The organism is Klebsiella sp. HC6, assembly GCF_022605325.1.
Taxonomy (GTDB): Bacteria; Pseudomonadota; Gammaproteobacteria; order Enterobacterales; family Enterobacteriaceae; genus Klebsiella; species Klebsiella terrigena.
Genome location: NZ_CP093276.1, coordinates 5,460,608 through 5,575,054 on the forward strand (window position 1 = coordinate 5,460,608; position 114,447 = coordinate 5,575,054).

The 114,447-nt window shown below is 58.7% G+C and carries 105 protein-coding genes and 4 tRNA genes (2 of these 109 only partly in view); 58 read left to right on the top strand and 51 right to left on the bottom strand.

The features are described from left to right. On the top strand, positions 1–207 hold the end of the coding sequence (locus tag MMW58_RS26350) for an MFS transporter (RefSeq protein ID WP_241722429.1). Its footprint begins 1,089 nt before the window's first position; the window shows 207 of its 1,296 coding nt (coding positions 1,090–1,296); its start codon lies beyond the left edge, outside the window; its stop codon occupies positions 205–207. 28 nt (positions 208–235) lie between these two features. Here the strand turns inward: MMW58_RS26350 and rlmB are convergent, their stop codons facing one another. From rlmB to nnr, 14 genes are all read right to left on the bottom strand, one after another. After that, positions 236–967: a 23S rRNA (guanosine(2251)-2'-O)-methyltransferase RlmB gene (rlmB, locus tag MMW58_RS26355; RefSeq protein ID WP_041143720.1), complete on the bottom strand. Its 732-nt coding sequence runs from the start codon at positions 965–967 to the stop codon at positions 236–238. A gap of 77 nt (positions 968–1,044) precedes the next feature. Further along, complete coding sequence (gene rnr / locus MMW58_RS26360) at positions 1,045–3,492, bottom strand: ribonuclease R (protein ID WP_133601090.1); 2,448 nt, start codon at positions 3,490–3,492, stop codon at positions 1,045–1,047. 161 nt (positions 3,493–3,653) lie between these two features. Beyond that, positions 3,654–4,076, bottom strand: a complete 423-nt coding sequence (nsrR, locus tag MMW58_RS26365) for a nitric oxide-sensing transcriptional repressor NsrR (protein WP_076947037.1) — start codon at positions 4,074–4,076, stop codon at positions 3,654–3,656. A gap of 150 nt (positions 4,077–4,226) precedes the next feature. Continuing rightward, positions 4,227–5,525, bottom strand: a complete 1,299-nt coding sequence (gene purA, locus MMW58_RS26370; protein ID WP_241722430.1) for an adenylosuccinate synthase — start codon at positions 5,523–5,525, stop codon at positions 4,227–4,229. Between the two features lie 102 nt (positions 5,526–5,627). After that, complete coding sequence (locus tag MMW58_RS26375; protein WP_133601092.1) at positions 5,628–5,825, bottom strand: DUF2065 domain-containing protein; 198 nt, start codon at positions 5,823–5,825, stop codon at positions 5,628–5,630. 220 nt (positions 5,826–6,045) lie between these two features. Continuing rightward, positions 6,046–7,050 carry a protease modulator HflC gene (gene hflC / locus MMW58_RS26380; RefSeq protein ID WP_041143715.1) on the bottom strand — a complete coding sequence of 335 codons (1,005 nt, stop codon included), beginning with the start codon at positions 7,048–7,050 and terminating at the stop codon, positions 6,046–6,048. 2 nt (positions 7,051–7,052) lie between these two features. Then, positions 7,053–8,309: an FtsH protease activity modulator HflK gene (gene hflK, locus MMW58_RS26385; RefSeq protein WP_045853362.1), complete on the bottom strand. Its 1,257-nt coding sequence runs from the start codon at positions 8,307–8,309 to the stop codon at positions 7,053–7,055. A 65-nt stretch (positions 8,310–8,374) separates the two neighbouring features. Continuing rightward, the gene (gene hflX / locus MMW58_RS26390) at positions 8,375–9,655 is read right to left on the bottom strand and encodes a ribosome rescue GTPase HflX (protein WP_159237490.1); all 1,281 of its coding nucleotides are present in this window, start codon (positions 9,653–9,655) and stop codon (positions 8,375–8,377) included. A gap of 197 nt (positions 9,656–9,852) precedes the next feature. Next, entirely contained in the window at positions 9,853–10,161 is a 309-nt protein-coding gene (hfq, locus tag MMW58_RS26395; RefSeq protein ID WP_041143712.1) for an RNA chaperone Hfq, read from the bottom strand. 92 nt (positions 10,162–10,253) lie between these two features. Further along, positions 10,254–11,204 (bottom strand): tRNA (adenosine(37)-N6)-dimethylallyltransferase MiaA, encoded by a 951-nt coding sequence (miaA, locus tag MMW58_RS26400; protein WP_159237489.1) that lies wholly within the window; start codon positions 11,202–11,204, stop codon positions 10,254–10,256. Continuing rightward, positions 11,197–13,062, bottom strand: coding sequence for a DNA mismatch repair endonuclease MutL (gene mutL / locus MMW58_RS26405; protein ID WP_241722431.1), 1,866 nt, complete (start codon positions 13,060–13,062; stop codon positions 11,197–11,199). The genes miaA and mutL overlap by 8 nt, the downstream gene beginning before the upstream one ends. A 10-nt stretch (positions 13,063–13,072) precedes the next feature. Next, positions 13,073–14,410: an N-acetylmuramoyl-L-alanine amidase AmiB gene (amiB, locus tag MMW58_RS26410; RefSeq protein ID WP_241722432.1), complete on the bottom strand. Its 1,338-nt coding sequence runs from the start codon at positions 14,408–14,410 to the stop codon at positions 13,073–13,075. Between the two features lie 11 nt (positions 14,411–14,421). Then, entirely contained in the window at positions 14,422–14,880 is a 459-nt protein-coding gene (gene tsaE / locus MMW58_RS26415; RefSeq protein WP_041143708.1) for a tRNA (adenosine(37)-N6)-threonylcarbamoyltransferase complex ATPase subunit type 1 TsaE, read from the bottom strand. Further along, positions 14,873–16,384 carry a bifunctional ADP-dependent NAD(P)H-hydrate dehydratase/NAD(P)H-hydrate epimerase gene (nnr, locus tag MMW58_RS26420; RefSeq protein ID WP_241722433.1) on the bottom strand — a complete coding sequence of 504 codons (1,512 nt, stop codon included), beginning with the start codon at positions 16,382–16,384 and terminating at the stop codon, positions 14,873–14,875. The genes tsaE and nnr overlap by 8 nt, the downstream gene beginning before the upstream one ends. A 13-nt stretch (positions 16,385–16,397) precedes the next feature. Between nnr and queG the strand changes: the two genes are divergently transcribed. Beyond that, the gene (queG, locus tag MMW58_RS26425; RefSeq protein ID WP_041143706.1) at positions 16,398–17,537 is read left to right on the top strand and encodes a tRNA epoxyqueuosine(34) reductase QueG; all 1,140 of its coding nucleotides are present in this window, start codon (positions 16,398–16,400) and stop codon (positions 17,535–17,537) included. Positions 17,538–17,808: 271 nt separating this feature from the next. Here queG and MMW58_RS26430 read toward each other — a convergent pair. From MMW58_RS26430 to MMW58_RS26440, 3 genes are all read right to left on the bottom strand, one after another. Further along, positions 17,809–17,884 (bottom strand) — tRNA-Gly (locus tag MMW58_RS26430). 23 nt (positions 17,885–17,907) lie between these two features. Continuing rightward, positions 17,908–17,983 (bottom strand) — tRNA-Gly (locus MMW58_RS26435). An 86-nt stretch (positions 17,984–18,069) separates the two neighbouring features. Further along, positions 18,070–18,145 (bottom strand) — tRNA-Gly (locus tag MMW58_RS26440). Between the two features lie 287 nt (positions 18,146–18,432). Here MMW58_RS26440 and MMW58_RS26445 point away from each other — a divergent pair. Then, the gene (locus MMW58_RS26445; RefSeq protein WP_133601097.1) at positions 18,433–19,164 is read left to right on the top strand and encodes a transporter substrate-binding domain-containing protein; all 732 of its coding nucleotides are present in this window, start codon (positions 18,433–18,435) and stop codon (positions 19,162–19,164) included. A gap of 52 nt (positions 19,165–19,216) precedes the next feature. On the opposite strand, the gene orn is transcribed toward MMW58_RS26445, so the two are convergent. Then, complete coding sequence (gene orn, locus MMW58_RS26450) at positions 19,217–19,762, bottom strand: oligoribonuclease (protein ID WP_133601098.1); 546 nt, start codon at positions 19,760–19,762, stop codon at positions 19,217–19,219. Between the two features lie 94 nt (positions 19,763–19,856). On the opposite strand from orn, the gene rsgA reads away from it, so the two are divergent. From rsgA to mscM, 3 genes are all read left to right on the top strand, one after another. Beyond that, on the top strand, positions 19,857–20,918 hold the full coding sequence (gene rsgA, locus MMW58_RS26455; protein ID WP_241722434.1) for a small ribosomal subunit biogenesis GTPase RsgA: 1,062 nt from the start codon (positions 19,857–19,859) through the stop codon (positions 20,916–20,918). A 206-nt stretch (positions 20,919–21,124) separates the two neighbouring features. Next, entirely contained in the window at positions 21,125–22,051 is a 927-nt protein-coding gene (asd, locus tag MMW58_RS26460) for an archaetidylserine decarboxylase (RefSeq protein WP_123709908.1), read from the top strand. 23 nt (positions 22,052–22,074) lie between these two features. Next, positions 22,075–25,401 (top strand): miniconductance mechanosensitive channel MscM, encoded by a 3,327-nt coding sequence (gene mscM, locus MMW58_RS26465; RefSeq protein ID WP_133601100.1) that lies wholly within the window; start codon positions 22,075–22,077, stop codon positions 25,399–25,401. Between the two features lie 81 nt (positions 25,402–25,482). On the opposite strand, the gene epmA is transcribed toward mscM, so the two are convergent. Further along, entirely contained in the window at positions 25,483–26,460 is a 978-nt protein-coding gene (epmA, locus tag MMW58_RS26470) for an elongation factor P--(R)-beta-lysine ligase (RefSeq protein WP_095104430.1), read from the bottom strand. A gap of 274 nt (positions 26,461–26,734) precedes the next feature. On the opposite strand from epmA, the gene frdA reads away from it, so the two are divergent. From frdA to MMW58_RS26495, 5 genes are all read left to right on the top strand, one after another. Continuing rightward, positions 26,735–28,525, top strand: coding sequence for a fumarate reductase (quinol) flavoprotein subunit (gene frdA / locus MMW58_RS26475; RefSeq protein WP_133601101.1), 1,791 nt, complete (start codon positions 26,735–26,737; stop codon positions 28,523–28,525). After that, positions 28,518–29,252, top strand: coding sequence for a fumarate reductase iron-sulfur protein (gene frdB / locus MMW58_RS26480; RefSeq protein WP_095104434.1), 735 nt, complete (start codon positions 28,518–28,520; stop codon positions 29,250–29,252). Before frdA ends, frdB begins: the two co-directional genes overlap by 8 nt. 10 nt (positions 29,253–29,262) lie before the next feature. Beyond that, positions 29,263–29,658 carry a fumarate reductase subunit FrdC gene (gene frdC, locus MMW58_RS26485; protein ID WP_133601102.1) on the top strand — a complete coding sequence of 132 codons (396 nt, stop codon included), beginning with the start codon at positions 29,263–29,265 and terminating at the stop codon, positions 29,656–29,658. A 10-nt stretch (positions 29,659–29,668) separates the two neighbouring features. Continuing rightward, the gene (gene frdD / locus MMW58_RS26490) at positions 29,669–30,028 is read left to right on the top strand and encodes a fumarate reductase subunit FrdD (protein WP_041143696.1); all 360 of its coding nucleotides are present in this window, start codon (positions 29,669–29,671) and stop codon (positions 30,026–30,028) included. Positions 30,029–30,139: 111 nt separating this feature from the next. Next, a complete protein-coding gene (locus MMW58_RS26495; protein ID WP_133601103.1) occupies positions 30,140–30,670 on the top strand; it encodes a lipocalin family protein in 531 nt (176 codons plus the stop codon). Here MMW58_RS26495 and sugE read toward each other — a convergent pair. From sugE to efp, 4 genes are all read right to left on the bottom strand, one after another. After that, positions 30,667–30,984, bottom strand: coding sequence for a quaternary ammonium compound efflux SMR transporter SugE (gene sugE / locus MMW58_RS26500; RefSeq protein ID WP_041143694.1), 318 nt, complete (start codon positions 30,982–30,984; stop codon positions 30,667–30,669). The two genes, MMW58_RS26495 and sugE, sit on opposite strands and share 4 nt — an antisense overlap. Before the next feature lie 138 nt (positions 30,985–31,122). Beyond that, positions 31,123–31,269, bottom strand: coding sequence for a lipoprotein toxin entericidin B (ecnB, locus tag MMW58_RS26505; protein WP_004097935.1), 147 nt, complete (start codon positions 31,267–31,269; stop codon positions 31,123–31,125). Positions 31,270–31,422: 153 nt separating this feature from the next. After that, complete coding sequence (locus MMW58_RS26510; RefSeq protein ID WP_041143693.1) at positions 31,423–31,554, bottom strand: entericidin A/B family lipoprotein; 132 nt, start codon at positions 31,552–31,554, stop codon at positions 31,423–31,425. Positions 31,555–31,631: 77 nt separating this feature from the next. Continuing rightward, entirely contained in the window at positions 31,632–32,198 is a 567-nt protein-coding gene (gene efp / locus MMW58_RS26515; protein ID WP_041143692.1) for an elongation factor P, read from the bottom strand. A 40-nt stretch (positions 32,199–32,238) separates the two neighbouring features. On the opposite strand from efp, the gene epmB reads away from it, so the two are divergent. Next, positions 32,239–33,267 (top strand): EF-P beta-lysylation protein EpmB, encoded by a 1,029-nt coding sequence (gene epmB, locus MMW58_RS26520; RefSeq protein WP_241722435.1) that lies wholly within the window; start codon positions 32,239–32,241, stop codon positions 33,265–33,267. A 44-nt stretch (positions 33,268–33,311) separates the two neighbouring features. On the opposite strand, the gene MMW58_RS26525 is transcribed toward epmB, so the two are convergent. The 3 genes from MMW58_RS26525 to MMW58_RS26535 all read right to left on the bottom strand — a co-directional run bounded on the left by MMW58_RS26525 (position 33,312) and on the right by MMW58_RS26535 (position 35,783). Then, positions 33,312–33,665 carry a DUF4156 domain-containing protein gene (locus MMW58_RS26525; protein WP_041143690.1) on the bottom strand — a complete coding sequence of 118 codons (354 nt, stop codon included), beginning with the start codon at positions 33,663–33,665 and terminating at the stop codon, positions 33,312–33,314. Between the two features lie 133 nt (positions 33,666–33,798). After that, a complete protein-coding gene (gene groL, locus MMW58_RS26530) occupies positions 33,799–35,445 on the bottom strand; it encodes a chaperonin GroEL (RefSeq protein ID WP_041143689.1) in 1,647 nt (548 codons plus the stop codon). Positions 35,446–35,489: 44 nt separating this feature from the next. Further along, a complete protein-coding gene (locus MMW58_RS26535) occupies positions 35,490–35,783 on the bottom strand; it encodes a co-chaperone GroES (RefSeq protein ID WP_003855929.1) in 294 nt (97 codons plus the stop codon). Positions 35,784–36,012: 229 nt separating this feature from the next. Here MMW58_RS26535 and yjeH point away from each other — a divergent pair, with 229 nt between their 5' ends. Next, positions 36,013–37,275 (top strand): L-methionine/branched-chain amino acid transporter, encoded by a 1,263-nt coding sequence (gene yjeH, locus MMW58_RS26540; protein WP_241722436.1) that lies wholly within the window; start codon positions 36,013–36,015, stop codon positions 37,273–37,275. A 71-nt stretch (positions 37,276–37,346) separates the two neighbouring features. On the opposite strand, the gene MMW58_RS26545 is transcribed toward yjeH, so the two are convergent. Beyond that, a complete protein-coding gene (locus MMW58_RS26545; RefSeq protein WP_133601108.1) occupies positions 37,347–37,817 on the bottom strand; it encodes an FxsA family protein in 471 nt (156 codons plus the stop codon). Between the two features lie 339 nt (positions 37,818–38,156). On the opposite strand from MMW58_RS26545, the gene aspA reads away from it, so the two are divergent. From aspA to MMW58_RS26615, 14 genes are all read left to right on the top strand, one after another. Beyond that, complete coding sequence (aspA, locus tag MMW58_RS26550; protein WP_133601109.1) at positions 38,157–39,593, top strand: aspartate ammonia-lyase; 1,437 nt, start codon at positions 38,157–38,159, stop codon at positions 39,591–39,593. A gap of 116 nt (positions 39,594–39,709) precedes the next feature. Next, a complete protein-coding gene (locus MMW58_RS26555; protein ID WP_045853385.1) occupies positions 39,710–41,011 on the top strand; it encodes an anaerobic C4-dicarboxylate transporter in 1,302 nt (433 codons plus the stop codon). Positions 41,012–41,105: 94 nt separating this feature from the next. Beyond that, positions 41,106–41,429: a divalent cation tolerance protein CutA gene (gene cutA, locus MMW58_RS26560; protein ID WP_041143683.1), complete on the top strand. Its 324-nt coding sequence runs from the start codon at positions 41,106–41,108 to the stop codon at positions 41,427–41,429. Then, complete coding sequence (locus MMW58_RS26565; RefSeq protein WP_241722437.1) at positions 41,405–43,219, top strand: protein-disulfide reductase DsbD; 1,815 nt, start codon at positions 41,405–41,407, stop codon at positions 43,217–43,219. The genes cutA and MMW58_RS26565 overlap by 25 nt, the downstream gene beginning before the upstream one ends. A 35-nt stretch (positions 43,220–43,254) precedes the next feature. Beyond that, positions 43,255–43,830 carry a transcriptional regulator gene (locus tag MMW58_RS26570; protein WP_045853507.1) on the top strand — a complete coding sequence of 192 codons (576 nt, stop codon included), beginning with the start codon at positions 43,255–43,257 and terminating at the stop codon, positions 43,828–43,830. A 68-nt stretch (positions 43,831–43,898) separates the two neighbouring features. Next, the gene (locus MMW58_RS26575) at positions 43,899–45,986 is read left to right on the top strand and encodes a DUF1176 domain-containing protein (protein WP_159237478.1); all 2,088 of its coding nucleotides are present in this window, start codon (positions 43,899–43,901) and stop codon (positions 45,984–45,986) included. A 115-nt stretch (positions 45,987–46,101) separates the two neighbouring features. Next, a tRNA-Phe gene (locus MMW58_RS26580) sits at positions 46,102–46,177 on the top strand. A 1,265-nt stretch (positions 46,178–47,442) separates the two neighbouring features. Further along, a complete protein-coding gene (locus MMW58_RS26585; RefSeq protein ID WP_241722438.1) occupies positions 47,443–47,688 on the top strand; it encodes a hypothetical protein in 246 nt (81 codons plus the stop codon). An 825-nt stretch (positions 47,689–48,513) separates the two neighbouring features. Continuing rightward, positions 48,514–50,598, top strand: coding sequence for a TonB-dependent receptor (locus MMW58_RS26590; RefSeq protein WP_241722439.1), 2,085 nt, complete (start codon positions 48,514–48,516; stop codon positions 50,596–50,598). Beyond that, entirely contained in the window at positions 50,598–51,545 is a 948-nt protein-coding gene (locus MMW58_RS26595) for an ABC transporter substrate-binding protein (RefSeq protein WP_241722440.1), read from the top strand. The genes MMW58_RS26590 and MMW58_RS26595 overlap by 1 nt, the downstream gene beginning before the upstream one ends. Then, on the top strand, positions 51,542–52,291 hold the full coding sequence (locus MMW58_RS26600; RefSeq protein WP_133601115.1) for a class I SAM-dependent methyltransferase: 750 nt from the start codon (positions 51,542–51,544) through the stop codon (positions 52,289–52,291). Before MMW58_RS26595 ends, MMW58_RS26600 begins: the two co-directional genes overlap by 4 nt. Before the next feature lie 2 nt (positions 52,292–52,293). Beyond that, positions 52,294–53,301, top strand: coding sequence for a FecCD family ABC transporter permease (locus tag MMW58_RS26605; protein WP_166646236.1), 1,008 nt, complete (start codon positions 52,294–52,296; stop codon positions 53,299–53,301). 104 nt (positions 53,302–53,405) lie between these two features. Further along, the gene (locus MMW58_RS26610) at positions 53,406–53,852 is read left to right on the top strand and encodes a DUF2946 domain-containing protein (protein WP_241722441.1); all 447 of its coding nucleotides are present in this window, start codon (positions 53,406–53,408) and stop codon (positions 53,850–53,852) included. A gap of 125 nt (positions 53,853–53,977) precedes the next feature. Next, a complete protein-coding gene (locus tag MMW58_RS26615; protein ID WP_371823024.1) occupies positions 53,978–55,993 on the top strand; it encodes a TonB-dependent copper receptor in 2,016 nt (671 codons plus the stop codon). A gap of 119 nt (positions 55,994–56,112) precedes the next feature. On the opposite strand, the gene MMW58_RS26620 is transcribed toward MMW58_RS26615, so the two are convergent. Then, on the bottom strand, positions 56,113–56,904 hold the full coding sequence (locus tag MMW58_RS26620; protein WP_133601117.1) for a DsbA family protein: 792 nt from the start codon (positions 56,902–56,904) through the stop codon (positions 56,113–56,115). Between the two features lie 235 nt (positions 56,905–57,139). Here MMW58_RS26620 and MMW58_RS26625 point away from each other — a divergent pair, with 235 nt between their 5' ends. The 3 genes from MMW58_RS26625 (at position 57,140) to cbpM (ending at position 59,163) form a co-directional block, all read left to right on the top strand. After that, complete coding sequence (locus MMW58_RS26625) at positions 57,140–57,802, top strand: TerC family protein (protein ID WP_241722443.1); 663 nt, start codon at positions 57,140–57,142, stop codon at positions 57,800–57,802. A 138-nt stretch (positions 57,803–57,940) separates the two neighbouring features. Continuing rightward, positions 57,941–58,858 (top strand): curved DNA-binding protein, encoded by a 918-nt coding sequence (cbpA, locus tag MMW58_RS26630; protein ID WP_241722444.1) that lies wholly within the window; start codon positions 57,941–57,943, stop codon positions 58,856–58,858. Continuing rightward, complete coding sequence (gene cbpM, locus MMW58_RS26635) at positions 58,858–59,163, top strand: chaperone modulator CbpM (protein WP_041143674.1); 306 nt, start codon at positions 58,858–58,860, stop codon at positions 59,161–59,163. Before cbpA ends, cbpM begins: the two co-directional genes overlap by 1 nt. Positions 59,164–59,227: 64 nt before the next feature. Here cbpM and melA read toward each other — a convergent pair whose 3' ends face one another. Both melA and MMW58_RS26645 read right to left on the bottom strand, forming a co-directional pair. Next, positions 59,228–60,574: an alpha-glucosidase/alpha-galactosidase gene (gene melA / locus MMW58_RS26640; protein ID WP_241722445.1), complete on the bottom strand. Its 1,347-nt coding sequence runs from the start codon at positions 60,572–60,574 to the stop codon at positions 59,228–59,230. 397 nt (positions 60,575–60,971) lie between these two features. Beyond that, positions 60,972–61,661 carry a hypothetical protein gene (locus tag MMW58_RS26645; RefSeq protein ID WP_241722446.1) on the bottom strand — a complete coding sequence of 230 codons (690 nt, stop codon included), beginning with the start codon at positions 61,659–61,661 and terminating at the stop codon, positions 60,972–60,974. Between the two features lie 258 nt (positions 61,662–61,919). On the opposite strand from MMW58_RS26645, the gene melR reads away from it, so the two are divergent. Beyond that, positions 61,920–62,858 carry a transcriptional regulator MelR gene (gene melR / locus MMW58_RS26650; protein ID WP_241722447.1) on the top strand — a complete coding sequence of 313 codons (939 nt, stop codon included), beginning with the start codon at positions 61,920–61,922 and terminating at the stop codon, positions 62,856–62,858. Between the two features lie 65 nt (positions 62,859–62,923). Here melR and proP read toward each other — a convergent pair whose 3' ends face one another. After that, positions 62,924–64,426, bottom strand: coding sequence for a glycine betaine/L-proline transporter ProP (proP, locus tag MMW58_RS26655; protein WP_241722448.1), 1,503 nt, complete (start codon positions 64,424–64,426; stop codon positions 62,924–62,926). A gap of 542 nt (positions 64,427–64,968) precedes the next feature. Here proP and MMW58_RS26660 point away from each other — a divergent pair. The 13 genes from MMW58_RS26660 to phnP all read left to right on the top strand — a co-directional run bounded on the left by MMW58_RS26660 (position 64,969) and on the right by phnP (position 74,226). Next, positions 64,969–65,304 carry a zinc ribbon domain-containing protein YjdM gene (locus MMW58_RS26660; protein WP_041143668.1) on the top strand — a complete coding sequence of 112 codons (336 nt, stop codon included), beginning with the start codon at positions 64,969–64,971 and terminating at the stop codon, positions 65,302–65,304. A gap of 241 nt (positions 65,305–65,545) precedes the next feature. Further along, entirely contained in the window at positions 65,546–65,980 is a 435-nt protein-coding gene (yjdN, locus tag MMW58_RS26665; protein ID WP_159237467.1) for a VOC family metalloprotein YjdN, read from the top strand. A 161-nt stretch (positions 65,981–66,141) separates the two neighbouring features. Continuing rightward, positions 66,142–66,867, top strand: a complete 726-nt coding sequence (gene phnF, locus MMW58_RS26670; protein ID WP_133601124.1) for a phosphonate metabolism transcriptional regulator PhnF — start codon at positions 66,142–66,144, stop codon at positions 66,865–66,867. Beyond that, a complete protein-coding gene (gene phnG, locus MMW58_RS26675; RefSeq protein WP_041143666.1) occupies positions 66,868–67,320 on the top strand; it encodes a phosphonate C-P lyase system protein PhnG in 453 nt (150 codons plus the stop codon). It abuts the gene before it with no gap. Continuing rightward, positions 67,317–67,901 carry a phosphonate C-P lyase system protein PhnH gene (phnH, locus tag MMW58_RS26680; RefSeq protein WP_041143665.1) on the top strand — a complete coding sequence of 195 codons (585 nt, stop codon included), beginning with the start codon at positions 67,317–67,319 and terminating at the stop codon, positions 67,899–67,901. Before phnG ends, phnH begins: the two co-directional genes overlap by 4 nt. Further along, entirely contained in the window at positions 67,901–68,965 is a 1,065-nt protein-coding gene (locus MMW58_RS26685; protein ID WP_133601126.1) for a carbon-phosphorus lyase complex subunit, read from the top strand. The genes phnH and MMW58_RS26685 overlap by 1 nt, the downstream gene beginning before the upstream one ends. Then, positions 68,958–69,806 carry an alpha-D-ribose 1-methylphosphonate 5-phosphate C-P-lyase PhnJ gene (locus MMW58_RS26690; RefSeq protein ID WP_241722449.1) on the top strand — a complete coding sequence of 283 codons (849 nt, stop codon included), beginning with the start codon at positions 68,958–68,960 and terminating at the stop codon, positions 69,804–69,806. Before MMW58_RS26685 ends, MMW58_RS26690 begins: the two co-directional genes overlap by 8 nt. Then, positions 69,803–70,561 (top strand): phosphonate C-P lyase system protein PhnK, encoded by a 759-nt coding sequence (gene phnK / locus MMW58_RS26695; protein ID WP_041143662.1) that lies wholly within the window; start codon positions 69,803–69,805, stop codon positions 70,559–70,561. Before MMW58_RS26690 ends, phnK begins: the two co-directional genes overlap by 4 nt. Positions 70,562–70,651: 90 nt before the next feature. Continuing rightward, positions 70,652–71,338, top strand: a complete 687-nt coding sequence (phnL, locus tag MMW58_RS26700) for a phosphonate C-P lyase system protein PhnL (protein ID WP_241723783.1) — start codon at positions 70,652–70,654, stop codon at positions 71,336–71,338. Next, complete coding sequence (gene phnM / locus MMW58_RS26705; RefSeq protein ID WP_045853409.1) at positions 71,335–72,471, top strand: alpha-D-ribose 1-methylphosphonate 5-triphosphate diphosphatase; 1,137 nt, start codon at positions 71,335–71,337, stop codon at positions 72,469–72,471. The genes phnL and phnM overlap by 4 nt, the downstream gene beginning before the upstream one ends. Then, positions 72,471–73,037: a ribose 1,5-bisphosphokinase gene (gene phnN / locus MMW58_RS26710; protein ID WP_241722450.1), complete on the top strand. Its 567-nt coding sequence runs from the start codon at positions 72,471–72,473 to the stop codon at positions 73,035–73,037. Before phnM ends, phnN begins: the two co-directional genes overlap by 1 nt. Further along, a complete protein-coding gene (phnO, locus tag MMW58_RS26715; protein WP_159237463.1) occupies positions 73,024–73,458 on the top strand; it encodes an aminoalkylphosphonate N-acetyltransferase in 435 nt (144 codons plus the stop codon). The genes phnN and phnO overlap by 14 nt, the downstream gene beginning before the upstream one ends. A 9-nt stretch (positions 73,459–73,467) precedes the next feature. Then, positions 73,468–74,226: a phosphonate metabolism protein PhnP gene (gene phnP, locus MMW58_RS26720; RefSeq protein WP_133601130.1), complete on the top strand. Its 759-nt coding sequence runs from the start codon at positions 73,468–73,470 to the stop codon at positions 74,224–74,226. A gap of 22 nt (positions 74,227–74,248) precedes the next feature. On the opposite strand, the gene yjdP is transcribed toward phnP, so the two are convergent. Both yjdP and MMW58_RS26730 read right to left on the bottom strand, forming a co-directional pair. Continuing rightward, positions 74,249–74,599, bottom strand: a complete 351-nt coding sequence (gene yjdP / locus MMW58_RS26725) for a DDRRRQL repeat protein YjdP (RefSeq protein ID WP_133601131.1) — start codon at positions 74,597–74,599, stop codon at positions 74,249–74,251. An 83-nt stretch (positions 74,600–74,682) separates the two neighbouring features. Continuing rightward, on the bottom strand, positions 74,683–77,256 hold the full coding sequence (locus MMW58_RS26730; protein WP_241722451.1) for an ATP-binding protein: 2,574 nt from the start codon (positions 77,254–77,256) through the stop codon (positions 74,683–74,685). Positions 77,257–77,441: 185 nt separating this feature from the next. Here MMW58_RS26730 and MMW58_RS26735 point away from each other — a divergent pair, with 185 nt between their 5' ends. From MMW58_RS26735 to MMW58_RS26745, 3 genes are read left to right on the top strand one after another with little or no spacing between them, the layout of a single operon-like run. Further along, the gene (locus tag MMW58_RS26735; protein ID WP_159237460.1) at positions 77,442–78,962 is read left to right on the top strand and encodes a sugar ABC transporter ATP-binding protein; all 1,521 of its coding nucleotides are present in this window, start codon (positions 77,442–77,444) and stop codon (positions 78,960–78,962) included. After that, the gene (locus MMW58_RS26740) at positions 78,959–79,960 is read left to right on the top strand and encodes an ABC transporter permease subunit (RefSeq protein WP_041143647.1); all 1,002 of its coding nucleotides are present in this window, start codon (positions 78,959–78,961) and stop codon (positions 79,958–79,960) included. Before MMW58_RS26735 ends, MMW58_RS26740 begins: the two co-directional genes overlap by 4 nt. A gap of 36 nt (positions 79,961–79,996) precedes the next feature. Continuing rightward, positions 79,997–80,938 carry an ABC transporter substrate-binding protein gene (locus MMW58_RS26745; RefSeq protein WP_045853416.1) on the top strand — a complete coding sequence of 314 codons (942 nt, stop codon included), beginning with the start codon at positions 79,997–79,999 and terminating at the stop codon, positions 80,936–80,938. A 54-nt stretch (positions 80,939–80,992) separates the two neighbouring features. Here MMW58_RS26745 and MMW58_RS26750 read toward each other — a convergent pair whose 3' ends face one another. Continuing rightward, entirely contained in the window at positions 80,993–81,724 is a 732-nt protein-coding gene (locus MMW58_RS26750) for a response regulator (RefSeq protein WP_241722452.1), read from the bottom strand. A 273-nt stretch (positions 81,725–81,997) separates the two neighbouring features. Between MMW58_RS26750 and fdhF the strand changes: the two genes are divergently transcribed. Further along, a complete protein-coding gene (gene fdhF, locus MMW58_RS26755; RefSeq protein WP_241722453.1) occupies positions 81,998–84,145 on the top strand; it encodes a formate dehydrogenase subunit alpha in 2,148 nt (715 codons plus the stop codon). 189 nt (positions 84,146–84,334) lie between these two features. After that, positions 84,335–85,018: a tetratricopeptide repeat protein gene (locus MMW58_RS26760; protein ID WP_133601218.1), complete on the top strand. Its 684-nt coding sequence runs from the start codon at positions 84,335–84,337 to the stop codon at positions 85,016–85,018. Between the two features lie 765 nt (positions 85,019–85,783). Here the strand turns inward: MMW58_RS26760 and gltP are convergent. Beyond that, on the bottom strand, positions 85,784–87,094 hold the full coding sequence (gene gltP, locus MMW58_RS26765) for a glutamate/aspartate:proton symporter GltP (RefSeq protein WP_133601219.1): 1,311 nt from the start codon (positions 87,092–87,094) through the stop codon (positions 85,784–85,786). A gap of 414 nt (positions 87,095–87,508) precedes the next feature. Here gltP and acs point away from each other — a divergent pair, with 414 nt between their 5' ends. The 3 genes from acs to actP all read left to right on the top strand — a co-directional run bounded on the left by acs (position 87,509) and on the right by actP (position 91,615). Further along, a complete protein-coding gene (gene acs, locus MMW58_RS26770) occupies positions 87,509–89,467 on the top strand; it encodes an acetate--CoA ligase (protein WP_045853422.1) in 1,959 nt (652 codons plus the stop codon). Positions 89,468–89,654: 187 nt separating this feature from the next. Further along, positions 89,655–89,969 (top strand): DUF485 domain-containing protein, encoded by a 315-nt coding sequence (locus MMW58_RS26775; protein WP_045853423.1) that lies wholly within the window; start codon positions 89,655–89,657, stop codon positions 89,967–89,969. Next, the gene (actP, locus tag MMW58_RS26780; protein ID WP_133601220.1) at positions 89,966–91,615 is read left to right on the top strand and encodes a cation/acetate symporter ActP; all 1,650 of its coding nucleotides are present in this window, start codon (positions 89,966–89,968) and stop codon (positions 91,613–91,615) included. The genes MMW58_RS26775 and actP overlap by 4 nt, the downstream gene beginning before the upstream one ends. Positions 91,616–91,648: 33 nt before the next feature. On the opposite strand, the gene MMW58_RS26785 is transcribed toward actP, so the two are convergent. After that, positions 91,649–92,338: an LrgB family protein gene (locus tag MMW58_RS26785; RefSeq protein ID WP_041143637.1), complete on the bottom strand. Its 690-nt coding sequence runs from the start codon at positions 92,336–92,338 to the stop codon at positions 91,649–91,651. Beyond that, positions 92,331–92,741, bottom strand: coding sequence for a CidA/LrgA family protein (locus MMW58_RS26790; protein WP_041143636.1), 411 nt, complete (start codon positions 92,739–92,741; stop codon positions 92,331–92,333). Before MMW58_RS26790 ends, MMW58_RS26785 begins: the two co-directional genes overlap by 8 nt. 103 nt (positions 92,742–92,844) lie before the next feature. Between MMW58_RS26790 and MMW58_RS26795 the strand changes: the two genes are divergently transcribed. Further along, complete coding sequence (locus MMW58_RS26795) at positions 92,845–93,729, top strand: LysR family transcriptional regulator (RefSeq protein WP_241722454.1); 885 nt, start codon at positions 92,845–92,847, stop codon at positions 93,727–93,729. 85 nt (positions 93,730–93,814) lie between these two features. Here MMW58_RS26795 and MMW58_RS26800 read toward each other — a convergent pair whose 3' ends face one another. The 4 genes from MMW58_RS26800 to soxR form a co-directional block, all read right to left on the bottom strand. Then, positions 93,815–95,461, bottom strand: coding sequence for a Na+/H+ antiporter (locus tag MMW58_RS26800; protein ID WP_045853428.1), 1,647 nt, complete (start codon positions 95,459–95,461; stop codon positions 93,815–93,817). A gap of 148 nt (positions 95,462–95,609) precedes the next feature. After that, on the bottom strand, positions 95,610–96,959 hold the full coding sequence (locus MMW58_RS26805; RefSeq protein WP_045853429.1) for an NCS2 family permease: 1,350 nt from the start codon (positions 96,957–96,959) through the stop codon (positions 95,610–95,612). Between the two features lie 395 nt (positions 96,960–97,354). Then, positions 97,355–98,023 carry a glutathione S-transferase family protein gene (locus MMW58_RS26810; RefSeq protein ID WP_241722455.1) on the bottom strand — a complete coding sequence of 223 codons (669 nt, stop codon included), beginning with the start codon at positions 98,021–98,023 and terminating at the stop codon, positions 97,355–97,357. A 258-nt stretch (positions 98,024–98,281) separates the two neighbouring features. Next, complete coding sequence (soxR, locus tag MMW58_RS26815; protein WP_133601224.1) at positions 98,282–98,740, bottom strand: redox-sensitive transcriptional activator SoxR; 459 nt, start codon at positions 98,738–98,740, stop codon at positions 98,282–98,284. A gap of 86 nt (positions 98,741–98,826) precedes the next feature. Here soxR and soxS point away from each other — a divergent pair, with 86 nt between their 5' ends. Beyond that, entirely contained in the window at positions 98,827–99,156 is a 330-nt protein-coding gene (gene soxS, locus MMW58_RS26820; protein ID WP_041143630.1) for a superoxide response transcriptional regulator SoxS, read from the top strand. On the opposite strand, the gene MMW58_RS26825 is transcribed toward soxS, so the two are convergent. Next, complete coding sequence (locus MMW58_RS26825; RefSeq protein WP_133601225.1) at positions 99,141–100,745, bottom strand: EAL domain-containing protein; 1,605 nt, start codon at positions 100,743–100,745, stop codon at positions 99,141–99,143. The genes soxS and MMW58_RS26825 overlap by 16 nt on opposite strands. A 545-nt stretch (positions 100,746–101,290) precedes the next feature. Here MMW58_RS26825 and MMW58_RS26830 point away from each other — a divergent pair. After that, entirely contained in the window at positions 101,291–101,572 is a 282-nt protein-coding gene (locus MMW58_RS26830) for a YjcB family protein (protein ID WP_133601226.1), read from the top strand. Between the two features lie 53 nt (positions 101,573–101,625). Here the strand turns inward: MMW58_RS26830 and MMW58_RS26835 are convergent, their stop codons facing one another. The 4 genes from MMW58_RS26835 to MMW58_RS26850 all read right to left on the bottom strand — a co-directional run bounded on the left by MMW58_RS26835 (position 101,626) and on the right by MMW58_RS26850 (position 105,600). After that, positions 101,626–102,468 carry an ABC transporter permease gene (locus MMW58_RS26835; protein ID WP_159237625.1) on the bottom strand — a complete coding sequence of 281 codons (843 nt, stop codon included), beginning with the start codon at positions 102,466–102,468 and terminating at the stop codon, positions 101,626–101,628. A 14-nt stretch (positions 102,469–102,482) separates the two neighbouring features. Then, the gene (locus MMW58_RS26840; protein WP_159237624.1) at positions 102,483–103,313 is read right to left on the bottom strand and encodes an ABC transporter permease; all 831 of its coding nucleotides are present in this window, start codon (positions 103,311–103,313) and stop codon (positions 102,483–102,485) included. A gap of 68 nt (positions 103,314–103,381) precedes the next feature. Beyond that, positions 103,382–104,521 (bottom strand): ABC transporter substrate-binding protein, encoded by a 1,140-nt coding sequence (locus MMW58_RS26845; RefSeq protein ID WP_133601228.1) that lies wholly within the window; start codon positions 104,519–104,521, stop codon positions 103,382–103,384. 29 nt (positions 104,522–104,550) lie between these two features. After that, positions 104,551–105,600: an ABC transporter ATP-binding protein gene (locus tag MMW58_RS26850; RefSeq protein ID WP_241722456.1), complete on the bottom strand. Its 1,050-nt coding sequence runs from the start codon at positions 105,598–105,600 to the stop codon at positions 104,551–104,553. 171 nt (positions 105,601–105,771) lie between these two features. On the opposite strand from MMW58_RS26850, the gene MMW58_RS26855 reads away from it, so the two are divergent. Genes MMW58_RS26855 through MMW58_RS26865 form a run of 3 tightly spaced genes read left to right on the top strand, consistent with a single transcriptional unit; the run spans position 105,772 to position 108,330 of the window. Next, the gene (locus MMW58_RS26855) at positions 105,772–106,542 is read left to right on the top strand and encodes an MBL fold metallo-hydrolase (protein WP_241722457.1); all 771 of its coding nucleotides are present in this window, start codon (positions 105,772–105,774) and stop codon (positions 106,540–106,542) included. Beyond that, a complete protein-coding gene (locus tag MMW58_RS26860; protein WP_241722458.1) occupies positions 106,539–107,558 on the top strand; it encodes a LacI family DNA-binding transcriptional regulator in 1,020 nt (339 codons plus the stop codon). Before MMW58_RS26855 ends, MMW58_RS26860 begins: the two co-directional genes overlap by 4 nt. 10 nt (positions 107,559–107,568) lie before the next feature. Further along, positions 107,569–108,330, top strand: coding sequence for an inositol monophosphatase family protein (locus tag MMW58_RS26865; protein ID WP_241722459.1), 762 nt, complete (start codon positions 107,569–107,571; stop codon positions 108,328–108,330). On the opposite strand, the gene MMW58_RS26870 is transcribed toward MMW58_RS26865, so the two are convergent. The 5 genes in view from MMW58_RS26870 to ecpA are tightly spaced (at most 58 nt apart) and all read right to left on the bottom strand, a layout consistent with a single transcriptional unit that may run on beyond the window. Then, entirely contained in the window at positions 108,327–109,022 is a 696-nt protein-coding gene (locus MMW58_RS26870; RefSeq protein WP_133601232.1) for a fimbria/pilus periplasmic chaperone, read from the bottom strand. The two genes, MMW58_RS26865 and MMW58_RS26870, sit on opposite strands and share 4 nt — an antisense overlap. Further along, positions 109,012–110,604, bottom strand: a complete 1,593-nt coding sequence (ecpD, locus tag MMW58_RS26875; RefSeq protein ID WP_076947886.1) for a fimbrial adhesin EcpD — start codon at positions 110,602–110,604, stop codon at positions 109,012–109,014. The genes MMW58_RS26870 and ecpD overlap by 11 nt, the downstream gene beginning before the upstream one ends. 40 nt (positions 110,605–110,644) lie before the next feature. Next, on the bottom strand, positions 110,645–113,173 hold the full coding sequence (locus tag MMW58_RS26880; RefSeq protein ID WP_241722460.1) for a CS1-pili formation C-terminal domain-containing protein: 2,529 nt from the start codon (positions 113,171–113,173) through the stop codon (positions 110,645–110,647). Positions 113,174–113,197: 24 nt separating this feature from the next. Further along, positions 113,198–113,866, bottom strand: coding sequence for an EcpB family pilus assembly chaperone (locus MMW58_RS26885; RefSeq protein ID WP_041143617.1), 669 nt, complete (start codon positions 113,864–113,866; stop codon positions 113,198–113,200). 58 nt (positions 113,867–113,924) lie between these two features. Continuing rightward, a protein-coding gene (gene ecpA / locus MMW58_RS26890; protein WP_133601235.1) for a common pilus major fimbrillin subunit EcpA crosses the window boundary here: on the bottom strand, positions 113,925–114,447 show its 3' portion. The gene runs 62 nt beyond the window's last position; the window shows 523 of its 585 coding nt (coding positions 63–585); its start codon lies beyond the right edge, outside the window — the gene reads right to left on this strand; its stop codon occupies positions 113,925–113,927.

Here is a 114,447-nt window from a genome sequence, read left to right on the forward strand (position 1 = left end):
AGGGTGCGCTATACCGGCCTTGGGCTGGCCTATTCGCTCTCTAATGCGGTATTTTCCGGCTGCGCCGGGCTGATTATTACCGGCCTGATTAAACAGACCGGTAATCTTGATATTCCGGCTTACTACGTCATGGCGACGGCGGTAGTCAGCATCATCGCGCTGATGACGCTCAATAAGAACGATCACCTGCGCTCGCTGGACGAGTAGCCGCCGGGCAGCGTGCGCCCGGCGTTAATCAGCTGCGCTGGCGCACGGCTTCAAACAGGCAAATGCCGGTCGCGACGGAGACGTTCAGCGAGGAGACGCTGCCGGCCATCGGAATACTGATCAGCTCATCGCAGTGTTCGCGCGTCAGGCGACGCATCCCTTCACCTTCGGCACCCATCACCAGCGCCATCGGGCCGGTCATCTTGCTCTGGAAGAGAGTATGATCCGCTTCGCCGGCGGTGCCGACGATCCAGACGTTCTCTTCCTGCAGCAGACGCATGGTGCGCGCAAGGTTAGTCACGCGGATCAGCGGGACGTTTTCCGCCGCGCCGCAGGCCACTTTTTTCGCCGTCGCGTTCAGCTGCGCCGAACGGTCCCGCGGCACGATCACCGCGTGCACGCCGGCGGCGTCAGCGCTGCGCAGGCAGGCGCCAAGGTTATGCGGATCGGTGACGCCGTCGAGAATCAGCAGCAGCGGCTGATCGAGCGAGGCGAGCAGTTCAGGCAGGTCGTTCTCCTGGTACTGACGTCCCGGCTTCACGCGGGCAATAATCCCCTGATGCACGGCGCCTTCGCTTTTCTCGTCGAGAAACTGGCGGTTAGCGACCTGAATCACCACGCCCTGGGCTTCCAGCGCATGGATCAGCGGCAGCAGGCGTTTATCCTCGCGGCCTTTGAGAATATAGACTTCCTGAAAACGCTCGGGAGCGCGCTCCAGCAGGGCCTGCACCGCGTGGATGCCGTAAATCATTTCACTCATTGATGTACTCGTTGCTTGTTAATGTTGCCGTTCGGCTTTACAGGCCGGATGTCCCGGCCTGTAAGATTGATGCCCGCTTACTCAGCGGTTTTCTTTTTCGCCGCGCGCTTCGCTTTGGTTGCGGCAGCTATTTTCTGCGTTTTAGCCGACGGCTTCTTCGCTTTTTTCTCGCCTTTAGGCTGGGCAGCGTTGGGCTGAGACTTGCCTTTCTCTTTGCGGAAGGCGCTATCCGGCTCGAAGTTTACCTGCTTACCGGCCTGGCGACGACGCCCGGAAGGCTTGCCGGCGTTCGACTTTTTCGCCTTCTCACGCTCGGTCTTGCCGACGTTGCGCGGGGCGCGTTCGCTGGAGATCAGCGAGAAGTCGATTTTACGCTCGTCCATGTTGACCGCTTCCACGCGGACTTCCACGCGATCGCCCAGTCGATAGGTCTGGCCGCCGGACTCGCCGATCAGACGCTGTCCGATCTGGTCGAAGCGGTAGTAGTCGTTATCCAGCGATGAAACGTGCACCAGGCCGTCGATAAACAGCTCGTCCAGGCGGACGAAGAAGCCAAAGCCGGTGACGCTGGCAATCACGCCCTTAAAGACGTTGCCCACCTGATCCAGCATAAAGTCACACTTCAGCCAGTCAGAGACTTCGCGGGTCGCTTCGTCGGCGCGGCGTTCGGTCATCGAACAGTGCGCGCCCAGCTGCAGCATCTCTTCCATGCTGTAGTGCCAGCCGCCGGTTTCAGTGCTGTTGCCTTTGTGCCCCTGCTCTTTCGCCAGCAGATACTTAATGGCGCGGTGCAGCGACAGGTCCGGGTAACGACGGATCGGCGAGGTGAAGTGCGCGTAGGACTGCAGCGCCAGGCCAAAGTGGCCGCGGTTTTCCGGATCGTAGACCGCCTGCTTCATCGAGCGCAGCAGCATGGTTTGCAGCATCTCGTGGTCAGGACGATCGGCGATGGAGGTCAGCAGCTCGGCGTAGTCGCGCGGCTCCGGCTTGTTGCCGCCGGGCAGCTCCAGACCGAGCTCCGCCAGCACCGTGCGGAAAGCGGTAATCGCTTCAGTGGTCGGCTTATCGTGGATACGGAACAGGGCCGGCTCCAGCGCCTTCTCAACGAAGCGAGCGGCGGAGATATTCGCCAGAATCATGCACTCTTCGATCAGCTTATGCGCGTCGTTGCGCTGGGTCTGCTCAATGCGTTCGATGCGGCGTTCAGCGTTAAAGATGAACTTCGCTTCTTCACTTTCAAAGGAGATGCCGCCGCGTTCTTCGCGAGCGCTATCGAGGACCTTGTAGAGGGTGTGCAGCTCTTCGATATGCTTGACCAGCGGCGCGTACTGCTCGCGCAGCTCGCCGTCGCCCTGCAGCATATGCCATACCTTGGTATAGGTCAGGCGCGCGTGCGAGCTCATTACCGCTTCATAGAATTTGTAGCCGGTCAGACGACCTTTTGACGAAATCGTCATTTCGCAAACCATGCACAGGCGATCGACCTGCGGGTTCAGCGAGCACAGGCCGTTAGAGAGCACTTCCGGCAGCATCGGCACCACCTGCGAAGGGAAGTAGACCGAAGTACCGCGGCTGCGCGCTTCGCCGTCCAGCGGCGTACCGGGACGCACGTAGTAGCTTACGTCGGCAATGGCAACCCACAGGCGCCAGCCGCCGCCGCGTTTCTTCTCGCAGTAAACCGCGTCATCAAAGTCGCGGGCGTCCTCACCGTCAATGGTGACCAGCGGCAGATCGCGTAAATCAACGCGGCCGATTTTCGCCTCTTCCGGCACCTGCTCTTTGAGCACGGAGACCTGTTTTTCCACCGCCGGTGGCCAGGTGTAAGGGATTTCATGGGTGCGCAGCGCCATATCGACCGCCATGCTGGTGCCCATGTTATCGCCCAGCACCTCAACGATTTTGCCCACCGCTTTCGTGCGACGGGTCGGGCGCTGGGTCAGTTCAACCACCACCACAAAGCCCATCCGCGCGCCCATGACTTCTTCAGGCGGGATCAGGATATCGAAGCTCAGGCGGCTGTCGTCAGGCACCACGAAGCCCACGCCGGCGTCGGTGAAGTAGCGGCCGACTATCTGGCTGGTTTTTGGCACCAGCACCCGCACGATGCGCGCTTCGCGACGGCCTTTACGGTCCGCGCCCAGCGGCTGCGCCAGCACCTGATCGCCATGGATGCAGGTTTTCATCTGCTCAGACGACAGGTACAGGTCGTCCTTACGCCCCTCGACGCGCAGGAAGCCAAAGCCATCGCGATGGCCGATAACCACACCTTTGAGCAGGTCAAGACGCTCCGGCAGCGCGTAGCACTGACGGCGGGTAAACACCAGCTGCCCGTCACGTTCCATGGCGCGCAGGCGGCGGCGTAGCCCTTCTAGCTGCTCTTCGCCTTCGATATTCAGTTCTATCGCCAGCTCGTCTCGGCTGGCCGGTTTTTCACGTTTTGCTAAATGATCGAGGATAAATTCCCGGCTAGGGATTGGATTCGCATACTTTTCAGCTTCGCGGTCCTGGAAAGGATCTTGTGACATGTCGGTTCCTCCGTTGTCATCTCTGGTGAAAGTTCCTTCGTCTTTCACGCCGCCTCTTTGTTAGCTGCCTTCACTCACTCCGGTCACTTACCTGAGTAAGCTCCCGGAGATTCGTTCAGTTGCCGCCGCGATGCGACCTGAAATACTCGGCCTTTAATTCTTTACACCAGCAATAATTTATAAAGCGGTTGATTCTCTTCAACCAAATCAGCCAGCGTGTAGTTATCAAGTTCCTTAAGAAAACTTTGCGCCGCTTCTGCAAGCGCCTGTTTCAGGCGACACGCGGGAGTAATGTGGCAAAATTCGCTGCTGCAGTTGACCAGCGATAGCGGCTCAAGATCGCGAACCACGTCACCTACACGAATCGTTTTTGCCGGCTTACCGAGGCGAATCCCCCCGTTCTTTCCCCGCACCGCCATAACGTAACCAGAGCGACTCAGCTGATTGATTATTTTTACCATATGATTACGCGACACGCCGTAGACCTCCGTCACTTCAGAGATGCTCGTCATTCGGCCATCCGGTAGCGACGCCATATAGATAAGCGCTCGTAATCCGTAATCAGTGAAACTCGTTAACTGCACAGCAACCTCAGGGTAAGGGGAAAGCGGTGAATCCGCAGGGTATGACTATATTGATGATAAACCAGCCGACGCACAGGCCGCTAATTTATTTGAAATGGGGCGGGTAGGCAGCAAAAACAAGGGGCGCCCAATCGGCGCCCCTGGAGATAATTATGCGTCGAACGGGTCGCGCAGAATCATCGTCTCGGTACGGTCAGGACCGGTAGAGATAATATCAACCGGTACGCCGGTCAGCTCTTCAATACGCGCGATGTAGTTCAGGGCCGCCTGCGGCAGGCCGCTACGCTCTTTCACGCCGAAGGTGGTTTCGGACCAGCCCGGCATGACTTCATAGATCGGCTCAATGCCTTCCCAGTTGTCGGCTGCCAGCGGAGTGGTAGTCACTTCGCGGCCGTCCGGCATACGGTAAGCTACGCAGAGTTTAACTTCTTTCAGGCCGTCCAGTACGTCCAGCTTGGTCAGGCAGAAGCCGGACAGGGAGTTGATCTGCACCGCGCGACGGATCGCCACGATATCCAGCCAGCCGGTACGACGACGACGGCCGGTAGTGGCGCCGAATTCGTTACCCTGCTTGCACAGGAACTCGCCGATGTCATCAAACAGCTCGGTCGGGAACGGACCTGCCCCTACGCGAGTAGAGTAAGCTTTGATGATACCCAGAACGTAATCCACATAGCGCGGACCCAGGCCAGAGCCGGTTGCCACGCCACCCGCGGTGGTGTTGGAGGAGGTTACGTACGGATAGGTACCGTGGTCGATATCCAGCAGAGTGCCCTGTGCGCCTTCGAACATCACGAAGTCGCCGCGCTGACGCGCCTGATCCAGCAGATCGGAGACGTCGACAACCATCGCCGTCAGGATGTCGGCAATCGCCATCACGTCATCAAGGACTTTTTGATAATCAACCGCTTCCGCTTTGTAGAAGTTCACCAGCTGGAAGTTGTGATATTCCATCACTTCTTTCAGTTTGTCAGCGAAGGTGGCTTTATCAAACAGGTCACCCACGCGCAGGCCGCGGCGAGCGACTTTATCTTCGTAAGCAGGCCCGATGCCGCGACCGGTGGTACCGATAGCTTTCGCACCGCGTGCTTTTTCACGCGCAACGTCCAGCGCAACGTGATAATCGAGGATAAGCGGACAGGCTTCGGACAGCAGCAGACGCTCACGGACAGAGATACCACGGTCTTCCAGTCCTTTCATTTCTTTCATCAGCGCAGCCGGAGACAGCACAACACCGTTACCGATGATGCTGGTGACATTTTCGCGGAGAATACCTGATGGAATAAGATGCAGGACGGTTTTTTCACCGTTGATTACGAGAGTATGGCCTGCGTTGTGACCACCCTGGTAGCGCACAACATATTTAGCCCGTTCAGTCAGGAGATCGACGATCTTCCCTTTACCTTCGTCACCCCATTGGGTGCCCAGTACGACGACGTTGTTGCCCATTTTTCAAAATCACCGTTTGCTTAAAAATGGATTCTACCATCGCTTTTTCAGAGTTACAGCACTTTTTGCACTCAATATCAGCCAGGTCTGGCCACTTTTTGATCAGCCCAGTGATTTCGTCAACATGTAGTAGATGACTATCCCGGCAACCACAAGACCGCCGCCAAAACGGCGTAATATATTATCCGGCAGCTGGCTCATTGTGGCGATCATCCGACGCCAGGCGCGCGGATAAAGCAGCGGACCTAGCCCTTCAAGTACTAAAACCAGCGCCAGTGCCAGCCAGATTGTTGAGTTCATGATTAACCTTTAGTGAGAAACGAAACCAGCGTCGCCGCAGAGCGTTAGGGCCTGAGCCATGACGCTTTTTGCCCATGTTGCATATTGTCCGGCATGCCGCGTTGATTATGCACTTTTTTTGCAGGAAAAACGTATAACCCATTGTGTTAAAAGTTATTTCCTGATTTAAAAATATAAAAAAGGCGCCTTTCTCAAGGCGCCCTTTGGCTGACTAAATCGCTTATTTGCGAGCGGAGTCAGGTGACTTCATGTAGCGGAAGAAATCGCTGTCCGGGCTGAGAACCATCACATCCTGGTTACCCTGGAAGCTGTTCTCATAGGCGCGCAGGCTACGGATAAAGGCATAGAAGCCCGGATCCTGGCTAAACGCATCGGCAAACAGCTTGGCCGACTCTGCATCGCCTTCACCACGCATGATGCGGCCCTGGCGCTCGGCTTCTGCCAGCGTCTTGGTCACTTCATAGTCCGCGGTAGCGCGCAGCTTCTCAGCCTCTTCCTGGCCCTGTGAACGGTGGCGACGAGCAACCGCTTCACGCTCGGCGCGCATACGGTTATAAATCGCTTCAGACACTTCGGCCGGCAGGTTGATCTGCTTGATTCGTACGTCGACGACTTCAATACCCAGCGCCGCCATACTGTTCGGGTTAACAACCGGAACCTTGCCGTTAGTTTCTGCCGATACGCGCTCCGCCGCTTTGGCGATAGCATCATCAGCGGCCGGCGTGCTGACTTCATCTTCGGTGCCCGCTGAGCCGGAGTTCAGCGCATCGCGCACTTCCAGAGTCAGGCGACCGCGGGAATCGGTCACGATATCCTTCACGTCCAGGCGACCAATCTCAGAACGCAGACGGTCAGAGAATTTACGCTTCAGCAGCACCTCGGCCTGGGAGACGTCGCCGCCGCCGGTTGCCAGATAGTAACGGCTGAAGTCGCTGATACGCCACTTGATGTATGAGTCGACGATCAGGTCTTTCTTCTCTTTGGTAACAAAGCGATCGGCCTGGTTATCCATAGTCTGAATACGCGCATCGAGCGTTTTCACTGATTCAATGAACGGGATCTTGAAGTGCAGACCCGGCGAATAGACCAGCGGTTTATTTTCGCTATCGCGCAGTACCTTACCAAAACGCAGCGTAATACCGCGCTCGCCCTCTTTAACCACAAAGATAGACATGTAAAGCACTACCAGCACGATGGCAATAATCGCAATTACAGGTTTACGCATCGTTATTCCCCCTGACGCTGGTAGTCGTTACGCTGCGCGTTGGCGCGACGTTGGTCCATAATGTTGCCATCCGTAGTGGTCGACGTGGTGCTGGCGCTGCTTGAGCTGGAAGCAGGCGGCAGGCGCAGCAGATCGTTCGCACCGCTGCTATTGCCCTTTGCTGCCGGCGTACCGGCGCCTTTCAGCATCTGGTCCAGAGGCAGAACCATCAGATTGCCGCCCTTATCGTTAACCAGCACTTTGCGGGTGTGGCTCAGCACTTTTTCCATGCTTTCGATATACAGACGCTCGCGGGTAATCTCCGGCGCGGCTTTGTACTCAGGCAGGATCTTCGCAAAGCGCGCGACCTCACCCTGAGCTTCAAGAACGGTCTGAGTCTTGTACGCACGCGCCTCTTCGAGGATACGCTGCGCTGCACCGTTAGCTCGCGGCTGAACTTCGTTGGTGTAAGCTTCGGCTTCGCGGATGTACTGCTGCTCGTTCTCACGCGCGGCAATCGCATCGTCAAACGCGGCCTTCACCTCTTCCGGCGGACGCGCCGTCTGGAAGTTGACGTCCAGCAGGGTAATACCCATATCGTACGGACGAATCGTCTCTTCCAGCTCGCGCTGGGTATCGCTACGAATCACGGTACGGCCTTCAGTCAGAATACGGTCCATGGTGTACTTGCCGATAACGCCGCGCAGGGCGCTGTCGGTTGCCTGACGCAGGCTATCGTCGGCGCTGGCAACGCTAAACAGGTAGCGTTCTGGATCGGTTACCCGATACTGCACGTTCATCTCAACGCGCACGACGTTTTCGTCAGACGTCAGCATGACGCCAGAAGCCGCCAGTTCACGTACCGATTCAACGTTGACTGCCTGCACGTTATCAATAAAGGTTGGCTTCCAGTTAAGACCCGGCTCAACCAGATGGCTGAATTTACCAAAGCGAGTCACCACACCACGTTCCGCTTCCTTGATGGTATAGAAACCGCTGGCTGCCCAGATAATAACGGCGGCTGCGGCAACGATGCCGACAATGCGTCCGCCCATAGGCCCGCGAGGTCCCTGAGAGCCGCTAGCGCCTCCCTGTCCCCCTTTGCCGCCACCGAGACCGCCAAGTTTTTTACTTAACTTGCGGAAGATATCATCCAGATCGGGCGGCCCCTGCTCGCGACCACCTTTATTGCCATTTCCCCCGGAGTTGCCGCCTTGGTTATTGCTGCTCCCCCACGGGTCGCGGTCCTGTCCGTTATTACCGGGCTGATTCCACGCCATGTATATGCTCCATATTTGTTTTTGATATCCCCACAGGGGTTAATATCTTCAGGCAAGCTGCAAGGTCAAATCACGTAATCAACCAGCGCTGGCTCTTGTTTACAGAGGCGACGCCAGTCAACAATCGGCATGCGCACCTGCAGACTCACGCTGCCGTCATCCTCCAGCCACTCTTTTTCTATCGCCTGAAGCTGATAGAACCGACTTCTCAGTCGCCCTTCCTCCGGCGGTAGGCGCAGCGTGTGCTGAGCCACTTCACCGGAAAGCCGTTCCGTCAAAGCCTGAAAAAGCAGCGGTACCCCAACTCCGGTCTGCGCAGAGAGCCAGACCCGAATCGGTTTATTCTCTTCATCCCGGTCGATACGCGGTTCAAAATCGTCAAGCATGTCGATTTTGTTCATCACCAGCAGCACCGGGATCTCATCGGCCTCGATTTCAGCGAGAACCGTATTTACGGCATCAATGTTTTCCTGCAGACGGACGTCGGCTGCGTCGATCACGTGCAGCAGCAGCGTCGCCTGACGCGTCTCCTGCAGCGTGGCTTTAAACGCGGCGACCAAATCGTGCGGCAGGTGACGAATAAAGCCTACGGTGTCCGCCAGCACGGTTTCACCAACGTCAGTGACGTCGATGCGGCGCAGCGTCGGGTCCAAAGTCGCGAACAGCTGGTCCGCCGCGTAAACCTCAGCTTCGGTTATCTGGTTAAACAGCGTTGATTTCCCGGCGTTGGTGTACCCCACCAGCGACACGGTGGGAATGTCGGCTTTGGCTCGTGACCGCCGTCCCTGTTCACGCTGCTTTGATACTTTTTCCAGCCGCCCGAGGATCTGCATAATGCGGTTACGCAGCAGTCGACGGTCAGTCTCGAGCTGGGTTTCACCCGGGCCACGCAAACCAATCCCGCCCTTCTGTCTTTCAAGGTGGGTCCAGCCGCGTACCAGGCGTGTCGCCATATGGCGCAGCTGCGCCAGCTCAACCTGCAGTTTCCCTTCGTGGGTGCGCGCTCGCTGGGCGAAAATATCTAAAATAAGTCCTGTACGATCGATAACCCGGCATTCGCACAGGCGCTCCAGGTTGCGTTCCTGGGCTGGGCTCAGGGCATGATCGAACAGCACGACCGACGCGCCGGTCGCTTTTACGGCTTCCGCAATTTCGACAGCCTTACCTTCACCAACAAAATATTTCGGGTGCGGTGCTTTACGGCTACCGGTAATCACCTGCATTGCTTCGACACCGGCAGAGGAGACCAGGGATTCAAACTCCTGAAGGTCTTCCATATCTTTGTCTTGCGAAAAATAGATGTGTACCAGCACCGCCTGCTCACCGGCATCATAACGGTCAAACAAGCGTAAACCCCTTCTAAAATACCAGCGGGGAACAGGGTCACTCGTGGTCTTTCCGGCTGCGTGAGTATTGGCTTTACTCGTTTACCCCAGCCATTTACGGCTGTAAACGCCTGGGGATTCACTACATACCGCCTTCCTGCAACCCAAAACTCATAGAGTAAAACCAGGCTCCCCGCCCTGGAAAAACAGCATTAACCTTATTCGGCGTCTTCGCTGTCTTGCTGCGGCGCAGAAGAACCCTGCGCGCTACCACCGTGGTGATAGTTGCTTGTACCGCCGCCAGCATTATTGCTGTGGTGAGACACCGGGCGAGACGGAACAACGGTAGAAATTGCGTGCTTGTAGACCATCTGGCTGACCGTGTTCTTCAACAGGATCACGAACTGATCGAAAGACTCAATTTGCCCTTGCAGCTTAATACCATTCACCAAATAAATAGAAACCGGAACGCGTTCCCGACGCAAAGCGTTCAGGAACGGATCTTGTAAAGATTGCCCCTTAGCCATTCTCTCTTTTCCTTATATGTATGCTTGTTTTGTACTCAGAACCTTACGATTCTTAAAAAAAATTACGCACGATACCGTTTAATTGTACACGTTCAGTCCTGGCTCGCACCAACTACCTGTAATACTTTGTTGAGCGCCTGTTCAGGTTGTTCACTGTCTAACCAGTGAATATCTTCCCAGCCGCGCAACCAGGTTATCTGACGCTTGGCTAACTGTCTCGTGGCGCAAACACCTCGATAAACCATTTCATCATACGGGATCTCGCCATCAAGGTATGACCACATCTGGCGATATCCTACACAACGAATGGAAGGCATATCCGTATGCAAATCTCCGCGGGCAAATAGCGCCCGTACTTCTGCTTCAAAACCTGAAGCCAACATCTGATGAAAACGCTGTTCTATGCGCTGATGGAGCAGTTCCCGGCTCGCCGGGGCGATGGCGAACTGATGCACCCTGTACGGCAGAGCATCTCCCGACGTTTGCGTCAGTTCCGTTAAAGTTTTACCCGAAATGAAAAAAACTTCCAGTGCTCGGGAAAGTCTTTGCGGATCATTTGGATGAATACGCGCGGCGGCGACGGGATCGATCTCCTGTAGCTGCCGGTGCAGTGCGTGCCACCCCTGCTCTGCTGCCTGCTGCTCAATTTTTGCTCTAACCTCGGGATCTGCCGACGGTAGCGGCGAAAGCCCTTCCAGCAACGCTTTGAAATACAACATTGTTCCGCCAACAAGTAGCGGAATACGCCCGGCAGCGACGATATCCGCCATTTCTGCCAGCGCATCGCGACGAAAGTCCGCCGCGGAGTAAGCCTCTGCCGGGTCGAGAATATCCAGCAGTCGATGCGGGGCTGCGCTCAGCTCTGCCGCATCCGGCTTGGCCGTACCAATGTCCATTCCTCGATAGATAAGGGCGGAATCGACACTAATCAACTCTACCGGTAAAATTTTACGCAAAGCAATGGCCAGCGCCGTTTTACCGGAGGCCGTTGGGCCCATTAAAAATATTGCCTTAGGCAGGCTCGCCTCAGTTACATCACTCATCTTTCAGGGCATTCATCGCCGAATTCAGGTCAACGGGTTGTAACAGGCCACCCGGCGGAGCTTTTACCAGCTGCGGACATAAACGCTCTACGTCCGCCAGCACGCTAATTGCCTGCGCCATATTCCACTGCGCGTGCTCGCTCGCCAGGTTGCGCGCGATCCACTGCGCGATGTCACCGACGTCAAATGCCTTTCGCTGCGCCAGGTAGCCTATCAGTTCAGGAATCAAGATTTGTAAATTTTGTTGTCTTAAGGGTAAAGGCACCGCGCGAACCGTCAAATGCTGCGCATCGGACTGCAGATCGATACCCAAAGCCACCAGCGCCGCCTGCGCTTTCGCCAGCGCGTCCTTTTCCGCGGCCGATACCTTTAGCCGCAGCGGGATCAGCAGCGGCTGCCCGCAAACCGGCTCCCCGGCGGGCGTCAGCTGCGCCTGACGCAGCCAGCGTTCGGCCACCGGCAGCGCCAGAAGCGCCAGCCTGCCGTCACGTTCCAGCAGCGCGCAATCGCCATCAACGATGGTCAGCACGCGGCCAAAGCTTTGGCTGTGCCCGGATAAACCTTCCGCAGCGGCCGCCGAGGCGCTGCTTTTACGCTCGGCGGCCGGCGTCTCGAGCAGCTGACGATACAGGGCCCCCTGCTGCTTTTGGTATCCCGGCTGCGCATGCGGCCAGCCGGCGCCGCCGCCTCCAGCCGGACTGGAAGGCTCGCGCGGCGTTTCGCGACCGTAGCGCGCTGCGGCCGGCTCACGCGCGGGGACGGGCTGAGCAAAATGGTTAGCCCCCGCCGCTACCCGGTTCTCCGGTACCTGAAGGCGCGCCGGCTGCCCCGCATCCTCTTCCGCCAGCGGCGCGCTGAGCTGCTGCTGGAGGACGCTAAGCACCCCTTGATAGATAAAATCATGGACCAGGCGAGACTGATGAAAACGCACCTCGTGCTTAGCCGGATGGACATTCACATCCACCTGGTGCGGGTCAATCTCAAGGTACAGGACAAAAGCCGGCTGCTGATCGGCCCCGAGCTTATCTTCACAGGCCTGGCGAATAGCGTGGTTGATCAGCCGATCGCGCATCATACGGCCATTGACGTAGCAGTACTGAATCTCCGCCAGCGTCGGATTGGTATGCAGAGGATCGGCCACCCAGCCGCTGAGGGTCAGATCGCCGTGCTGCCACTCAATCGCCAGCGTCTGCTCGAGGAACGGCGTGCCGCAGATAGCCCCCAGCCGCCGCTCGCGCTGCCCGCCCGCGGGTACGGCGCGATACTGGCGCATCGCCTTGCCGTTATGGCTGAGATTAATCGTAACGTCGAAACGCGCCAGCGCGATGCGGCGGACGATTTCATCGATATGGTTAAATTCCGTCTTTTCGGTACGCATAAATTTGCGGCGGGCCGGGGTGTTATAGAACAGATCCAGCACTTCCAGCGTGGTGCCGACCGGATGCGCCGCCGGCTTGACGGTCACGTCCTGATCGCGCCCTTCGGCGTAGGCCTGCCAGGCCTCCTGCTGCTCCGCCGTGCGCGAGGTCAGGGTCAGCCGCGCCACCGAGCTGATACTGGCCAGCGCTTCCCCGCGAAAGCCGAGGCTGATGATAGCTTCCAGATCGTCGAGGGAGGCAATTTTACTGGTGGCGTGGCGAGCCAGCGCCAGCGCCAGTTCGTCCTTTTTGATGCCGCAGCCGTTGTCCCGAATGCGGATAAGCTTCGCGCCGCCGCGTTCGATATCAATATCAATTCGGGTCGCGCCGGCATCAAGGCTGTTTTCGACCAGCTCCTTAACCACCGACGCCGGACGTTCCACCACCTCACCTGCGGCAATCTGGTTGGCGAGCTGCGGCGGCAGAACCTGAATCGGCATGACTGACTCCTTAATTTATCAACGTCCTGCCAGGCGACGCGGCGCTGGCCGTTTGTGCGGGTTCGCCGCGCGGGGCTGATTGCAGCGGGTGCTGCATAAAGTAATTACGCAGACCGTTATAAATCGCTTCGGCAAGCTGCTGCTGATAGCTGTCGCTGGCCAGCAGCCGCTCTTCGCCGGTGTTGCTGATAAAGCCGGTTTCGACGAGGATCGACGGAATATCCGGCGAACGCAGCACGCCGAGGCTGGCGTGTTCCGGACGGCGCTTGTGGAGATCGCCGACCCGCTGCAGCTGGCTCAATACGTTAGTCGCCACATCATACCCGACGCGCTGGGAATGGCCGAACTGTAAATCCAGCACCGCCTGGCTCAGGTAGGGATCCGACTGGCTGTTCGCCAGCACGTCGCCGGCGCCGCCGAGCAGCTCGGACTGCTTCTCATGCTGCTCAAGCCAGCCAGCCATTTCGCTATTGGCGCGACGGTTAGACAGCACCCATACCGACGCGCCGGTCGCATCACGGTTCGGTGCCGCATCGGCGTGAATCGACACCAGGAAGTTGGCATTTTGCTTACGGGCGACGTCCGAACGGCCCATCACCGAAATAAAGTAGTCGCCGTCGCGGGTCAGCACCGGCTTGAACAGCGGATCGGCGTTCAGCAACGCGCGCAGCTTGCGGGCAATCGCAATCGTCACGTTCTTCTCTTTGGTACCATCCGGGCCGATCGCGCCCGGGTCCTGGCCACCGTGGCCGGCATCGATCGCAATAATGACCTTATCGTCCGTCGCCACCGCGCGCGCGGTCGGGCGCGTCACGGGATGACTCTCAGTCATCACCGTTTGCCGTTCGTTACCCGATGACTTAAACGGATTGCGCGCCGGCGCCACCGGCACCGGACGTGGGGCGATCGTCGGCGTCTCCACCCGCTTCACGACCGCCGGAGGCGGTGGAGGCGGCGGCGGGACGTCGGCGTTAATCGTGAACACCACGGTATAATTAGAGCCGTTTTGCTGCTTCACCGCGCGAGTCTTACCGTCTTCCGTCAGGTCCACCAGCAGGCGCAGAGACTGGGTATCCTGCGCGGCGCCCGCGCGGATGCTTTTCACCAGGTTGCTGCCGCTAAACAGCAGCGGTAATCCCTGCAGGGTGCCGGTCTGCTTGATATCCAGCGCCACCGTGCGTTTGCCCTGCGGGCTAAAAGAGTATTCGGGATCGCCGATAAAGCTAATGGTAATACGGGCCTGCCGATCTCCGTTAGAGACCTGGATATCGGATAAACTTGCCGCAAAGGTCTGCATGCTAAACAGCATCAGCGCAGCGGCCAGCCAGGGAGTTATGCGATATTTCATCCCGCGATCCTTCAGGCTAAACGCGCCAGTAAAGACTCACCCAATGAGGAGACTGCCGTTACGCGCGCCTCACGCCCTTGTGCCTGATACTCAAGATGAATTTCGACATCCGGCTCGGGCAGCACGCCCGCGCCCTGCTGCGGCCATTCAACCAGGCAGATAGCATCGTCAGTAAAATAGTCACGGATCCCCATAAACTCGAGCTCTTCGGGGTCCGCCAGGCGGTAGAGATCAAAGTGATACACCATCAGGTTTTCTAGGGTGTACGGCTCCACCAGCGTGTAGGTTGGGCTTTTGACATTCCCGCGGTGGCCGAGTGCATGTAAAAAGCCGCGGCTGAAGGTAGTTTTACCCGCGCCTAAATCGCCATACAGATAGATGACCGTGGCGCCCGTACAGAGCCGTGCAATGCGGTTGCCAAGGTCCAGGGTTGCCTGCTCGTCGGGTAAGGGAATCACTCGGTTAATCATGGTCTACGTCAATCACATCCGGGTTAACAACACGCCTGAGCGTGGAAAAGAGATCGGTCGCCAGCATCCCACGGGTGCCATCTCTGGCAGCCAGTCGGTCTGCGGCTTCGCCGTGCGCCACGCAACCGGCGCAGGCAGCATCATACGGCGTCAGCTTTTGCCCTAACAGAGCGGCAATAATACCGGTGAGCACATCGCCCATTCCGCCGCTGGCCATACCGGCATTGCCGGCATCGATAATACCCATCTCGCCTGCTTCACTGGCCACCACCGTCCCCGCGCCTTTCAGCACCACCACGCCACCATAACGTTTTACCAGACGTTGAGCAGAATGTAAGCGATCGCTTTCAATTTCTGCCACGCTGCAGTCAAGCAGGCGGGCGGCTTCGCCGGGGTGTGGCGTCAGCACGCGATTGTGACGTTTATCGGCATTGATTGCCAGCAGGTTCAACGCATCCGCATCCCACACCATCGGTTTCGCAAAGCTCTCCAGCTGGCGTAGCGCCCGCGTCGCCCATTCGCTCTGGCCGAGTCCCGGACCGATCGCCACCACATCAGCCCACTGCAGGCTTTCATCGAGGCTCTGCGGCGTGAGCGCATCCACCATCAGCTCCGGCCTGGCGGTAATAATCGGCGCAATATTTTCCGGATGAGTCAACACCCGCACCAGCCCCGCTCCCGCCCGCAGCGCAGCTTCTCCGGCCATCCTGATGGCGCCAGCGGTGCCGCGGTCGCCACCCACGATTGCCAGCCTGCCGTGATCGCCTTTATGGGAGGTCGCGCGGCGCGGCGGCAGCCACTCCGCCAGCTGCGAGGCATCAAAGCGCGCCAGCGGGAACCTTTGTCCGGCAAGCCAGCCGTCGAGGCCCAGGGAGTGGTAGTGCAGCTGACCCACCACGTCGCGGGCTTTACCGGTCAGCAGCCCCGGCTTGAGGGCGATAAAGGTTATCGTATGGGCCGCATGGATGACCGCCCCCGGCGTGGTTCCGGTCTGCGCATTGAGCCCGGAGGGGATATCCAGCGCGACTATCGGCGCCGGATGCGCATTGGCGCGCGCGATAAGCTCGGCGGCAGGCCTGCGCGGAGCGCTGCGCAGGCCGGTGCCCAGCAGTCCGTCAATAATCAGCGAGATCGCTTCCGGCCAGGCGATATCCGCCGCGTGGATCGTCCCGCCGGCGTTGAGCCACTCTTCGCGTGCGGCGTGCGCCTCCTCCGGCAGCGGCTTCTCGCTCTCCAGCGCCAGCAGCGTCACCTCAATCCCTTCCGCCTGCGCCAGGCGAGCAACGACGTAGCCGTCGCCGCCGTTGTTGCCGTGGCCGCAAAGAATCAGCCAGTTCTGGCTGGCAGGGTAGCGGCTGCGCGCCAGCTGGAAAGCCGCTTCGCCGGCCCTGCGCATCAGCTCAAACAGGGTCAGCCCGAGGCTATCGGCAGCCTCTTTTTCCGCCCGCCGGAGCGCCTCTGCAGGGCAGATGAAGTGTGGTATACTGACAGAGTTTTTCGTCATTGTATGGTCCATCATGTTACAGCCCCTCGATCTCAATAAATTAGCGCAACAAATCAAGCAATGGGGCACTGAACTCGGGTTCCAGCAGGTGGGTATCACCGATACCGATCTCAGCGTCAGCGAACCCAAACTGCAGGCATGGCTGGACAAACAGTACCACGGAGAGATGGAGTGGATGGCGCGCCACGGCATGATGCGCGCGCGCCCTCATGAGCTTCTTCCCGGTACGTTACGCGTCATCAGCGTACGGATGAACTACCTGCCCGCGAATGCCGCTTTTGCCCGCACCCTGAAAGATCCCGCGCTTGGCTACGTCAGCCGTTATGCCCTTGGGCGCGATTATCATAAGCTGCTACGTAACCGACTGAAAAAACTCGGTGAGATGATTCAGGAACAGTGTGCTTCGCTCAATTTTAGACCGTTTGTCGATTCCGCGCCTGTTCTGGAGCGTCCTTTGGCGGAAAAAGCGGGTCTTGGCTGGACGGGCAAGCACTCGCTGATTATTAACCGCGACGCCGGCTCGTTCTTTTTCCTCGGCGAGCTGCTGGTGGATATTCCCCTGCCCGTCGATCGGCCGGTCGCCGAAGAGTGCGGGCGCTGCGTCGCCTGCATGACGATCTGCCCGACCGGCGCCATCGTCGAGCCCTATACCGTCGACGCCCGCCGCTGCATCTCCTATTTGACCATTGAGCTTGAAGGCGCGATCCCCATCGAGTTCCGTCCGCTGATCGGCAACCGCATTTACGGCTGCGACGACTGCCAGCTGATTTGCCCGTGGAATCGCTTTTCCCAGCTCACGGATGAAGAGGATTTCAGCCCGCGCAAAGCGCTGCACGCGCCGCCGCTGGTGGAGCTGTTTGCCTGGAGTGAGAGTCATTTTCTGAAGGTGACCGAAGGATCGGCAATTCGCCGCATCGGTCATCTGCGCTGGCTACGCAACATTGCCGTGGCGCTGGGAAATGCGCCGTGGGATGAAGCGCATCTCAAGGCGCTTGAGAGCCGTCGGGGCGAGCATCCGCTTCTCGATGAGCATATCGAGTGGGCAATAGATCAGCAAATCGCCAGGCGCAGCGCTGGCGCGGTTGAGGTGCAGCTGCCGAAGAAACAGCGGCTGGTCAGGGTGGTCGAAAAAGGTCTTCCGCGAGACGCCTGATTCATTCACAGGCTGTGAATAAAAACAAAAACACATTGCGTTTCAACATGCACACGAACGTCAAGTGATCGTATTAACACTTTGAAATGAAATTTTATTGTTAAATTTCAATGAGATGAATTGATACTATTCAAAAGTCGAAGTTTTTCCGCAACGCGTCGCTTGCATTTAACCTGTGGATAACTCTGTTTACAGTATTTTCCGGTATTCAACGGAAGGCATCCCCGGCGCGCTATTGCACTGTGGATAAATTGAGTATGAGGAAGAAATTTGGAGCGGGAAACGAGACTCGAACTCGCGACCCCGACCTTGGCAAGGTCGTGCTCTACCAACTGAGCTATTCCCGCTTGGGTGTGGTAACTATCAAATTTGGAGCGGGAAACGAGACTCGAACTCGCGACCCCGACCTTGGCAAGGTCGTGCTCTACCAACTGAGCTATTCCCGCTTAATCTTCGTCTTTCAACCTGCCGCTACCTGAGTAGCTTTACCGCAAGCCGAAATCCTGTGATTAGGATAGTGCCTTTCAAATTTTGGAGCGGGAAACGAGACTCGAACTCGCGACCCCGACCTTGGCAAGGTCGTGCTCTACCAACTGAGCTATTCCCGCGTACTTCTTGCCATATTTCTATGGCGTCGTGATTTGCATTTCTGCTTCGTCACGGGAGGCGCATTATACGAGAATTCGATTTAGCTGCAACCCCCCTGCGAGCACTTTTTTTCTATTTTTGTCTGAATGGACGTTTTATCGCCAGATAGCGCCCTGAATTGTATAAATAAGCAGCGCATAAGGCAAAATAACTTTTTCCGACCTTGTTAAAGGCGCAAAATCGCCCCGCTCTGCGGGTATGATCACCCCATAGACGGTCAACAACAATGACAAACAGGGAAATTAAAATGAAAAATACGCTCTCCGTCCTGCTGCTGATCGCGCTAGCTATGGGAACGGCATCGGCAACGACGCTGCATTTTGGCACTACGACGGCCAATCCGCCCTTTGAAACCGTCAACGCGAAAAACCAGCCGGCCGGTTTTGATATCGATCTTGCCCGGGCGCTCTGTAAACAGATGCAGGCCGAGTGCACGTTTACGCCGCAAAGCTTCGATACCCTCATCCCGGCTCTGCGCTTTAAGAAATTCGACGCCATCATCGCCGGCATTGAGATCGTCCCGATGCGCGAAAGGCGGGTCGCCTTCACTCAGCCCTATCGCCAGCAGCTCTCCGGCGTGGTTGTCAGCGCTAAGAATAGCGCCCAGGGTTTTGCTGACCTGAAGGGTCAAAAAATCGGCGTCGCGAAAGGCAGCATTCATCAGCGCTACCTGCACGATAAGCAAAAACAGGTGAACGTCGTCGCTTACGAGAGCAATGCAGCCGCGTTCAGCGCGCTGAAAGAGGGGAGCGTTAACGGGGTAATGAGCGATCGCGCCGACGCCGAGACGTGGCTGCAGGAGAATCCTGACTACGCCATCATCGACGAGCAGGCAACCGACGCCAAATATTATGGTAAGCAGCTGGCGATCGCGGTGCGCCAGGATGACCCGGAACTGCTCAACGCGCTGAATGCCGCGCTGGAGGTCGTCAAGGCCTCCCCTGAATTCGGGCAAATGGAGCTGAAGTGGTTTAAATAGCCGGGCCTGCCGCCGGGCCCTGTGACCCCGGCGGCAAGATTAGAGCTTAACGTTACAGCTTGATAAAGTGCTCGCGGTAGTAGGACAGCTCCGCCACCGATTCGCGAATATCATCCATCGCCTGATGGGTGCCCTGCTTTTTAAAGCCATCGAGGATTTCCGGCTTCCAGCGGCGCGCCAGCTCTTTCAGGGTGCTGACGTCGAGGTAGCGGTAGTGAAAGTACTCTTCCAGCTCGGGCATGTACTTAAAGAGAAAGCGGCGGTCCTGGCCAATGCTGTTGCCGCAAATCGGCGATTTACCCGCAGGTACCCACTGCTTGAGGAATTCGATCGTCGCCAGCTCCGCCTCGCGATCGCCCAGGGTGCTGGCCTTGACGCGCTCCACCAGCCCGCTGCCGGTATGCGTGCGCACGTTCCACTCGTCCATCAGCGCCAGCTGCGCGTCAGACTGGTGTACCGCAATGGTCGGCCCTTCCGCCAGAATGTTCAGGTTTGCATCGGTCACCAGGGTGGCGATTTCGATAATGCGATCGCGCTCCGGATCCAGCCCCGTCATTTCAAGATCGATCCAAATCAGGTTGTTTTCATCTGCACTCATGCTATTTTCCACCCTTCTTGCGTGACTATATTCATCTAAAATAGCGTGTATCATAGAGGTTTTGCCCCTACAGGGCGACCAGGAGCCAGTTCGATTGAGTAAAAATAAACTCTCCAAAGGCCAACAGCGCCGCGTCAAGGCCAACCACCAGCGCCGCCTGAAAACGACTTCGGAGAAGGCCGACTACGATGACAATCTGTTTGGCGAGACCTCAGAAGGCGTCGTCATCAGCCGCTTCGGCATGCATGCCGACGTTGAATCCGTTGACGGTGGCGTTCACCGCTGCAACATTCGCCGGACGATCCGTTCGCTGGTCACCGGCGACCGCGTGGTCTGGCGCCCGGGCAAAGATGCCGCTGACGGCGTTAGGGTAAAAGGTATCGTTGAGGCCGTGCACGAGCGGACCTCGGTCCTGACGCGTCCGGATTTCTATGATGGCGTGAAGCCCATCGCCGCCAACATCGATCAGATCGTCATCGTTTCCGCGATTTTACCGGAGCTGTCGTTAAACATTATTGACCGCTATCTGGTGGCGAGCGAAGCGCTGGACGTCGAGCCGCTGATTGTGCTCAACAAGATTGACCTGCTGGACGAGGACGCCTTAGCGTTCGTCAACGAGCAGATGGATATCTACCGCAAAATTGGCTATCCCGTGCTGATGGTATCGAGCCGGACCCAGGACGGGCTGAAGCCGCTTAAAGAGGCCCTCACCGGCCGCATCAGCATCTTTGCCGGGCAGTCAGGGGTGGGTAAATCCAGCCTGCTGAACGCGCTGCTGGGCCTCGGCGACGATCTGATCCTGACCAACGACGTCTCGGACAACTCGGGCCTCGGCCAGCACACCACCACCGCCGCGCGCCTCTACCACTTCCCGCACGGCGGCGACGTGATCGACTCCCCCGGCGTGCGCGAATTTGGCCTGTGGCACCTTGATGCGGAACAAATCACCCACGGTTTTGTCGAATTTCACGATTATTTAGGCCGTTGCAAATACCGCGACTGCAAGCATGATACCGATCCGGGCTGCGCGATTCGCGAAGCGGTTGAAAACGGCAGCATCAACGCGCGCCGTTTTGAAAACTACCACCGCATTCTGGAAAGCATGAACGAAGTGCAGGTAAAAACGCGTAAAAGCTTTTCATCATCCGATGACTGACATTTAAGCTGAGCATCGCTATACGCTTCATCCTTCAGGCTGCCTCTGCGCTGGCGGCGTCCGTCTCCCCGGCTATGCTGCCGGGGATTCGCAGGCCGGCCGCCGCGATGCAATCCGGATGAGTTTACGTATAGAATCGACCCTTTTTTCAGATCCCCGACGCGTTGCGGGGGTCAGGAACGATAAATAATGGCCTGGAGGCTACCTTGTTAAACGATCTGAAACTTTCGCTGCAATACATTCTGCCTAAACTGTGGCTTACCCGCCTCGCAGGCTGGGGTGCGAGCAAACGAGCGGGTTGGCTGACGAAGCTGGTCATCGACCTGTTCGTGAAGTGCTACAAGGTCGATATGAAAGAGGCGCAGAAGCCCGATACCGCCAGCTACCGCACCTTTAACGATTTCTTTGTGCGCCCGCTGCGTGATGAAGCGCGTCCGCTGAACACCGATCCGAACGTGCTGGTTATGCCTGCCGACGGCGCCATAAGCCAGCTGGGCGCTATCGAAGACGATAAAATCCTGCAGGCCAAAGGCCACAACTACACCCTGGAAGCGCTGCTGGCCGGCAACTACCAGATGGCAGAGCTGTTCCGCAACGGTAACTTCGCCACCACCTATCTGTCGCCGCGTGACTACCACCGCGTCCACATGCCGTGCAACGGTATTCTGCGCGAAATGATCTACGTTCCGGGCGATCTGTTCTCCGTTAACCACCTGACCGCGCAGAACGTGCCGAATCTGTTCGCCCGCAACGAGCGCGTCATCTGCCTGTTCGATACTGAATTTGGTCCGATGGCGCAAATTCTGGTCGGTGCGACCATCGTTGGCAGCATTGAAACCGTCTGGTCCGGTACCGTGACTCCGCCGCGTGAAGGCGTGATTAAGCGCTGGACCTGGCCGGCGGGTGACAATGAAGGCTCCATTGCCCTGCTGAAAGGCCAGGAGATGGGTCGCTTCAAGCTCGGTTCGACGGTGATCAACCTGTTTGCGCCGGGCAAGGTTAAGCTGCTCGAGCAGCTGCAGAACCTCTCCGTCACTAAGCTTGGTCAGCCGCTGGCGACCGCCGTTGAGACCATGTCCACGACCGAAGGCGCCGCCAGCATTCTGGGCGACGATTCGCAAGACGAAGGTTAATAGCTGACAAAAAGGGTTATGCCGTGCGCCTGATATATATTTTCCTGCTGGCCTGGAGCCTCAGTCTGGGGGCGTACGCAGCGACAGCCCCCGACGCTAAACAGATAGCTCAGGAACTGGAACAGGCGAAGGCGGCAAAACCCGCCCAGCCTGGTACCGTTGAAGCGCTGCAGTCCGCGCTGAACGCGCTCGAGGAGCGTAGCGCTTCCCTCGAGCGCACGCGCCAGTACCAGCAGGTTATCGATAACTTCCCCAAGCTGTTCCAGACCCTGCGCTCGCAGATCAACAACCTGGCCGATGAACCGCGCCAGGTATCAACGACGCTCTCCACCGATGCCCTGAATCAGGAAATCCTGCAGGTCAGCAGCCAGCTGCTCGAAGCCAGCCGTCAGGCCCAGCAGGAGCAGGAGCGCGCCCGCGATATCGCCGATTCGCTAAACCAGCTTCCCCAGCAGCAAACCGACGCCCGCCGTCAGCTGAACGAGGTTGAGCGCCGCGTGGGCACCCAGACCAGCAATACGCCGCTGGCGCAGGCGCAAAATCTTAGCCTGCAGGCGGAATCCGCGCGCCTGAAGGCGCTGGTCAACGAGCTGGATCTGGCGCAGCTCTCCGCCAACAATCGCCAGGAGCTGTCGCGCATGCGCGCCGATCTGGCGCAAAAGCAGAGCAAACTGCTCGACGGCTACCTGCAGGCCCTGCGTAATCAGCTCAATAGCCAGCGCCAGCGCGAAGCCGAAAAGGCGCTGGAAAGCACCGAGCTGCTGGCAGAGAACAGCGAAAACCTGCCGCCGGAGCTGGTGGCCCAGTTTAAAGTTAACCGCGAGCTGTCGCAGGCCCTGAACCAGCAGGCTCAGCGCATGGACCTGGTGGCTTCCCAGCAGCGTCAGGCCTCTAACCAGACGCTCCAGGTGCGCCAGGCGCTCAATACGCTGCGCGAGCAGTCACAGTGGCTGGGCGCCTCCAGCCTGCTGGGCGAAGCGCTACGCGCCCAGGTCGCCCGACTGCCGGAGACGCCAAAACCCCAGCAGCTGGATACCGAGATGGCCCAGCTGCGGGTGCAGCGGCTGCGCTTTGAGGACCTGCTCGGCAGCCAGACGCAGCTCCGCCAGCTGCGCCAGGCCGACGGCCAGGAGCTGACCAGCGAGCAGAATCGCATACTTGAGGCGCAGCTGCGCACGCAAAGCGAGCTGCTCAACTCGCTGCTGCAGGGCGGCGATACGCTGATTCTGGAGCTGACCAAGCTCAAGGTGGCCAACGGTCAGCTTGAGGACGCCCTGAAAGAGATGAACGAAGCGACCCACCGCTATCTGTTCTGGACCTCGGACGTCAGCCCTATCAGTTTTTCATGGCCGCTGGAAATTGCTCACGATCTGCGCCGCCTGGTCTCTCTCGATACCGTCAGCCAGCTGGGCAAAGCCAGCGCGATGATGTTAACCAGCAAGGAGACGCTGCTGCCGCTGTTTGGCGCGCTGATTCTGGTCGGCTTCAGCATCAGCTCGCGTCGCCACTTCACCCACTTCCTTGAGCGTTCCAGCGCCCGCGTGGGCAAAGTGACCCAGGACCATTTCTGGCTCACCCTGCGCACCGTGTTCTGGTCGATTCTGGTGGCCTCGCCGCTGCCGGTATTGTGGATGACGCTCGGCTATGGCCTGCAGTCCGCCTGGCCCTTCCCGCTGGCGGTCGCCATCGGCGAAAGCGTCACCGCCACGGTGCCGCTGCTGTGGGTGGTGATGGTTTGCGCGACCTTTGCGCGTCCAAACGGCCTGTTTATCGCCCACTTCGGCTGGCCGCGTAGCCGGGTCACCAAGGCCATGCGCTACTACCTGATGAGCATCGGGCTGATCGTCCCGCTGATTATCGCGCTGATCATGTTCGATAACCTCAACGACCGTGAGTTCTCGGCCTCCCTCGGCCGCCTGTGCTTCCTGCTGATTTGCGGGGCGCTGGCGCTGGTCACCCTGAGCCTCAAGCATGCCGGTATTCCGCTGTATCTCGATAAGTCGGGAAGCGGCGATAATATGGTTAACCGCATGCTGTGGAACCTGCTGCTGGGCGCGCCGCTGATTGCCATGCTGGCGGCGGCCATTGGCTACCTGGCGACCGCCCAGGCGCTGCTGGCCAGGCTGGAAACGTCGGTGGCGATCTGGTTCTTACTGCTCGTGGTCTATCACATTATCCGCCGCTGGATGCTGATCCAGCGCCGCCGGCTGGCCTTCGATCGCGCCAAGCATCGCCGGGCGGAAATCCTGGCCCAACGCGCGCGCGGCGAAGATGAGGCCGCGCACTCCAGCAGCCCGGAAGGGTCTGCGGAAATCGAAGTCAGTGAAATCGATCTCGATGCGATCAGTATCCGGTCGCTGCGGCTGGTACGCTCGCTGCTGATGCTGGTCGCCCTGGTCTCGGTGATCGTCCTGTGGTCAGAAATCCACTCGGCGTTTGGCTTCCTCGAGAATATCTCGCTGTGGGACGCGACCTCAACGGTACAGGGCGTTGAAAGCATCGAGCCGATTACGCTTGGGGCGGTGCTGATCGCGATTCTGGTGCTGATTATCACCACCCAGCTGGTGCGCAACCTCCCCGCCCTGCTGGAGCTGGCGATTCTGCAGCACCTGGACCTCACGCCGGGCACCGGCTACGCGATCACCACCATTACCAAATACCTGCTGATGCTGATTGGCGGCCTGGTGGGCTTCTCGATGATTGGCATTGAGTGGGCGAAGCTGCAGTGGCTGGTAGCGGCTCTCGGCGTCGGCCTCGGTTTTGGCCTGCAGGAGATCTTTGCCAACTTTATCTCGGGCCTGATTATTCTCTTTGAAAAGCCGATACGTATTGGCGATACGGTGACCATCCGCGATCTGACCGGCAGCATCACCCGCATCAACACCCGCGCCACGACCATCAGCGACTGGGACCGGAAAGAGATTATCGTGCCGAATAAGGCGTTTATCACCGAGCAGTTTATCAACTGGTCGCTCTCTGACTCCGTCACCCGCGTGGTGCTGACGGTGCCGGCCCCGGCGGATGCGAATACCGAAGAGGTCACGCAGATCCTGATTAGCGCCGCCCACCGCTGTTCGCTGGTTATCGATACGCCGGCACCGGAGGCCTTCCTCGTCGATCTGCAGCAGGGGATTCAGATTTTCGAGCTGCGTATTTACGCCGCCGAGATGGGTCACCGCATGCCGCTGCGCCACGAGATCCATAAGCTGATTCTGGCAGGCTATCGCGAACACGGTATCGATATGCCGTTCCCGCCGTTCCAGATGCGTCTGGAGAGCATTGACGGCAGGAAGAGCAGCAGAGCGATGACCTCAGCAGGGAAATCCAGCCGCACGGCGGGCAGCCTGTAGGTTCAACCTGGCCGGCGGCTCGTGCGCCGGGTCAGGTCTGCGCGCAGGCCCTGGACGGCCAGGGAGAGGTATTCGGCCGGGTCAGGCGCGATCGACGGTAAAGGCGATCACCTCGCCGATGCTTTCGGCACCCAGCGCCAGCATCACCACGCGATCGACGCCCAGCGCCACGCCGGAGCAGTCCGGGAGGCCCGCCTTGAGGGCTTCCAGCAGATTGCCGTCAATCGGCTGCTGCGGCAGGCCGCGGGCCGCACGCTTGCGGTTATCCTGCTCGAAACGCTGCTGCTGTTCGCGGGCGTCGGTCAGCTCGTGGAAGCCGTTCGCCAGCTCAATTCCCTTGTAATAGACCTCAAAGCGCTCCGCAACGCGGTGATCTTCGGTGCTGATCTGCGCCAGCGACGCCTGGCTTGCCGGGAAGTGATAGATAAAGGTCGGACGGTCCTTGCCGATATGCGGCTCGACGCCCATGGTAAACAACAGCTGCAGCAGCGTATCCCTATCTTCTTCCGTATCGGCGATATTGCTCAGGTCGAGCTTCGCCGCCGCTTCGCGCAGCTGCGTCTTATCGGCCGACAGCGGATCGAGCTCAAGATGGCGCAGGAACGCCTGCTGATAGGAGAGGCTTTCCGCCGGCTGGCACTCCAGCACCTGCTGCAGTAAATCATCGACCTCATTAATCAGACGATACATGTCATAGCACGGACGATACCACTCCAGCATGGTGAATTCCGGGTTGTGGTGACGCCCCATCTCTTCATTGCGGAAGCTGCGGCACAGCTGGAATACCGGGCCACAGCCCGCGGCCAGCAGCCGCTTCATATGGTATTCCGGGCTGGTCATCAGATAGAGATCCATCCCCTGAGAGTAGCCGGGGCCGACGAAACGGGTCTGGAACGGAAACAGGTGAATATCCGTTACCGTTGCCTGACTCATGCAGGGCGTCTCCACCTCCAGCACGCCGCGGTCGGTAAAGAAACGACGAATTTCCGCCATCACAGCCGCGCGTTTTAACAGGTTTGGGATCGACGCGCTCGGCTGCCAGGTTGCCGTTTCACTCATGGTACTTTCTCCGATTTCAGACAAGGGCACGAAGTCTACTCGTAACCGGCGAGTGAGACAAATTTTGTGCCAACGCCCCCTTAACGCATACCGTAAATTTATTAAGCGCCAGGAAGCATAAATAGCGCTGATAAATCACCGCACATATCGATAAAAAAATCGAACACGTCAATTTTCCCTACCGACCCTAAGGCTATACTTCTTTACCTATAAAGGAGCAGTGACACATTTTCGCCAGCCCGGCGGCGAAATAAACAAAAACTGGAGGAATGTCGTGCAAACTTTTCAAGCCGATCTTGCCGTAATTGGCGCTGGCGGAGCAGGTCTTCGCGCTGCAATCGCCGCAGCGCAGGCTAATCCAAATGCCAAAATCGCACTGATTTCAAAAGTCTATCCCATGCGCAGCCACACGGTTGCGGCTGAAGGCGGCTCCGCCGCCGTGACGCAGGATCATGACAGCTTTGAGTACCATTTTCACGACACCGTCGCCGGCGGCGACTGGCTTTGTGAGCAGGATGTCGTCGACTATTTCGTCCATCATTGCCCGACGGAAATGACCCAGCTTGAACAGTGGGGATGCCCGTGGAGCCGCCGTCCGGACGGCAGCGTCAACGTCCGCCGCTTCGGCGGGATGAAGATCGAACGCACGTGGTTTGCCGCGGATAAAACCGGCTTCCATATGCTGCACACCCTGTTCCAGACCTCCCTTCAGTTCCCGCAAATCCAGCGTTTCGACGAGCATTTCGTCCTCGATATTCTGGTCGACGATGGCCAGGCGCGTGGCCTGGTGGCGATGAATATGATGGAAGGCTCGCTGGTACAAATCCGCGCTAACGCGGTGGTGATGGCCACCGGCGGCGCAGGACGCGTCTATCGCTACAACACCAACGGCGGCATCGTCACCGGCGACGGGATGGGCATCGCGCTCAGCCACGGCGTTCCGCTGCGCGATATGGAGTTCGTGCAGTATCACCCGACCGGCCTTCCCGGCTCCGGTATTCTGATGACGGAAGGCTGCCGTGGCGAAGGCGGTATCCTGGTCAACAAGGACGGCTACCGCTACCTGCAGGATTACGGCATGGGCCCGGAAACGCCGCTCGGCGAGCCGAAAAACAAATATATGGAGCTCGGCCCGCGCGACAAGGTCTCCCAGGCCTTCTGGCACGAATGGCGTAAAGGCAACACCATTCCAACGCCGCGCGGCGACGTGGTTTATCTCGACCTGCGCCATTTAGGTGAGAAAAAGCTGCTGGAGCGCCTGCCCTTTATCTGCGAACTGGCGAAGGCCTACGTCGGCGTTGATCCGGTTAAAGAGCCGATTCCCGTGCGCCCAACCGCGCACTACACCATGGGCGGTATCGAAACCGACCAGAACTGTGAAAGCCGCATCAAGGGGCTGTTCGCCGTGGGCGAATGCTCGTCGGTCGGCCTTCACGGCGCCAACCGCCTTGGCTCCAACTCGCTGGCAGAGCTGGTGGTCTTTGGCCGCCTCGCCGGCGAGCAGGCCATCAGGCGAGCGGCGGAGGCAAAAGAAGCCAACGTGAGCGCGCTGGATGCGCAGACCGCCGACGTAGAAAAACGGCTGAAAGATCTTATCAATCAGGAAGGCGACGAGAACTGGGCGAAGATCCGCGACGAGATGGGCCTGTCGATGGAAGAAGGCTGCGGGATCTACCGTACGCCGGAGCTGATGCAAAAAACCGTCGATAAGCTGGCCGAGCTGCAGGAGCGCTTCAGGCGCGTACGCATTACCGACAGCTCCAGCGTGTTCAATACCGACCTGCTGTATACCATCGAGCTGGGTCACGGGCTGAACGTGGCGGAATGTATGGCCCACTCTGCCCTTGCGCGTAAAGAGTCCCGCGGCGCGCACCAGCGCCTGGATGAAGGCTGCACCGAGCGTGACGACGTCAATTTCCTCAAGCATACGCTCGCATTCCGCGATGCCGATGGCACCACGCGCCTTGAGTATGGCGATGTGAAGATCACCACTCTGCCGCCGGCAAAACGCGTATACGGCGCAGAAGCGGAAGCAGCCGAGAAGAAGGAGACGACCAATGGCTGAGATGAAGAACCTGAAAATCGAGGTGGTGCGCTACAACCCGGAAGTGGACACCGCGCCGCACAGCGCGTTCTATGAGGTTCCTTACGACGAGCAGACCTCACTGCTCGACGCGCTGGGCTATATCAAAGACAACCTCGCGGCGGATCTCAGCTACCGCTGGTCCTGCCGGATGGCGATTTGCGGCTCCTGCGGGATGATGGTCAACAAGGTGCCGAAGCTGGCGTGTAAAACCTTCCTGCGTGAATACACCAAGGGCATTAAGGTCGAAGCGCTGGCTAACTTCCCGATCGAGCGCGATCTGGTGGTCGATATGACCCACTTTATCGAGAGCCTGGAGGCGATTAAGCCCTATATTATCGGCAACCCGCGTACCCCGGATCAGGGGCCAAACAAACAGACTCCGGCGCAGATGGCGAAGTACCATCAGTTCTCCGGCTGCATCAACTGCGGCCTGTGCTACGCCGCCTGCCCACAGTTTGGCCTTAACCCGGAGTTTATCGGCCCGGCGGCCATCACCCTCGCCCATCGTTACAACGAGGACAGCCGCGACCACGGGAAAAAGGAACGTATGGCGCAGCTTAACGGTCAGAACGGCGTCTGGACCTGTACCTTCGTGGGCTACTGCTCGGAAGTCTGTCCGAAGCACGTCGACCCGGCGGCCGCCATTCAGCAGGGCAAGGTAGAGAGCTCGAAAGACTTTCTTATCGCCACCCTGAAACCACGCTAAGGAGTGCATTATGACGACTAAACGCAAGCCCTACGTGCGGCCGATGACGTCCACCTGGTGGAAAAAGCTGCCGTTTTATCGCTTCTACATGCTGCGTGAAGGAACGGCGGTACCGGCAGTCTGGTTCAGCATCATACTGATTTATGGCCTATTTTCCCTCAAGCACGGGGCGGAAAGCTGGGCGGGATACGTTGGCTTTCTACAAAATCCGCTGGTGGTGATCCTCAACCTGATCGCCCTCGGCGCAGCGCTGCTGCACACCAAAACCTGGTTTGAGCTGGCGCCGAAAGCCGCCAATATTATTGTCAAAGGCGAGAAAATGGGGCCAGAGCCGGTTATTAAAGGGCTTTGGGTGGTGACTGCGGTAGCAACAGCGGCGATCCTGCTTATCGCCCTGTTCTGGTAAGGAGGCTGGAATGATCAATCCCAACCCAAAACGTTCCGATGAACCGGTATTCTGGGGGCTGTTTGGCGCCGGAGGCATGTGGAGCGCCATTATTGCTCCGGTGATGATACTGCTGGTCGGTATCCTGCTGCCGCTGGGCCTGGCGCCAGCTGACGCCTTCAGCTACGAACGCGTGCTCGGCTTTGCCCAGAGTTTTATTGGCCGGGCATTTATCTTCCTGATGATTGTCCTGCCGCTGTGGTGCGGGCTACACCGCATTCATCACGCCATGCACGACCTGAAAATTCACGTCCCTAACGGGAAGTGGGTGTTCTACGGCCTGGCCGCCATCCTGAGCGTGGTCACGCTGGTCGGCGTATTATTTATCTAAACCTCCCGATGCCCGGTAGCGGAGTGTTACCGGGCTCTCTTTTGCAGAATATTTCCCCGTTTTTTCCCCGCCAGAATCTACACTTAGCAAAAAACCAGTAAGGAAAATAGTATGCGTCTGCTGCCAATGATTGCCGCTGTTGCCGTCTCGTTTCTGGTTGTTGCCTGTAGTACCCCGACGCCTCCGCAGGGCGTGACGGTGGTCAGTCCGTTTGATACCCAGCGCTATCTCGGTACCTGGTATGAAATCGCCCGCTTCGACCATAGCTTTGAGCGCGGCCTGGAGAAGGTCACCGCCACCTACAGCCTGCGCGACGACGGTGGGCTGAACGTCGTCAACAAAGGCTATAACCCCGATCGCGGCATGTGGCAAAAAACGGATGGCGTGGCCTACTTCACCGGCGAGAGCAATCGGGCGGCGCTAAAAGTCTCCTTTTTTGGCCCCTTCTACGGCGGCTACAACGTGATTGCGCTGGATAAAGATTATCGCTATGCGCTGGTGTGCGGACCGGATCGGGATTATCTCTGGCTGCTGGCGCGCACGCCGAAAATCGCACCGGAAGTGAAACAGCAGATGCTGGATATCGCCTCCCGGCAGGGCTTCGACGTGAGCAAGCTTATCTGGGTCAACCAGCGCTATTAGTGGGTGCTGAGCTTGAGGCCGATAATACCGATGACGATGCACGCCAGGCTGGCAATACGCATCGGGCTGGCGGACTCGCCCAGCAGGACGATACCGGCAATCGCCGCGCCGACGGCGCCGATCCCCGTCCACACCGCGTAAGCGGTGCCTACCGGCAGCGTTTTCATCGCCCATGACAGCAGCGCCATGCTGACCACCATCGCCACGATGGTGATGGCGCTGGGTATCAGGCGGCTAAAACCGTGGGTGTACTTCAGACCAACCGCCCAGACCACTTCCAGCAGACCGGCGATAAACAAAATTAACCAGGACATAAGGCTCCTTGATGGGGCCGTCCCCGGATGCGGTACGCTTACGGGTCGTCCCGCAAGGTGAGTGAAAAAACGCGGATATTATAAACAGTAGCGCAGGAGATGAAAAGAACGGTACGGCCGGCGACCGTACCGTCAGGTCTATTGCTGGGCTTTCGTCGCCGCGCCGGAAATGGCGCTGCCGCCTTCCGAAATATCCTGACCGACGCCGCGCGTTGTATTACATGCGGTCAGCACAGAGGAGAGAGCCAAAACCGTAAAGAACGCTGCAATCGCTTTTTTCACCATAATGTCATCCTTATTTACCAGTTTTAGTTATCGTGCCCTATAAGCATAGACAAACTGACCCGATATGAAGGGATCTCAGCGTTTTTTAAGAACAAAAGCGATGCGGTACGCCGGGAAGCGCGAATTCAGAAGAAGAGGAGAGAAAGTCGGTGCTTAGCTGGCGGCGTGAGAGATGGCGTGCCCCAGGCTGCGGATATCTTCCCCCACGCCGTGGACCGTATGACAGCCGGCCAGCAGGGCGCCGCTGAGCAGCAGCAATACCACAAGCTTTAAGGTGTTGTTCATCTTCCCTGCCTGCTATCGATACCTTGCGCGCTATAGGGGGCGCAGCAACCCGCTGCGCCAACCGTCAGAGACGTGAATTACTTCACGCGGGATACGTATTCGCCAGAGCGGGTATCCACTTTAATCACTTCGCCAATCTGTACAAACAGCGGAACTTTAACCACTGCGCCAGTGGTCAGGGTCGCCGGTTTACCGCCGGTACCCGCGGTATCGCCTTTCAGACCCGGATCGGTTTCAACGATTTCCAGCTCAACGAAGTTCGGCGGGGTCACGGAGATAGGCTGACCGTTCCACAGGGTCACGATGCACTCAGCCTGATCCAGCAGCCATTTAGCGCTTTCACCAACGGCTTTCTCGTCAGCGGCCAGCTGTTCGAAGGTGGAGTTGTTCATGAAGTGGTAGAACTCACCGTCGTTGTACAGGTAAGTCAGGTTCATATCTACAACGTCTGCGCCTTCAGCGGAGTCGGTAGATTTGAAGGTTTTCTCTACGCGGGTGCCGGTCAGCAGGCGGCGCAGCTTAACGCGGGCGAAAGCCTGGCCTTTTCCCGGTTTTACGAATTCACTCGCTTCAACGGCATAAGGTTCGCCGTCCATCATGATTTTAAGACCAGCACGAAAATCGTTGCTATAGTAAGTCGCCATAAGGCCCTCTGAAATTGTTAATTGGTAGCTAAGCCACAAAATGGCGCATATTGTAACCCTAAATACCCCATCCAGAGAAGATTGGTTAACGCAACTTGCCGATGTTGTGACCAGTCCTGATGAACTGCTGCATCTTTTAAATGTAGACGCTGATGCAAACCTATTGGCGGGGCGCGATGCTAAGCGCCTCTTTGCGCTGCGCGTTCCCCGGGCTTTTATCGCCCGGATGGAGCGAGGAAACCCTAACGATCCTCTTCTGCGTCAAGTACTTACTTCGCAAGAAGAGTTTATCGCCTCCCCCGGTTTTTCCACCGATCCGCTGGAGGAACAGCACAGCGTCGTGCCCGGCCTGCTGCATAAATACGCCAACCGCGCGCTGCTGCTGGTTAAAGGCGGCTGCGCGGTAAATTGTCGTTATTGCTTCCGCAGACACTTCCCGTACGCTGATAACCAGGGCAATAAGCGCAACTGGCAGGCGGCGATGGACTATATTTCCGCCCATCCGCAGCTCGATGAGATTATTTTTTCCGGCGGCGACCCGCTGATGGCGAAAGATCATGAGCTCGACTGGCTGCTCACCCAGCTGGAAGCGATCCCGCACGTCAAGCGTCTGCGTATTCACAGCCGGCTGCCCATTGTCATCCCGGCGCGCATCACCGAGGCGCTGGCTGCGCGTTTCGCCCGCTCCTCGCTGCAGATACTGCTGGTGAACCATATCAACCATGCCAATGAAATCGACGCTGAGTTTCGCGCGGCGATGGCGCGTTTACGCCAGGCTGGCGTTACGCTGCTCAATCAAAGCGTACTGCTGCGGGGAGTCAACGATAGCGCGCAGACGCTGGCTAACCTGAGCAATGCGCTATTTGATGCGGGGGTGATGCCGTATTACCTGCACGTGCTGGATAAGGTCCAGGGCGCGGCCCACTTTATGGTCGAAGATGAAGAAGCCCGGGCCATCATGCGCGAGCTGCTGACGCTGGTATCAGGCTATATGGTACCGAAGCTGGCGCGAGAAATCGGCGGAGAGCCGAGCAAAACGCCGCTGGATTTGCAGCTACGACAGAGCTAGCCAGCGTTCCTTCCCCTCTCCCCACCGGAGAGAGGGGAAAGCGATCAGTTCGGGCACTTATAGACCTGACCGTTCATTTCGCTATCGGTCGGCACAAAGCTCGACAGCAGGTTCTGCGTCGGGCTGCTGACGCCGTAAATCACGTTGCCGCCCATTGCCGCAGCCTGGTTACGCAGCGCATTAGCCGCGCCGCGCATAGAGCCGCCCTCACCGCCGTTCTGCCCGGAGAGCCAGTTGCTCTGCTTGCCGCTAGCGGTCCCCAACAGCTGGCAATCCGCACCCGGCTTATCTTCAACAAAGCGTACGCTCTGCCCGCCTGAGCTCAGTTCGTTGCTGGAACTGCAACCCGCTAACAGTAGTGCTGCGCCGACAATCCCTGCTAAATATCTTACCTGCATGTTATTCCCCATGATCAATGAGCTGGACGCGCTGGCCCGGATGTACACCTTATACTAAAAAGACGGAAAAAAGAAAAACCCCCGAGCATTTCTGCCCGGGGGTTTCTTTGTTTCTAAGGGGTAGAGCGCACGATTACATCATGCCGCCCATGCCACCCATACCGCCCATGCCGCCAGCAGCGCCTAAATCAGCTGCGTCGCTTTTCGGCAGATCGGTAATCATGCACTCGGTCGTGATCATCAGACCAGCAACGGAGGCCGCGTACTGCAGAGCAGAACGGGTCACTTTAGTTGGGTCGAGGATACCGAAGTCGATCATGTTGCCGTATTCTTCAGTCGCCGCGTTGTAACCGTAGTTACCTTCGCCCGCTTTCACGTTGTTAGTTACCACAGACGGTTCTTCACCGGCGTTGGCAACGATCTGACGCAGCGGAGCTTCCATTGCGCGCAGCGCAACTTTGATACCGACGTTCTGATCTTCGTTCTGAGCAGTCAGGCCAGCCAGTTTAGCCGCAACGCGCACCAGCGCAACGCCACCACCGGCAACCACGCCTTCTTCTACCGCAGCACGGGTCGCGTGCAGGGCATCGTCAACGCGTGCTTTCTTCTCTTTCATTTCAACTTCGGTAGCTGCACCGACTTTGATAACCGCAACGCCGCCTGCCAGTTTAGCAACGCGTTCCTGCAGTTTTTCACGGTCGTAGTCAGAAGTCGCTTCTTCGATCTGCTTACGGATCTGAGTCACGCGGCCCTGGATAGCGCCTTCTTCACCCACGCCATCGATGATGGTGGTGGTGTCTTTGTTGATCACAACGCGTTTTGCCTGACCCAGGTCTTCCAGCGTCGCTTTTTCCAGCTCCATACCGATCTCTTCAGAGATAACGGTACCGCCGGTCAGAGTCGCGATGTCCTGCAGCATAGCTTTACGACGGTCGCCGAAGCCTGGTGCTTTAACCGCAGCCACTTTAACGATGCCGCGCATGGTGTTAACCACCAGCGTTGCCAGCGCTTCGCCTTCAACGTCTTCAGCGATGATAACCAGCGGTTTGCCGGCTTTCGCTACGGCTTCCAGAACCGGCAGCATTTCGCGGATGTTGGAAACTTTTTTGTCAGCCAGCAGGATGAACGGGCTTTCCAGCTCAACGGCACCGGTTTCCGGCTTGTTGATGAAGTACGGAGAGAGGTAGCCGCGGTCGAACTGCATACCTTCAACCACGTCCAGTTCGTCTTCCAGACCGGTACCGTCTTCAACGGTGATCACGCCTTCTTTACCGACTTTATCCATCGCTTCAGCGATCAGTTTACCTACGGTTTCGTCGGAGTTAGCGGAGATGGTACCAACCTGAGCAATCGCTTTAGAGTCGGAGCACGGTACGGACAGGGATTTCAGCTCTTCAACGGCAGCAACGACGGCTTTGTCGATACCACGTTTCAGATCCATCGGGTTCATGCCCGCAGCAACGGCTTTCAGGCCTTCAGCGATGATCGCCTGAGCCAGTACGGTTGCGGTGGTGGTACCGTCGCCTGCAGCGTCGTTCGCTTTAGAGGCAACTTCTTTCACCATCTGGGCGCCCATGTTTTCGAACTTGTCTTCCAGCTCGATTTCACGCGCGACGGAAACGCCGTCTTTGGTGATGGTCGGCGCACCGAAGGATTTGTCCAGGACAACGTTACGGCCTTTCGGGCCCAGTGTCACTTTAACTGCATCTGCCAGTACGTTTACGCCGCGCAGCATTTTCACACGAGCGTCGTTACCGAATTTTACGTCTTTAGCTGCCATTTTAATCTTTCCCTTAAATTCGTATGTTCAGTGTCGTTCGCAGATTAGGCTTCAACAATTGCCAGGATGTCGCTTTCGGACATGATCAACACTTCTTCATTGTCGATCTTTTCAGATTTCACGCCGTAGCCGTCGTTGAAAATGACGATATCGCCCACTTTCACGTCCAGCGGCTGCACGGTTCCGTTTTCCAGGATGCGGCCCTTACCGACAGCGATGATTTCGCCACGAGTTGATTTGGCTGCCGCAGAACCGGTCAGAACGATGCCGCCAGCAGATTTGGTTTCAACTTCTTTACGTTTGACGATCACACGATCATGTAACGGACGAATACTCATTGATAGCTCTCCTTTGAGAAAGTCATTATCAGTTATGGATGACACCGGCCCGTATACGGTTTCCGGCTAGTGACCTGAGAGATGGGGATGGAGTTTTACCGCTTCAAGGGGCCAATTGAAAAAAAGTTTTTTCGCGTGCCCTGGCGCACACTCCCGGCGCGTCGCCCGGACGTCATAAGCAAAAACGATTGTGGTACCATTCGGGTTTTGTCCGGGACAGGGTTGCATCATGGGTGGTTTGAAGCAGGAGTTAGGTCTGGCTCAGGGAGTGGGCCTCCTCTCCACATCATTACTGGGCACCGGCGTCTTCGCCGTTCCCGCTCTGGCCGCACTGGTTGCGGGTGATAACAGCCTGTGGGCATGGCCGGCGCTGATCCTGCTGGTTTTCCCGATAGCCATCGTCTTTGCCGTACTCGGCCGCCACTATCCCAGCGCCGGCGGCGTGGCGCATTTCGTCAATATGGCGTTCGGCCCCCGCATGGAGCGCGTGACCGGCTGGCTGTTTTTGTCGGTCATCCCGGTGGGATTACCCGCCGCGTTGCATATCGCCACCGGCTTCAGCCAGGCCCTGTTTGGCTGGCACGACGGCCAGCTGCTGCTCGCCGAACTGGGGACGCTGGCCATTATCTGGTGGGTGGGTTCGCGCGGAGCCAGCTCCAGCGCCAATCTGCAAACGCTGGTGGCAATCCTGATTGTGGCCCTGATTGTCGCTATCTGGTGGCGCGGCGGTATCGATCCGGCGCATATCCCCTTCCCGGCGCCGCAGGATGTCGATCGGTCGCAGCTTTTTGCCGCGCTGTCGGTCATGTTCTGGTGCTTTGTCGGCCTCGAGGCCTTTGCCCACCTGGCTTCGGAATTTAAATCCCCGGAGCGCGATTTTCCGCGCGCGCTGATGATTGGCCTGCTGCTGGCCGGTACGGTCTACTGGGCCTGCACCGTGCTGGTGCTGCATTTTCACGCCTTCGGCGAGGACATGGCCGCCGCCGCGTCGCTGCCTGATATCGTGGTGCGCCTGTTCGGCGTCCAGGCGCTGTGGGTCGCCTGCGTCATTGGCTACCTCGCCTGCTTCGCCAGCCTCAATATCTATATTCAAAGTTTTGCCCGCCTGGTCTGGTCGCAGGCGCAGTACAGGCCTGAGAGCCGACTCGCCCGCCTGTCGGCCCGGCAAATCCCGCGCAACGCGCTCAATGCGGTGCTGGCCTGCTGCGTCATCAGCACCCTGTGCATTTACTGGCTCGATATCAACCTCGACGCGCTGATCGTCTACGCCAACGGCATTTTTATTATGATTTATCTGCTGTGTATGCTGGCGGGCTGCCGGCTGCTGCAGGGGCGCTATCGGGTGCTGGCGGCGATCGGTAGCCTGCTGTGCCTGCTGCTGCTGGCGATGGTCGGCTGGAAAAGCCTGTACGCGCTGATTGTGCTGGTGGCGCTGTGGCTGCTTTTACCCCGGCGCCGGTCGCTGAGCGAAACCCCGGGCGCCCAGCCATAAAAAAAGCCGGATCGCTCTGCGCGTATCCGGCTGGTCACTCCACGCGCCCGGCGGCCGCCGGGCTGGCTGGATTAGCGATCGTCTTTGTGGTCCAGACGGTCGCGCTCATCGTCTTTACGCTGGTATTCCCCGTCAAAGGTATCACCGCCTTGGGTACCGGCGCTGAAGCCGCCGCCCGGCATCCGGCTAAAGCGCAGATGCGGCATCAGCTTGAGGGTCAGGTGTTTTTGCACCGGCGGCAGCAGGAGCAGCAGGCCGAGGAAGTCGGTAAAGAAGCCCGGTAACAGCAGCAGCAGGCCGGCAATAATCAGCGATACGCTTTTGATCATTTCCGCCGCCGGGCTTTCGCCGGCCGCCATTTTTTGCTGCATCAGCATGAAGTTTTTGAAGCCCTGGTTGCGCACCAGCGACATCCCGACCACCGAACTAAAGATCACCAGAATCAGCGTCAGCAGCACGCCCAGGACATGGGAAACCTGGATAAAGATCGAGATTTCAATATAAACGTATAAAAAAAAGGCAAAAAACGGAATCCAACGCACCGGCGTCTCCTTCATTAGCGTGCGCCGCTATCGGCACCCGCAGCTATAAGATGTGCTATTCGCATCCCATCAATATTGGGCTAACGCGGGACTTTTCAATCAGCAGAAACGCTTATTTTTTTCAAGAACTGCAAAGCGGTGACTCATTTCACAGATTAATAATTCTTATAGCCCCCACTACATAATAAGTGATCAAGATTACTGATATTCGCTATCATCAGCATATGATCGTGGGCACCAGGCCGATTAAGGAAATAATCTTCGGCGAGAAAATGCGCTAAATCCTATAAATTCTGCGTATTTGGTGAATTCATTGGCAGCTTGAAAAAGAAGGTTCACATGTTAAACAACATTCGTATCGAAGAAGATCTGTTGGGTACCAGGGAAGTTCCAGCTGACGCCTACTACGGCGTTCATACTCTGAGAGCGATTGAAAACTTCTACATCAGCAATAGCAAAATCAGCGATATTCCCGAGTTTGTACGCGGTATGGTGATGGTGAAAAAGGCCGCTGCCATGGCCAACAAAGAGCTGCAAACCATTCCTAAAGGCGTCGCGAATACCATTATTGCCGCATGTGATGAAGTGCTGAATAACGGCAAGTGCATGGATCAGTTCCCGGTTGACGTGTTCCAGGGTGGCGCGGGTACTTCCGTCAACATGAACACCAACGAAGTGCTGGCAAACATCGGTCTTGAGCTGATGGGCCACCAGAAAGGTGAATACCAGTACCTGAACCCCAACGACCACGTTAACAAATGCCAGTCCACTAACGATGCTTACCCGACCGGTTTTCGCATCGCGGTGTATGCCTCCCTGCTGAAATTAACTGACGCGATTAACCAGCTGGGCGAAGGCTTCCAGAGCAAAGCCGTTGAGTTCCAGGACGTCCTGAAAATGGGCCGTACCCAGCTGCAGGATGCGGTACCGATGACCCTCGGCCAGGAGTTCCACGCCTTCAACGTTCTGCTGAACGAAGAAACAAAATGCATTCTGCGTACCGCAGAGCTGCTGCTGGAAGTGAACCTCGGCGCCACCGCCATCGGCACGCGCCTGAATACCCCGGACGGCTATCAGCAGCTGGCGGTACAAAAACTCGCGGAAGTCAGCAGCCTGCCGGTTGTTCCGGCGGAAGACCTGATTGAAGCCACCTCCGACTGCGGCGCCTACGTCATGGTGCATAGCTCGCTGAAACGCCTGGCGGTGAAGCTGTCTAAAATCTGTAACGACCTGCGCCTGCTCTCTTCCGGCCCGCGCGCTGGCCTGAACGAAATCAACCTGCCGGAGCTGCAGGCGGGTTCGTCCATCATGCCGGCCAAGGTTAACCCGGTGGTGCCGGAAGTCGTCAACCAGGTGTGCTTCAAGGTGATCGGCAACGACACCACCGTCACGATGGCCTCAGAAGCCGGCCAGCTGCAGCTGAACGTGATGGAGCCGGTTATCGGTCAGGCGATGTTCGAGTCCATTCATATCCTGACCAACGCCTGCTATAACCTGCTGGAAAAATGCGTAAACGGCATTACCGCCAACAAAGCGGTGTGCGAAAGCTATGTTTACAACTCCATCGGCATCGTCACCTACCTCAACCCGTTTATCGGCCACCACAATGGCGATATCGTCGGCAAGATTTGCGCCGAAACCGGTAAGAGCGTGCGGGAAGTGGTGCTGGAACGAGGCTTGCTCACCGAAACGGAGCTGGACGATATTTTCTCTCCGCACAACCTGATGCACCCGGCCTATAAAGCAAAGCGTTTTACCGATGAAAGCGAACAGTAAGCTTTCAGGTTAAACTCAACGAAGGCATGTCAGCAATGACATGCCTTTTTGCTTTTCTGGGTTTACGAAATCACAACAATTCAATATCAACTTGTTAAAAAACAAGGAAGGAACATATGTTTGGTGCAGAGCTCGTCATTGTCCTGCTGGCTATTTACCTGGGTGCCAGGCTGGGCGGTATCGGTATCGGATTCGCCGGGGGTCTGGGCGTTCTCGTCCTGACCTTAATCTTTCAAATCAAGCCCGGCGCGATCCCCTTCGACGTCATTGAGATCATCATGGCGGTCATCGCCGCGATTGCCGCCATGCAGGTTGCCGGCGGCATGGACTACCTGGTCAGCCTTGCAGAGCGCCTGCTGCGCCGTCATCCGAAGTACATCACCTTTCTCGCCCCGCTGGTCACCTGGTTTATGACGGTCCTCGCGGGAACCGGCCACACCGCCTTCTCAACCCTGCCGGTGATCACCGAAGTGGCGAAGGAACAGGGCATTCGCCCCTCCCGCCCGCTGTCGATTGCCGTCGTGGCCTCGCAGATTGCGATTACCGCCTCGCCAATTTCCGCCGCGGTGGTGTTTTTCGCCGGCATTCTGGAGCCGCTGGGCGTCAGCTACCTGACGCTGCTGGCTATCTGTATTCCGGTGACGCTGATTGCCGTGATGATCACCGCCGTGGTGTGTAACTTCCTCGGCTGCGAGCTGAAAGATGACCCGGTTTACCAGGAGCGCCTGGCAAAAGGGGAAGTCAAACTGCGCGGAAGCCAGGTGTTCCAGCTGAAGCCGCACGCCAAACGTTCGGTGCTGCTGTTCCTGATCGGGATCGTCGCGGTCATGTTCTACGCTACCGCCATCAGCGATACCGTCGGGCTGATTCAGAACCCGGTGCTGCCGCGTAACGAAGCGATCGTGGTCTTCATGCTGACCATCGCCACGCTGATTAGCATCACCTGTAAGATTGATACCAGCGAGGTGCTGAACGCCAGCACCTTTAAATCCGGGATGAGCGCCTGCGTCTGCGTGCTGGGCGTCGCCTGGCTGGGCGATACCTTCGTGAAGGCGCATATCTCTGATATCCAGGCGGTGGCGGGCGATCTGCTGCACAACTACCCGTGGCTGCTGGCGGTGGTGCTGTTCTTCGCCGCAACCCTGCTCTACTCCCAGGCCGCCACCACCAAAGCGCTGATGCCTGCGGCGCTGCTGCTTGGCGTGAGCCCGCTGACCGCTATTGCCTCTTTTGCCGCGGTCTCCGCGCTGTTCGTCCTGCCGACCTACCCGACGCTGCTGGCGGCGGTCGAAATGGATGACACAGGCTCTACCCGCATCGGCAAGTACGTCTTCAACCACGCCTTCCTGATCCCCGGGGTGATCGCCATTACCCTGTGCGTTATTTTGGGGTTCATTATCGGCGGCATCGTGCTGTAAATCTGCTTAAATTCGGGCCACATCGTGGCCCGTTTCATTAATCCCCCGCATCTTGCGTGCTATAGTGCCTCTTTTCGCTGATACGAGGTTCACGATGACTACGCCTGATGCCGTTGTTGTACTCTGTACCGCGCCGGATGAAGCGACCGCCCAGGATTTAGCGGCCAAAGTGCTGGCAGAAAAGCTGGCCGCCTGCGCCACTCTCCTGCCGGGCGCGACCTCCCTCTACTACTGGGAAGGCAAGCTGGAGCAGGAGTATGAAGTGCAGATGCTGCTGAAAACCGACCGTGCCCATCAGCAGGCGCTGCTGGAGTGCCTGAAGTCCCATCACCCGTATCAAACCCCCGAATTACTGGTTTTGCCCGTCACTCACGGAGACACTGATTACCTCTCATGGCTCAACGCATCATTACGCTGATTCTGCTGCTCTGCAGTACATCGGCATTCGCCGGGCTCTTTGATACTCCCGGCCGCTCAAATTTTGTGCCTGCTGACCAGGCTTTTGCCTTTGATTTTCAGCAGAGCCAGCACGAGATAAACCTGACCTGGCAAATCAAGGAGGGTTACTATCTCTACCGCAAACAGATCAAACTCAGCGCCGCTGACGCCGCTTTCCTTGAGCCATCGCTGCCGTCCGGCGAATGGCACGACGATGAGTTTTACGGCAAAAGTGAGATTTATCGCCAGCGGCTAACCGTGCCGGTTACGCTCACCCGGGCCGCCAAAGGGGCCACGCTGACCGTGACCTGGCAGGGCTGCGCCGATGCCGGCTTCTGCTATCCGCCGGAAACTAAAGTGGTGCCGCTCAGCGCGGCGCTGGCGCTCTCCAGCGACGAGCAGGCTCCCGCGCGCCCTGCGCTTCCCGTCGCTGGCGTGCCGAAGCTTAACCCGCCGCTCCCGGTAGAACCGCGTCCGGCGCTGGCGCTCGCGGAACGGCCGCCGGTTGAAACGGCCGAGCCTTCGCCAGGCCAGTCCGTCGCCAGGAGCGATAGCGGCCAGCTTCCGTTCTCCGCGCTCTGGGCGCTATTGATTGGTATCGGTATCGCGTTTACGCCCTGCGTGCTGCCGATGTATCCGCTGATCTCGGGTATCGTGCTCGGGGGCGAACGCCGGCTGTCCACCGCCCGCGCGCTGCTGCTGGCGTTTATCTATGTCCAGGGAATGGCGCTGACCTACACGGCGCTGGGTATGGTGGTGGCCGCCGCGGGCCTGCAGTTCCAGGCGGCGCTGCAGCATCCGTACGTGCTGATCGGCCTGTCGGCGGTCTTTATTCTGCTGGCGCTGTCGATGTTTGGCCTGTTTACCCTGCAGCTGCCGTCATCCTTGCAGACGCGCCTGACGCTGATGAGCAATACCCAACGGGGCGGTTCCGCCGGCGGCGTGTTTGCCATGGGCGCCATCGCCGGGCTTATCTGCTCGCCCTGTACGACGGCGCCGCTGAGCGCGATTCTGCTGTACATCGCGCAAAGCGGTAACCTGTGGCTGGGCGGCGGCACGCTGTATCTCTACGCGCTGGGCATGGGGCTACCGCTGATTCTGGTCACCGTGTTTGGCAACCGTCTGCTGCCGAAGAGCGGCCCGTGGATGGCCCATGTGAAGACCGCGTTCGGTTTTGTCATCCTGGCGCTGCCGGTGTTTTTACTGGAGCGTATCCTGGGCGAGGTATGGGGGCTGCGCCTGTGGTCGCTGCTGGCGGTGGCCTTCTTTAGCTGGGCCTTTATCACCTCCCTTGGCGCCACGCGTCCGTGGCAGCGCATCATGCAGATCGTGCTGCTGGCCGCCGCGCTGGTGAGCGTTCGTCCGCTGCAGGACTGGGCGTTCGACGCGCCGACGGCGCAGCAGCAGACGCACCTGGCGTTTACCCGCGTCAGCACCGTCGATGAGCTCGATCGGGCTCTGGCGCAGGCTAAAGGCCGGCCGGTTATGCTAGATTTGTACGCTGACTGGTGCGTGGCCTGTAAAGAGTTCGAAAAATACACCTTTAGCACACCGGAAGTGCAACAGGCCCTGAAAGATACCGTTCTGTTGCAGGTAGACGTCACGAAGAACAGCGCGCAGGACGTCGCCCTGCTGAAGCATCTGCGGGTGCTCGGCCTGCCGACGATTCTGTTCTTTAATGCGCAGGGAGAGGAGCAGCCCGCGCAGCGCGTAACCGGCTTTATGGATGCCGCGGCATTCAGCGCCCATTTGCGCGATCGGCAACCGTGAACGACACTTTAGGAGGTAAAATGGAGGAGAAAACCGTGCAACGTGAAGATGTTCTGGGTGAAGCCATACAAATTCTTGAAATCGAAGGTATTGCTAACACCACGCTGGAGATGGTCGCCGAGCGCGTTGCTTATCCGATCGATGACCTCAAGCGCTTCTGGCCAGACCGCGAAGCGCTACTGTATGACGCCCTCCGCTATCTCAGCCATCAGGTTGATACATGGCGTCGCCAGCTGCTGCTGGATGAGACGCTAACGGCGGAGCAGAAGCTGCTGGCGCGCTATGCGGCGCTGACCCGCTGCGTGAGCAATCACCGCTATCCCGGCTGCCTGTTTATTGCGGCCTGTACCTTCTATCCGGATGCACAGCACCCGATTCATCAGCTGGCTGAACAGCAGAAGCAGGCTTCGCTCGCCTATACGCACGAGCTGCTGACCCAGCTGGAAGTGGATGACCCGGCGATGGTCGCCAAACAGATGGAGCTTATCATCGAAGGCTGCCTGAGCCGCCTGCTGGTGAAGCGCAGCCAGGCCGACGTCGACACCGCCCAGCGCCTGGCGGAAGACATCCTGCGTTTTGCCCAGTGTCGAATGGGCGGCGCGTTAACCTGATTCCGATATCTTAACCGATCCTTCGCGCATATAATTTCCCTCTCACCGACATGCTGACAGGGTTTTATATGCGTTCTCTCCTTTGGGTTGCCATCATCGGGCTATATCCGATATCGCTGCTGGCGGCTCCCGTACAGGGTTTTTCTTTCGCGTATAAAGACTGGGAAGTCGCCTGTGATAACACCGGCACCTGCCGGGCCGCGGGCTACGGCGTCAACCTCGGTGAAGTCAGCGTCCTGCTGACCCGCAGCGCCGGCCCCGATCAGCGCGTAAGCGGCCAGGTGACCTTTGCCCAGACCGATCGCGATATCCCCCCTGACGCCACCGTTCGCCTGCTGATCGACAATCAGGATCGCGGTACGCTGGATGCCAAAGATGACAGCCACTTCCGTCTCGACAGCACGCAAACGGCCGCGCTGATTCAGGCCCTGGAACACGAAAGCCGCATTGAGATTTCGCTTAACGGCGCGCGCAAGACGCTCTCGAACGCGGGCAGCAGCGCGGTATTTCTCAAGATCGACGAATTTCAGCAGCGCCTGGGCACCGCGGATGCGCTGCTGCGCAAAGGCGATGCCGACGATAGCAATACGCTGAACGCGCTACCCGCCCCGGAGATTATCGCCGCCCCAACGCTCCACAACGCCCAGCCCGAACCGCTGACCGCCAAACAGCGTCAGCGCTTCCTCCCGGAGCTGGTCCCGCTGCTGAATAGCCGCTGTGACGACTGGCAAAACAAAGATATTCCCGCCCAGGAACGACAAATCACCGCCACCGCCATCGATAAAAGCCATTGGCTTATCCAGGCGCTGTGCTGGCGGGCCGCCTACAACGACGGTTACGCCATGTGGGTGGTGGACAGCGCCCCGCAGGCCAAACCTCAGCCGATCTCCACCGATGCCTCCAGCTATGCCGATGGCGCCATCGCGTTCTTCAACAAGGGCCGCGGCATCGCCGACTGCGTGAGCGGGGAGGAGCGGGTCTGGGACGGCAAAGCGTTCGTCCAGAGCCTGAAATATACCACCGGCATGTGCCGCGAAATTACGCCAGGCGGGACCTGGATGCTGCCGACCTTCGTCAGCCAGGTGCGTCCTAAGCAGCAGAAAGATGCCGATAATCTCGCACTCAAGGCGCTGTATAGCGCCGTGCTGAAAGAGCAAAAGGCCAACCCGGAGCTGGCGCTAAATAAAATCGCCGAGCAGTTCCCGCTCACCGGGCACGTCACCAACTTTACGCTGACCTATGCCGACGATACCTTAGTGTCAACAAACAAGCCTTCCGTCGATATCAGCGACGATGAGTGGCAGGCGTTTCTCCATTCCGATATCAGCGCTGACTCGGAAAATGGCAAGGTCAGCTTTACGCTTATCGACCTCGATAACGACGGCAGGCGCGATTTGATTATCGACAGCTACGTCGGCGGAACCGGATTGTTCAGCTATACCGGGGTCTTAAAACGCGGCGATGACACCTTTGATAGCGTCAACGGCAGCGATAGCGATGACGACGATGATTTTGACGCCGGCGTACCCGGCGCGCTGTTCTCCCTCAACGGGCGCGGGGCCAACCAGTGGAGCCAGTGGGTCAGAATTAACGGTCAGGTGTATGCACTTTGGTACAACGGCCAGTTCGGCGAGGATAATCTGTATCTGCTGCGTCCCTTCAGCCCGACGGACAGGACCCCCGCGGTGACGATTCGCTACCGCTACACGCTGAATACCATCAGCTCGCCGGAGAAAGACCAGCCGTTAACCCCGGCGCTGAATGCCAAAGATAAGGCGGATTTACTCAAGTCGCTGGAGGTTATGCAGGGCACCCTGCTGAAAGATAAGCCGCAAACCGATAGCGACGCGCCGATTTGCCCCATTCCTCCCGGCACCTCCTCCGACGATGCGGATAACTACTACAGCGGCATCGCCTCAAACTATATCTATGAAACGGTGGCCTATATTCCCGTCTGGCTGAACGACAAATGCTTCATCGGCACGATTTTTAGCCACCACGGGACCTACCGCCACGGCGTCGATGCGGAGATTACCATCAGCTCCCCGCGCGAAGACGAAGAGGTGATCGGCGACTATACCCTTTCCGGCTTACGCCACGTCATCTCTGCGGTCAGCGGCTGGAAAATCCGTCAGGGCGACAACGGGATGATGTGAATTATGGCCAAAACGCGGCTTCCGATGCAAAACTGCCGTAAAGTTAAGCAATCGGCCGGAAAATCAAGAAATGTGGTTGACGCGCGGAGTGGATTACGGTTTAATTCGCCCCGTTGCCCGGATAGCTCAGTCGGTAGAGCAGGGGATTGAAAATCCCCGTGTCCTTGGTTCGATTCCGAGTCCGGGCACCACTATTCAGAGAACCCGCCCAAAAGGCGGGTTTTTGCGTTTCTGCAGCCGGACTCTCCATCGAACTACGTTCGATTATTCGCCGCCAGCGGCTCACCCCTTCGGGGCCGGCGCGACAGGCGCGCCGTTCAACGCCTCCGGCGTTAGTCCGAGCCGGGCACCACTATTCAGAGAACCCGCCCAAAAGGCGGGTTTTTACGTTTCTGCAGCCGGACTCTCCATCGAACTACGTTCGATTATTCGCCGCCAGCGGCTCACCCCTTCGGGGCCGGCGCGACAGGCGCGCCGTTCAACGCCTCCGGCGTTAGTCCGAGCCGGTCAACAGATAAATCCCATGTATCAGACTGCATTTTCCGACAGTTTGAATCAAAACGGTGGAATACCCATTCTGTTGATTTATATATTAAATCCGGGATCCATATATCCACCGCCCTTTCCCCTCTTCTTTTCCGGGTAGATAAGACTGTATATCATCGCCCTCATTCCAGCTAGATTAATCAATGACTGGAGTTCGCTTTCCCCTTGATATATAGAGCAAACCCTCCGCCATCGGGAACGATACAGGTCGCGTTAAACATAACACCTCTCCGATTCCAGTCCCGTTTGCGCCATGTATAAAACATTGACAGATAGAAATCAAAATGAACAATGATGAAGTAAGAAACCACAGCACAGATATTTATGGGATGAATGAACAAAAATAGCGCGAACGATCGACCGAAGAGATTTCGTACTTATTGTTTTACTCCTTTCACCCCGAACTTGGTATTCCTCCAGGAATTCTTGTTTTGAAATCTTTGTCTGATACCTTCAGATTGTTTTTAATTTTCACAATTTCATGCTTTATACGACCTTCATTAATTACCAAATACTCTTTTTAAAAACGCAATGGCAGCATATACATCCACCTCAAAACTATAGCTTGGTTTTATTTAAGTTATAAACATAAAACTCATTAAAAATTAACCATTGACTATGCACGTTAAATATGACAGTTTTTTAATCAAAGGGATAAATGAGAAGCATTCACCTTTAAAGGAGATATCAGTGGTTCGTATACTACTTACGGATAAATAGTATATTCCCGACCTGTATTATCAATATGCTGAATGACTAATACATCATATCTGAGGAACAAAATCAGCGAGTCGTATGACGACGCTGTAGTTAATAGTAATTCATATGTTCCCTACACCCAATAAACCTCAATATACAGGTTTATTGGGTATAGGTAGAAAAGACAAATAATTAACAAGGGAAATAGCGCATGAGAGAATGGGCTATTGAGGAAATAAATACCATTGCTGGTGCTGAATGCACCCTTAATGGGTCTGGACAGTCTGCAGTGAGCGTTGGTATTGCCGGTGCAGTTGCCGGGATGGCAACCGGCACTATGACGCTGCCTGTCTTCGGTACCGTTGCTGGTTGGGTGGGCGGAGGAATCCTTGGTACAGTTGGGGGAGCAGCAGGTTATGCCGGGACATGTTGGTGGAATAACAATACTCAGAATTAGTCTGACAAGCCTGATTCTTTTTATTCTCACACTACTAGTTAATATTTATTTCAATGAAGAAAAGGGGTTAATAAAACCGGTCATTCAATCAATCATTTCCACCTTGATTTTTGGTGGTGGATTATTCATGTTCTCAAAAAATAAATGATCTAACCTTTTTTACCATATAATCAACAAAAAGATGTTAGCGCCTATCCTGGCCGGAGTTATTGACGCAGCCAGTTTGAACACCGACAGCGCGTAGAAACCGGAGCGTACATCTAGTACGTGGGGATTTTGGGCAGTGTCCAGGGCCAAAATGGCAAATGAAATAGTCCTAATAGGATAGGCTCTTATTCCACTTTATACAGGCATATATTTTACCTGTGAATACATTTATAGGCCGTCGAAAATGAATAGTAGATCGCTAGCGGCATTTTCGCATCAGCGTTATGAACACTACAGACAAAATTCAGATAACATCAGACACTACCGAACGGATATAAAATAGAATGAAAAATCTATCAACTCTTACCGAGTGTCTAATCCCCTTCATCGCAAAAAAAAGTGACTACCCGGTGACTCTGGACTAATAATTTAGATAACGCCCCGCTAAAGGCGCTCATAAAGGATTCCGAGCCCAGCGCCACGCCACTCCACTTCACGCCAGCGTAATAAACGAAGCCGCGCGTCCGGCGCGGAACATCCTCGCTACTGCAGCTGCCACACGCCTTTCATAAAACCACCTCGAAAGCCCCCTTCTCACCCGATCGCATTGGCCTACTTTTTTTTCCTCACATTAAATGTTACGTTATAACATAACATTTAATAATTTGATGGCGAACGATGAAACTTAAGCCCTCTTTGCTGGCTCTCGCAGTCGCAGTAAACCTTTCACCACTGACTTATGCCGCAGATGAAACCCTGGTGGTCACCGGCGGCGCGTCCGACGATGCCGCCCTGGCCGATTCGGCGCTTCTCTCATCCGGTTCGGCCTCTCGCCTCGGCCTGAGCGATAAACAGACGCCGCGCCATACGGAAACCCTCAGCGCGAAAACTATCCAGGCGCAGGGCAAACGGACCCTCACCGAAGTCGTCGAGAGCGCGCCGGGGATGTCCGGCACCAGCTCGCCAACGCTCTCAAACAGTGTTTCGCTGCGCGGCTTCTCCGGCGTCTCCTGGCTGCTAAACGGCGTGGCGGTACCCGGCAGCACGATTCAAATTGCCGATCCGGTGCATTACGAAAACGTCGATATCCTGTACGGTACCGGCTCGGTTCTGAACGGCCTGAGCTCTGCCGGCGGCAGCGTCAACCTCACCTCGCGTAAGGCCACCTTCGGTCGCCAGCCGGTGGAGGCCGACTATAGCTGGTCAAGCTATAACAGCCATCGCGCCCATATCGGCGCGGGCGGCACGCTGGTTGAGGGGATGGCCGCCGGCCGCGTGGACGTCAGCGCCGCCAGTGCCGGCACCCAGGTTGAGAAAGAGCGCAGCCGTCCGGAGCGCGTCAGCGCGCAGCTCCTGCTGACGCCGACCGCTAACACCCAGATAACCTTTGATATCGACCGTAGCTTAACGGACATGCGCAATCCCTATTTCGGCACGCCGGTTATCAACGGCAAAGTCGATCGCGATTTACGTCATGTGAACTACAACAATCTTCAGGATGCGCATATCCGCAGCCAGGCGACCTCGTTCCAGTCCACCCAGTCCTGGTATGCAACGCCTGATTTGACCTTTGAAAACCAGTTCTACTATTACAAAGGCTTCCGCGAATGGCAGAACGTTGAGCGCTACTATCCGGCACAGAAAGCAGGCTACGTGACCCGCGATTCTTATGGCGATCTTGCGCATGATGACAAGCTGACGGGCAACCGGACCATGGTCACCTGGGATCGCCCGATTGCGTCATTCGCCAACCGCGTGACCGCCGGCGTCGATTTTTCAAAGCGTGAGTTCCAGTACTATTCCAACGGTTTTCCGGGCGGGGAAGATGTTCTTGTGACCCACCCTGCCGCCGGTGATTTCCACACCGGCGCCGGCGGCAGGATGCGCTCGCCCGTCCGCCACATCACCCAGAATCAGTATGCCCTGCTGCTGGAAGACAACCTGAATATCACCGACGCCGTCGCCCTGCTAAGCCAGGCGCGCTACACCAATCTGGACACGCACTGGCACTATCAGCAGGACAATCAAACCATCGATCGGAGCTATAGCTTCATAAGCCTTGGCGTGGGGCCGAGCTGGGCCATTAACGATAGCTGGACGCTGTATGCCAACTACGCAACGGGTAAAGAACCCGGCAGCGATATCTTCTTTATCAGCCCCGAACAGACGTCGCTGCCCCTTACCGACGTTCGGCAGTACGAAGCGGGCGTAAAGGGGACGTTCGCCCGCGGCGCAATAAAGCTCGCCGTTTACGATCTGCAGAAAAAGAATCTTTACCAGCAGTCGGCAACCCAGGCGGAGGTCTGGAACGCGGTTGGCAAGCAGACCTCTCGCGGCATCGAATTGAGCGGGGCGCTAAAGCCGCTGGATAGCGTCACGCTGACAGGTAATGCCGCCTATACCCACGCGCACTTCGACGATTTCAAACAGGGTACGCAGGACCTTTCCGGCAACCGGCCGCGCTACGTTCCGGAGTGGACAGCAAATCTTGCCGGGCGCTATATGCCGACCGACAGGCTGGGTCTCGGCGCACAGCTCCACTATGTGGGCAGCAGCTATAACGATGACGCCAACACCAACAAAATGGGTGATTACACCACTCTCGACCTGAATGCCGATTATGCCGTGCTGAAGGACGTTATCGTGGGCACCCGCGTGCGTAACCTGACGGATCGTTTCTACACCTGGCAGCGAACCTATGCCGGGCAGGAGATGATTGCGCCAGGCCGCACGTATGAAGCCTATATCAACATGCGCTTCTGATGAGACGCCTTGCCGCCCTCGCCCTGCTGGCAGCCTCTGCCAGCTTTGCCCATCCCGTGACCTTGCAAAACTGCGGGCACGCCTGGACGTTTGCGCGTGTCCCACAGCGGACCGTTGTCTATATGCCGACCGCGATGGAAAACATGCTCGCCCTGCGTCTGGGCGATGCCATTATCAGCGCCGTCGGCTATCGGCCGGATGAAGATACCGCGCCGTCTCCCTGGTACAAACCGCTAACGGCCCGTCTCGATGATGCTCCCTGGTCGGCGGAAGCCCTGCTGGCCTCGCGGCCCGATTTTATCTATTCCGGCAGCTACTACTGGTTTAACAGCCCGGAAACTGCCAGTCGCGAAAGGATGGCCGAATGGGGCATCGCCAGCTGGCTGATCGAAGGGATGTGCAATGGCCTGCAAAGCGCTTCCCCTGCGTCCGCCACCTTCGCCAGCATCTATACCGAGCTGCGCAATATTGCGCGTATTTATGCCGTAGAGCCGCGCGCCGAAGCGCTGATCGCCGAGCTAAAGCGGCGGGTTGCCGCCGACAAGCGCATAACGCTGCCGCCGAGAACGCTGATGTGGTGGTACTCCGGGACGGCGACCCCTTACGTGGCGGGCGGTCATGGCGCGGCGGAGCTGCTAACCCAAACCATTGGCAGCAAAAACATCTTTTCTGATAGCAAGGAGCTGTGGCCCGCCATGAGCTGGGAGGTTATCGCCGAACGAGATCCCGACTACCTGATTCTTGGCGACCTGCGCCGGGGCGGAGCCGGCGACAGCGCCCGCAGCAAAATCGATTTTCTTGAACATTACCCGCTCACCGCCGGCATGAAGGCGGTGAAAGCAAAGCATTACATCATCTTACCCGGCTATGACATGGACGCCTCCGCGCGTTCGGTTCTGGCCCTGCACCGGCTTGTCACGCAAATACACGCTAAGGAACAACAATGACCTTTCCCGCCCGCGAATTACTCAAGAACTGGGATCAACAACAAAGCGCCTACATCGCCCACCGCGAAGCGCGCTATAACGCCGCGCTGGATGTGCTGGCGATGAGCTATGGAGAAGCCTTCCACGTGGTGGATCTGGCCTGCGGCCCGGGCTCGTTCAGCCTGCGTCTTCTACAACGTTTTCCGGCGGCAACCGTCACGGCTATTGACCTCGATCCGCTGCTGATGGCGCTGGCTAAAGAAGCGCTGGCGGAATACCGGGAGCGCATTCAGTTCTTCAGCGGCGATATGGCATCAGCAGATTGCTTCAGCGTCATCGCCAGTAAACCCCAGGCCGTAGTTTCCAGCACTGCCATCCACTGGCTGCTGCCGGAGCAGCAGGTGGCGCTGTATCGCAACGTTTTTAACCTGCTGGATGAAGGAGGGATGTTCATCAACGCCGACCACCAGCGCTTTGACCAGCGTAGCCCGCGTCAGGCGCTGCTTGCCCGGACTCATGACGAAAGCACCCAGGAAAAAGCATGGGGCGCCGGCGTGCAGGACTGGGACAGCTGGTTTACCGCGGCCAGCCGTTATCCCGAGCTGGCCGAGGTAATCGATGCGCGCGCCGCCATTTTTGCCGACCGCCCGACGCCGCTGGCTACTACGGTAGAATTCCAGCTTGCCGCCCTGCGCCAGGCCGGTTTTACGGAAACGGGTACGCTGTGGCAATTCCTCGATGACTATATCGTCGCCGGCTGGAAATAATCATGCTGCGTTCCCCCGCTTTCCGCCTCGCCATGCTGCTTCCGGCGCTGCTGCTGGCCCTGAGCATTGCCGTAATGTATGGCCCGGTAACTTTCTCCATGCAGGAGGTGGCGCACGCCGTGCTGGCAGGCTACTGGCATAGCGATACGGCGGGAACGCTTCATCAAAGAATCGTCTGGTCCCTGCGCATTCCGCGCTCCCTGCTGGCGGCCCTCGCCGGCGCCGCGCTGGCGCTGGCCGGGACGGTTCTCCAGTCGCTGACCCGCAATCCCCTTGCCGACCCCTGGGTGCTGGGCATTTCATCCGGCGCGGGCCTCGGGGCGGTGCTGGTCATCGCGCTCGGCCTCAGCGTGGGCTGGGCCGCGGTGCCTGCCGGCGCTTTCTGCGGCGCCATGCTGGCTTTTTCTCTGGTGCTGCTGATGGCGCGTAAATCGCTATCCGGCCAGTCCAGCCGCTTTGTGCTGACCGGCGTCGCGGTAACGCAGCTGCTCTCTGCGGCCACATCGTTGATTACGCTATGGAAAACGGATGCCGATACCACGCGAGGCGTGATGTTCTGGCTGCTGGGGAGCTTCGCTCAGGCATCCTGGCTACAGGTCGCGCTTTGCACTACGGCGCTGTTGCCGATATTTCTGATCTGCTGGTGGCGGGCAATAGAGCTGGATGTCCTGACGTTCGGCAGCGCGACGGCGGCGTCGCTCGGCGTGGAGGTCGGTACGATCAAGCTGGCGATGTACTGCCTGCTGACCCTGTTAACGGCGGTAGTTGTCGCCTGCTGTGGAGCTATCGGTTTTATTGGGCTGACCGTGCCCCATATCGCCCGCATGTTCATTGGATACCGCCATCGCTCGCTGCTGCCGGCATCCATGCTGTGCGGGGCTATCTTTAGCGTTCTGGCCGATACCCTCGCCCGCACGCTGTTTACGCCGCGCGAACTCCCCGTAGGCATCCTGACGGCAATGCTCGGGGTGCCGGTATTTCTTTTTCTGATCGCCCGCACGTCGCGATAGCCGGCGGCGCAGAACAGCCGCGCAATGAGCGCCCCGGATTTTTGTAACATTCAAAATGCGAATGAGATACACTCAGTCAAATTACTCTGACATCTGGCTGCATTTTGCACGAACGCACACGAACTTATCCCATCGCTGCATGGCTGGCGCTGCTTGCCATCGCGATGCTGTTCGTTGCCCCCGTCATCTCGAAGTCCATTGCCCGCCAGGCCGCCTGCCAGCACTCCTCCGCCATCTCTTCCATGCCCATGCCGGGTATGCACCATGACATGCCGATGCCGACACGCTGCGAAGAAACTTCCGCCATGGATCACCAGATGATGTCCGGTCAGGCGATGTCGCCGATGGAGGAGATCGCCTGCGGCTACTGTCAGCTGCTGGTCCATCTGCCGTTTATCCAGCTGATGCTGGCGATGCTGCTCTGGCTGCTGCTGCTTTTTGTGGTCAGTACGCCGCTAATTCCGATCGCCTGCGCGCCTATTTTCCGCGCCTGGACGCCCCAGCGCGCCCGCGCACCCCCTGCGGTTTTTCTCGCTTCGTTTAATCACTAATAACCGATATTGCGCAGCTTTTGCCCATCGTCCGATGGGCAGGGTATTGCTACGCCAGAAAAACAGCAGGCCATGTAATGAAAAAACTTACTCTCGGGCGCACTCCGCTCGCCTCTCTGATCCTGATGACGCTGCATGCAAACGCGGCGTCCGCGGATGAACAGCACCATCAGGATACGATGCAAGATGACGCCGTCATGATCGTCACGGCGCCGGTTTCCTCTCCGCTGGAGATCGTCACCTCGCCCAAAACGCCGCGTCAGCCGGTCCCCGCCAGCGATGGCTCCGATTACCTGAAAACGATCCCCGGCTTTTCGCAGATTCGTAACGGCGGGACCAACGGCGATCCCGTTTTCCGCGGCATGTTCGGATCGCGCCTGCGCATCCTGACCAATAATGGCGAAATGCTGGGCGCCTGCCCGGCGCGCATGGACGCGCCCAGCTCCTATATTTCCCCGGAAAGCTACGATCTCCTGACGCTGATTAAAGGGCCGGAAACCGTACTGTGGGGGCCGGGAAATTCAGCCGGTACCCTGCGCTTTGACCGCGAGCCGCCGCGTTTCGACAAGCCCGGCATTCAGGGCACTGCCAGCCTGCTGGCCGGTTCAAATAACCGCTGGGATGAGAATGCGGACCTCAGCCTGGGGAGCGAGCTGGGCTACCTGCGCCTGACGGGGAATAAATCGCGCGCCGATGACTACAAGGACGGGAATGGCGATCGCGTACCGGCAAAATGGGATAAGTGGAACGGCGATATGGCGCTCGGCTGGACGCCGGACAAAGATACCTTAGTCGAGCTCACGGCAGGAAAAGGGGATGGCGAAGCCCGCTACGCCGGGCGCAGCATGGATGGCTCCCGTTTCAAACGCGAAAGCCTCGGCATGCGCGTCGAAAAGTCCAATATTGGCGAGGTCTTCGACAAGTTCGAAGCCAATATCTATTACAACTACGCCGATCATGTCATGGACAACTACTCCCTGCGCTCGCCTGGGGGCGGAATGTCGGGTATGGATATGCCCGCCGGAATGGGCGACATGGGGGGCGGGATGGATTCCGGCTCCTCGATGAATATGAGTATGCCGATGGCGATGGAGCTGGACCGCAGAACCGTAGGCGGCCGGATGATGGGAACCTGGCTGTGGTCTGACTTTGAGCTACGCAGCGGCGCCGATACGCAGCTCAATACCCACCGCAGCAAAGGCGACGATGGCTGGGCGAAAGATGCCCGCTTCCATGATTACGGTCTGTTCAGCGAGCTGACGTGGCATGCGACGGAGCAGAGTAAAGTGGTCAGCGGCGCGCGGCTGGATCGGGTGCTGGTCGATAATTTCAGCGACGCGGGATCCGCTGAGCGAACCGATACGCTGCCCGCCGGTTTTGTCCGCGTCGAACACAACCTGGTCGGGACGCCGGTCATGTTTTATGCCGGTATCGGCTATACCGAGCGCTTCCCTGATTACTGGGAGCTGTTCTCGCCGACCTACGGCCCGGATGGCTCCACCGACGCCTTTGATAAAGTCAAAACGGAAAAAACGACGCAGATCGATATCGGGGCGCAGTACAAAGGGGAGCGGCTTAACGGCTGGGTGTCGGCCTATGTTGGACGGGTGAACGATTTTATTCTCTTCCGCTACGACCCCAGCAACGCCTATATCAGCCAGGTCGATAACGTGAATGCCACCATTATGGGCGGCGAAGCCGGCGCCAGCTACCAGCTCAGCGACGCCTGGAAAGCCGACGCCAGTCTGGCCTATTCATGGGGCCAAAATACCGCTGACCATCAGCCGCTACCGCAAATCCCGCCGCTGGAGGCGCGGCTGGGGCTCACCTGGGAACGCGGCGACTGGAGCAGCACCGGGCTGCTGCGCATGGTCAGCAGCCAGCATCGTGTCGCCATCAACGAAGGCAACGTCGTCGGCAAGGATTTTGCCAACAGCGCCGGTTTTGCGGTCTTTTCGGCGAACGCGGCTTATCGGGTCAACAAGTCGGTTAAGCTGAGCGCAGGCGTGGATAACCTGTTCGACAAGGCCTACAGCGAGCATTTAAATCTGGCCGGGAACAGCAGCTTTGGCTATTCCGCAAATACGTCGGTAAACGAACCTGGAAGAACCTTCTGGGGCAAGCTGAACGTCACATTCTGACAGGCTCCCGGCCCGTACGGGTCGGGAAAACCGAGCCGCGTCCGCTATCCCACCGGCGAGTCTCAGCGCTGATAAACCCCGGTCATCCGGGGTTTATTAACCTCATCCGCGCCCGGCAATCAGCTACCGCCGGCTTTCTTAATAGCCGCATCCAGCGAGTCTTTATCCGCCAGGCCCGGGAAGACGGTAATATTCGCCTCCGTGGCGCCGGTCGTCGGCATCACGATAACGCCCGGCGTGCCGCTTAAACCGATGGCCTGCGCCAGCTGGTTAGTCGCCTCAAGCGCTGGCTCAACGTCCGCGGCCTTCTTCGCGTCGAAGTTGACCTTCTTCACCTGCTGCTGAATATCCGCCGCCGTCAGCTTGCCCTCGTTATGCCCGGTGGCATAAATCCCGTTATGGTAGGTCAGGTAGGCTTTCGCCCCCAGCTGCTGATAAATCTGCATCCCGGTTTTCGCCGCGGTCAGCGACGTTTCCCAGCGGCTGCCGAAAATAGGCCACTCTTTAAAGGCAAAACGGGTCTGCGGATTTTCCTTAATCACCTGCTCCATCACCGGCGCCAGACGGCTACAGTAAATGCACTGATAATCAAAGAATTCGATCACCGTGACCTTGCCATCCGCCGGTCCGTAGGTCGGCGTATTTTTATCCTGGGTCAGGGCGGCCTGATTCTTTATCACCGCCTGGGTCGCGGCGCTGGCCTGCTGCTCCTGCTGAATCTGCTGCAGCTTCTGGCTTGCCTGCAGCAGAACCTCCGGATGGGCGACTAAATAATCCGCCGCAATCTTGCCGATGCGGGCTTCCTGCTCCGGCGTAAAGGTGGCAGCGGGGGCGTCAGCCGCCATAGCCAGGGCCGGAAGCAGCGTGGCGCCAATCAAGGCGATGGTCACTATTTTTTTAGAGCCGGACATGAGAATGATCCTTGCGATAGGTAAACGGCAGGTGAGTCTGTTGAGACAAAGTAGCATCCTTTACCGGCGAATAATCATCGGGCGATGCATTGATTCGTAACTTTATTTTTCAATCAAGGGCCGCCGCGCCGCCGTTCATATTCGCCCTAACGGTGGTCAACGCGGACGAACGAGGGTACCCTTTTCCCTCCTTTTACCCTTGGGAAGGGCGTATTCCCGGTTAGATGAGTCAGGCATGAACGAGCTAGTTATTCAGTGGGATTTTACCGTCATTTTGCTGCAAATCATCGCTATCGACCTGCTGCTTGGCGGCGATAACGCGGTGGTAATTGCCATGGCCTGCCGCAAGCTGCCGCCGCACCTGCGCACCAAAGCGATCGTTATCGGCACCTTTGGCGCCATCGTGGCCCGCGTGCTGCTGCTGGCCGTGGCCATCTATCTGCTCTCCTTACCGTGGCTAAAAATCGTCGGCGCGGTGCTGCTGCTGTGGATTGGCATCAAGCTGGTCGCCAATCAGGAGGAGAGCGAAGAGGTCAGCAGTTCCGGCAGCTTGTGGCGCACCGCCGTCACCATCACGGTGGCGGACGTCATTATGTCCCTCGATAACGTCCTGGCCGTGGCCGCTGCCGGCAAAGGCCACCTGCTGCTGGTGGCGCTGGGGGTGCTGATTAGCATTCCGATCATCGTCGCGGGCAGTAAGCTGGTGCTGGCGATACTGAATCGTTTTCCGTCCGTTGTCCTGCTGGGCGGCGCGCTCATCGGCTGGATTGCCGGCGCCATGCTGGTCACCGATCCGACCATTATTCGCCTGTTCCCCGCGGCGCCGGACGCGCTCCCGACCATCGCCGGGGCCGCGGGTGCAGCGCTGGTCATCGCCGCCGGGCTGCGCCGACGTTAGGCCACCCGCCGTCTCCCTTTCGCCGTCGATCCCGACGGCGTCAAGTTTCAGGCACATTCCTCTCACGCGCCTGCTCATTTGCCCTAAGCTTAATGGGAAAGTTGTTACCACCCCATTCTGTAAAGATGAGATAACGATATGGAATTAAAGGATTATTATGCCATTTTAGGGGTTAAGCCAACGGACGATCTCAAAACCATTAAGACCGCCTACCGTCGCCTGGCTCGTAAATATCACCCCGACGTCAGCAAAGAGAGCGATGCTGAAGCCCAGTTTAAAGATCTTGCCGAAGCCTGGGAGGTGCTGAAAGATGAGCAGCGCCGTGCCGAGTACGACGAGCTCTGGCAGCACCGCAACGACCCGCACTTTGGCCAACAGCAGGCCTCCCACGAGCAGAACTATAGCCAGCAGGACTTCGACGACATCTTCTCATCGATGTTTGGCCAGCAGGCGCACCACACCCGGCGCCAGCAGGCCGCACGCGGCCACGATTTAGAAATCGAAGTCGCGATGTTCCTCGAAGAGACGCTCGCCGAGCAGACCCGAAGCATCAGCTACAGGCTGCCCGTGTATAACATTTTCGGCATGGTCGAGAGCGAGACGCCTAAAACGCTGAACGTAAAAATCCCCGCCGGCGTCAGCGACGGCCAGCGCATCCGCCTGAAGGGCCAGGGTACGCCGGGCGAGAACGGCGGCCCGAACGGCGACCTGTGGCTGGTTATCCATCTGGCCCCGCATCCGCTGTTCGATATCGTGGGCCATAACCTGGAAATCGTCCTGCCGCTGGCCCCGTGGGAAGCCGCACTCGGCACAAAGGTGACGGTCCCCACCCTCAAAGAGAGCATCCTGCTGACAATCCCTCCGGGCAGCCAGCCGGGGCAACGCCTGCGGATCAAAGGCAAGGGGCTGGCGAGCAAAACCGCCACCGGCGACCTGTTTGCGGTGATAAAAATCGTTATGCCGCCGAAACCAAATGAAAAAGCCAGCGCGCTCTGGCAGCAGCTCGCGGAAGCAGAGGCGAGCTTTGAGCCGCGTAAAACATGGGGGAAAGCATAATGGCTAAGATGACAGTGACGTTCTCAATCACCGAGTTTTGTCTGCATACCGGTATTTCTGAGGACGAGCTTAGCGAAATTGTCGGTCTGGGGATGATTGAACCGCGCCAGCCGCAAACCGAGGTTTGGCTGTTCGATGACAGCGCGGTAACGATAATGCACCGCGCGGTGCGCCTGCGCCGCGAGCTGGAGCTGGACTGGCCCGGCATCGCCGTGGCGCTGACGCTGCTGGACGAGAACGCGCGCCTGACCCGCGAAAACCGGCTGCTGCACCAGCAGCTGGCGCGATTTCTGACCCACAGCTAACCCGCCTGCCCGCCAGGCGCAGCGCCTGGCCGGGTTTGGTTTGAGGTTTGGTTTGAGGTTTGAGTTAACGCCGGACCCACTCCGGCAGCCACTCGCCGTGGCTGGCAATCAAATCGTCCACCAGCGCATAGATCTCCTCGATCCCCAGCACCGCCGCGGTGTGCGGATCCATCATCGTCGCGTAATAGACGTAATCGCGGTTTTCGCTGAGGATCGCCTCGGTCAGCAGGGTCTGAACGTTGATGTTGGTTTGCATCATCGCCGCCAGGTGCGCGGGCAGCTTGCCAACTTTGGTGGGCTGAATACCGTTGGCGTCCACCAGGCAGGCGACCTCCACGCAGCACCCCTGGGGCAGGTTGTCGATCAGCCCGTCGTTGCGCACGTTGCCGTATACCACGCTCGGCTCGCCGGTCCAGATAGCGTTCATAATCGTGCTGGCGTATTCCCGCGAGGGCTTAATGTCGATGCGATCGCTGGTCTTATACGTCTCCAGCCCTTTATGCCAGTTCGCCACCTGCTCCACGCAGCGCTTCGGATATTCGTCCAGCGGCACCTGGTAGCGGGCAATCAGGTCTTCACGCCCCGGCTTGATAAACCACGGGGTATATTCCGCGAAGTGCTCCGACGATTCCGTCACGAAGTAGCCCAGCTTTTTGAACATCTCATAGCGAACGATATTCTGGCAGCGCGAGTTCTCGCGGTGCTTCGGCGCGCGCCCTTCGGCAAAGGCCTGCAGCATATCCGGATAGATGCTGACGTAGCTGCCGTCCCCCGTCTTTTTCTCCAGCGACAGGTAGAACGCCATGTGGTTAATCCCGGCGCAGCGGTAGCGCAGATCCGCCGGGTCGAGGTCGAGGTCATGCGCCAGCTCTTCCGCCGTTCCCTGCACGGAATGGCACAGGCCGACCTGCTTGATATGCGGATAGCGCGCGTACATCGCCCAGCTGTTCATCGCCATCGGGTTGACGTAGTTCAGCATCGTCGCGTTCGGGCAGACCTCGGTCATATCGTCACAGATGCGCCACAGGTGCGGAATCGTCCGCAGCGCCCGCATAATCCCGCCCGGCCCGAGCGTATCGGCGATGGTCTGCTCCAGCCCGTGCAGCTTGCAGACCTCAAAATCGGTTACCGTACACGGCTGGTAGCCGCCAATCTGGAAAGCGACCACCACAAAATCCGCGTCCATCAGCGCGGCTTTCTGGTCGCGATGGCAGCTAATTTCGCCGTGAGCGCCAACCGAGTCCATTAGCTTTTGCACCACGATATGCGACTCTTCCAACCGGTTGGCGTCGATATCCATCAGCGCGATATGGGCCGATCTCAGCGCCGGGCGTTGAAAAACGTCGCCGAGAATATTTTTAACGAAAACCGTTGAGCCGGCGCCGATAAAGGTAATTTTTGGGGCAGACATAGTGCTCTCTCCGTAAAGTCATTAGACACCCGCAGCGTGGCACGCCGGACGCGCCGCGCGCTGCCCTCTTCCCGGCAGAGCATTCCCGGAAACTCAGATCGACCGCTATCCGCCACAAAATCTGAGCTTTCGGGAACAAAATGGCGGAAAAGCAGAGAAAACGGGCGGTTTAATCCACTCATTAAGCGAAGGCTAATTTTTGAAGAGCATCATTTCACATAGCGATAAAATATAAATATCATGAATATGAAGAATGCAGGTATAAGCCAGATGGGAGAATCCGGGAATAATAAGCCCTGTAACAGTGCGAATATGATTGTTAATACGGTAGGTCCGTAATACGAAACCAACGATCTGAATATCTGCCTAAAAAACCGTTTAATAAAATCGGTCATGATTATCGAATCATCCTGGTGATAATATCAGCAATGCCCCCATCTGATGTTGTTTGCTTAAACGCGCCTGCCCGTTCAAACAGCGGCTCAACCAGGAAATACATCATTTCCAGCTCTTGCGCATACAGCGCGGCGTAATAGGACGGGTAGATATAATGAAGACGATGGGCGCTATCCGCCGCCTTCTGAACGACGCCATATACGCCAAACCCTGCCAAAACCCCCGCAGCCCTGCCTCCTGCTAAGGCGCTCATATCAAGGCTTAGGTTCATGCCGAATGCGACGGCAGAAGCCGTCGCTAACGCGAATCCTGCGCTCGTCAGCGAGCTTGCGGCGATATGCACATTAACCGCCATTAGCATTTTCTTGATGTGTTCTATCTGAGCGGCAGTTTTGTATTTAAATATTTCTTCAAAATATATTTTAAGCATGTCATAGACAACATTCCCATTCTGAATAAGACGGATGACACCATTTCTGAAACGTATATCTTCGCTCTTTTGTTGCTGACAGACGTCCTGATATTCATCAGTAAAGCAGGACGCGTAATACAGCGCACGTTTTGCACCGGCTCCCGTCGTTTCAATATGACTTGCTACGGCTTTTCCGACGCCCGTTAATGCGCGGTCAAACTTGAGTGCGAGGATTTTATTAGACTGCAAATATCTTATGACTTCATTGCTGTAGTACATAGCGTCTCCATGCTAATTCTCATTAAGTCCAACGATGATTTTTATCAAGGGGAAAGTGTTCTGTAAACCATCGGATACAGGGTAATGCGATGCTCAGCATGAAAAAAACCGCACACCCCATAGTTACCCGCTTCAAATCTGAGCTTTTGGGAACAAAATGACGGAAAAGCAGAGAAAACGGGCGATTGAATCCGCTAAGATAGGCGCATATCGGTGCAAAAAAACAGCAGCTATGACGATTCAGGAATCCGAAGCCCTATGGAAAAAAACCTTACGCCGCAGCCTTCCGACTCGTATATGAGCAGCAGCGACGAGAAAAATACCCGCAGCCCGCTGGCGCTCTATTCGGAGTATCAGCGCATGGATATCGAGCTGCGCACCCCGCACGCCATGACTACCAGCCACTGGCACGGTCAGGTAGAGGTTAATGTCCCCTTCGACGGCGACGTGGAGTATCTGATTAACAACGAGGTGGTGAGCATCAGGCAGGGCTATATCAGCCTGTTTTGGGCCTGTACGCCGCATCAGCTCACCCGTCCCGGCAGCTGCCGGCAGATGGCCATCTTTAACCTGCCGATGCATCTGTTTTTGTCCTGGCCGCTGGACCGGGAGCTTATCAACAACGTGACCCACGGGATGGTCATTAAATCCCTCGCGGCGCAGCAGCTCAGCGTCTTTGAAGTCCAGCGCTGGCAGCAGGAGCTCGCCAGCGACAACGAGCAGATCCGCCAGCTGGCAATTGAAGAGATCGCCCTGATGCTCAAGCGCTTTAGCCTCTCAGGCTGGCAGCCGATTCTGGTCAACAAAACCTCGCGCACGCACAAGCACAGCGTCTCGCGGCACGCGCAGTTTTACGTCAGCCAGATGCTCGAATTTATCGCCGCGCACTACGATCGGGCGCTGACCGTCGATGCGGTTGCCGAACACGTTAAGCTCAACCCCAACTACGCGATGGGCATTTTTCAACGGGTGATGCAGCAGACCATGAAGCAGTACATCACCGCCATGCGCATTAACCACGTCCGCGCCCTGCTCAGCGATACCGATAAAACTATCCTTGATATCGCCCTGACCGCCGGCTTTCGTTCCAGCAGCCGCTTCTACAGCACCTTTAGCAAGTACGTCGGCATGCCGCCGCAGCAGTACCGCCGGCTCAGCCAGCAGCGCCGGCAAAACCTGCCGCCGAATGAGACCTAAACGGCCATAAAAAATGCCGCCGGGGGAGGCCCGCGGCGGCATTTTTCACATTGCTGGCAAATTAATCAGTCGTTAATTCGCGGGTGCTGATCCACCAGACGGGAACGTTTTTCCTGCAAATCGGCAATTTCCTGATCGATATCTTCGATTTTGTTTTCGATGTTATCGTAGTGCTCGCCGAGGATCTCTTTCGCTTCCTGGATATCCGAAGCCGCAGGCGTCGCCCCTTTCAGCGGACGGTTCGCCGTCTCCTTCATCGTCAGGCCAGTCATCAGGCCAATCACCGCAATCACCATCAGATAGTAGGCCGGCATCATCAGGTTCTGCGTGGTTTCCACCAGCCAGGCCGCCAGGGTTGGCGTCAGACCGGCAACCAGCACCGAGATGTTAAAGGCGCTGGCCAGCGCGCTGAAGCGGATATGGGTCGGGAACATCGCCGGCAGCGAAGAAGCCATCACCCCGATAAAGCAGTTAAGCACCACCGCCAGCAGCAGCAAACCGCCGAAAATCAGGCCGATAACGTCGCTGTTAATCATGATAAAGGCCGGAATCGACAGCGAGAACAGCGCCACGCTGCCGATCAGGATAAACGGACGACGGCCGAAGCGGTCGCTGAGCATCCCGATAACCGGCTGCACAAACAGCATCCCGACCATAATCGCGATAATAATCAGCACCCCGTGATCTTCCGAGTAGTGCAGGTTATGCGACAGGTAGCTCGGCATATAGGTCAGCAGCATGTAGTAGGTCACGTTGGTGGAAATCACCAGACCGATACAGGTCAGCAGGCTACGCCAGTGCTTGGTGGCAATCTCTCTGAACGAGACCTTCGGCCCTTCCTGCAGCCCTTCGCGATCGCCCTGCTCCAGGGTGTCAACGTGCTGCTGGAACGCCGGAGTCTCTTCCAGAGCGTGACGCAGATAAAGACCGATAAGCCCTAACGGCAGCGCGAGGAAGAACGGTAAACGCCAGCCCCAGCTGAGGAAGTTTTCCTCGCCGACCACGCTGGAAATCAGCACCACCACGCCCGCGCCGAGGACAAACCCGGCGATGGAGCCGAAGTCCAGCCAGCTGCCCATAAAGCCGCGTTTACGGTCAGGCGAGTATTCTGCGACGAAGATCGAGGCGCCGGTGTACTCTCCGCCCACCGAGAAGCCCTGCGCCATCTTACACAGCAGCAGCAGAATCGGTGCCCAGATACCAATCGAGGCGTACGACGGAATAAGACCAATACAGAAGGTACTTATCGACATGATAACGATGGTTATCGCCAGAATTTTTTGTCGACCGTACTTATCGCCGAGCATGCCGAAGAACAGGCCGCCTAGCGGACGAATCAGGAACGGAACGGAGAATGTCCCTAGCGCGGCAATCATCTGCACGCTGGGATCGGCATCGGGGAAGAAGACTTTACCTAAGGCGTAGGCCACGAAGCCGTACACGCCGAAATCGAACCACTCCATCGCATTACCCAGCGACGCTGCGGTGATCGCTTTTTTCAGCTTGCCATCGTCAATGATGGTCACATCCCGCAGAGTGATTGGCTTTACTTTTTTCCTTTTAAGCATATTTTTCCTCTAAAGCTTCGCCGTGAGCGCACGGTTCTCCGCCAAACGGCAATACCGTTTGCGTCGTGCGTCGGGAGCGGCCAATTGCCGGGCTCCTCTTTTCAAGCGTAGCAGGTTTGCCTGCACTGTCTGCTGACAGTCCGTACAACCGAACCTGTTGACGCCTGCTCTGGCGTAAATTAATCAATAAATGGGGCGACGAATAAACCTGATGAATTTACCAACTCGCCTTTTTACCCTAACAGCGTTTAAATTTGGGATCAACTTCACGAAAATTTGTTCGCCATATTACAGAGCCAGGCGGCATTAATAAGTTCAATGAATATGCACAGGCAGTGATTTATTTTTGGATATCCCGCCTCCGGCAGCACATCGAATATTGCTGAATTTTGTTCGAAAAAGAGAATATTCCCGCAGCGGTACTATCAGAAAAAGTGGCCGACAAATGGCCGCCATTGCGCTATAATAGCAACCACTTTCGGCTATCAGCCGCCTTTTAACGGGCCAACGGCCTGTTTTATACAGTAATCATGAGGAACGTCATGCAACTCCCACAGTGTCCTAAATGCCATTCTGAGTACACCTATGAAGACAACGGCATGTTTATCTGCCCGGAATGCGCCCATGAATGGAACAATGCCGAGCCGGCTGAAGATAATGATGCGCTGACGGTGAAAGATGCCAACGGCAATTTACTCGTCGATGGCGACAGCGTCACCGTGATTAAAGATCTGAAGGTTAAAGGCAGCTCTTCGATGCTGAAAATCGGCACTAAAGTGAAGAATATCCGCCTGGTAGAAGGCGATCATAACATCGACTGCAAAATTGATGGTTTTGGTCAGATGAAGCTCAAATCCGAGTTCGTCAAAAAGAACTAACGCTATTTCCTTTTCGCTGAATCGTTATTTTCCCGGCCACAGCCGCCGGTCGGGAAAATGAACGAATATATCCCCGCGCCATCGTCCCCCTATTTCCCGCCTCATCGGCGAGAACTGCCTGGCGCAGGTCAGATATTGTCCTCATCCACCTCCTGACGCCGCCTCCTGACGCCGCCGCCTGGCTTAAATCGCCAGGTACCCTCTACGCTTAATAGGTCAATCGTTATCTGAGGCCATGATTATGTCTTTAAGCCCCTATATCGCCTTCAGCGGCAACTGCGCTGCGGCCATCGCGTTCTACCAGCAGGCCCTGGGCGCAGAGCTTGTCCACCAGATCACCTACGGCGAGATGCCGCAGAATATGCAGGATGCCGAGGACGGCTGCCCCTCCGGTCAGCATCTCGCCGCCGACTGCATCGCCCACGCCAGCCTGCGCGTGGCGGGCAGCGAGCTGATGCTGGGCGATAGCCCCACCAGCGACAGCGAACGCTATGCCGGCTTCACGCTGGTGCTGGATACTCAGGACCTGGATGAAGGTAAACGCTGGTTTGACAGCCTCGCCGCAGAAGGACGTATCGAAATGGCCTGGCAGGAAACCTTCTGGGCCCACGGCTTTGGCAAAGTTTTCGATCGCTTCGGCATCCCGTGGATGGTGAACGTCGTCAAGCAGCCTTAATGCCTCCCCCTCCGGGCGGGCTCTCCCGCCCTGTCATCGCCCTGGCGCTAACTCTTCATCCTGCGGTCATTATGTTTTAACCGAAATGTAACAAAAACAGGTCAGGATCGGGCCACTCTCAGAGGGAAATCCCTTCTTCTGCTTAGTGAGGCTCGACTGACATGTACTTATCCAGACATCCGACCAGTTATCCTACCCGGTATCAGGAAATTGCCGCCAGGCTTGAGCAAGAGCTTCGTCATAACTACCGCTGCGGCGACTATCTTCCTGCGGAACAGCAGCTGGCCACCCGTTTTGAGGTCAACCGCCATACCCTGCGCCGGGCGATAGACCAGCTGGTTGAACGCGGCTGGGTTCAGCGCCGTCAGGGCGTCGGCGTGCTGGTGCTGATGCGGCCGATCGACTATCCGCTGAACGCCCAGGCGCGCTTCAGCCAGAACCTACTCGAGCAGGGAAGCCATCCGACCAGCGAAAAGCTGCTGTCGGTGCTGCGCCCTGCCAGCAGCCACGTCGCCGAGGCCTTTGCGATCAACGAAGGCGATAACGTCATCCATCTGCGCACCCTGCGCCGGGTGAACGGCGTCGCGCTGTGCCTGATCGACCACTACTTCACCGACCTGCGCTTCTGGCCCGCGCTGCAAACCTTCAGCCAGGGTTCACTGCACGATTTTCTGCGCCAGCAGCTGGACGTCGAGCTGACCCGCGCGCGCACCAAAATTAGCGCCCGTCGCGCGCAGGCCAAAGAGAGCAACATTCTGGGGATCCCCAACATGGCGCCGCTGCTGTGCGTAAGAACCCTCAACCACCGTCCCGGCGAGCAGAACGCGACGGAGTACTCCGTCAGCCTGACCCGGGCGGACATGATCGAATTCACCATGGAGCACTGAATGCACTTTGATACCGCAACCCGCCAGCGCTGGATGTCCGTGCTGGCCCACAGTGAACCGCAGGAGCTTCTGGCGCGGATGCAGACCCTGCAGCTGGCGCCGCAGTACGAATCCATTCGCGCTCCGGAGACCGGCCTCGTGCAGCTCCAGGCGCGCATGGGGGGCATCGGCGATCGTTTCTTCGCCGGGGACGCCACCCTGACCCGGGCGGCGATCCGTCTCGCCGACGGCACGCTCGGCTACAGCTGGATACTGGGGCGCGATCGCCCCCATGCCGAACGCTGCGCGGCCATCGACGCCTTGATGCAGTCGCCACACTATTTTCATTCCTTAATGGAAACCCTGATTACCCCGCTGGAAGAACAACGAAGCGCGCGCATTGAAGCCCGACGCGCCGAAGTCAACGCCAGCCGGGTCGATTTCTTTACTCTGGTTCGCGGAGATAACGCATGACCTTACAAACCGCCTTTACCCTACCGGCGCAGGATGCCCAACACAGTTTTCGTCGCCTGCTGAAGGCCATGAGCGAGCCGGGCGTTATCGTCTCCCTGCAGCAGCTTCAGCACGGCTGGCAGCCGCTGAACGTCGCCTCTACCAGCCTCCTGCTGACCCTCGCCGATCGCGACACGCCGGTATGGTTTACCGCAGCGCTGCATAACGATCTTGTCGGCCAGAACCTGCGTTTTCATACCGGCGCGCCGCTGGTTGAACAGCCGCAGCAGGCGGTATTCGCCGTCACCAACGAGCGTATCAGCGCCGAACAGCTCAACGAGCTCTCCGCCGGCACCGTTGTCGCTCCGGAAACCGGCGTAACGCTGATCGTCCAGCTCCCCAGCCTTAGCGGCGGGCGCATGCTGCGCCTGACCGGCGCCGGCATTGCCGAAGAGCGGATGATCGCCCCGCAGCTGCCAGACTGCATCATTGATGAGCTGACCGAGCGCCCGCACCCGTTCCCCTTAGGCATTGACCTGATCCTGACCTGTGGAGAACGTCTGCTGGCCATCCCGCGCACCACCCACGTGGAGGTTTGCTAATGTACGTTGCCGTCAAAGGCGGTGAGAAGGCGATAGTCGCCGCTCACGCCCTTCAGGAACATAAACGACGAGGCGATGGACGGCTTCCTGAAATTAGCGTGGAACAGATTACCCAGCAGCTGAACCTGGCGGTTGACCGGGTGATGACCGAAGGCGGCATCGCCGATCGCGAGCTGGCGGCGCTGGCGCTCAAGCAGGCCAGCGGCGATAGCGTCGAAGCCATTTTTTTACTCCGCGCCTACCGCACCACCCTGCAGCGGCTGGCGGTCAGCGAGCCGGTAAATACCGCCGAAATGCGTCTGGAGCGCCGCATTTCGGCGGTCTATAAGGATATTCCCGGCGGCCAGATGCTCGGCCCGACCTACGATTACACCCACCGCCTGCTCGATTTTACCCTGCTGGCCAACGGCGAGGCGCCGGCGCTGAAAACCGCCGGGCAGCCGCCGGAAGCCACGCCGCACGTCTTTAACCTGCTGGTCCAGCAGGGGCTGGCGAAAGCAGAGCAGCAGACCCTCGCCGAGCCTGACGATATTACCCGCAGCCCGCCGGTTTACCCCTGCTCGCGCTCATCGCGCCTGCAGCAGCTGGTGCGCGGCGACGAAGGCTATCTGCTGGCGCTGGCCTATTCGACCCAGCGCGGCTACGGCCGCAACCACCCGTTTGCCGGCGAAATACGCAGCGGCTACGTGGCGGTAGAGATCGTCCCGGAGGAGCTGGGCTTTGCGGTCAATATTGGCGAGCTGCTGATGACCGAATGCGAAATGGTCAACGGCTTCGTTGCCCCGCAGGACGAGCCCCCGCACTTCACCCGCGGCTACGGCCTGACCTTCGGCATGAGCGAGCGCAAAGCGATGGCGATGGCGCTGGTTGACCGCGCGCTCCAGGCGCCGGACTACGGCGAGGAGGTGGCCGGCCCGGCGCAGGACGAAGAGTTTGTGCTGGCCCATGCCGATAACGTCGAGGCCGCGGGCTTCGTGTCACACCTTAAGCTGCCCCACTATGTCGATTTCCAGGCCGAACTGGCGCTGCTGAAACGCCTGCAACGGGAGAACGAACGTGGCTAACACCCTCTCCGGCTATATCTTCGCCTATCTTGATGAGCAAACCAAGCGCATGATCCGCCGCGCCATTCTTAAAGCCGTCGCCATCCCCGGCTATCAGGTCCCGTTCGGCGGCCGCGAAATGCCGATGCCCTACGGCTGGGGGACCGGCGGCATCCAGCTGACCGCCAGCGTAATTGGCGAGAACGACGTGCTGAAGGTGATTGACCAGGGCGCCGACGACACCACCAACGCGGTATCGATTCGCCAGTTCTTCACCCGCGTGACCGGCGTCGCCACCACCGAGCGCACCGAAGACGCGACGCTGATCCAGACCCGCCACCGGATCCCGGAAACGCCGCTGACGGAAGATCAGATCCTGATTTTCCAGGTGCCGATCCCGGAACCGCTGCGCTTTATCGAGCCGCGCGAAACCGAAACCCGCACCATGCACGCGCTGGAGGAGTACGGCGTGATGCAGGTCAAGCTGTATGAAGACATTGCCCGCTTCGGCCACATTGCGACCACCTACGCCTACCCGGTGAAGGTCAACGGCCGCTACGTGATGGACCCATCGCCAATCCCCAAATTCGATAACCCGAAAATGCACATGATGCCGGCGCTGCAGCTGTTCGGCGCCGGGCGCGAAAAGCGCATCTACGCGGTCCCGCCCTATACGCCGGTGGAAAGCCTCGATTTTGACGATCATCCGTTCACCGTCCAGGAGTGGGATGAGCCCTGCGCCATCTGCGGCTCGCGCCACAGCTATCTTGATGAAGTGGTGCTGGATGACAGCGGCAAGCGCATGTTTGTCTGCTCCGATACCGACTACTGCCGCCAACAGAGCGAGGCGCAACAAAAATGAGCCAACCGTTACTTGCGGTCAATAACCTGACCCACCTCTACGCGCCGGGCAAAGGCTTCAGCGACGTCTCTTTCGAGCTGTTTCCGGGGGAGGTGCTGGGCATCGTCGGCGAGTCCGGCTCCGGCAAAACCACCCTGCTGAAGGCCATCTCCGCGCGCCTGGCGCCGCAGCAGGGCGAGGTGCTGTACCACAGCCGCTCGCTGTACGCGATGAGCGAAGCGGATCGCCGCCGCCTGCTGCGCACCGAGTGGGGCGTGGTTCATCAGCACCCGATGGACGGCCTGCGGCGCCAGGTTTCAGCGGGGGGCAATATCGGCGAACGGCTGATGGCCACCGGCGCGCGCCACTACGGCAATATTCGCGCCACCGCCGGACGCTGGCTGGAAGAGGTGGAGATCCCGGCGTCGCGCATCGACGACCTGCCGACCACCTTTTCCGGCGGCATGCAGCAGCGCCTGCAGATCGCCCGCAATCTCGTCACCCAGCCGAAGCTGGTGTTTATGGATGAACCCACCGGCGGACTGGACGTGTCGGTACAGGCTCGCCTGCTCGACCTGCTGCGCGGCCTGGTGGTGGAGCTGAACCTTGCGGTGGTTATTGTCACCCACGATCTCGGCGTCGCGCGCCTGCTGGCTCACCGCCTGCTGGTGATGAAGCAGGGTCAGGTGGTGGAAAGTGGTTTAACCGACCGGGTGCTCGACGATCCGCACCATCCCTATACCCAGCTGCTGGTGTCGTCGGTCTTGCAGAACTAGCCCGCGAACACACTCGCTGGGTCAGGTAGCCCGGACGGGCGCGTCGCGTCGCGTCGCCGCCGGGAACACTCAGGCACTATGAGGCAACAAATGAACGCCATCCGCGTTGAAAACGTACATAAAACCTTTGTCCTGCATCAGCAAAACGGCGTCCGCCTGCCGGTGCTCGCCGACGCTTCGCTAACGGTTAACGCCGGAGAGTGCGTGGTGCTGCACGGCCATTCCGGCAGCGGTAAATCCACCCTGCTGCGCTCGCTTTACGCCAACTACCTGCCGGATGCCGGGCATATTCACGTCCGCCACGGCGAGGAGTGGGTTGACCTGGTGAACGCCTCGGCGCGCAAGGTGCTGGAAGTGCGTAAAACCACCATCGGCTGGGTCAGCCAGTTCCTGCGGGTCATCCCGCGGATTTCAGCGCTGGAGGTGGTGATGCAGCCGCTGCTGGATCTCGGCATCCCGCGCGAAGCATGCGCCGCCAAGGCCGCGCGCCTGCTGACGCGCCTGAACGTCCCGGAACGTCTGTGGCACCTTGCCCCGTCCACCTTCTCCGGCGGCGAGCAGCAGCGGGTCAACATCGCCCGCGGCTTCGCCGTTGACTATCCGATCCTCCTGCTCGACGAGCCTACCGCCTCCCTCGACGCCAAAAATAGCGCCGCGGTGGTGGAGCTGATTAACGAAGCCAAAGCCCGCGGCGCGGCTATTGTCGGCATTTTCCATGATGAAACGATACGCAACCTGGTGGCCGACCGGCTGCATCCGATGGGAATAACAGCATGATTATCAACAATGTAAAACTGGTTCTCGAAGATGAAGTGGTGAACGGTTCGCTGGAGGTGCAGGAGGGCATGATTTACGCGTTTGCCGAAAGCCAAAGCCAGCTGCCGCAGGCTATCGACGGCGAGGGCGGCTGGCTGCTGCCGGGGCTCATCGAGCTGCATACCGATAATCTGGACAAGTTTTTTACCCCGCGCCCGAAGGTTGACTGGCCCGCCCACTCGGCGATGAGCAGCCACGATGCGCTGATGATCGCCAGCGGGATCACCACCGTGCTGGATGCGGTGGCCATCGGCGACGTCCGCGACGGCGGCGACCGGCTGGAAAATCTGGAAAAGATGATCAACGCCATCGAGGAGACGCAAAAGCGCGGCGTTAACCGCGCCGAGCACCGCCTGCACCTGCGCTGCGAGCTGCCGCACCACACCACCCTGCCGCTGTTTGAGAAGCTGGTTGGCCGCGAGCCGGTGAGCATGGTCTCCCTGATGGACCACTCTCCAGGGCAGCGCCAGTACGCCGACCGCAGCAAGTACCGCGATTACTACCAGGGGAAATATCATCTGACCAACGAAGAGATGGACCGCTTCGAGGAGGAGCAGATGGCGCTGGCGGCGACCTGGTCGCAGCCAAACCGCGAAACCATCGCCGCCATCTGCCGCGAGCGTAAGATCGCCCTCGCCAGCCACGATGACGCCACCCGTGAACATGTCGTCGAATCGCACCAGCTTGGCAGCGTGATCGCCGAATTTCCTACCACCTTAGCCGCCGCAGAGGCCTCGCGTCAGCACGGCATGAACGTGCTGATGGGGGCGCCGAATATCGTGCGCGGCGGCTCGCACTCCGGCAACGTCGCCGCCCACCGGCTGGCGGCCGATAATCTGCTGGATATTCTCTCATCCGACTACTATCCCGCCAGCCTGCTGGATGCCGCCTTCCGCATCGCCGATGACGACGGCAACCGCTTCACGCTGCCGCAGGCGATTCGCCTGGTGAGCAAAAATCCGGCGCAGGCGCTGGGTCTAGGCGACCGCGGAGCCATTGCCGAAGGTAAACGTGCCGACCTCGTGCTGGCCCATCGCCGCGGGGAGCATGTGCATATCGACCACGTCTGGCGTCAAGGAAAGAGGGTTTTCTAATGTCCGGGAAACTGATTTGGCTGGTGGGGCCTTCCGGCTCTGGAAAAGATAGTCTGCTGGCGGCGCTCCGCCAGCGCGAGCACTCGCAGCTGCTGGTTGCGCATCGCTATATTACGCGCCCCTTTAACGCCGGGAGCGAAAACCATATTGCCCTCAGCAAGCCGGAGTTTTTCAGCCGCGCCGAGCGCCAGCTTTTTGCTCTCAGCTGGCACGCCAATAACAATTACTACGGGATTGGCATCGAAATTGACCTCTGGCTGCACGCCGGTTTCGACGTGGTGGCCAACGGCTCCCGCGCGCATCTGGCGCAGGCCCGGGCGCGCTACGCCGACGCCCTGCTGCCTATCTGCCTGCAGGTCACGCCGGAGGTGCTGCGCCAGCGTCTGCAGCAGCGCGGCCGGGAGAACGAAACGGAGATCGCCCAGCGGCTTGAGCGCGCCGCACGCTACGCGCCAACGGACTGCCTGACCTTAAATAACGACGGTACGCTGCCGCAGTCGGTGGACACCCTGGTCTCGCTGATTCGAACTCACCGCCAGCGCGAGCACCAGCATGCGGACCTGTAAGCTACGCGAGGCGACCCTCGACGACAGCCACGCCGTCTATGCGTTAATTTGCGAATTAAAGCAAAAAACCTACGATCGCGACGCTTTCTCCCGCGGCTTTGCCATGAACCTGCAAAATCCCACCCTGCGCTATCAGCTGGCGGAGGTGGATGGCGAAACCGTCGGGCTCATTGGGCTCCAGCTGCAGTTTCCGCTCAATTTCAACGCCTGGATCGGCGAAGTACAGGAGCTGGTGGTTCTGCCGCAAATGCGCGGTCTGCAGGTGGGCCAGGCGCTGCTGGCGTGGGCCGAGCAGGAAGCCCGCAGCCGCGGCGCCACCATGGTTGAGCTCTCCAGCGGGAAAGCTCGCCCCGACGCCCACCGCTTCTATCTGCGCGAAGGGTACGCACAAAGTCATCTTCGTTTTAAAAAAGCGCTGTGAGGAGGAGGTATGAGCCTGACTATCCGCTTAACCGGCACCGGCGGCGCCCAACTGGTGCCGGCCTTCGGCTGCGACTGCGCCGCCTGTCGCCGCGCCCGCGCTGATGAGGCCCACCGCCGCCGCCCCTGCAGCGCGGCGGTGAAGTTCAACCACGCCGTGACCCTGCTGGACGCCGGCCTTCCGGACCTGATGGAGCGCTGGCCCGCCGGGAGTTTTCAGCAGATCCTGCTCACCCACTATCATATGGATCATGTCCAGGGCCTGTTCCCGCTGCGCTGGGGCGTGGGGGCGCAGATCCCGGTGTTTGGGCCGCCGGATGAAGAGGGCTGCGACGATCTGTTTAAGCATCCCGGGCTGCTGGATTTTAGCCATACCGTCGCCCCCTTCGTGGTTTTTGAGCTGCAGGGGCTCAGGGTGACCCCGCTGCCGCTAAACCATTCAAAGCTGACGTTCGGCTATCTGCTGGAGTCGGCGCACAGCCGCGTGGCGTGGCTGGCGGATACTGCCGGGCTGCCGGAGAAAACGCTGAAGTTCCTGCTCAATAACCAGCCGCAGGCGATGATTATCGACTGCAGCCACGAGCCGCGTCCGCAAACTCCGCGCAACCACTGCGATTTAAATACGGTGCGGGCCATCAACCTGATCGTGGGCTGCCCGCGGGTCATTCTCACCCATATCGACCACCGGTTTGATGCCTGGATGATGGACAACGCCCTGCCGTCAGGGTTTGAGGCGGGCTATGACGGTATGGAGATCGTGCTGGATTAGGCATCGCGCAAACGAGGCAGGATCAGTCGTCGTCGTCCAGCCGACGGCGATCGTTTTCCAGCTGCCGACGATCCTGATCCAGCTGGCGCTGGCGATCGTCAAGCTGGCGGCGGCGATCGTCCAGCTGACGCAGCCGATCGTCATACTGGCGTTGGCGATCGCGGCTTTGCTGACGACTCTGCTGATAGCGCCCGTCATCATCGCGGCCGTCGCTATAGCGATCGTCGTCATCGGAGCGGCTATCGCCAGGGCTGTATGCGTCATTAATCGCCTGCTGAATATTGCCGATGGCGTCGTCAATAAGATCGGCGTGCGCAAGCTGGCTGCTCAGCGACAGGGTACAGAGGATCACAGCGGTCAAATAGCGTTTCATAGGGCCAGTCTCTTCGGGGGGCTGGCCCTACGGTAATCAACGACCGCCGCGGCGAGTAGCGGAGGAATCTCAATTAGATGCCGCTAGCGGGGCGCAACCACGGCGCTTCGCAGCGCCTGCTGCAGCTGGGCGCGGGTGAAGGGCTTACGCAGCAGCTCGACGTCCGGCAGCGCGGGGTTATGCGCCGGGCGCAGATCCTGACCGCTGATCAGCAGCAGCGCCACCGTCGGGAAGCGACGCTGCGTTTCGTTAATAACCTCCGCGCCGCTCAGCCTTCCCGGCAGCATCAGATCGCTTATCAGCAGCGCGATATCCGGCGAAGCCTCGAGCATCTGCAGCGCCTGCTCGCCGCTGGCGGTTTCCAGCGTCAGCCAGCCAAGCTGGTGCAGCTGCTCGCACAGGGTCTGGCGCACGTCCGCCTCATCCTCGAGCACCAGCGCCAGCCGCTCGGCGCCAGTTTCCTGCTCGGCCTCTGGCAGCAGCCCGCTGGCCGTCGCCTGTACCGCCGCGCGCGGCAGCTGTAGCCGCACCGTCGTCCCCTGACCCGGCGCGCTCTCAATTGCCACCCTTCCCCCGGACTGGCGCACAAAGCCATACACCATCGACAGCCCGAGGCCGCTGCCGCTGCCGGTCTGTTTGGTGGTAAAGAAGGGTTCAAACACCTGCGCTTTCACCTCCAGCGACATCCCGCAGCCGTGATCGACCACCTCCAGTGCCACCATATCCTGCCGCCGCCCGTCGCTGCGCGCCACGCGCTGGTTCCAGCTGCGAATTCTTATCACGCCGGGCCGCCCTTCCATCGCGTCCCGCGCGTTCATCACCAGGTTGATAATGGCGTTTTCCAGCTGGCCGACGTCAATCCACGCCGGCCAGGCGGGGGACTGCGCCTCAATCTCGAGGCTCAGCGCCGCCGGCAGAGAGTGGCGCATCAGTTCGCCGAGGTTCTCCAGCAGCGGCTTCATCTCAACGGCGTGCGGGTGCAGCGACTGCTTGCGCGAGAAGGCCAGCAGCCGCTGGGTCAGCAGCGCGCCGCGTTCGGCGGCCTTGCGCGCTCTTGAGATGCGCGCCGCGTCGCCCTCGTGGGGCTGAACCAGCTCAAGGCTGCCGATTATCACCGCCAGCAGGTTATTAAAATCATGCGCCAGGCCGCCGGTCAGCTGGCCGACGGCCTTCATTTTCTGGCTATGGAGCAGCGCCTGCTCCAGCCCCTTGCGCTCGGTGCGATCGAGCACCACGTTGACCAGACCGCGCCCCGGCACCGGGCTGAAGCGCAGCTCAATCGTCCGGTCGTTCGCCAGCTGCAGCTCCTGCGGCTTCGGCAGCGGTGAAGCGAGGTTGGCCCGCACGTGCTCCGCCAGGGGCGCCGCCCGGCTCAGCAGCTGCTGGTAGTGCATGCCGCGCTGCAGCTCCTGTGCCGCCAGCCCGAGCAGCAGCGGATACTGCGGATTCCACACCACCAGCTGCCCCTGATTATCAAACAGGGCAAAGCCGTCGCGCATCGCGTGGAAGGTGGTCTCCAGCAGGGTGCTTTTCTCCTTCAGCAGCTGGGACGTGTGGGCCAGCGAGGCGGTATTGCGGGCGAAGACGTTGAAGGCGCGCGCCAGCTCGCCCAGCTCATCGCGCCGCTGCAGCGCGGGTACCGAGACGTGGTTCTCGCCGTGGGCCAGCCGCGACATGGCGCGTGAAATAGCGGTCAGGTTGGAGCCAAGATTGCGGTAGATATACCAGCCGGCGCAGCCGGTGATCGCCAGCGCCAGCAGCGCCGACAGCAGAATAAACATGCTGATGGAGCGCAGCTCCTGATGGCTTTGCGCCGCCCGCAGCTCCGACGCCTGCGCCACCCTGGCGACATACTGATTAATATCGCTATTCAGCAGCGCCACCAGCGCCTTGATATGGAACATATACCAGCCGATCGCCAGATCGCTCTCCTCCAGCTGGGCCGACAGCGGCTCCAGCCGGGCAAGCTCGATCTTAAAATCCGCGAGGATCAAGGCCTGCGTCGGGTCGGTGCTGGTTTGCGGCAGGAAGCCCATCACCTCATCCAGCTGCTGCACTATCGAACGCGGCGTTGAGGTGTGGATGGCGGCGGTAATCAGCCGATCCATCTCCACCAGCCGCTGCGGAGCGATCGCCGGCGCGCCGGGCCGATCGCTAAGATCCTGCAGATGGAGCAGATAGCTCTGATTTTGATACAGCGAGCTGAGCAGCTCATAGCGCTGCAGATGGCGCCGCTGGCCGCGCACCAGCATTCCGCCTACGCTCTGCTGCAGCTCGTTGCTGCGGCGAGTAATGCTGGCGACCAGCGTCAGCTCCTGCTGCGCCAGCGGCGCGGCGGCAAGCTGGGACAGCGAGTGCTTCAGCGCCTGCTGCGTCTCCAGCAGACGCTCGGCCTCGCTTTTATACTCCAGCGCGCCCACCACCTGCGAGAGCCGAACCGCCGCGGTGGCAACGTTGGCGGTATCGCGGGCCAGGTTCATGCTGCCGGTCATATCGTCCAGCGTCTGCCGCTGCACCTGCTCCTGCAGCAGGCTGGCGTGGCGAAAACCCAGTATCGCCACCCCGGCGACCATCAGCGTCACCGCCACCATCAGCAGGTTAAACGAAAGCAGGCGTCCGCGGGCGCTGGTGAAAAACGGATAACGATGGGATGGCATGGTCGGCTCCGCGCTATTTTTGTTTATCCTGGCGGCTGGCGGCGGCAACGGGGAGAGTAACGTTGCGTAATTGTGATCAAGATTAACTATTCATCAATATGACAAATATGAACGGCTTCTGACATTTTGCATTTATCAACCCGTGGTCCACTGCTGCTATCGACCGCTCTCGCAGGAGACCCTGTATGCCAGCAACGCCGGTACTATCCATGCGCAATATTGCCAAAGCCTTTGGCAAATTTTATGCGCTGAAAGGCGTCGATCTGACGGTTTGGCCCGGCGAGATCCACGCCCTGATGGGCGAGAACGGCGCCGGAAAAAGCACGCTCATGAAGATCCTCGCCGGCGCCTATACCGCCACCAGCGGCGAGATCCTGATCGACGGTAAACCGCACGCCATCAAAGGGCCAAAAGACGCGCTGGCGGCAGGCATCACGCTGATTTATCAGGAGATGCAGCTGGCGCCCAACCTCACCGTCGCCGAAAATATTTTCCTCGGCAGCGAGCTGGCGCGCGGCGGGCTGGTACAGCGCAAAGAGATGCAGAGCCAGGCCCAGGCGGTGATTGACCGTCTTGGCGCCCAGTTTAAGGCCAGCGATCGGGTGATGAAGCTGACCATCGCCGAACAGCAGCAGGTGGAGATCGCCCGCGCCCTGCACCGTAACAGCCGAATTCTGGTGATGGATGAGCCGACCGCCGCCCTCTCTTCGCGTGAAACCCAGCGCCTGTTTGAGTTGATTCTGCGCCTGCGCGACGAAGGCATGGCGATTATCTATATCAGCCACCGCATGGCGGAAGTTTATGAGCTGTCCGACCGCGTCAGCGTCCTGCGCGACGGCCAGTACGTCGGCAGCCTGACCCGCGACAGGCTCAACGCCTCCGAGCTGGTGCGCATGATGGTGGGACGTCCGCTTAGCGATCTGTTTAATAAAGAGCGCGATATCCCCCTCGGCCAGCCGCGCCTGCGGGTGCAGGATTTGACCGACGGCAGCAAGGTGAAGCCGAGCAGCCTGGTGGTGCACGCCGGGGAGATCGTCGGCCTCGCCGGGCTGGTCGGCGCCGGACGCTCCGAGCTGGCGCAGCTGGTTTTCGGCGTGCGCAAGGCGAGCGGCGGCGTGATTGAAGTCGACGGCGAGCCGGTGGTTATCCACTCGCCGCGCGAGGCCATCGATCTCGGCATCGGCTTTCTTACCGAGAACCGCAAGGAGCAGGGGCTGTTTCTCGAACTGGCGGCGCAGGAAAACATCACCATGGCGACGCTGGAGCGCGACGCCAGCTGGGGGATGCTCAACCGCAAGAAGGCGCAGACCATCTCCGATGACGCCATCTCGCTGCTCAATATTCGCGTCCCGCATTCGCAGGTGCGGGCGGGCGGCCTTTCCGGCGGCAACCAGCAAAAGCTGCTGATCTCCCGCTGGGTGGCGATCGGCCCGCGCATTCTGATCCTCGATGAACCGACGCGCGGCGTCGACGTCGGCGCCAAAAGCGAAATTTACCGCATCATGAACCAGATGGCGCGTCAGGGCGTGGCCATTTTAATGATCTCCAGCGAATTACCGGAAGTGGTCGGTATGAGCGACCGGGTATACGTGATGCGCGAAGGCGCTATCGTCGGCGAACTGCAGGCCGACGAGATCGGCCAGGAAAGCATCATGACGCTGGCCACCGGCGTTAACGACTCTCACCTTAAGGCGGAACAACCATGACAACGCAAAAAGAGACCGCCGCCCGGCCGGTGGCAAAATCAGCGTCGGCGAAAAAAATGCTGATGGGCGATTTGATGCAAACGGTCGGCATCCTGCCGATTTTAATCCTGATCGTCGCGGTATTTGGCTTTATCGCGCCGAACTTCTTTACCGAGAGCAACCTGCTGAACATTACCCGCCAGGCCTCCATCAACATCGTGCTCGCGGCGGGCATGACCTTTATTATTTTGACCGGCGGGATCGACCTGTCGGTCGGCTCTATCCTCGGCACCACCGCGGTGGCGGCGATGGTGGTCTCGCTGATGCCAGAGCTCTCCCTGCTCTCCATTCCGGCGGCGCTGATGCTCGGCCTGCTGCTGGGCCTGTTTAACGGCGCGCTGGTCGCCTTCGCCGGGCTGCCGCCGTTTATCGTTACGCTAGGCACCTATACGGCGCTGCGCGGGGCCGCCTATCTGCTGGCCGACGGCACCACGGTGATCAACTCCGATATCAGCTTCGAATGGATCGGCAACGATTATCTCGGGCCGGTGCCGTGGCTGGTGGTGATCGCCCTGGCGGTGATCGCGGTGTGCTGGTTCATTCTGCGCCGCACCACGCTCGGCGTGCACATCTACGCCGTGGGCGGCAATATGCAGGCCGCCAGGCTCACCGGCATCAAGGTGTGGCTGGTGCTACTGTTCGTCTACGGCATGAGCGGGCTGCTCTCGGGGCTGGGCGGGGTGATGAGCGCTTCGCGGCTCTACAGCGCCAACGGCAACCTCGGCGTGGGCTATGAGCTGGACGCCATCGCCGCGGTGATCCTCGGCGGCACCAGCTTCGTCGGCGGTATCGGCACCATCACCGGTACCCTGGTGGGGGCGCTGATTATCGCCACCCTCAATAACGGCATGACGCTGATGGGCGTCTCCTATTTCTGGCAACTGGTGATCAAAGGGGCGGTGATCATCATTGCGGTACTGATCGACAAATACCGTACCCGACACCATCAAAGTGCATAACAACAATACCAATACCCTACGAGTGAGGAAGACAATATGCGTTTGAAACCGTTAGCGATCGCGCTCTGTGCCGGCACGCTGCTTGCCGCAGCGCCGTTCACCCAGGCTAAAGAACTCAAATCTATCGGCGTGACGGTCGGCGATCTGGCCAACCCGTTCTTCGTCCAGATAACCAAAGGCGCCGAGCTGGAAGCCCGCAAGCTGGCCGGGGATGGCGTCAAAGTGACGCTGGTTTCCAGCGGCTACGATCTCGGTCAGCAGGTCGCGCAGATCGATAACTTTATCGCCGCGAAGGTCGACATGATTATCCTTAACGCCGCCGACTCGAAGGGCATCGGCCCGGCGGTGAAGCGGGCGAAAGACGCGGGCATCGTGGTGGTGGCGGTGGACGTGGCCGCCGAAGGCGCGGACGCGACCATTACCTCCGATAACACCCAGGCGGGCGAAATGGCCTGTAAATACATCACCGACCGCCTGAAAGGGAAAGGCAACGTGGTGATTATCAACGGGCCGCCGGTTTCTGCGGTACAGAACCGCGTCGAAGGCTGCCAGACGGAGTTCAAGCGCCACCCGGATATCAAAGTTCTGTCGTATAACCAGAACGCCAAGGGCAGCCGCGAAGGCGGCCTGGAAATTATGACCTCGCTGCTGGCCGCCAATCCGAAAATCGACGGCGTATTCGCGATTAACGACCCAACCGCCATCGGCGCGGACCTGGCGGCCAAACAGGCCCAGCGCAACGAGTTCTTTATCGTCGGCGTCGACGGCAGTCCGGACGGGGAAGAAGCGTTGAAGCGTAAGAATTCGCTGTTTGTCGCCACTCCGGCCCAGGACCCGCAGGTGATGGCGGCGAAGGCGGTAGAGATTGGCTACGACATCCTGCAGGGCAAACCGGCGCCAACGGCCCCGGTGCTGATCCCGGTGACGATGATCGATAAAAATAACATTGGTACCTATAAAGGCTGGACCGTGAAGTAAGCGGAATCGGCCAGGCAATGCCCCGGGAAGCCTCCGGGGTTAGCCCCTTCGCGGCTACGCCGCCTTATCGCCGTGGATAACGTCCGCGGCGAACACATAGCCCAGGCCGCGCATGGTTTTGATCAGCGCCGGCTGATGCGGATTAAGCTCAATCTTGCGCCGCAGGCGCATGATCAGCACGTCAATCGTCCGGTCAAACACCTCAATGCTCTCGCTGTGGGTCAACGTCAGCAGCTGTTCGCGGTTCAGCACCCGCCGGGCGTTCTGCGCCAGCGCCAGCAGCAGGCCGTACTCGCCCTGGGTCAGCGGCACCGGCTGCTGCTGGGGGTTAAACAGCTCACAGCGTCCGGTGTCCAGCCGCCAGCCGTTAAAAATCAGCCCCGCACCGCCGCTGCCGCCGCTCTCCGCCGCCAGCGCGCCGCTGCGCCTGAGCACCGCTTTCACTCGCGCCACCACCACCCGGGAGTTAAACGGCTTGCCGATATAGTCGTCGGCGCCCATCTCCAGCCCCACCACGACGTCGGCTTCGCTCCCGAGACCGGTCAGCATCACCACCGGCAGATCGGGTCTGCTGCGCTGCAGCTGCTGCAGCACCAGCAGGCCGTTGGTATCGGGTAAAATCATGTCCAGCAGGACGAGGGAAACATCCGCCCGCTGCGCCGCTACCGCCAGCGCTTCGCCGCCGGTTTGGCACACCAGCACGTCAAAAACGTGCGCGCTGAGCACGTCGCACAGCAGTTCGCAGATTGCGCTGTCGTCATCAACAACCAAAATGACCGGTTTCATAGCTTGCCTCTGCCCGCCGGGGATGATCTCTGTATGATTAATTCAGCAAACCACCACCGACAAATCCATTGCCGGATAGCGTTTCTTCAACCCATGTCACAACTCCGCCCGCTTCGACACGTCAAAACTGACGACGCCCTGCTTTTCGTCAGCACTTCGCCCAAAAAACCGGCGTATTATCGGGAAATACCCACAATGAAAATATGGCATAGAAGATGCATAGTGACGGCGTGATAGCGCATATGCGCCAACTGATTAACGGGAGCAAGACCGATGAAAAAAGTCGTCACGGTTTGTCCGTATTGCGCATCAGGTTGCAAAATCAATCTGGTGGTCGATAACGGTAAAATCGTCCGGGCTGAGGCGGCACAGGGGAAAACCAACCAGGGAACCCTGTGCCTGAAGGGCTACTACGGCTGGGACTTTATTAACGATACCCAGATCCTCACCCCGCGCCTGAAAACCCCGATGATCCGCCGCCAGCGCGGCGGCAGGCTGGAGTCCGTCTCCTGGGACGAGGCCCTCGACTACGTTGCCACCCGCCTCAGCGCGATTAAAGAGAAGTACGGCCCGGATGCCATCCAGACCACCGGCTCCTCCCGCGGCACCGGGAATGAAACCAACTATGTGATGCAAAAATTCGCGCGCGCCGTTATTGGTACCAATAACGTCGACTGCTGCGCTCGCGTCTGACACGGCCCATCGGTTGCAGGTCTGCACCAGTCGGTCGGTAACGGCGCTATGAGCAATGCCATCACCGAGATTGATAATACCGATCTCGTGTTTATCTTCGGCTATAACCCGGCCGATTCGCATCCTATCGTGGCGAATCACGTGATTAACGCCAAACGCAACGGAGCGAAGATTATCGTCTGCGATCCGCGCAAGATTGAAACCGCGCGCATTGCCGATATGCATATTGCCTTGAAAAACGGCTCCAACATCGCGCTACTCAACGCCATTGGCCACGTCATTATTGAAGAGGATCTCTACGATAAATCCTTCGTCGCCAGCCGCTCGGAAGGCTTCGGGGAGTATCGCAAAATCGTTGAAGGCTATACGCCGGAGTCGGTGGAAGAGATAACCGGCGTCAGCGCTCAGGAGATCCGCGCCTGCGCCCGGATGTACGCCAGCGCCAAATCCGCCGCCATCCTGTGGGGCATGGGCGTCACCCAGTTCTATCAGGGCGTGGAAACCGTGCGCTCGCTGACCAGCCTGGCGATCATGACCGGCAACCTCGGCAGGCCGAGCGTCGGGGTCAACCCGGTGCGCGGGCAGAACAACGTCCAGGGCGCCTGCGATATGGGCGCCCTGCCGGATACCTATCCGGGCTACCAGTACGTTAAGTTCCCGGAAAACCGGGAGAAGTTCGCCAAAGCCTGGGGCGTGGAGAGCCTGCCGGCGCACGCCGGCTACCGCATCAGCGAGCTGCCGCACCGGGCGGCGCACGGCGAAGTGCGGGCGGCCTATATTATGGGCGAAGATCCGCTGCAGACCGATGCCGAACTCTCGGCGGTGCGCAAAGCCTTTGCAGAGCTTGAGCTGGTTATCGTGCAGGATATTTTCATGACCAAAACCGCGGCGGCGGCGGACGTCATCCTGCCGTCCACCTCGTGGGGCGAGCATGAAGGCGTTTATACCGCCGCGGACCGCGGCTTCCAGCGCTTCTTTAAGGCGGTGGAGCCGAAGTGGGATCTGAAAACCGACTGGCAGATTATCAGCGAGATCGCCACCCGAATGGGCTACCCGATGCGTTACCGCAACACCCAGGAGATCTGGGACGAGCTGCGCCATCTGTGTCCGGACTTTTACGGCGCCACCTACGAGAAGATGGGCGAGCTGGGCTACATCATGTGGCCGTGCCGCGACGAATCCGCCGCCGACCAGGGGACCTCTTATCTGTTTAAAGAGAAATTCGATACCCCCAACGGGCTGGCGCAGTTCTACACCTGCGACTGGGTTGCGCCAATCGACAGGCTCACCGCGGAATATCCGATGGTGCTCTCAACGGTGCGCGAAGTCGGCCACTACTCGTGTCGCTCGATGACCGGTAACTGTGCGGCGCTGGCCGCGCTGGCGGACGAGCCGGGCTATGCGCAAATCAATACCGCCGACGCCGCGCGTCTGGGTATCGAGGATGAGGCGCTGGTGTGGGTTAACTCGCGTAAGGGCCGCATCATCACCCGCGCGCAGGTTAGCGATCGGCCGAATAAGGGGGCGGTGTATATGACCTACCAGTGGTGGATTGGCGCCTGCAACGAGCTGGTGACCGAGAACCTGAGCCCGATAACCAAAACGCCGGAGTACAAGTACTGCGCGGTTAACGTTGAGCGGATTGCCGACCAGCGCGCCGCCGAACAGTACGTCATTGATGAGTACAGTAAGCTGAAAGCCCGCCTGCGCGAAAGCGCGATGGGCTAAGTCAGACCGCTTTCCCGGAGGGGCGCGCCGCGACTTTCCGGGCGACGGATCGGTCCCCCCGCTGGCGCAACGCTCGGCGGCGGGACACATTTATCGCCCCGGTTTCATCACGCCTGCTTAGCGCCTGTCATTTTCTTCTCTTACGCCTCCCTTTATACTGTTAGCTGTATCCCTAATAGATAATAAAAAATGAAATACCTCTATTTATTGCTGGCGCTGGTCTCCCTCGCCGCAGGTGCCATGGAACCAGGCAGTCAGTACAAACAGCAGGCTGAATCGGGCGACCCGCGCGCGCAGTACTATCTCGCCGATACCTACGTCAGCTCCGGCGATTACCCGCAGGCCGAATACTGGGCGCAGAAGTCGGCGGAAAGCGGCGATGGCGACGCGCTGGCGCTGCTGGCGCAGCTGAAGATCCGCAACCCGCAGAACGCCGATTACAAGCAGGCCAGGCAGCTGGCGGAAAAGTCGGTGCAGGCCGGCAGCAAGGCCGGGGAGATCGTCCTTGCCCGGGTGCTGGTTAATCATCAGGCCGGCAAGCCGGACTATTCGCACGCCATCACCCTGCTGCAGGACGCGGCCCAGGACCCGGAAAGCGACTCCGCCGTTGACGCGCAGATGCTGCTCGGGCTGATTTACGCCAGCGGCGTGCAGATTGCGGAAGATGACGCCGCGGCCACGCTCTATTTTAAACGCAGCTCCTCGCTGTCCCGCACCGGCTACGCTGAGTACTGGGCAGGGATGATGTTCCAGCAGGGGGAGAAAGGCTTTATCGAGCCCAATCAGCAGAAGGCCCTGCACTGGCTGAACGTCAGCTGTCAGGAGGGGTTTGATACCGGATGCGAGGAGTTTGAGCGGATAACCAAGGGGTAGCCTCTTCGCGCCCGTACGGCTTTTTACGGTGGTTTGGGCGAAGGCGTGCGTTGTGGCTAGCGCTGTAGCGTAAGTTCTGTGGAATGTTCCGTTCACGGTTAATCCGGCGCTTTTCTCACACCCGCTGCGGGTGAACGGCACGGGGGGCGTTTCGCCCGCCCCCCGTGACCCCCGGCATGGCGCTGAAAACTGCCGCTGCGCGGTACGCTCCACTCCGGCTTCATCTGGCGGCCAGTCCTGGATGCGCGCCTGCGTTCCCGCCAGTTTTCTTGATGCGCCTTAACCCCCTCGCTGTCAGCCCTTAGATACCAGCAGCCAAATCATTGCTGAAGGCTTTTTCAGCAATGGCCATGCAGGCATGAGGCATCGGGATATGCAGCAGGGGGGTTGGGCCGGCTAAAAATCGCTGAGGCGCAGGCGGCTGGCCGGGGCCGCCAGCATGGATGCTGGCGGAGGCAAGCCTTACAGGGACGTTACCTCTTGCCGTCCCCGAATAGCCAGACGGCGGAGACGAAGGTATCGCGCAGCGACGATTTTTCTTGCCGGGATGCCGGGTCCCCAGGGCCGGGCGAAACCGGCCCTGGGCCGTTCACCTATGCCGCAGTAAACAGAAGTATGCGGGAGCAATGGTGAACGGAACATTCCACGGAATATGAACGGAACTTAAAAAGCAGCTTTCGCCCAAACCACCGTTATCTGAAATCCCCTGCCTCACGATAAAAAAAACCCGGCGCAGAGCGCCGGGCTTGCTGTTTCACCGCGCGCTTACTGCGCGGTCTTATCAAATTTACCCAGCACCTCACGTTCGTACGCCAGCGCTTTCTTACGGTCAAATTTGTGCTCCCACTTGGCGATAACCAGCACCGCCAGGGCATTCCCCACCACGTTCAGCGCGGTACGCGCCATATCGAGGATACGGTCAACGCCGGCAATAAAGGCCAGGCCTTCCAGCGGGATCCCGACGCTGCCCAGCGTCGCCAGCAGCACCACAAAGGAGACGCCCGGCACGCCGGCAATCCCTTTCGAGGTCACCATCAGCGTCAGCACCAGGGTAATCTCCTGCCACAGCGACAGGTCAATCCCGTACAGCTGGGCGATAAAGATCGCCGCAATACTCTGGTATAGCGTCGAACCGTCGAGGTTAAAGGAGTAGCCGGTCGGCACCACGAAGCTGGTAATTGAGGCCGGCGCGCCGTAGGCCTCCATCTTCTCAATAATACGCGGCAGCACGCTCTCGGAGCTGGCGGTAGAGTAGGCGAGGATCAGCTCGTCTTTGAGGATACGGATCAGAGTCCAGATGCTCAGGCCGCAGACCCGTGCGACCAGCCCCAGCACCACCAGCGCAAAGAACAGAATCGCGAAATAGACCAGAATCACCAGCTTGGCCAGCGGCCACAGAGAGGCGAAGCCGAAGGTAGCGACGGTCACGGAGATCAGCGCAAACACCCCCACCGGCGCGTAGCGCATCACCATGTGCGTCACTTTGAACATGGTCTCGGAAATGGAGCGGAAAACGGTCACCAGCGGCTCACGATGCGTTGCCGGCAGCGAGGAGAGGCCGAGACCAAACAGCACCGAGAAGAAGATAATCGGCAGCATATCGCCTTTCGCCATCGAGGCGACGATATTGGTCGGCACCAGCGACAAAATCGTCCCCATCAGCCCGTGCGCGTGGCTTTGCACTTCCGCCGTCGTACTTTGGTATTTCGAAATATCGACCGCCGCCAGCTGCGACATATCAATGCCGGTTCCCGGCTGGAAAACGTTGGCCAGGGTAATCCCCAGCACAATCGCCACCGTGGTGATCACTTCAAAATAGATAATCGTTTTGGCGCCAATGCGGCCAAGCTGCTTAGCGTCGCCGACGCCCGCAATCCCGACCACCAGCGTCGAAATCACAATCGGCACCACGATCATTTTGATCAGGTGGATAAAGATATCGCCCGCCGGCGTCAGGAGGTTCGAGATTAACCAGTCACGGCTTTCGGCGTGGTAATGCAGATAACTGCCCAGGAGTATGCCCAGCACCAGGGCCAGCAAAATTTGCCAGGCCAGGCTGACTTTTGTTTTTTTCATCACTACAGACTTCCTCAATGAAAGGCACCATTACCGGAGGTAATGTTACCCACTGAAAGGGGTATGAATTGTGTTGCGTTGCTCTATGGGGTTTTTTAACGCGCGATATGAGTATCATTTGCACGGCATGCTGCGCAAGCCTTTAAGAACAGGCCTTTACTCTGGTTTTATGCATAAAGCCGCTAATTTCCCCCACTTACATTGCATAAGTATCTGTTATAAAAAAATTTTAATCGATTCCATTTCTATAAATTCACTGACGAAATTATTCCACTTAAAAGTTTCATTTGATTAATTTTCATTCAGTTGAATTAATGCGTGATCTGTCCCCCAAATAGCAAACAAAGCGCGCAAAGCCCCTACTATTAACGTTTATTTGACATATATTTAACAACCTACAGGAGAAAAAAAGCCATGAGCCAAATACATAAACACTCTATTCCCGCAAATATTGCGGACAGCTGCCTGATTAACCCGGAACAGTACAAGGCGCAGTATCAACAATCCGTGACCGACCCCGACGCGTACTGGGGCGAGCAGGGTAAAATTCTCGACTGGATACGGCCCTATACGCGCGTGAAGAACACCTCGTTTGCCCCGGGCAACGTCTCTATCAAATGGTATGAGGACGGAACGCTGAACCTGGCGGCCAACTGTCTCGATCGCCACCTCGCGGAGCGCGGCGACCAGACGGCCATCATCTGGGAAGGCGACGATGCCAGCCAGAGCAAGAAAATTACCTATCGCGAGCTGCATCGCGACGTGTGCCGCTTTGCCAACGCCCTGCTCGGCCTCGGGATTAAAAAAGGCGACGTCGTAGCTATCTATATGCCGATGGTGCCCGAAGCGGCAGTTGCGATGCTGGCCTGCGCGCGCATTGGCGCCATCCACTCGGTTATTTTCGGCGGCTTCTCGCCGGAAGCAGTTGCCGGGCGCATCATCGACTCCAGCTCGCGGCTGGTGATCACCGCCGACGAGGGCCTGCGCGCCGGTCGCGCCATTCCGCTGAAGAAAAACGTCGATGACGCGCTGAAAAATCCTAACGTTACCAGCATTGAAAACGTGGTCGTCCTCAAGCGCACCGGGGGCAAAACGGAATGGCACGAGGGTCGCGACCTGTGGTGGAGCGATCTGCTGGAAAACGCCAGCGACCAGCACCAGCCGGAAGAGATGAACGCCGAAGACCCGCTGTTTATCCTCTATACCTCCGGCTCAACCGGCAAGCCGAAAGGCGTCCTGCACACCACCGGGGGCTACCTGGTGTATGCGGCAACGACCTTCAAATACGTATTCGACTATCATCCTGGCGATATCTACTGGTGCACCGCCGACGTGGGCTGGGTAACCGGCCACAGCTACCTGCTGTACGGCCCGCTGGCCTGCGGCGCGACGACGCTGATGTTCGAAGGGGTACCAAACTGGCCGACTCCGGCGCGCATGTGCCAGGTGGTGGATAAGCACCAGGTCAGCATCCTGTATACCGCGCCGACGGCGATCCGCGCGCTGATGGCCGAGGGCGATAAGGCTATCGAAGGCACCGACCGCTCTTCCCTGCGCATTCTGGGCTCCGTCGGCGAGCCGATCAACCCGGAAGCCTGGGAGTGGTACTGGAAGAAAATCGGCAACGAGAAATGCCCGGTGATGGACACCTGGTGGCAGACCGAAACCGGCGGCTTTATGATCACCCCGCTGCCGGGCGCCATTGAGCTGAAGGCCGGCTCCGCCACCCGTCCGTTCTTCGGCGTTCAGCCGGTAATCGTCGATAACGAAGGCACGCCGCTGGAAGGGGCCACCGAGGGCAACCTGGCCATCGCCGACTCCTGGCCAGGCCAGGCGCGTACCCTGTTCGGCGACCACGAGCGCTTCGAGCAAACCTACTTCTCCACCTTTAAAAACATGTACTTCAGCGGCGACGGCGCGCGTCGCGACGAGGATGGCTACTACTGGATAACCGGCCGCGTGGACGACGTGCTGAACGTTTCCGGCCACCGTCTGGGCACCGCAGAAATTGAATCGGCGCTGGTTTCACACCCGAAAATCGCCGAAGCGGCGGTGGTCGGCATCCCGCATAACATCAAAGGTCAGGCCATTTACGCCTACGTCACGCTGAATCACGGTGAAGAGCCGACGCCGGAGCTGTATGCAGAAGTGCGCAACTGGGTGCGTAAAGAGATAGGCCCGCTGGCCACCCCGGACGTGCTGCACTGGACCGATTCGTTACCGAAAACCCGCTCCGGTAAAATCATGCGCCGCATCCTGCGCAAGATTGCCGCCGGTGACACCAGCAACCTCGGCGATACCTCAACGCTCGCCGATCCTGGCGTGGTGGAAAAACTGCTCGAAGAGAAGCAGTCCATCGCAATGCCGTCGTAAATACGTACTGAATCCCTACACCCTCTCCCCAATCGGGGAGAGGAGATAAACATAAAACCTTCCTAAGGATTCCAGGCAGCAGGAAAGCGGTAAGCAGGCAGATTCCCGACGGTTTACCGTCGGGCGGACGCGTGCTGCCGACGTCTCGCGCGTGGATGACGAAAGGAATACCTCTGGAGACGCTAAGATGAATGATCAAATTTGTCAGCGGATAGAAAATAGTGCGCATTTCAGGGAGTTAGTTGCAACCCGGCAAAGGTTTGCCGCCATCTTGTCACTGATCATGCTGGTTATCTATGTCGGCTTCATTTTGCTTATCGCCTTTGCCCCCGGCTGGCTGGGTACGCCGCTGCACGCGGGAACCAGCGTCACCCGCGGCATCCCCATCGGCATTGGCGTCATCGTTATCTCCTTCCTGCTCACCGGCGTTTACGTCTGGCGGGCCAACGGCGAATTCGATCGTCTGACGAAAAGCGTTCTCAAAGAGGTGCAGGCATCATGAAGAAAGTTCTGACGGCGCTTGCCGCCACGCTCCCGGCTGCCGCAAACGCGGCCGATACGATCGCCGGCGCGGTCCAGCGCCAGCCGACAAACTGGCAGGCGATTATCATGTTCCTGATCTTCGTTGCCCTGACGCTCTATATCACCTGGTGGGCGTCAAAACGGGTACGCTCGCGCAGCGATTACTATACCGCCGGGGGGAACATCACCGGCTTCCAGAACGGGCTGGCGATTGCCGGCGACTTTATGTCCGCCGCCTCCTTCCTCGGGATCTCCGCGCTGGTTTATACCTCCGGCTACGACGGGCTGATTTACTCCCTCGGCTTCCTGGTCGGCTGGCCGATCATTCTGTTCCTGATTGCCGAACGCCTGCGCAACCTCGGACGCTATACCTTTGCCGACGTCGCCTCCTATCGCCTGAAGCAGGGGCCAATCCGTACCCTCTCCGCCTGCGGTTCGCTGGTGGTGGTGGCGCTGTACCTGATTGCGCAGATGGTCGGCGCGGGCAAGCTTATCCAGCTGCTGTTCGGCCTTAACTACCACGTTGCGGTGGTGCTGGTCGGCGTGCTGATGGTGCTATACGTGCTGTTTGGCGGCATGCTGGCGACCACCTGGGTACAGATCATTAAGGCGGTTCTGCTGCTGTGCGGCGCCAGCTTTATGGCCTTTATGGTCATGAAGCACGTCGGCTTCAGCTTCAATAACTTGTTCAGCGAAGCGATGGCGGTCCATCCAAAAGGGGTGGCGATCATGAGCCCTGGCGGGCTGGTGAAAGACCCGATATCGGCGCTGTCGCTCGGACTGGGGCTGATGTTCGGTACCGCCGGTCTGCCGCATATTCTGATGCGCTTCTTCACCGTGAGCGATGCGCGCGAAGCGCGTAAAAGCGTATTCTACGCCACCGGCTTTATGGGCTACTTCTACATCCTGACCTTTATTATCGGCTTCGGCGCCATCATGCTGGTTGGCGCAAATCCGGCGTTTAAAGACGCTGCGGGCGCGCTTATCGGCGGCAACAACATGGCGGCGGTGCACCTCGCTGACGCGGTGGGCGGTAATCTGTTCCTCGGCTTTATTTCGGCCGTGGCCTTCGCCACCATTCTTGCGGTGGTTGCGGGCCTCACCCTGGCCGGGGCCTCGGCGGTCTCCCACGACCTGTACGCCAACGTCTTCCGTAAGGGCGCCAGCGAGCGCGACGAGCTGCGGGTATCGAAAATCACCGTGCTGATCCTCGGCGTAGTCGCCATTCTGCTGGGGATCCTGTTCGAAAATCAGAACATTGCCTTTATGGTCGGACTGGCGTTCTCGATTGCCGCCAGCTGTAACTTCCCCATCATTCTGCTGTCGATGTACTGGTCGAAGCTGACCACCCGCGGGGCGATGATTGGCGGCTGGCTGGGGCTGCTGACCGCCGTTATCCTGATGATCCTCGGCCCGACGATTTGGGTGCAGATCCTCGGCCATGAGAAGGCTATCTTCCCGTACGAGTACCCGGCGCTGTTCTCGATTGCCGTTGCCTTTATCGGTATCTGGTTCTTCTCCGCCACCGATAACTCGGCGGAAGGGCTGCGCGAACGCGAGCTGTTCCGCGCCCAGTTTATCCGCTCGCAGACCGGTATCGGTATCGAACGCGGCCAGGCGCATTAAGCCTCTTAACCCCGGCCGTTCGGCCGGGGTTCATCAGAACATCAGCAGGCGCACCAGCGGCGCCGCCAGCACCATCACCACTCCAGACAGCATCATCACCAGGCTGGCGACAACGCCCTCCTGCGGCCCGAGCTCGTAGGAGCGCGCGGTTCCGGCGCCGTGCGAGGCGGCGCCGAAACCCGCCCCTTTCGCCATCCCTTCTCGAATCGACAGGCGCAAAAACAGCACATCGCCGATCGCCATACCAAATACCCCGGTGACCACCACAAACAGCGCGACCAGATCCGGCTGACCGCCGAGGGGCCGGGCCGCGGCCAGCGCAAAAGGCGTGGTGACCGAACGCACCGCCAGGCTGCGCTGAATCTCATCGGAAAGGGTGAACAGGCGCGCCAGCCAGACCGAGCTGCAGACCGCCACGATTGAGGCCGTCACCACCCCGGCGCTCAGCGACATCCAGTGGCGTTTAATAATCGCCAGGTTGTCATACACCGGCACGGCGAAAGCGATCGTCGCCGGCCCCAGCAGCCACAGCAGCCAGTGGGCCTCTCCCATATAGCTTTGATACGAAATATGGCCAAAGACCAGAATCAGCACCAGCAGGATTGGGGTAAAAACCAGCGGCATCAGCGGCAGCTTGTGGAAGCGGCGATAGAGGCGCTTATTGGCAAAATAGAGCACCAGCGTCACGATCAGGCACAGAATGCTCAGATGGAGATCACTCATGCTTCATCCTGCTGATTTCATAGCGATAAACTTTATCCACCACCCACGCCGTGGCGCCCAGCACCAGCGTCGTGCTCAGCGCGATTACCAGCAGAATACGCCAGCCGTCCACCATCAGCAGCTGGGTGTAGTTGACCACCGCCACCACCGCCGGCACGAAGAACAGCAGCATTTCCGCCAGCAGCCAGCGGGCGCCGGCGCGCACCCACTTCAGCGGGATAATCCGACAGACGATAAGCGCCAGCAGCATCAGCATGCCGACCAGATTTGCCGGGAGCGGCAGGTGCAGCCAGTTAACCAGATATTGAGCGCAGACAAAGAGTCCGGCATAAACCAGTACCTGAACCGGTACCTGAAGGCGTTGCATAACGAAGGGGGTAACGCGAGCTGGCGCGAAGGCCATGAGCGATATTCCTGAAAAAGAAGCCAGGCGAGCAGTATAGTGAGCCGCCAGGTTGGACAGAAATGAATTAAAATCATCACAGGTATAGTCTCAGGGAATAATTATGGATATCCGCACGCTGCGTTATTTTGTCGAAGTCGTCCGTCAGCAGAGCTTCACCCGCGCGGCGGAAAAACTGTTCGTCACGCAGCCCACCATCAGCAAGATGCTAAAAAACCTCGAAGATGAGCTCAACTGTACGCTGCTTATTCGCGACGGCCGCCGGCTGCTGCTAACCGATACCGGCCGGGTGGTTTTCGAGCGCGGGCAGGCGATTTTGGGCGAATTCCGCCAGCTGGAATCCGAGCTTAGCGATATTAACCACCTGCATAAGGGCATTCTGCGGCTGGGGATCCCGCCGATGGTCGGGATGCTGATGGCCGAGCCGATCGGCCTGTTTCGCCAGCGCTATCCGGGCGTAGAGCTGAAAATTGCCGAGTTCGGCGGCCTGACCGTGCAGCAGGCGGTCAGCAACGGCGAGCTGGACCTGGCCATGACGGCGCTGCCGGTCGATGAGGAGAGCGGCCTGGCGACGCTGCCGCTGTTCAACCATCCTCTGTGCGTGCTGGCGCCGAGAACGCCGCAGTGGGAGGCGGTTAGCTCGCTGTCGCCGCAGGCGCTCGCCGCCCATCCGCTGGTTATCTATAACGAAGATTTCGCCCTCAGCCAGCAGCTGATGCAGCTGTTTACCGACCATGACGTCAAGCCCCGCATCGCAGTGCGCAGCGGACAGTGGGACTTCCTCGCCGCGATGGTTCAGGCGGGAATTGGCGTGGCGATTCTGCCGCAGCCGATTTGCGAGCGCCTCGACGCCCGACATTTTTGCACGATCCCGCTGCAGAGCGAGCTGCGCTGGGAGCTGGGGATGATTTGGCGGGAGGGGGTCTATCTGTCGCATAGCGCCCAGGCGTGGCTGGCGTGCAGTAAAAGCTTCTGGCTCAATGAGTAAGCGCCCGGAGGCGACGCGTTGCGCCGGTCCGGGCTACCAACTACAGATCAGCCAACCGCACGGCCCCGACGGGGCGCGGCGGCGATTATTGATCTTCGATTAACAGCGCTTCCAGCAGGTCAAGGTCGTGCAGCAGCTTCTGCAGCGTCTCGTTGCTGATCTGGCGGGTGGCGCGCAGATGGTACAGCTCGCCGCGCTCTGAACGCAGCGCCGCCAGGCGGAACCGGCGCTCAAGCTGCTCTTCGAGGATCGAGGTTTCCACGTCGTTACGGCCGTCGACCCGCCGGCGCAGGTTACCGATCACCCGCGAGCTGACCTCCGTCAGCAGCTGGTTATCGATATTCTCTTTGGTATCCGCCGCCAGCCGCTCCTCCATTTTTTGAATCGCCACGATCGCCACGTCCGCGGTGGCGGCGCGCGCCAGGCGCTCCTCTTTACGCTGCTGGACATGGTCGGTCGACTCAATGTGGCGCAGCAGGATCGGTAGCGCAATCACGCCGACAAACAGCGAGAACAGGATGACCCCGGCGGCAAGGAACACCAGCTCATAGCGCGCAGGGAAAACGTCGCCGCTCGGCAGCAGCAGCGGTATCGACAGCACGCCGGCGAGGGTAATCGCCCCGCGTACCCCGGCGACCGAGGAGATCAGCAGCTCGCGGGTGGTCCAGGAGCCAAACTCCATCGGCTTGTTCTTCAGGAAGCGCTGGCTGAGCTTGCGCATTGTCCACAGCCAGCCAAAGCGGACCAGCATCAGGGCGGCGTAAATCAGGATAATATCGGTAAACAGCATCCAGGTTTCGACGTTGGGATCCGCCTCCGCCGCCACCAGCGAGCTCGACAGGATATCCGGCAGCTGCAGGCCTAACAGCAGGAAGACCATGCCGTTAAACACGAACTCCAGCATCGCCCAGGTGCTGTTGGCGCGCAGGCGCATCGCCAGCGGCGCGGTGCGCATCACCCCGGAACGGGTGATGGTCATCCCCGCCGCGACCGCGGCCAGAATCCCGGAAAAACCAATGTGTTCAGCGATCAGGTAGGAGGCAAACGGCAGCAGGAACAGCAGCACAATCTGCGTGGCCGGCTCATCGCCGCCCCAGCGGCTGAGGAAGCGCATCGAGCGCCCGTACAGCCAGCTGACGACAAAACCGGCGAGGATGCCGCCTATCGCCACCTTGAAGAACTCGACCGTCGCACCGCCAACGGTAAAGACCATCGTGCCCATCGCCACCGCGACGGCAAACTTCAGCGAGACCAGGCCGGAGGCGTCGTTCATCAACGCTTCGCCCTGCAGTATCCCCATAATTTTTTTCGGGATCCGCCCTTCGCCGACGATCCCGGAGAGCGCCACCGCATCGGTTGGCGACAGCACCGCCGCCAGCGCAAAGGCCGGGATCAGCGGAATGCCCGGGACAATCCAGTAGATGAGGTAGCCAATCCCCACCACCGTGACCAGCACCAGCGCCAGCGCGAGGCCAAAAATCTCTCGCCCGTGCTCGATGAACTCGCGGGTCGGCGTCTTCCAGCCGTCGGCAAAAAGCAGCGGCGGAATAAAGAGCACCAGGAAGAGCTCGGGGTCGAATTCGACGTGCAGCCCGAACGTAGGCCAGGCCAGCAGCGCGCCGATGGCAATCTGGATTAAAGGTAGTGGAACCTGAAAGGGCAGTACGCGTGTAACCACCCCGGAGAGAGAGACCACGAGGGTCATGATGAGTATGGTAAAGAATATTTCCATGTGTTCCCTGTTTGCTGCGTGTTCTTATTTTACATCTGAGGCGTCATGTCTCGAAATGATACGCTACCCAGATTAACGCAAAAGGAAACAGGATGTGGCTTAAAAATTAAACGGGCGGTCTGAGCCGCCCGCTGTCAGCATAAATCGCTTAAATCGCCCAGCCGCCGGCGTAGAAGATAACCAGCGCCGCGGCAATGATCACGGTGCCGAGGTTCAGCTTGCGCCACTCCCCGGAGACCAGACGGCCAATCACCAGCGACGCGAAGCCGATCATGATGCCGGTAACGATATTGCAGGTCAGCACGATAAAGACCGCGGTAATCAGCCCCGCCATCGCATCGACAAAATCGTTGAAATCAATCTTCGCCACGTTGCTCAGCATCAGCAGGCCGACATACATCAGCGCCGGAGCGGTGGCGTAGGCGGGAACCAGATAGGAGAGCGGGGAAAGGAACAGGATCAGCAGGAACAGCACGCCAACCGTCACCGCGGTCAGGCCGGTTTTACCGCCGGCAGCGGTACCCGCAGCCGATTCGATATATACCGCCGCCGGCGCCGCGCCGACCAGGCCGGAGAAGACGCTGCTCAGGGAGTCGGTGGTCAGCGCTTTACCGCCGTTGATGATCTGCCCGTCTTTGTCCAGCAGGTTCGCCTGCCCCGCGACCGCGCGGATGGTGCCGGTGGCATCAAATACCGCCGTCATCACCAGCGCCAGCACGCTCGGCAGAACGACCGGGTTCAGCGCGCCGATAATATCCAGGCTGCCGATCAGCGAATTGCCTTTATCGTCGCTCAGCGACGGCATGGCAAAAATACCGGAGAAGTGAACGTTAGGGTCGAAAATCAGGCCGACGATCGACACGCCGATAATGGTCAGCAGGATGCCGCCCGGTACCTTCAGCTTTTCGAGGCCGATAATCACCGCCAGCCCCACCAGCGACATAATCACCGGGAAGCTGTCGAAGTTACCCAGCGCCACCGGCAGACCGTCCAGCGGGTTCTTAATGACCAGGCCCACGCCGTTGGCGGCGATCAGCAGCAGGAACAGGCCGATACCGATACCGGTGCCGTGCGCAACGCCCTGCGGCAGGTTGCGTAAGATCCAGCTACGAATGCCGGTCGCGGAGATAATGGTAAACAGCACGCCCATCAGGAACACGGCGCCCAGCGCAACCGGAATGCTGATTTGCTGCCCCAGCACCAGGCTGAAGGCGGTAAAGGCGGTCAGCGAGATAGCACAGCCGATTGCCAGCGGCAGGTTGGCCCACAGCCCCATCACCAGAGAGCCCACGCCCGCCACCAGGCAGGTGGAGACAAACACCGCTGCCGGTGGGAACCCGGCCTTACCCAGCATGCCCGGTACCACGATTACCGAGTACACCATGGCGAGAAAAGTGGTTAAACCTGCAAGAATTTCCTGACGCACGGAGCTGCCGCGAGCCGAAATTTTAAACCAGGCGTCTAATGAACCGCCGGTACGCGCTGAAGGCGTAGACATAGAAAACTTCCCCTGAGAATTTTTATCATTCGTCGGTATGCGTGGTGGACCATCCACTGCCAGTTCAACGCGATCTCCTTGTGCTATATATCGCAGCGCCAGGGGGGCTGCAAAAAAAGCAAACGTTTAACTCCGCGCATACAATACGGTGGTCAAAATTACTTTACTCACCCCCTGTTAGCAGGATAAATAGCGAGCAAAATAATAAGGCAAACGATTATCCAGCCTTTAGATGGCCCTTTTCAACTGAAGTTTGTCGTATTTCGCTAAATTTCGCTTATGACGTTCAGGAAATAACCAGCCGATGCGCAAACGTTATCGTCTATGCGCAATCTGCTAACATTTTTGTATTGCGCTGATAGCAATTCGCCTCGGCCATCGTAAAAGGTGATGCCTCAGGCACCCGGTAGCGTAAAGGGGCCACCGCGCTCAATGGCGCGCAGCCAGGCCGGACGCTGCTCGATACGCTGCGTCCAGCAGGCGACGTGCGCAAGGCCGTCAATTCCGCCGCGCGACTGCAGCGCCAGCAGCGGAAAGCTCATCTGGATATCGGCCATGCTCAGGTTTTCGCCCGCAAACCACGGCCATCGGGAGAGGTGATCTTCGATAAAGCCGGCGTGGGTGGCAATCTGCCGGTCCAGCCAGGCCTTCTGCATCCCCTTCCCCAGCGCACCGCCCAGCGTGCGCATGCCGAACGGCACCGGGGCCTTGCCGAGGCTGGAAAAGACCAGCTTCATCAGCATCAGGGGCATCAGCGAGCCTTCGGCATAGTGCAGCCAAAAGCGGTACTGCAGCCTGTCCGCCATCGCCTGCGGCCGCAGCTGCTGCGTGCTATCGTAGGTTTCCTGCAGATATTCGAGGATCGCCCCGGACTCCGCCAGCACGTAGCCGTTGTCCTCCACCACCGGGGATTTGCCCAGCGGGTGAATGTTTTTTAACTCCGGCGGTGCCAGCATATTTTTCTGCCGCGGATAGCAGACAATCTGATAGGGCAGCTGCAGCTCTTCCAGCGCCCAGAGCACGCGCTGCGATCGCGATTGATTAAGGTGATGTACCGTCAGCATGGGTCTCTCCCGTCGTTTGTTCAAATTAACTATAGGAACTGGCGGTGAATGACGGGAAAAATTCGCCAAAATAAGCGGGTGGATTTAAGGTGATGTGCCACAATTAAGGTGTCGGCGCAATCCGGAACCTCCATCAACTTGTTGCGCAATACTGAGGGGAGCCGACGTCGGGTGAAACCCTCCTGTGAACCAGCGGGATAGAGCGAAAGACAAAGACCGGAAAACAACTAAAGCGCCCTGTTGTGGCGCTTTAGTTTTTTAATCATCCTCCAGCAGCCGCGCGCCGGTCCCCTCTTCACCCAGCATGTCCCCGGGGTTACGCAGCGGACAGTCCCGTCGCGACAGGCAGCCGCAGCCGATGCAGCCATCCAGCTGATCGCGCAGCGCGGTCAGCGTATGAATGCGCCGGTCCAGCTCTTCCCGCCACACCGACGATAGCTGCTTCCACTCTTTGGCGCTTAGGTTGTGCCCTTCGGGCAGCACGCCAAAGGCATCGCCGATAGTCGCCAGCGGAATGCCGATGCGCTGAGCAATCTTGATAATCGCCACCGCGCGCAGCACGTCACGACGGTAGCGCCGCTGATTGCCCGGATTGCGCTGGCTGTGAATCAGCCCTTTGCTTTCATAGAAATGGAGGGCCGAGACGGCAACGCCGGTACGTTTTGCCACTTCGCCAGGGGTCAACAGCATTTTAATACGGGGTGATTTCTTTTCCATAAAGCGCTTTACCTCAAGTTAACTTGAGGAATTATACTCGCCCGCAGACAAAACGACGAATCGAGAATTGAGAGAGAGGCCGCTTTATGTCCCATCAGGATATTATCCAAACGCTTATTGAATGGATTGATGAACATATCGATCAACCACTTAACATTGATGTAGTCGCCAAAAAATCGGGGTACTCGAAGTGGTATCTCCAGCGGATGTTCCGCGCCGTTACGCATCAGACGCTGGGTGATTACATTCGCCAACGTCGGCTGTTACTGGCCGCTGAAGCCCTCAGAACCACCCAGCGCCCGATTTTCGATATCGCGATGGATCTGGGCTACGTCTCGCAGCAGACGTTTTCACGGGTGTTCCGCCGGGAGTATGACCGCACGCCCAGCGACTATCGCCATCAGATTTCCGCCTGACGGCTTTGCGCGCAGGCGTTAAGCCGCGCTGGTGCCTTAACCAGCCACTGCTTAAACTCCTGCACCGGCATCGCCTTCGCAAAATGCCAGCCCTGGCAGTAGCGGACGCCGCGCTTGTGTAGCCACTTCACCTGGTCCAGCGTTTCGACGCCCTCAGCCACGGTTTTCAGGTGCAGGCTGCGCGCCATCTCAATAATATGCTCGGCGATCATGTGGCTGGTGCCGCGGGTCGTCAGCGTATCGATAAAGGATTTATCGATCTTGAGAATGTCCACGTTGAGCGAAGAGAGGTTATGCAGGTTGGAGTAGCCGGTGCCGAAATCGTCGATGGCGACTTCATATCCCGCCTCGCGAAACGCCTGAATGACCGGCGTCGTTTTCTGCACGTCAATAAAACCGCGCTCGGTCACTTCGATTTTAATCTGGCTGATGCATACCCCGTGACTTTTCGCCTTTTCGCTAATTTGGCTAATCAGCCGCGCGGAGTGGAAATCCGTGGCCGAGAGGTTAATCGCGACGTACAGCTGCGGATGGCTGGCGAGAAATTCGCCCAGATCGGCAAACACTTCATCCACGACGTAGTCCGTCACCTGCGCAATCAGCCCTTCGTTCTCCGCCAGCGGAATGAACTCCGCCGGGCTCATCACCGGGCCATCGCATCCTGGCCAGCGCAGCAGCGCTTCGGCCCCGACGCAGCGGTTCGTTTTAATATCGACGATCGGCTGATAGTGCAGGCACAGCTGGCGACGGCTCAGCGCGCGCTGCAGCCTGCTGCGCGGGGAGTGGTACTGCCGCCGGATTCGTAGCCACAGCGTTAACATCAGCCCGCTACCAATCAGGCCCAGCGGCAAAGTGAGCACGATCTGGTCATATAAATTTTGATAATAGCCCACGCGCGAGGTGGACATGATCACCGCGATAGGGCGGTTCGCCGAATGGGCAACGGTGTATACCCGGCGATCCTGCTGGAAAAAGGTGTCTTCGCTGCGGATCAGCGGACGTAACGCCGCGGCGTCGGTATTTTTGCTGACGGAGAAAAACTGATTCGTTTTGGTATCGAACAGACCGTAGGCTAAATCTCTATCGCTGGATATTAACGCACTATAGGAAAGTGGATTAATAACCGCGACATAGTGACCGCGCTGCATATAGGTCATGGCAAAACCGGGATAGAACGGCGTATCGCGATAGTAATAGATGGCGACATCCGGCTTTTTTATATAATTAGCCGTCTCAACATGCCAGACCGTATCGGGATGAACGGCGGTTGAGCAAAAGAAATCAGCGCCTTCCGCATAGACTAAATCTTCGACGTAAAGCAGGCTGCGAACAATATCCAGCATATATCGCTGGTGCTGCGGCGAACATATTATCCCCTGATATTGCATGGCCTTTTTACGCGCCTGCTCGACCTCATGAATAACCATTTCGGTTTTCTGCAGCGCCAGTTGAGAAAACGAGCGGAGCTGGTCGTTGGTTTCCACCCTGGCCCGGTGTTGGGCAAGCCACAAGGCCAGCACCACTGGCAGCAGGATAACCAGGGCAATACCAAATATTTTCAACGCCTTATGTGGCGCGCTACGACTCATTTCCGCTTTTTATCCATGCGATACGCCTTAATCACGGTAACAGTCCACAATGGCAGATGCCTGCGCCTATACAATGCCGGTCATTTAGGCATTCGGCTATTGAGGGTAAAAACCCCACAGCCGATAATGATGAATAATACTAACTTATAGAACAATCGAGAAACATTCTCGACATAATGAGAGCGGCACCGCTTTCTGATTCGGTTTATCCGTATGATTACCGCGAACAGGTAATAAAACCAGTAGATATAAGCCTGGCAAAAAAACAGTCCATCGTATTAATACATTAGCTTCAGCATCATGGCGGGTATGGCTATGGCGCACCGCGCCGTTAACCACAACATTTAAATGGTTTATAAGCACATAAAAAACGCAATTTTTGGCTGGTGAATAAAAGAACAAGTGTGATATAGTTCACACATCCTAATGAAACGGAAACATTGTTTCATTATACGTTTTTTCGCCCGTCGATAGCCAGAGCGCCACGTCATCGTTAGTCTCGCCAGGTTGTCAAAGGCCCCCGACTTTCTTTGAGGATCAGGTTAATGGCTTCCATTACTACCAGTGTCATACTCCTGCGCTGGCCGCTGCTGAGCGCGGTGCTGATGTTTTTAGCCAGCTCGATGAATATTCAGCTGCGTAAAAGCGACTATGCCGGCTTAGCGGTGATCTGCAGCTGCCTGGGGCTGGCCGCCGCCTGCTGGTTTGCCACCGGCCTGCTCGGTATCACGCTGATCGACGTTGCCAAAATCTGGGGCAACATTAAAGACGTCATGGTGGAAGTGATGAGCCAGACGCCGCCAGAGTGGCCGATGATGATGACCTGATAGTAAAAACGCTTCCCACCGGGAAGCGTTTTTACTGGCGGGTAGCCTGAGCGCTATTTGCCCATTTTTGCCAGCATTTCCGGGCGCATAAATTTATGAATAACCAGCATAAACAGCAGCGACGGCAGTAATAAAATCAGCGCGGTAATAGACGACACCTGATAGTTTCCCGACATGCTGGCGTTGTATAGCAGCAGAGGCAGCGTGGTGATATCCGGCGCGCCGACAAAAAAGGTGCCGGTGAACTCGTCCAGCGACTCCAGAAAGACAAAAATACTGGCGGCAATAATCCCCGGCGATGCCTGGGGCAAAACGATATGCCAAAACGTATACACCGCCCCGGCCCCCAGATTGCGCGACGCTCTTGCCAGCAGCGGATCGACCGCCGAGAACGCCGCCACGCAGATCCATACCGAATACATCAGCCCGTGCACGCTATGCACCAGCACCACGCCGGCCACGGTGCCGTTGAGCCCCCACTGATAGAAAAGCCGGGCAATATTCATATATACCGTCAGGTTAGGGAACGCCTGCGGAATAAGAAACAGCAGCATAAAGCCCACCCGCAGCGGCATCCCTCGCCGCGATAACGCATAGCCGGCGGGGATCGAAATCAGCAGGCACACCAGCACCGACAGCACGGCAATCAGCACGCTGGTCAGCAAAGAGCCCGAAACATCGCTATAGGGGCTGAACACCTGATACCAGTATTTCAGCCCCCACTGGCTGGGCAGGCTGTGGGGAAAGAACCAGCTTTCGGCCACCGTCCAGATAAGCAGATTCAGCAGCGGACCAAACATCGCCAGCAGCATCAGAACCAGCAGCAGCGTCTGCAGCGGCAGGCTGGCGCTCAGCTTTCTCCGCCCTTTCGCCAGCAGCGTCGCAGGTGGTGTCATCGTAACCTCCTTCATTATTCTCCCCCTTTTTGGCGCAGGCTGTGGCGCAGATAGAACCACGACAGCGCGCCGCAGATAAGCAGCGACACGACGCCCAGAGCGTTAGCCACGGCGTAATCCCCGTAGGAGTTCACGCGAAACGCCATATCAACGGTGATCATCGTCGGCGTACCGACGCCTATCATCAGCGGCACCGACAGCACCGACATCATGGTGACGGTCGAGAGCACCAGCGCCACGCCGATGGCGGGCAGCACCTGCGGCAGAATAATATCGAACAGGATCCGCGGGCGAGAGGCGCCCAGGTTGCGCGCCGCCAGAATTTGCGACTGCTCAAGCGCCGCCATTGCGCCGCAGATAAGCAGCGTGGCGAACGCCAGCTGCTTCCAGACGAAGGTGATAATGATGCCCTTCCAGCCCAGCCAGGAGATCGTCTCCATCGGCGTGAGCAGATCGCTGGCAACCAGCGCATTGTTCATTAAACCGTTTTTGGCCAGAAAGGTGCGCATCATCTGCGCCGCAACGATAAAAGGAATAAACAGCGGCAGACGATATAAAAATGCCAGCATCTGTACGATCGGCCGGCAGGAGGACAGGGTAATCACCGCGGAAAGGGTGATGGAAATCAGCGCCAGCAGCGCCACGGAGCTCAGCACGACGATCAGCGTGAACAGAATATCGGTGGAATAGAGCGCATAGACTTTGCGAAAGTGGGCCAGGGTCAGCCGCTGCGCATCGTCGGTAAAGGCGGCAATCAGCGAGAAGCCCAGCGGATATAAAAACAGCACGGCAATGGTCAGCGCGGCGGGAGCCACCAGCAGCAGATATTTCAGCGAAATACGCATAGCAAACCTGATATCAGCGAGGAGAAACGCCCGGGTCGACGCGCGGCCGCCCCGGGCATCGACGAAGATTAGTTGGCGACCTGGCTTTCGTAGCCTTCTTTAATATCGTCAAAATAGGCGGTAATCGGGAAATTCTTGCCGTATTCCGCCAGCGCCTGCGGCGAGATCTCCGCAAACAGCTTTTGCCACGTCCCCGCGTCCAGCTGCGGCTTAACGTGCTGCGCATCGATGCCGGGATACCAGTTAAACTGCTTCACGATCCCCTGCGCCTGCACCTCCGGGCTGGTCGCCAGCTCGATAAACTCGTGCGCCAGCTGCGGATTCGCCGCCTTCGCCGGGGTCACGTAATACATCGGCTGACCCGGCATGCCCGGCGCCAGTAGGGAGAGCTTGATCGACGGCGGCAGCTTCCCCTGATCCTTCCAGCTATAGAACATGTCCACCCATACCGGCCCCATCGCGATCTCCCCGCGGGTCAGCATATCGAGCGTCCCGGCGTTGCCCGGCGTGAAGGTGACGTTTTTATTAAAAGCCTTCAGCTTTTCATAGGCCTGGCCCCAGTTTTTCTCCACGCTTTTATCGTACGGCAGGGAGGAGAGGCGCTGGGCGTCGGTGCCGTAGGCGTACATCCAGCCCACCACGAAGCTGACCCCGGACATGCCGTTTTTGATCCCGTTATAGCCGAAGGCCTGCGGGTTTTTCTGCGCCCAGGCCACCAGCTCATCGTAGGAGGCCGGCGGGGTTTTGATCGTCTCGCTGTTCCAGGCAATGGCGGTCTGGCTTAAAAACATCGGCATCACGTAGCCGTCGACGTTAACCCCGAGGGCATTTTTAGCGTTGTCGGCGCTGACCAGGCTGCCGGTCTTAATCTGCTGGCGGTACTTCTCTAATAACCCCTTCTCCACCAGCTCGCCGCCGGCTTTTTGATGCACCACGGCGACGTCAATATCCCAGCTGCTGGCGCCGCTCTCCTTCTGCGCCGTCAGCTTTTCGATAATTTTGTTCGAGCCCGCATCCCCCGGCCCGGTACCGATAACCTGCACCTTGACGCCCGGATGCGCGGCCTCAAACTTTGGCCCCAGCCAGGTTTTTACGTAATCCACCATATTCTGATCGCCCGCCGTCGCGACGTTCAGGATGGTATCGGCCTGCGCGCCGTAGCTCAGGAGTACGGCGGTCGCCAGCGCAACGTTTGTTTTAGTAAACATGGTTTATCCCCAGAATGAACACGATGATGTCAACTTGCATGAGATGAAGGAAAAATATGCAGCGCCGGCGTCGGCACGTGCAGCCTGACCGGGGAGCTGGCGGGCCAGCAGCGGCTAGAATCCGCCAGCAGCAGGCGATCGCGACAGCGCACGCTGTGGCGATATAAATGGCCGAGGAAGGCGCTTTGTTCGACGATGCCGTCGAGGGTCAGCCCCTCCTGCGGCGCGCTATCCGCGACTGAAAGGAGCGCCGCGTCGGTGCTGCGGAAATAAATAACCTGTTCGCCAGAATCGGTAGCGGAATATGCCTGTGGGCTGTGCCAGTGAATACCGTCGAGGGTGCGGATATCACGGCTATTTATTTTATTATCGGCCCCCATAAAATCGGCGACAAAAGGCGTGGCCGGACGCTGATATATCTCTTCCGGCGTCCCTAACTGCTCAATCCTGCCGTTATTTAATACGGCAATACGGTCAGCCATGACCAGCGCTTCCTGCTGGTCATGGGTGACGATTAATGAGGTAAAGCCGAGCTTCTTTTGCAGCGCTTTTATTTCATGGCGGACGTTAAGGCGGACTTTGGCATCCAGATTGGAGAGCGGTTCATCCAGCACCAGCACGTCCGGTTCAATCGCCAGGGCGCGCGCCAGGGCAACCCGCTGACGCTGGCCGCCGGAAAGCTCGGTCACCTTCATTTCCGCCAGCCCCGAGAGGTTGACTATCTGCAGCAGCTCCGCCACCCGGCGGTCGATATCGTCGCGCCGCCACCGGCGCAGCTTCAGGCCGTAGCCGATATTGCGGGCCACCGTCAGGTGCGGCCACAGCGCATAGCTTTGAAAAACCATCGTAATATTGCGCTGCTCCGGCGGGCTATGGGTGATATCCCTGCCGGCGACGACGATATCCCCGTTCTGTACCGGGATAAAGCCGCAGAGCGCATTCAGCAGCGTGGTTTTCCCGCAGCCCGATGGCCCCAGCAGGGCGATCATCTCCCCCTTCTCTACCGCCAGGTCGATATTATGCAGGACAACCTTATCGCCGTAGCTAATTCTCAGGCTGGCAATGTGCAAATAGCTCATATTCGGTACCCAAAACTCTTCTGTAGGCATTTTTTATTTATTCGCGCCAGGATGAACACGTGTTCATTTGGCTGTAAAAAAAATGCAACCTTGACTCGACATGATGTGAGCCTACTTTGTCGGGTATTTGTGACAATTTAATTAAGTGCGAAAATTTTTTGGCGAGGGTAAATGAAAATAGACGTTCTCGGCTGCGGTAGCGCCTTCTCAGAGAGCCAAAATACCTCTGCGCTGCGCGTTATTGATAATAACAATCGCCAGTGGCTGATTGATTGCGGCCCCACCATCCCTCGCGCCCTGTGGCAGCGCGGAGGCAATATTAACGATATCGATGCCATTTACTTCACCCACGTCCACCCGGATCACTGTACCGGCCTGACGGCGCTGCTCAACTACTGGAAAAGCTTTTCCCGCCAAAAGCCGCTGATTATCTACAGCCAGCCGCAGCAGCGTCCGGTGCTGATGCAGCTGGCGCAGCTGGCAAACTGGCCGGACACCGCGCTGTGCTTTGCGATTGAGTGGCGCGACGCCACCCCGGCGTGGACCTGGCACGACTGGCAGATCCGCACCGCCGAAACCCAGCACGAGCTCAGCAACCGCGCAATTCGCATCACCCTCGCCGGGAAAAGCCTGTTCTACAGCGGCGACGGCCGGCCGACGGCGCAGTCGATCGCGCTGATGGCGGGGTCGGACCTGGCGTTCCAGGAGTGCGCCTCGCTCACCGCTCTGAACGACGACGCCTCCCACGGCGATTTCCCGGCCTGCCTGGCGCTGTTTCAAACGCTGGCGCTGCCCGCCATGGGGCTCTATCACTGCTACGACGCGATCCTGCCGGCGCTGCGGGTAGCCTGCCGGCCGTGGAACGGGTTGTTCGTCAGCCAGGACGGCTTACAATACGATCTTCATCAGCCACCGCGCAGCGGCGAGGAAAGCCCGGCATGAGCGCACTTCCCCGAAAACAGAGCATTACCGCCGAGGACGTTGCCCGCCGCGCCGGCGTCTCGCGCGCGGTCGTTTCCCGGGCGCTGAGCAATAACGGCAGCATCTCGCCCGCCGCCCGCGAGCGGGTGCTGCGCGCCGCAGAAGAGCTGGGCTATCAGGTCAACTTTCTCGCCCAGGGGCTCAACCGCCGGCGCAGCCATCTGATCGGGGTGATCGTTTCCCGCATCAACGATCCGTTTCGCAGCAGCCTGCTCGACGGGCTGCTGAGCGAGATCCAGCGCCGCGATTTTCAGGCGCTGGTCAGCGAGATCCGCAGCGAGCAGGATCTGGCCCAGACCCTTCGCCGCTTCGCGCAGTTTCGCGTGTCCGGGGCGATCGTCACCTCCGGCCAGCCGCCAGAGTCGCTGGTCTACGAGTTCGCCCAGCAGCAAATTCCGGTCGTCGGCATTAACCGCCAGCCGAATATTCCCGGCGTCGACTACGTCTGCTCGGATAATGCCGCCGGGGCGGCGCTGGCCGCGAAGCAGCTGGTGGCGGCCGGCTGCCGCCGCTTTGGCTGGCTAAACCATCGCCACTCGACCTGGGCCGGACAAATGCGCGGGGAAGCATTTTATCAGGCGCTCAGCGAACTTGGGGTGGATACGCGGCGCGATCTTCAGCCGCTGTTTGCCTCTCTTGAGGGCTATGAGGGCGGCCTGCAGGCCGCCGCCGCCGCCGACGATGCGCTGGAGGGCATTTTTTGCGCCAACGCGCAGCTGGCCTGCGGCTTTCTTGACGGCATGCGCCAGCGCGGCAAAGAGGCCCCGACGGATTTTCAGCTCATCGGGTTTGATAACACGCCGCAAACGGCACAGTACAGCTACCGGCTCACCACCCTGCATCAGGACGTGGCGGAGATCTCCCGCCAGGCGCTCACCCGCCTGCTGGAGAGGGCCAGCGATCCGCTCCAGCCTTCACGCACCACGTGGGTGAAGGTCGATTTAATTCACCGGCGCACGTCGCCATCAACCACATAAGAGCCAGGCTATGACCGAAGAACAGCAGCAGTCGCTATGCAGTTTGATTCGCCAGTTGGGAACGCGCGCGCAGGAGCTGCGCGATGCGGGACTGCAGGTGGATAAAAAAGCACGCCAGGATTTTGTTTCCCAGGCCGACGTTTTCGTCGAGCAGGAGATCAAGGCCTGGCTGGAGGCCCATCGCCCGGAGGACGGTTTTCTCGGCGAAGAGAGCGGCCTGCGGGCCGGGAAGCAGGGAACCTGGGTCATTGATCCTATCGACGGCACCACCAACTATATTCTGGGCATGGATTACTGGTGTATTTCTCTGGCCTGGGTCAGCCAGGGCGTGCTGGAGCTGGGAATTATCTACGCCCCGGATCGCAACGAGTTTTTCTTTGCCCGCCGCGGCGAAGGCGCATTTCTCAACGATAAGCGCCTGGCGCTGCGCGAGCCGGACCCGGAAACGGTGGTGATTGGCATGGGGCGCTCCAGCCGGGCGCCTGCCGCAAACTACGCCCGCATGCTTGAGCGGGTGATTGACGCCGGTATGGAGTACCGCCGCTTTGGCGCCGGGGCGCTGATGCTGGCCCACGTCGCCGCCGGCCAGGTGCACGCCTATTATGAGGAGCATATGAACAGCTGGGATGCGCTGGCGGGTATCCTGCTGATCGTCGAAGCGGGCGGGACAAGCAGCGACTTTCTGGCCAACGACGGCCTGCTCAGCGGTAACCTGGTGCTGGCCGGCTGCCCCGAGGTTCAGTCGCGCCTGATGGCCATGACGGGCAGCTAACCGCCCGCCGATGGCGACGGGCAGTCGTTGGATATTTTGATAAATTGATCGTTGTAAATTATGTACTTGTCGCCAGGCTGGCGCAGCGCGGCCTGGCGCACCACGTCGCCTGGGCGTAGGTACCAGGCGTCGCCGTCCTCTTCCGTTGCCCCACATCCGGGCTTAATCAGCAGCTTAAACCAGGTGTTGCCGCTGTTGCTGACGGTGCCCGCCCGGCGGTCAAAGGCCCATTTAAAATCGACCTGACGCGGACGCACCGCCAGGATAGTCTCCACCACCACCACCGGGTCGATGCTCACCGCCGCCCCGGCGGTATTGCGCTCGACGCGGTTGCGGGTAGGGATTTCACGAAACGAGACCCGATAGTAGCGCTCGCGGTTGTCCTGCGGCCCGTGATAGTAGAACTTAAAATATTCCCCCTCCCCCGCCTGCAGGGTCAGCTGGCGCGGCGCAAAGAGCAGCTCGCCGTCCGCCGGGCGGGAGCGAACCTCTTTCCCGCCAGGACGGTCGATGCCGACCACCGAGACCTGATACAGGCGCGCGCTCTTGTTATTATTCAGCACCCGCTTGGCGGCAAAGCTCTCCTCCGCCCCCAGCGAGAAGGTCAGGTTACCGACCGATATGGCCTCTCCGACCGCCGGCAGGCAGAGGGCCAGCAGCCACGCCATCGCGCGTATCGTATTAGTTAACATTTCGCCACGTCGCCTGAACCCGAATTTCACCTGAAGCGCTCACTTCGCCGAACCAGCCGTCATCGTCGATCGTTTTCAGCGAGATCGCGTCATTCATCGGGATGGAGAACCTGACCGTGGTTTTATTCATCACTCCCGGATCGCCTGAAGCATCGTTCCACGGCGTGCTCATCCACAGCGCATCGGTCATGTCGCGCCAGCTATCGTCGCAGCCGGCATCGTAGGTTTTGTTGCCGCCGCTTTGCGTCGTGAAGGTCAGCGTCGCCGGGAAAGGGACTTTCGTCGTATTGTCCGCGGAGCTGAAGATGCAGTATGAACGCCCGCCGATGGTCTGCGCCGGGCCGTTAACCTTGATCAGCACCTCATCGGCGGCGGTCCTGCCGCTGGTGGTGACGATATAGCCAAAATCCAGCGAGGGCTTGCCCTGGCCGACGTAGCCCTCGCGGCTCGGCGCGCTGGTGTACTCGTCGGAAATAATGCTGATGCTGAAATCACGCGGCTTGATAACCAGCGAGTTGGAGGTAGAAAACTCATACCAGCCGGACTCCGGCGACGTAATGTTCTGGAAGCGGAAGTTAAACAAATCTTTGGTATTAATATCGCTGATCCCCAGCGCGACCATCTGCTTAAAGAAGTTATTCGAGAAGAAGATGTAAATGGAGTCAGAGGACTTCATCTCATTGAAATTGTAATAGTAGGAGATGCCGCTCACCGGCTTCCACGAATTGCCGTTGAGGCTGAACTGCATATCATAGATGCCCACCGCGGAGACCAGCGACGAATTGCTGATGGCGGGGAAAATATGGATAGAGGTATTGCTCAGACCGTTGTTTTCCAGAGCATAGTTAACCATCTTGCAGCTCAGGCCGGAGCGGGTGCCGATGGTTTGGGCATGGCAGTTGGTGCTCCCCTCTCCGAGCGTCGGCACTCCGTCGGTGTTGATAAACACCTCGGTAAGGGAGTGGGTATTGAGCAGCCTTAAGTTGGCGGCCTTGGTATGGGTGACCTTGCGGGTATACCAGCTCCCCGAAGCCTGATCCCTGCAGCGCGCCCCGCTGCTGGCATCGTACTTAACGGACGTCTGGCAGCCGTTGATGGTCATCGAGAAGCTGCCGCCTACCGGCATCTGTTGGAGATACTGATAGAAGGCGTCGGATAGCATCCCGTGCATCCATTTAGCCCCGCCGGAGGTCACCGTCACGCCGTAGAAACCGCTCGCATCCAGCGCCGGCGCCTGAATCAGGCTGGTTGCCATATCGCAGCCAACGTACCAGTTTATACAGCGCAGGCCGCTCAGCGGGTTGGATACCGGCGAGTTCTCCAGCCACATGTCGAACTGCCAGTTGGCGTTCAGCACCGTGTTGTAGCCGTTATCGATATAGCCCAGGCTCTGCTGATAGATAGTGCCGGTACCGGTATACTTCAGCCCGGTCCAGCGGCTGCCGCCGGTCAGGCGCGGGTCGAGCGCGCCGCCGGGGGTGACGAAGTAGTTATCGTCAGAGTTGTTTTCCACAAACACATACTGCATCGCCGCCGCGTCGGGCCAGTTCGTTTTGGTCACCGCCGCAGAGGCCCGCGTCATTGCGCCCAGGGCGAGCACAATCGCCAATAGCGCACCCCATTTAGCCTTCATAGTTCTCTCCCGTCGCCAGGTTGCTGGCGTAGGTTTTCAAGCCGTTACAGGTCACATCGCCGACCCATACCGCCCCGCGCGCTTTGTTAATCTCAAGCTCCACTTCGCAGCGCTGGTTGTTGCCGTAGCTGAAGTCGATGGTCGGGAATTTTTTATCTACATCCATCACAAACTCGCCTTTGTCATCGGTGCGGGTACGCCCGATGTGGTTATTAATGTGCGCATTGGCCAGCAGCGTGCCGTCTTCGGCGCGAATACGCCCGGAGACGGTCACCATCTGCTTCACTTCCGGCTCGATCACCGCCACGTTGCCCGGATAGAGCGTCAGACGGCTTTTGCGGCTGCTGACGATGTCGTAGCTGTCGATCGAGTTTTTGCTGTTCTGCAGCTCGACTTCGTAGCGGCTGTAGGGCGAGAGCGGCAGATAGCTGCGTTTGCCCGAGAGCTGGAATACCCGGCCGTTTACCCTGGCGCTGAGCCTGCCGTCATCTTCAAGACCGGTATTAAAAATCACCCCGGCGTTACCGTCGGTACGCCCGCTGGCGGCAATATTTGTCCCCTGCCAGCCCACGCTGCCGCTGGCGGTGAGGTTGGTATTCACGTAGCCGTCGGTGCCGCTGTTCACGTTCAGCGTCCCGCTGGAGTAGCGGGTATCGAACTGGGCATAGGCGCCGCCGCTCAGGGTTTTGTCATCCCCGGTGTCGCCGGAGATGGCCCGGGAGATATTGGCGCCGACGGTGCGAATGGTGCTCCCTTCCTCAAACTGCTTGCGCGCCGCCAGGTTGGCCATGGTGTAGCCGTTCTGGTGGGTCATCCCGGCGCTAAACCAGTTGCCGAGCGGCAGAGAAAAGTCGAGCGCGATATATTTCCCGGTGCTGGCGCTGCTGTCGCCGTTGTTAAAGCGCTGGATCCCGGCGCGCAGGCCCAGCGAACCGTAGGCGTTGCTGTAGAGGGTCTGATAGTAATCCGCGGTGTAGTAGTGGCTGCTATAGCGGCGATCGTCGTTATAGCTGATGCTGAAGGTGCCCAGCTTTGACCACAGCGGGCTGAGGTTCAACGTCCCGCCAATCGCCCGGTTATCGGCGTCGCTGCGCCGCAGCCTGTCGCCGATTATGGTCTTTTCCTGGTTGACCCAAACCGAGCTAAAGCCGCCGGGCAGCGTGGCGCTGACGCTGCCGATACTGCTCCACGAGCTGTCGCTGGCCAGCATGTTTTGCAGGTTCACGTTGATAGATTGCGTCAGCGGCAGGGTCAGCCGGGTCTCGCCGACGGCGTTGTTATCGTAGCCGTAGCCGGTTGCGGCCCAGCTGAAGGCGCCCAGCGAGCCCGTTGCCGAAGCCCCGGCCAGCCAGCTCTCTTTGGCGGGGAGCGTCTTTTTGCCGCCCTCTGACCAGCGGTCCATATGGAAGCTTCCGCCCCAGACCTGCCAGGCCAAAGGCGCGCCGGCGCCGCGTCCCCGGGTGAACAGCTTGTTCACCCGCTGGGTGCGCTTGCTGACCACCCGGCCGTTGACGACAACTTCAACATTCACGTCGTAAATCCCGTACGGCAGGCCGCGGGTATCAACCTCATGGTTGCCCATCGTGAAGTTCTGCACGCTCAGCAGGCGGCCGTCGCGCGACAGATGCACCTCACCGGCGGAAGGCAGGAACGCGATAACCGGCGTCGCCGACTGGGAGTTATCAAAGACCGTCGAGCTGGCCTGGTTGCCCCAGGAGGCGCCGTAAATTTTGCCTGCCGAAATAGCGGTCATCGGCCCGAGGGACTGCAGGTTCCACGTATCGAGCATTCCGCCTGCAAAGCGGTGGCCGGCGAAGTCACGCTCGTACATCACCTTATAGATCTCGCTGTCCTGATTGCTGGTTCCGGCGCCGTAGAGCGAGCCGTCGAGCACCAGATGATGCTCGCGCAGGGAGGTAACATTGTTCATCGACAGATAGCTGGAGGTGCTATTCCCCGCGTTGCGCATCTGGTTGTTATAGACGCCGAGGTTATAGTTCAGGGTGCTGCTGAGAGCGTTAACGCTGGACTGGCCGATATCTTCGCTGCGCGATCGCAGCACGGTGCCCAGGGCCTCTTTTTTCACCACCAGCTGGAGCAGAAGCTGGCGCAGGCTGAGCTGCAGCTGCGCGTCGGCGGAGATCTTAATGCGCAGGTCGCTGTCGAAGGATTCGTTCGCCAGGGAGGCGAGCGTCTGCCGGGTTTGGGCGCTCACGGTCGCATTATTATCGCTCTCTTCCAGGCGGATCTGGCGCACGCGCAGCACGCCGCCATCCAGCCAGATAAAGGCGCTGCCGAGGCGCTGATCGTCCCCGTTTCCCGCACTGCCTTCCAGATGAATAAAGAGTGGGATGCTCATCCCGTCCTGCAGGGCCTGGCTAAACGCCTGGGGAATAATTACGCCGCCGATTTGCGGTATCTGTTCCGGCGCCGCGCTGACGCTGAGCGGAACAGAAAAAATAACCATACCGTAGGCCAGGAGCGCTTTCAGCTCCGGGGAAATCCGTAGTCGCGGCATAACCTTATCCCGTCAGCACAATTGTTATTTTACGGGAACAAACTGCTCGCCCTGCCAGAGCGCGACCCGTCCTTTTTTATCGGCAACGTTGACGCGCGTGAATCGGCGCTCTTTACCGGGCATGAGGTAATAATTTTCTTTGCACTCTTTGCCATCCGCCGCCTTGAGGCATGGGCCGTAGGCGAGAATGCGCAGCGTGGCGTTTCCGCTGTTCACCAGCGTGCCGTTGGCGTACTGATAGCGGTAGTTCACCTTGCGGGGCGCCACGACCAAAATGGTGCCAATACGGGCGGATGCCGTCGCCACCGCGCTGCGGGCTGCGCCATTGCGCTGGGCGTCGCTTAGCGCCTGATCGAACCAGACGATGCGGTAATAGCGCTCTTTGTCATCCGTCGGGCCTTTGTAGAAAAAGCGAATAACATCGCTGCTTTTCGCCGGCAGCAGCAGGCTGGCAGGCGTGAGCAAAACTTCGTCCTGGCTCTCCATCGCAATGACGTTACCGCCATCGAGCGGCGAGGAGAGGCGCTCCATATGGATATTGATCAGGCGTCCACTGTCGGTGGTATTTTTTATCTCTTTGCTGAGCACGCTGCTGTCGCTGTTCATAAACGAGGAGATATCGCCAACGTCCAGCGCCCGGGCCGGCATGATTGCGCAGAAACAGAGGCCAATAGCCAGAATGTGGTTTTTCATGGGAATTCAATCCGTGAAAGAAAGCAGGGGGAAGCCCCTGCTTTGTGCTACAGGGAAATCAGCTGGTCCAGGTCGCGTCGAACTGTACGCTGACGTCGCCGCTCCAGATCCCTTCCGGCAGCGAGCTGTAATCCGTTACAGCCGTGGTACCGTCGGTGGTGCCGCTAACGATAGAGAAGTTGAAGCCATCCTGAGCGGTGGTACGGCCGGCCTGGTCGTAGCCGTTAGCCAGCGCGCTGAGGTTGCCGCCCAGCTTGCCGCTAGCGGTATCGATCATGATGGTGTCAGCCGATTTTTCTACGGACTCGCCGTTGTAATCAACGCCAACGCTCAGCGTAGAACCAGAGGTGTCCAGCTGAGTCAGGGTATTGGTGATCAGACGGGAAGTCAGTTTAAAGGCCGTTGCGGTAGCATCGCCTTCAATCGCAACATCAAACAGGCCTTTCTGCGAGTTAAAGCCTTTGATCCCTTCAGCGTACTGGAACGCCAGGCTGCCAAGCGGAGTGACAACCAGCTTGCTGGTGGTATCTTTTTTAGCGGTTGCTGACCAGGTCGCCACTGCCTGAGCCGTAACATCAGCG

What these genes read in the sequence shown, in the direction of transcription:
- MMW58_RS26535 (WP_003855929.1), bottom strand. Translation starts at nt 35,783, where the DNA reads ATGAGTATTCGTCCGTTACATGATCGTGTGATCGTCAAACGTAAAGAA.
- mutL (WP_241722431.1), bottom strand. Translation starts at nt 13,062, where the DNA reads ATGCCGATTCAGGTTCTGCCGCCGCAGCTCGCCAACCAGATTGCCGCA.
- rlmB (WP_041143720.1), bottom strand. Translation starts at nt 967, where the DNA reads ATGAGTGAAATGATTTACGGCATCCACGCGGTGCAGGCCCTGCTGGAG.
- acs (WP_045853422.1), top strand. Translation starts at nt 87,509, where the DNA reads ATGAGCCAAATACATAAACACTCTATTCCCGCAAATATTGCGGACAGC.
- epmB (WP_241722435.1), top strand. Translation starts at nt 32,239, where the DNA reads ATGGCGCATATTGTAACCCTAAATACCCCATCCAGAGAAGATTGGTTA.
- MMW58_RS26800 (WP_045853428.1), bottom strand. Translation starts at nt 95,461, where the DNA reads ATGGAAATATTCTTTACCATACTCATCATGACCCTCGTGGTCTCTCTC.
- sugE (WP_041143694.1), bottom strand. Translation starts at nt 30,984, where the DNA reads ATGTCCTGGTTAATTTTGTTTATCGCCGGTCTGCTGGAAGTGGTCTGG.
- MMW58_RS26825 (WP_133601225.1), bottom strand. Translation starts at nt 100,745, where the DNA reads ATGAGTCGTAGCGCGCCACATAAGGCGTTGAAAATATTTGGTATTGCC.
- rnr (WP_133601090.1), bottom strand. Translation starts at nt 3,492, where the DNA reads ATGTCACAAGATCCTTTCCAGGACCGCGAAGCTGAAAAGTATGCGAAT.
- melR (WP_241722447.1), top strand. Translation starts at nt 61,920, where the DNA reads ATGGAAAAAAACCTTACGCCGCAGCCTTCCGACTCGTATATGAGCAGC.
- MMW58_RS26745 (WP_045853416.1), top strand. Translation starts at nt 79,997, where the DNA reads ATGCGTTTGAAACCGTTAGCGATCGCGCTCTGTGCCGGCACGCTGCTT.
- hflK (WP_045853362.1), bottom strand. Translation starts at nt 8,309, where the DNA reads ATGGCGTGGAATCAGCCCGGTAATAACGGACAGGACCGCGACCCGTGG.
- MMW58_RS26615 (WP_371823024.1), top strand. Translation starts at nt 53,978, where the DNA reads ATGACGCTGCATGCAAACGCGGCGTCCGCGGATGAACAGCACCATCAG.
- gltP (WP_133601219.1), bottom strand. Translation starts at nt 87,094, where the DNA reads ATGAAAAAAACAAAAGTCAGCCTGGCCTGGCAAATTTTGCTGGCCCTG.
- soxR (WP_133601224.1), bottom strand. Translation starts at nt 98,740, where the DNA reads ATGGAAAAGAAATCACCCCGTATTAAAATGCTGTTGACCCCTGGCGAA.
- MMW58_RS26775 (WP_045853423.1), top strand. Translation starts at nt 89,655, where the DNA reads ATGAATGATCAAATTTGTCAGCGGATAGAAAATAGTGCGCATTTCAGG.
- MMW58_RS26660 (WP_041143668.1), top strand. Translation starts at nt 64,969, where the DNA reads ATGCAACTCCCACAGTGTCCTAAATGCCATTCTGAGTACACCTATGAA.
- yjeH (WP_241722436.1), top strand. Translation starts at nt 36,013, where the DNA reads ATGGGTGGTTTGAAGCAGGAGTTAGGTCTGGCTCAGGGAGTGGGCCTC.
- phnK (WP_041143662.1), top strand. Translation starts at nt 69,803, where the DNA reads ATGAGCCAACCGTTACTTGCGGTCAATAACCTGACCCACCTCTACGCG.
- ecpD (WP_076947886.1), bottom strand. Translation starts at nt 110,604, where the DNA reads ATGACGCGGGCCTCTGCGGCGGTGACCAAAACGAACTGGCCCGACGCG.
- MMW58_RS26495 (WP_133601103.1), top strand. Translation starts at nt 30,140, where the DNA reads ATGCGTCTGCTGCCAATGATTGCCGCTGTTGCCGTCTCGTTTCTGGTT.
- nnr (WP_241722433.1), bottom strand. Translation starts at nt 16,384, where the DNA reads ATGACGAAAAACTCTGTCAGTATACCACACTTCATCTGCCCTGCAGAG.
- orn (WP_133601098.1), bottom strand. Translation starts at nt 19,762, where the DNA reads ATGAGTGCAGATGAAAACAACCTGATTTGGATCGATCTTGAAATGACG.
- soxS (WP_041143630.1), top strand. Translation starts at nt 98,827, where the DNA reads ATGTCCCATCAGGATATTATCCAAACGCTTATTGAATGGATTGATGAA.
- MMW58_RS26555 (WP_045853385.1), top strand. Translation starts at nt 39,710, where the DNA reads ATGTTTGGTGCAGAGCTCGTCATTGTCCTGCTGGCTATTTACCTGGGT.
- MMW58_RS26790 (WP_041143636.1), bottom strand. Translation starts at nt 92,741, where the DNA reads ATGGCCTTCGCGCCAGCTCGCGTTACCCCCTTCGTTATGCAACGCCTT.
- queG (WP_041143706.1), top strand. Translation starts at nt 16,398, where the DNA reads ATGTTACAGCCCCTCGATCTCAATAAATTAGCGCAACAAATCAAGCAA.
- frdC (WP_133601102.1), top strand. Translation starts at nt 29,263, where the DNA reads ATGACGACTAAACGCAAGCCCTACGTGCGGCCGATGACGTCCACCTGG.
- yjdP (WP_133601131.1), bottom strand. Translation starts at nt 74,599, where the DNA reads ATGAAACGCTATTTGACCGCTGTGATCCTCTGTACCCTGTCGCTGAGC.
- purA (WP_241722430.1), bottom strand. Translation starts at nt 5,525, where the DNA reads ATGGGCAACAACGTCGTCGTACTGGGCACCCAATGGGGTGACGAAGGT.
- phnL (WP_241723783.1), top strand. Translation starts at nt 70,652, where the DNA reads ATGAACGCCATCCGCGTTGAAAACGTACATAAAACCTTTGTCCTGCAT.
- hfq (WP_041143712.1), bottom strand. Translation starts at nt 10,161, where the DNA reads ATGGCTAAGGGGCAATCTTTACAAGATCCGTTCCTGAACGCTTTGCGT.
- yjdN (WP_159237467.1), top strand. Translation starts at nt 65,546, where the DNA reads ATGTCTTTAAGCCCCTATATCGCCTTCAGCGGCAACTGCGCTGCGGCC.
- hflC (WP_041143715.1), bottom strand. Translation starts at nt 7,050, where the DNA reads ATGCGTAAACCTGTAATTGCGATTATTGCCATCGTGCTGGTAGTGCTT.
- MMW58_RS26620 (WP_133601117.1), bottom strand. Translation starts at nt 56,904, where the DNA reads ATGTCCGGCTCTAAAAAAATAGTGACCATCGCCTTGATTGGCGCCACG.
- MMW58_RS26830 (WP_133601226.1), top strand. Translation starts at nt 101,291, where the DNA reads ATGGCTTCCATTACTACCAGTGTCATACTCCTGCGCTGGCCGCTGCTG.
- MMW58_RS26835 (WP_159237625.1), bottom strand. Translation starts at nt 102,468, where the DNA reads ATGACACCACCTGCGACGCTGCTGGCGAAAGGGCGGAGAAAGCTGAGC.
- MMW58_RS26605 (WP_166646236.1), top strand. Translation starts at nt 52,294, where the DNA reads ATGCTGCGTTCCCCCGCTTTCCGCCTCGCCATGCTGCTTCCGGCGCTG.
- phnM (WP_045853409.1), top strand. Translation starts at nt 71,335, where the DNA reads ATGATTATCAACAATGTAAAACTGGTTCTCGAAGATGAAGTGGTGAAC.
- cbpA (WP_241722444.1), top strand. Translation starts at nt 57,941, where the DNA reads ATGGAATTAAAGGATTATTATGCCATTTTAGGGGTTAAGCCAACGGAC.
- MMW58_RS26855 (WP_241722457.1), top strand. Translation starts at nt 105,772, where the DNA reads ATGAAAATAGACGTTCTCGGCTGCGGTAGCGCCTTCTCAGAGAGCCAA.
- MMW58_RS26595 (WP_241722440.1), top strand. Translation starts at nt 50,598, where the DNA reads ATGAGACGCCTTGCCGCCCTCGCCCTGCTGGCAGCCTCTGCCAGCTTT.
- MMW58_RS26730 (WP_241722451.1), bottom strand. Translation starts at nt 77,256, where the DNA reads ATGCCATCCCATCGTTATCCGTTTTTCACCAGCGCCCGCGGACGCCTG.
- aspA (WP_133601109.1), top strand. Translation starts at nt 38,157, where the DNA reads ATGTTAAACAACATTCGTATCGAAGAAGATCTGTTGGGTACCAGGGAA.
- MMW58_RS26585 (WP_241722438.1), top strand. Translation starts at nt 47,443, where the DNA reads ATGAGAGAATGGGCTATTGAGGAAATAAATACCATTGCTGGTGCTGAA.
- MMW58_RS26785 (WP_041143637.1), bottom strand. Translation starts at nt 92,338, where the DNA reads ATGAGTGATCTCCATCTGAGCATTCTGTGCCTGATCGTGACGCTGGTG.
- phnH (WP_041143665.1), top strand. Translation starts at nt 67,317, where the DNA reads ATGACCTTACAAACCGCCTTTACCCTACCGGCGCAGGATGCCCAACAC.
- MMW58_RS26860 (WP_241722458.1), top strand. Translation starts at nt 106,539, where the DNA reads ATGAGCGCACTTCCCCGAAAACAGAGCATTACCGCCGAGGACGTTGCC.
- frdB (WP_095104434.1), top strand. Translation starts at nt 28,518, where the DNA reads ATGGCTGAGATGAAGAACCTGAAAATCGAGGTGGTGCGCTACAACCCG.
- MMW58_RS26445 (WP_133601097.1), top strand. Translation starts at nt 18,433, where the DNA reads ATGAAAAATACGCTCTCCGTCCTGCTGCTGATCGCGCTAGCTATGGGA.
- MMW58_RS26840 (WP_159237624.1), bottom strand. Translation starts at nt 103,313, where the DNA reads ATGCGTATTTCGCTGAAATATCTGCTGCTGGTGGCTCCCGCCGCGCTG.
- MMW58_RS26760 (WP_133601218.1), top strand. Translation starts at nt 84,335, where the DNA reads ATGAAATACCTCTATTTATTGCTGGCGCTGGTCTCCCTCGCCGCAGGT.
- MMW58_RS26625 (WP_241722443.1), top strand. Translation starts at nt 57,140, where the DNA reads ATGAACGAGCTAGTTATTCAGTGGGATTTTACCGTCATTTTGCTGCAA.
- MMW58_RS26870 (WP_133601232.1), bottom strand. Translation starts at nt 109,022, where the DNA reads ATGTTAACTAATACGATACGCGCGATGGCGTGGCTGCTGGCCCTCTGC.
- MMW58_RS26375 (WP_133601092.1), bottom strand. Translation starts at nt 5,825, where the DNA reads ATGAACTCAACAATCTGGCTGGCACTGGCGCTGGTTTTAGTACTTGAA.
- MMW58_RS26740 (WP_041143647.1), top strand. Translation starts at nt 78,959, where the DNA reads ATGACAACGCAAAAAGAGACCGCCGCCCGGCCGGTGGCAAAATCAGCG.
- MMW58_RS26645 (WP_241722446.1), bottom strand. Translation starts at nt 61,661, where the DNA reads ATGTACTACAGCAATGAAGTCATAAGATATTTGCAGTCTAATAAAATC.
- tsaE (WP_041143708.1), bottom strand. Translation starts at nt 14,880, where the DNA reads ATGATTAACCGAGTGATTCCCTTACCCGACGAGCAGGCAACCCTGGAC.
- MMW58_RS26850 (WP_241722456.1), bottom strand. Translation starts at nt 105,600, where the DNA reads ATGAGCTATTTGCACATTGCCAGCCTGAGAATTAGCTACGGCGATAAG.
- phnO (WP_159237463.1), top strand. Translation starts at nt 73,024, where the DNA reads ATGCGGACCTGTAAGCTACGCGAGGCGACCCTCGACGACAGCCACGCC.
- MMW58_RS26685 (WP_133601126.1), top strand. Translation starts at nt 67,901, where the DNA reads ATGTACGTTGCCGTCAAAGGCGGTGAGAAGGCGATAGTCGCCGCTCAC.
- MMW58_RS26600 (WP_133601115.1), top strand. Translation starts at nt 51,542, where the DNA reads ATGACCTTTCCCGCCCGCGAATTACTCAAGAACTGGGATCAACAACAA.
- MMW58_RS26795 (WP_241722454.1), top strand. Translation starts at nt 92,845, where the DNA reads ATGGATATCCGCACGCTGCGTTATTTTGTCGAAGTCGTCCGTCAGCAG.
- phnP (WP_133601130.1), top strand. Translation starts at nt 73,468, where the DNA reads ATGAGCCTGACTATCCGCTTAACCGGCACCGGCGGCGCCCAACTGGTG.
- efp (WP_041143692.1), bottom strand. Translation starts at nt 32,198, where the DNA reads ATGGCGACTTACTATAGCAACGATTTTCGTGCTGGTCTTAAAATCATG.
- MMW58_RS26810 (WP_241722455.1), bottom strand. Translation starts at nt 98,023, where the DNA reads ATGCTGACGGTACATCACCTTAATCAATCGCGATCGCAGCGCGTGCTC.
- ecnB (WP_004097935.1), bottom strand. Translation starts at nt 31,269, where the DNA reads ATGGTGAAAAAAGCGATTGCAGCGTTCTTTACGGTTTTGGCTCTCTCC.
- MMW58_RS26885 (WP_041143617.1), bottom strand. Translation starts at nt 113,866, where the DNA reads ATGAAAAACCACATTCTGGCTATTGGCCTCTGTTTCTGCGCAATCATG.
- MMW58_RS26590 (WP_241722439.1), top strand. Translation starts at nt 48,514, where the DNA reads ATGAAACTTAAGCCCTCTTTGCTGGCTCTCGCAGTCGCAGTAAACCTT.
- phnN (WP_241722450.1), top strand. Translation starts at nt 72,471, where the DNA reads ATGTCCGGGAAACTGATTTGGCTGGTGGGGCCTTCCGGCTCTGGAAAA.
- MMW58_RS26575 (WP_159237478.1), top strand. Translation starts at nt 43,899, where the DNA reads ATGCGTTCTCTCCTTTGGGTTGCCATCATCGGGCTATATCCGATATCG.
- MMW58_RS26565 (WP_241722437.1), top strand. Translation starts at nt 41,405, where the DNA reads ATGGCTCAACGCATCATTACGCTGATTCTGCTGCTCTGCAGTACATCG.
- epmA (WP_095104430.1), bottom strand. Translation starts at nt 26,460, where the DNA reads ATGAGTGAAACGGCAACCTGGCAGCCGAGCGCGTCGATCCCAAACCTG.
- MMW58_RS26735 (WP_159237460.1), top strand. Translation starts at nt 77,442, where the DNA reads ATGCCAGCAACGCCGGTACTATCCATGCGCAATATTGCCAAAGCCTTT.
- MMW58_RS26845 (WP_133601228.1), bottom strand. Translation starts at nt 104,521, where the DNA reads ATGTTTACTAAAACAAACGTTGCGCTGGCGACCGCCGTACTCCTGAGC.
- cutA (WP_041143683.1), top strand. Translation starts at nt 41,106, where the DNA reads ATGACTACGCCTGATGCCGTTGTTGTACTCTGTACCGCGCCGGATGAA.
- proP (WP_241722448.1), bottom strand. Translation starts at nt 64,426, where the DNA reads ATGCTTAAAAGGAAAAAAGTAAAGCCAATCACTCTGCGGGATGTGACC.
- MMW58_RS26525 (WP_041143690.1), bottom strand. Translation starts at nt 33,665, where the DNA reads ATGCAGGTAAGATATTTAGCAGGGATTGTCGGCGCAGCACTACTGTTA.
- MMW58_RS26510 (WP_041143693.1), bottom strand. Translation starts at nt 31,554, where the DNA reads ATGAACAACACCTTAAAGCTTGTGGTATTGCTGCTGCTCAGCGGCGCC.
- amiB (WP_241722432.1), bottom strand. Translation starts at nt 14,410, where the DNA reads ATGAAATATCGCATAACTCCCTGGCTGGCCGCTGCGCTGATGCTGTTT.
- miaA (WP_159237489.1), bottom strand. Translation starts at nt 11,204, where the DNA reads ATGAGTGATGTAACTGAGGCGAGCCTGCCTAAGGCAATATTTTTAATG.
- actP (WP_133601220.1), top strand. Translation starts at nt 89,966, where the DNA reads ATGAAGAAAGTTCTGACGGCGCTTGCCGCCACGCTCCCGGCTGCCGCA.
- phnG (WP_041143666.1), top strand. Translation starts at nt 66,868, where the DNA reads ATGCACTTTGATACCGCAACCCGCCAGCGCTGGATGTCCGTGCTGGCC.
- cbpM (WP_041143674.1), top strand. Translation starts at nt 58,858, where the DNA reads ATGGCTAAGATGACAGTGACGTTCTCAATCACCGAGTTTTGTCTGCAT.
- frdD (WP_041143696.1), top strand. Translation starts at nt 29,669, where the DNA reads ATGATCAATCCCAACCCAAAACGTTCCGATGAACCGGTATTCTGGGGG.
- phnF (WP_133601124.1), top strand. Translation starts at nt 66,142, where the DNA reads ATGTACTTATCCAGACATCCGACCAGTTATCCTACCCGGTATCAGGAA.
- MMW58_RS26880 (WP_241722460.1), bottom strand. Translation starts at nt 113,173, where the DNA reads ATGCCGCGACTACGGATTTCCCCGGAGCTGAAAGCGCTCCTGGCCTAC.
- melA (WP_241722445.1), bottom strand. Translation starts at nt 60,574, where the DNA reads ATGTCTGCCCCAAAAATTACCTTTATCGGCGCCGGCTCAACGGTTTTC.
- MMW58_RS26865 (WP_241722459.1), top strand. Translation starts at nt 107,569, where the DNA reads ATGACCGAAGAACAGCAGCAGTCGCTATGCAGTTTGATTCGCCAGTTG.
- groL (WP_041143689.1), bottom strand. Translation starts at nt 35,445, where the DNA reads ATGGCAGCTAAAGACGTAAAATTCGGTAACGACGCTCGTGTGAAAATG.
- MMW58_RS26805 (WP_045853429.1), bottom strand. Translation starts at nt 96,959, where the DNA reads ATGTCTACGCCTTCAGCGCGTACCGGCGGTTCATTAGACGCCTGGTTT.
- MMW58_RS26750 (WP_241722452.1), bottom strand. Translation starts at nt 81,724, where the DNA reads ATGAAACCGGTCATTTTGGTTGTTGATGACGACAGCGCAATCTGCGAA.